Annotated in this window: 92 protein-coding genes, 1 tRNA gene and 1 riboswitch (2 of these 94 cut by a window edge); of the genes, 48 read left to right on the plus strand and 45 right to left on the minus strand. The window is 57.7% G+C overall.

All coding sequences use genetic code 11. The annotated features are described in order from the left end of the window. The 3 genes from NQF86_RS00570 to NQF86_RS00580 form a co-directional block, all read right to left on the minus strand. Positions 1 to 123, minus strand: the 5' portion of a protein-coding gene (locus tag NQF86_RS00570) for a hypothetical protein (RefSeq protein WP_266115684.1). The gene continues 819 nt to the left of window position 1, outside the view; 123 of the gene's 942 nt are visible here — the first part of the coding sequence; the start codon lies at positions 121 to 123; its stop codon lies beyond the left edge, outside the window. Continuing rightward, the gene (locus NQF86_RS00575) at positions 120 to 1403 is read right to left on the minus strand and encodes an AAA family ATPase (protein ID WP_266116408.1); all 1284 of its coding nucleotides are present in this window, start codon (positions 1401 to 1403) and stop codon (positions 120 to 122) included. The genes NQF86_RS00570 and NQF86_RS00575 overlap by 4 nt, the downstream gene beginning before the upstream one ends. A gap of 122 nt (positions 1404 to 1525) precedes the next feature. Further along, positions 1526 to 2101 (minus strand): hypothetical protein, encoded by a 576-nt coding sequence (locus NQF86_RS00580; protein ID WP_266115685.1) that lies wholly within the window; start codon positions 2099 to 2101, stop codon positions 1526 to 1528. A gap of 261 nt (positions 2102 to 2362) precedes the next feature. On the opposite strand from NQF86_RS00580, the gene rimP reads away from it, so the two are divergent. The 9 genes from rimP (at position 2363) to NQF86_RS00625 (ending at position 13461) form a co-directional block, all read left to right on the plus strand. Then, positions 2363 to 2950, plus strand: a complete 588-nt coding sequence (rimP, locus tag NQF86_RS00585; protein ID WP_266116409.1) for a ribosome maturation factor RimP — start codon at positions 2363 to 2365, stop codon at positions 2948 to 2950. Positions 2951 to 2984: 34 nt separating this feature from the next. Next, a complete protein-coding gene (nusA, locus tag NQF86_RS00590) occupies positions 2985 to 4526 on the plus strand; it encodes a transcription termination factor NusA (protein WP_266115686.1) in 1542 nt (513 codons plus the stop codon). Further along, a complete protein-coding gene (locus tag NQF86_RS00595; protein ID WP_266115687.1) occupies positions 4501 to 5166 on the plus strand; it encodes a DUF448 domain-containing protein in 666 nt (221 codons plus the stop codon). The genes nusA and NQF86_RS00595 overlap by 26 nt, the downstream gene beginning before the upstream one ends. Before the next feature lie 16 nt (positions 5167 to 5182). Beyond that, complete coding sequence (gene infB / locus NQF86_RS00600) at positions 5183 to 7921, plus strand: translation initiation factor IF-2 (protein WP_266115688.1); 2739 nt, start codon at positions 5183 to 5185, stop codon at positions 7919 to 7921. Further along, complete coding sequence (rbfA, locus tag NQF86_RS00605) at positions 7891 to 8361, plus strand: 30S ribosome-binding factor RbfA (RefSeq protein ID WP_407652827.1); 471 nt, start codon at positions 7891 to 7893, stop codon at positions 8359 to 8361. The genes infB and rbfA overlap by 31 nt, the downstream gene beginning before the upstream one ends. A 17-nt stretch (positions 8362 to 8378) precedes the next feature. Then, positions 8379 to 9353, plus strand: a complete 975-nt coding sequence (gene truB, locus NQF86_RS00610; protein WP_266115690.1) for a tRNA pseudouridine(55) synthase TruB — start codon at positions 8379 to 8381, stop codon at positions 9351 to 9353. Next, complete coding sequence (gene rpsO / locus NQF86_RS00615) at positions 9337 to 9606, plus strand: 30S ribosomal protein S15 (protein ID WP_266115691.1); 270 nt, start codon at positions 9337 to 9339, stop codon at positions 9604 to 9606. The genes truB and rpsO overlap by 17 nt, the downstream gene beginning before the upstream one ends. 200 nt (positions 9607 to 9806) lie before the next feature. After that, complete coding sequence (gene pnp, locus NQF86_RS00620) at positions 9807 to 11957, plus strand: polyribonucleotide nucleotidyltransferase (protein ID WP_266115692.1); 2151 nt, start codon at positions 9807 to 9809, stop codon at positions 11955 to 11957. A gap of 76 nt (positions 11958 to 12033) precedes the next feature. Further along, positions 12034 to 13461, plus strand: coding sequence for an NAD(P)H-dependent flavin oxidoreductase (locus NQF86_RS00625; protein ID WP_266115693.1), 1428 nt, complete (start codon positions 12034 to 12036; stop codon positions 13459 to 13461). 70 nt (positions 13462 to 13531) lie between these two features. Here the strand turns inward: NQF86_RS00625 and pdxH are convergent, their stop codons facing one another. Then, positions 13532 to 14167: a pyridoxamine 5'-phosphate oxidase gene (pdxH, locus tag NQF86_RS00630; RefSeq protein WP_266115694.1), complete on the minus strand. Its 636-nt coding sequence runs from the start codon at positions 14165 to 14167 to the stop codon at positions 13532 to 13534. 163 nt (positions 14168 to 14330) lie between these two features. Here pdxH and NQF86_RS00635 point away from each other — a divergent pair, with 163 nt between their 5' ends. After that, complete coding sequence (locus tag NQF86_RS00635) at positions 14331 to 15002, plus strand: 4-hydroxythreonine-4-phosphate dehydrogenase (RefSeq protein WP_266115695.1); 672 nt, start codon at positions 14331 to 14333, stop codon at positions 15000 to 15002. On the opposite strand, the gene NQF86_RS00640 is transcribed toward NQF86_RS00635, so the two are convergent. The 4 genes from NQF86_RS00640 to NQF86_RS00655 form a co-directional block, all read right to left on the minus strand. Next, entirely contained in the window at positions 14997 to 15449 is a 453-nt protein-coding gene (locus NQF86_RS00640; RefSeq protein WP_266115696.1) for a DUF1489 family protein, read from the minus strand. The two genes, NQF86_RS00635 and NQF86_RS00640, sit on opposite strands and share 6 nt — an antisense overlap. Positions 15450 to 15506: 57 nt before the next feature. Next, complete coding sequence (gene hemW / locus NQF86_RS00645) at positions 15507 to 16676, minus strand: radical SAM family heme chaperone HemW (RefSeq protein WP_407652858.1); 1170 nt, start codon at positions 16674 to 16676, stop codon at positions 15507 to 15509. After that, positions 16676 to 18625 (minus strand): potassium transporter Kup, encoded by a 1950-nt coding sequence (locus NQF86_RS00650; RefSeq protein WP_407652859.1) that lies wholly within the window; start codon positions 18623 to 18625, stop codon positions 16676 to 16678. Before NQF86_RS00650 ends, hemW begins: the two co-directional genes overlap by 1 nt. A 186-nt stretch (positions 18626 to 18811) precedes the next feature. Next, positions 18812 to 19489 carry a YggS family pyridoxal phosphate-dependent enzyme gene (locus tag NQF86_RS00655; protein ID WP_266115699.1) on the minus strand — a complete coding sequence of 226 codons (678 nt, stop codon included), beginning with the start codon at positions 19487 to 19489 and terminating at the stop codon, positions 18812 to 18814. 94 nt (positions 19490 to 19583) lie between these two features. Here NQF86_RS00655 and NQF86_RS00660 point away from each other — a divergent pair, with 94 nt between their 5' ends. Then, the gene (locus NQF86_RS00660) at positions 19584 to 20912 is read left to right on the plus strand and encodes an RsmB/NOP family class I SAM-dependent RNA methyltransferase (protein ID WP_266115700.1); all 1329 of its coding nucleotides are present in this window, start codon (positions 19584 to 19586) and stop codon (positions 20910 to 20912) included. A gap of 20 nt (positions 20913 to 20932) precedes the next feature. Here NQF86_RS00660 and NQF86_RS00665 read toward each other — a convergent pair whose 3' ends face one another. Beyond that, positions 20933 to 21955, minus strand: a complete 1023-nt coding sequence (locus tag NQF86_RS00665) for a cysteine synthase A (protein WP_266115701.1) — start codon at positions 21953 to 21955, stop codon at positions 20933 to 20935. A 151-nt stretch (positions 21956 to 22106) separates the two neighbouring features. On the opposite strand from NQF86_RS00665, the gene NQF86_RS00670 reads away from it, so the two are divergent. After that, on the plus strand, positions 22107 to 22478 hold the full coding sequence (locus NQF86_RS00670; protein ID WP_266115702.1) for a rhodanese-like domain-containing protein: 372 nt from the start codon (positions 22107 to 22109) through the stop codon (positions 22476 to 22478). Between the two features lie 14 nt (positions 22479 to 22492). Here the strand turns inward: NQF86_RS00670 and NQF86_RS00675 are convergent, their stop codons facing one another. The 4 genes from NQF86_RS00675 to NQF86_RS00690 form a co-directional block, all read right to left on the minus strand. After that, positions 22493 to 23491 (minus strand): DUF2272 domain-containing protein, encoded by a 999-nt coding sequence (locus NQF86_RS00675; RefSeq protein ID WP_266115703.1) that lies wholly within the window; start codon positions 23489 to 23491, stop codon positions 22493 to 22495. 125 nt (positions 23492 to 23616) lie between these two features. Then, entirely contained in the window at positions 23617 to 24936 is a 1320-nt protein-coding gene (locus NQF86_RS00680) for a Hint domain-containing protein (RefSeq protein WP_266115704.1), read from the minus strand. Between the two features lie 726 nt (positions 24937 to 25662). Beyond that, the gene (locus NQF86_RS00685) at positions 25663 to 27366 is read right to left on the minus strand and encodes a Hint domain-containing protein (protein ID WP_266115705.1); all 1704 of its coding nucleotides are present in this window, start codon (positions 27364 to 27366) and stop codon (positions 25663 to 25665) included. Between the two features lie 333 nt (positions 27367 to 27699). Continuing rightward, complete coding sequence (locus NQF86_RS00690) at positions 27700 to 28689, minus strand: aldo/keto reductase (RefSeq protein ID WP_266115706.1); 990 nt, start codon at positions 28687 to 28689, stop codon at positions 27700 to 27702. A gap of 232 nt (positions 28690 to 28921) precedes the next feature. Here NQF86_RS00690 and NQF86_RS00695 point away from each other — a divergent pair, with 232 nt between their 5' ends. Beyond that, positions 28922 to 30013: a CobW family GTP-binding protein gene (locus NQF86_RS00695; RefSeq protein ID WP_266115707.1), complete on the plus strand. Its 1092-nt coding sequence runs from the start codon at positions 28922 to 28924 to the stop codon at positions 30011 to 30013. Continuing rightward, positions 30010 to 31092, plus strand: a complete 1083-nt coding sequence (locus tag NQF86_RS00700) for a WD40 repeat domain-containing protein (RefSeq protein WP_266115708.1) — start codon at positions 30010 to 30012, stop codon at positions 31090 to 31092. Before NQF86_RS00695 ends, NQF86_RS00700 begins: the two co-directional genes overlap by 4 nt. Positions 31093 to 31146: 54 nt before the next feature. On the opposite strand, the gene NQF86_RS00705 is transcribed toward NQF86_RS00700, so the two are convergent. From NQF86_RS00705 to NQF86_RS00715, 3 genes are all read right to left on the minus strand, one after another. Then, entirely contained in the window at positions 31147 to 32502 is a 1356-nt protein-coding gene (locus tag NQF86_RS00705) for a chloride channel protein (protein WP_266116410.1), read from the minus strand. Positions 32503 to 32679: 177 nt separating this feature from the next. Next, positions 32680 to 33630 carry a cation diffusion facilitator family transporter gene (locus tag NQF86_RS00710; protein ID WP_266115709.1) on the minus strand — a complete coding sequence of 317 codons (951 nt, stop codon included), beginning with the start codon at positions 33628 to 33630 and terminating at the stop codon, positions 32680 to 32682. Continuing rightward, positions 33611 to 34765, minus strand: coding sequence for a cation diffusion facilitator family transporter (locus tag NQF86_RS00715; protein WP_266115710.1), 1155 nt, complete (start codon positions 34763 to 34765; stop codon positions 33611 to 33613). The genes NQF86_RS00710 and NQF86_RS00715 overlap by 20 nt, the downstream gene beginning before the upstream one ends. A gap of 36 nt (positions 34766 to 34801) precedes the next feature. Between NQF86_RS00715 and NQF86_RS00720 the strand changes: the two genes are divergently transcribed. The 3 genes from NQF86_RS00720 (at position 34802) to NQF86_RS00730 (ending at position 43920) form a co-directional block, all read left to right on the plus strand. After that, positions 34802 to 34930: a hypothetical protein gene (locus tag NQF86_RS00720; protein WP_266115711.1), complete on the plus strand. Its 129-nt coding sequence runs from the start codon at positions 34802 to 34804 to the stop codon at positions 34928 to 34930. A gap of 14 nt (positions 34931 to 34944) precedes the next feature. Beyond that, complete coding sequence (locus tag NQF86_RS00725) at positions 34945 to 36561, plus strand: NAD(P)/FAD-dependent oxidoreductase (protein ID WP_266116412.1); 1617 nt, start codon at positions 34945 to 34947, stop codon at positions 36559 to 36561. A 228-nt stretch (positions 36562 to 36789) separates the two neighbouring features. Further along, on the plus strand, positions 36790 to 43920 hold the full coding sequence (locus NQF86_RS00730; RefSeq protein ID WP_266115712.1) for an autotransporter domain-containing protein: 7131 nt from the start codon (positions 36790 to 36792) through the stop codon (positions 43918 to 43920). 84 nt (positions 43921 to 44004) lie between these two features. On the opposite strand, the gene NQF86_RS00735 is transcribed toward NQF86_RS00730, so the two are convergent. After that, positions 44005 to 45267: an MFS transporter gene (locus NQF86_RS00735; protein WP_266115713.1), complete on the minus strand. Its 1263-nt coding sequence runs from the start codon at positions 45265 to 45267 to the stop codon at positions 44005 to 44007. Between the two features lie 197 nt (positions 45268 to 45464). On the opposite strand from NQF86_RS00735, the gene hemA reads away from it, so the two are divergent. After that, complete coding sequence (gene hemA / locus NQF86_RS00740) at positions 45465 to 46673, plus strand: 5-aminolevulinate synthase (RefSeq protein WP_266115714.1); 1209 nt, start codon at positions 45465 to 45467, stop codon at positions 46671 to 46673. Here the strand turns inward: hemA and NQF86_RS00745 are convergent. The 3 genes from NQF86_RS00745 to NQF86_RS00755 form a co-directional block, all read right to left on the minus strand. Further along, positions 46670 to 48553: a ShlB/FhaC/HecB family hemolysin secretion/activation protein gene (locus NQF86_RS00745; protein WP_266115715.1), complete on the minus strand. Its 1884-nt coding sequence runs from the start codon at positions 48551 to 48553 to the stop codon at positions 46670 to 46672. The two genes, hemA and NQF86_RS00745, sit on opposite strands and share 4 nt — an antisense overlap. Next, positions 48550 to 49257 (minus strand): hypothetical protein, encoded by a 708-nt coding sequence (locus tag NQF86_RS00750; RefSeq protein WP_266115716.1) that lies wholly within the window; start codon positions 49255 to 49257, stop codon positions 48550 to 48552. Before NQF86_RS00750 ends, NQF86_RS00745 begins: the two co-directional genes overlap by 4 nt. 150 nt (positions 49258 to 49407) lie before the next feature. Then, positions 49408 to 51069: a Hint domain-containing protein gene (locus tag NQF86_RS00755; protein WP_266115717.1), complete on the minus strand. Its 1662-nt coding sequence runs from the start codon at positions 51067 to 51069 to the stop codon at positions 49408 to 49410. 340 nt (positions 51070 to 51409) lie between these two features. Here NQF86_RS00755 and NQF86_RS00760 point away from each other — a divergent pair, with 340 nt between their 5' ends. The 4 genes from NQF86_RS00760 to NQF86_RS00775 all read left to right on the plus strand — a co-directional run bounded on the left by NQF86_RS00760 (position 51410) and on the right by NQF86_RS00775 (position 59482). Next, a complete protein-coding gene (locus tag NQF86_RS00760) occupies positions 51410 to 51685 on the plus strand; it encodes a hypothetical protein (protein ID WP_266115718.1) in 276 nt (91 codons plus the stop codon). Between the two features lie 48 nt (positions 51686 to 51733). After that, a complete protein-coding gene (locus NQF86_RS00765) occupies positions 51734 to 52288 on the plus strand; it encodes a CvpA family protein (protein WP_266115719.1) in 555 nt (184 codons plus the stop codon). Positions 52289 to 52428: 140 nt separating this feature from the next. Beyond that, entirely contained in the window at positions 52429 to 53871 is a 1443-nt protein-coding gene (gene purF / locus NQF86_RS00770) for an amidophosphoribosyltransferase (protein ID WP_266115720.1), read from the plus strand. 1180 nt (positions 53872 to 55051) lie between these two features. Next, positions 55052 to 59482, plus strand: coding sequence for an autotransporter domain-containing protein (locus tag NQF86_RS00775; RefSeq protein ID WP_266115721.1), 4431 nt, complete (start codon positions 55052 to 55054; stop codon positions 59480 to 59482). Between the two features lie 118 nt (positions 59483 to 59600). Here the strand turns inward: NQF86_RS00775 and NQF86_RS00780 are convergent, their stop codons facing one another. From NQF86_RS00780 to ccmC, 10 genes are all read right to left on the minus strand, one after another. Continuing rightward, complete coding sequence (locus NQF86_RS00780) at positions 59601 to 61007, minus strand: class II fumarate hydratase (protein ID WP_266115722.1); 1407 nt, start codon at positions 61005 to 61007, stop codon at positions 59601 to 59603. Between the two features lie 39 nt (positions 61008 to 61046). Then, positions 61047 to 62714: an NAD-dependent malic enzyme gene (locus NQF86_RS00785; protein WP_266115723.1), complete on the minus strand. Its 1668-nt coding sequence runs from the start codon at positions 62712 to 62714 to the stop codon at positions 61047 to 61049. A gap of 80 nt (positions 62715 to 62794) precedes the next feature. Beyond that, complete coding sequence (locus tag NQF86_RS00790) at positions 62795 to 63172, minus strand: hypothetical protein (protein WP_266115724.1); 378 nt, start codon at positions 63170 to 63172, stop codon at positions 62795 to 62797. Continuing rightward, positions 63169 to 63627, minus strand: a complete 459-nt coding sequence (gene ccmI / locus NQF86_RS00795; protein WP_266115725.1) for a c-type cytochrome biogenesis protein CcmI — start codon at positions 63625 to 63627, stop codon at positions 63169 to 63171. The genes NQF86_RS00790 and ccmI overlap by 4 nt, the downstream gene beginning before the upstream one ends. A gap of 4 nt (positions 63628 to 63631) precedes the next feature. Next, a complete protein-coding gene (locus tag NQF86_RS00800) occupies positions 63632 to 64084 on the minus strand; it encodes a cytochrome c-type biogenesis protein (protein ID WP_266115726.1) in 453 nt (150 codons plus the stop codon). Beyond that, positions 64081 to 64680 (minus strand): redoxin domain-containing protein, encoded by a 600-nt coding sequence (locus tag NQF86_RS00805; protein WP_266115727.1) that lies wholly within the window; start codon positions 64678 to 64680, stop codon positions 64081 to 64083. Before NQF86_RS00805 ends, NQF86_RS00800 begins: the two co-directional genes overlap by 4 nt. Further along, the gene (locus NQF86_RS00810; RefSeq protein WP_266115728.1) at positions 64677 to 66695 is read right to left on the minus strand and encodes a heme lyase CcmF/NrfE family subunit; all 2019 of its coding nucleotides are present in this window, start codon (positions 66693 to 66695) and stop codon (positions 64677 to 64679) included. Before NQF86_RS00810 ends, NQF86_RS00805 begins: the two co-directional genes overlap by 4 nt. A gap of 1 nt (position 66696) precedes the next feature. Then, positions 66697 to 67245: a cytochrome c maturation protein CcmE gene (gene ccmE / locus NQF86_RS00815; RefSeq protein ID WP_266115729.1), complete on the minus strand. Its 549-nt coding sequence runs from the start codon at positions 67243 to 67245 to the stop codon at positions 66697 to 66699. A 33-nt stretch (positions 67246 to 67278) separates the two neighbouring features. After that, positions 67279 to 67470, minus strand: a complete 192-nt coding sequence (gene ccmD / locus NQF86_RS00820; protein ID WP_266115730.1) for a heme exporter protein CcmD — start codon at positions 67468 to 67470, stop codon at positions 67279 to 67281. After that, complete coding sequence (ccmC, locus tag NQF86_RS00825) at positions 67467 to 68210, minus strand: heme ABC transporter permease CcmC (RefSeq protein WP_266115731.1); 744 nt, start codon at positions 68208 to 68210, stop codon at positions 67467 to 67469. Before ccmC ends, ccmD begins: the two co-directional genes overlap by 4 nt. Positions 68211 to 68390: 180 nt before the next feature. Between ccmC and NQF86_RS00830 the strand changes: the two genes are divergently transcribed. Together NQF86_RS00830 and NQF86_RS00835 are read left to right on the plus strand one after the other, a co-directional pair. Further along, entirely contained in the window at positions 68391 to 68810 is a 420-nt protein-coding gene (locus tag NQF86_RS00830) for an EVE domain-containing protein (protein ID WP_266115732.1), read from the plus strand. A gap of 53 nt (positions 68811 to 68863) precedes the next feature. Further along, the gene (locus NQF86_RS00835) at positions 68864 to 69682 is read left to right on the plus strand and encodes an EcsC family protein (protein WP_266115733.1); all 819 of its coding nucleotides are present in this window, start codon (positions 68864 to 68866) and stop codon (positions 69680 to 69682) included. A gap of 71 nt (positions 69683 to 69753) precedes the next feature. Here the strand turns inward: NQF86_RS00835 and NQF86_RS00840 are convergent, their stop codons facing one another. Beyond that, complete coding sequence (locus tag NQF86_RS00840; protein ID WP_266115734.1) at positions 69754 to 69951, minus strand: hypothetical protein; 198 nt, start codon at positions 69949 to 69951, stop codon at positions 69754 to 69756. Between the two features lie 32 nt (positions 69952 to 69983). Here NQF86_RS00840 and aat point away from each other — a divergent pair, with 32 nt between their 5' ends. The 8 genes from aat (at position 69984) to NQF86_RS00880 (ending at position 81521) form a co-directional block, all read left to right on the plus strand. Continuing rightward, a complete protein-coding gene (gene aat, locus NQF86_RS00845) occupies positions 69984 to 70658 on the plus strand; it encodes a leucyl/phenylalanyl-tRNA--protein transferase (RefSeq protein ID WP_266115736.1) in 675 nt (224 codons plus the stop codon). 118 nt (positions 70659 to 70776) lie between these two features. Then, complete coding sequence (locus tag NQF86_RS00850; protein WP_266115737.1) at positions 70777 to 71625, plus strand: hypothetical protein; 849 nt, start codon at positions 70777 to 70779, stop codon at positions 71623 to 71625. 19 nt (positions 71626 to 71644) lie between these two features. Continuing rightward, positions 71645 to 72148: a thioredoxin-dependent thiol peroxidase gene (bcp, locus tag NQF86_RS00855; RefSeq protein ID WP_266115738.1), complete on the plus strand. Its 504-nt coding sequence runs from the start codon at positions 71645 to 71647 to the stop codon at positions 72146 to 72148. A 157-nt stretch (positions 72149 to 72305) separates the two neighbouring features. Further along, complete coding sequence (locus tag NQF86_RS00860; RefSeq protein WP_266115739.1) at positions 72306 to 75638, plus strand: AsmA-like C-terminal region-containing protein; 3333 nt, start codon at positions 72306 to 72308, stop codon at positions 75636 to 75638. A gap of 28 nt (positions 75639 to 75666) precedes the next feature. Further along, a complete protein-coding gene (locus NQF86_RS00865; protein ID WP_407652828.1) occupies positions 75667 to 77076 on the plus strand; it encodes a replication-associated recombination protein A in 1410 nt (469 codons plus the stop codon). Next, positions 77073 to 78044 carry an RluA family pseudouridine synthase gene (locus tag NQF86_RS00870; protein WP_266115740.1) on the plus strand — a complete coding sequence of 324 codons (972 nt, stop codon included), beginning with the start codon at positions 77073 to 77075 and terminating at the stop codon, positions 78042 to 78044. The genes NQF86_RS00865 and NQF86_RS00870 overlap by 4 nt, the downstream gene beginning before the upstream one ends. A gap of 70 nt (positions 78045 to 78114) precedes the next feature. Next, complete coding sequence (locus tag NQF86_RS00875; RefSeq protein ID WP_266115741.1) at positions 78115 to 80787, plus strand: AsmA family protein; 2673 nt, start codon at positions 78115 to 78117, stop codon at positions 80785 to 80787. 20 nt (positions 80788 to 80807) lie between these two features. Then, positions 80808 to 81521, plus strand: a complete 714-nt coding sequence (locus tag NQF86_RS00880; RefSeq protein ID WP_266115742.1) for an ATP12 family protein — start codon at positions 80808 to 80810, stop codon at positions 81519 to 81521. A gap of 70 nt (positions 81522 to 81591) precedes the next feature. Here the strand turns inward: NQF86_RS00880 and ispF are convergent, their stop codons facing one another. The 3 genes from ispF to metZ all read right to left on the minus strand — a co-directional run bounded on the left by ispF (position 81592) and on the right by metZ (position 84688). Then, entirely contained in the window at positions 81592 to 82806 is a 1215-nt protein-coding gene (ispF, locus tag NQF86_RS00885) for a 2-C-methyl-D-erythritol 2,4-cyclodiphosphate synthase (RefSeq protein ID WP_266115743.1), read from the minus strand. 26 nt (positions 82807 to 82832) lie between these two features. Then, complete coding sequence (apaG, locus tag NQF86_RS00890) at positions 82833 to 83309, minus strand: Co2+/Mg2+ efflux protein ApaG (RefSeq protein ID WP_407652829.1); 477 nt, start codon at positions 83307 to 83309, stop codon at positions 82833 to 82835. Positions 83310 to 83473: 164 nt separating this feature from the next. After that, complete coding sequence (gene metZ, locus NQF86_RS00895; protein WP_266115744.1) at positions 83474 to 84688, minus strand: O-succinylhomoserine sulfhydrylase; 1215 nt, start codon at positions 84686 to 84688, stop codon at positions 83474 to 83476. Between the two features lie 81 nt (positions 84689 to 84769). Next, positions 84770 to 84850: riboswitch (SAM riboswitch) on the minus strand. 136 nt (positions 84851 to 84986) lie between these two features. On the opposite strand from metZ, the gene NQF86_RS00900 reads away from it, so the two are divergent. Further along, a tRNA-Gly gene (locus NQF86_RS00900) sits at positions 84987 to 85060 on the plus strand. Between the two features lie 39 nt (positions 85061 to 85099). Here NQF86_RS00900 and NQF86_RS00905 read toward each other — a convergent pair. The 8 genes from NQF86_RS00905 to NQF86_RS00940 form a co-directional block, all read right to left on the minus strand. Next, positions 85100 to 86464 carry a purine-cytosine permease family protein gene (locus NQF86_RS00905; protein ID WP_266115745.1) on the minus strand — a complete coding sequence of 455 codons (1365 nt, stop codon included), beginning with the start codon at positions 86462 to 86464 and terminating at the stop codon, positions 85100 to 85102. Between the two features lie 39 nt (positions 86465 to 86503). Further along, on the minus strand, positions 86504 to 89020 hold the full coding sequence (locus tag NQF86_RS00910) for a TonB-dependent receptor plug domain-containing protein (RefSeq protein ID WP_266115746.1): 2517 nt from the start codon (positions 89018 to 89020) through the stop codon (positions 86504 to 86506). A 42-nt stretch (positions 89021 to 89062) separates the two neighbouring features. After that, entirely contained in the window at positions 89063 to 90055 is a 993-nt protein-coding gene (locus tag NQF86_RS00915) for a homocysteine S-methyltransferase family protein (protein ID WP_266115747.1), read from the minus strand. Positions 90056 to 90365: 310 nt separating this feature from the next. Then, entirely contained in the window at positions 90366 to 90899 is a 534-nt protein-coding gene (locus NQF86_RS00920; RefSeq protein ID WP_266115748.1) for a hypothetical protein, read from the minus strand. A gap of 70 nt (positions 90900 to 90969) precedes the next feature. Further along, the gene (locus NQF86_RS00925; protein WP_266115749.1) at positions 90970 to 91719 is read right to left on the minus strand and encodes a 2OG-Fe dioxygenase family protein; all 750 of its coding nucleotides are present in this window, start codon (positions 91717 to 91719) and stop codon (positions 90970 to 90972) included. A gap of 197 nt (positions 91720 to 91916) precedes the next feature. Then, positions 91917 to 93173, minus strand: coding sequence for an NAD(P)/FAD-dependent oxidoreductase (locus NQF86_RS00930; protein ID WP_266115750.1), 1257 nt, complete (start codon positions 93171 to 93173; stop codon positions 91917 to 91919). A 250-nt stretch (positions 93174 to 93423) separates the two neighbouring features. Continuing rightward, positions 93424 to 94659: a bifunctional glutamate N-acetyltransferase/amino-acid acetyltransferase ArgJ gene (argJ, locus tag NQF86_RS00935; RefSeq protein WP_266115751.1), complete on the minus strand. Its 1236-nt coding sequence runs from the start codon at positions 94657 to 94659 to the stop codon at positions 93424 to 93426. Positions 94660 to 94662: 3 nt separating this feature from the next. Next, complete coding sequence (locus NQF86_RS00940; RefSeq protein WP_266115752.1) at positions 94663 to 95616, minus strand: peptidylprolyl isomerase; 954 nt, start codon at positions 95614 to 95616, stop codon at positions 94663 to 94665. A gap of 367 nt (positions 95617 to 95983) precedes the next feature. Between NQF86_RS00940 and secA the strand changes: the two genes are divergently transcribed. From secA to glmM, 15 genes are all read left to right on the plus strand, one after another. Beyond that, positions 95984 to 98638, plus strand: a complete 2655-nt coding sequence (gene secA / locus NQF86_RS00945) for a preprotein translocase subunit SecA (RefSeq protein WP_266115753.1) — start codon at positions 95984 to 95986, stop codon at positions 98636 to 98638. 92 nt (positions 98639 to 98730) lie between these two features. Beyond that, positions 98731 to 99480: a YebC/PmpR family DNA-binding transcriptional regulator gene (locus tag NQF86_RS00950; RefSeq protein ID WP_266115754.1), complete on the plus strand. Its 750-nt coding sequence runs from the start codon at positions 98731 to 98733 to the stop codon at positions 99478 to 99480. Next, positions 99477 to 99983, plus strand: coding sequence for a crossover junction endodeoxyribonuclease RuvC (ruvC, locus tag NQF86_RS00955; protein WP_266115755.1), 507 nt, complete (start codon positions 99477 to 99479; stop codon positions 99981 to 99983). The genes NQF86_RS00950 and ruvC overlap by 4 nt, the downstream gene beginning before the upstream one ends. Next, positions 99980 to 100615 carry a Holliday junction branch migration protein RuvA gene (gene ruvA, locus NQF86_RS00960; RefSeq protein WP_266115756.1) on the plus strand — a complete coding sequence of 212 codons (636 nt, stop codon included), beginning with the start codon at positions 99980 to 99982 and terminating at the stop codon, positions 100613 to 100615. The genes ruvC and ruvA overlap by 4 nt, the downstream gene beginning before the upstream one ends. 29 nt (positions 100616 to 100644) lie before the next feature. Then, positions 100645 to 101694: a Holliday junction branch migration DNA helicase RuvB gene (gene ruvB, locus NQF86_RS00965; protein ID WP_266115757.1), complete on the plus strand. Its 1050-nt coding sequence runs from the start codon at positions 100645 to 100647 to the stop codon at positions 101692 to 101694. A 30-nt stretch (positions 101695 to 101724) separates the two neighbouring features. Beyond that, positions 101725 to 102159 carry a YbgC/FadM family acyl-CoA thioesterase gene (locus NQF86_RS00970; protein ID WP_266115758.1) on the plus strand — a complete coding sequence of 145 codons (435 nt, stop codon included), beginning with the start codon at positions 101725 to 101727 and terminating at the stop codon, positions 102157 to 102159. A 124-nt stretch (positions 102160 to 102283) separates the two neighbouring features. After that, positions 102284 to 103015, plus strand: coding sequence for a protein TolQ (gene tolQ / locus NQF86_RS00975; protein WP_266115759.1), 732 nt, complete (start codon positions 102284 to 102286; stop codon positions 103013 to 103015). A gap of 5 nt (positions 103016 to 103020) precedes the next feature. Next, positions 103021 to 103455 (plus strand): protein TolR, encoded by a 435-nt coding sequence (tolR, locus tag NQF86_RS00980; protein WP_266115760.1) that lies wholly within the window; start codon positions 103021 to 103023, stop codon positions 103453 to 103455. A gap of 10 nt (positions 103456 to 103465) precedes the next feature. After that, positions 103466 to 104488, plus strand: a complete 1023-nt coding sequence (locus NQF86_RS00985) for an energy transducer TonB (protein ID WP_266115761.1) — start codon at positions 103466 to 103468, stop codon at positions 104486 to 104488. 25 nt (positions 104489 to 104513) lie between these two features. Further along, a complete protein-coding gene (gene tolB / locus NQF86_RS00990; protein ID WP_266115762.1) occupies positions 104514 to 105878 on the plus strand; it encodes a Tol-Pal system beta propeller repeat protein TolB in 1365 nt (454 codons plus the stop codon). Between the two features lie 151 nt (positions 105879 to 106029). After that, positions 106030 to 106509 (plus strand): peptidoglycan-associated lipoprotein Pal, encoded by a 480-nt coding sequence (gene pal / locus NQF86_RS00995; protein WP_266115763.1) that lies wholly within the window; start codon positions 106030 to 106032, stop codon positions 106507 to 106509. Between the two features lie 130 nt (positions 106510 to 106639). Beyond that, a complete protein-coding gene (locus NQF86_RS01000) occupies positions 106640 to 107578 on the plus strand; it encodes a tetratricopeptide repeat protein (RefSeq protein ID WP_266115764.1) in 939 nt (312 codons plus the stop codon). After that, positions 107556 to 108833: a tRNA lysidine(34) synthetase TilS gene (gene tilS, locus NQF86_RS01005; RefSeq protein ID WP_266115765.1), complete on the plus strand. Its 1278-nt coding sequence runs from the start codon at positions 107556 to 107558 to the stop codon at positions 108831 to 108833. The genes NQF86_RS01000 and tilS overlap by 23 nt, the downstream gene beginning before the upstream one ends. 146 nt (positions 108834 to 108979) lie before the next feature. Beyond that, positions 108980 to 110869, plus strand: a complete 1890-nt coding sequence (gene ftsH, locus NQF86_RS01010; protein WP_266115766.1) for an ATP-dependent zinc metalloprotease FtsH — start codon at positions 108980 to 108982, stop codon at positions 110867 to 110869. Between the two features lie 189 nt (positions 110870 to 111058). Continuing rightward, complete coding sequence (gene glmM, locus NQF86_RS01015; RefSeq protein WP_266115767.1) at positions 111059 to 112429, plus strand: phosphoglucosamine mutase; 1371 nt, start codon at positions 111059 to 111061, stop codon at positions 112427 to 112429. A gap of 84 nt (positions 112430 to 112513) precedes the next feature. Here glmM and NQF86_RS01020 read toward each other — a convergent pair whose 3' ends face one another. From NQF86_RS01020 to NQF86_RS01030, 3 genes are all read right to left on the minus strand, one after another. Continuing rightward, positions 112514 to 113266: a response regulator transcription factor gene (locus NQF86_RS01020; RefSeq protein ID WP_266115768.1), complete on the minus strand. Its 753-nt coding sequence runs from the start codon at positions 113264 to 113266 to the stop codon at positions 112514 to 112516. Between the two features lie 504 nt (positions 113267 to 113770). Beyond that, a complete protein-coding gene (locus NQF86_RS01025) occupies positions 113771 to 114235 on the minus strand; it encodes a hypothetical protein (RefSeq protein ID WP_266115769.1) in 465 nt (154 codons plus the stop codon). Then, a protein-coding gene (locus NQF86_RS01030) for an aminopeptidase (RefSeq protein ID WP_266115770.1) crosses the window boundary here: on the minus strand, positions 114235 to 115343 show its 3' portion. 130 nt of this gene lie beyond the right edge of the window; the window shows 1109 of its 1239 coding nt (coding positions 131–1239); the start codon falls outside the window, past its right edge — the gene reads right to left on this strand; it ends in the stop codon at positions 114235 to 114237. Before NQF86_RS01030 ends, NQF86_RS01025 begins: the two co-directional genes overlap by 1 nt.

The raw sequence follows: 115343 nt of genomic DNA on the forward strand, positions 1-115343 counted from the left end.
TTTCAGCCCTGTTGTAGGGAAGAACGCTGCCATGGCCACGCCGCCAACGCCCAGAATGAAGCAGAGCCGCCAGAGGGGGGCCTGCTTCCACAAGGCGGCACATGCATTGAAAAGGGTCTTCACAGGCTCGCCTTGTTCATTTTTTCCTGTGGTTCTTCGCTAGTCTCGGCGCGGATATGACCTTCATCGGACATAATGAGGTGGACATGCGTGCGCCCCTGCTGGCGAGCTGTGATGAGGCTGTCGCTGATCATGTCCTCAATGGAGCGGAGAATATCACGGGCACTTGCCATGCTGCCGAGCTTCTGCTGCCGCTGGAGGATCTCAAAAAGCAGGGCCGGGTCGATACCGCCTGCTTCGACATTCAACCCGTAACCCCGGATCATATGTTCGATTTCAAGGGCAGCCACACGGGCAAGGTCCAGTCCACGCAGGGCACGGAAGACGAAGATGCGATCCAGACGGTTCAGGACTTCTGGCGCAAAACCGGCACGGCGCAGAGCTTCGGTCGATTCGGCACGCATTTTTTCAGGTTCGTCAGCAAGGCGTTCTGCGATGGCGTTGAGCTCATCTGTGGCAATGTTGGATGTCAGGACGAAGATAGCTCGTGTGGTGGGAACCAGCTCGTTAGTGGAGGCTTCCGTCACATGACCGTCATTCCATGCGGTGAGGAACTTCTTGAAGACATCAGGATGTGCTTTTTCAATTTCATCCAGCAGAACAACAGCGTCAGGACGTTCTTTGAGGCCGCCTGTCAGCCGCCCGAACGTGTCGGAGCCAACATAGCCTTTAGGAGAACCAAAAAGCTGTGTAGCTGCGTGAGGGCTGGACATCTGCGTCATGTCGAAATGGAGCAGTGGGCGTTCCGTTTGGGTGGAAATCTGCTTGGCCAGATAGGTCTTGCCTGTGCCGGGAGGGCCCGCCAGCAGGAACACGCCGACAGGCCGGTTACGGTTCTGGAGGGCCAGACGGCGGCGCAGCTGCTGGGCAATATCCTCGCAGACCTGATCCTGACCAATGACACGGGCACGCAGGGCAGCGGCCAGTTCCTCGGCGTTGATGGTACTCTCACGCTGCTGGCGGGCCAGCATTTCTTCCAGTGCGGTACGGTTGGTCAGGCGGCTGAGAACATCCATGAGAAGACTCTTTCTATGGCGCAGGCCGTGGCGGGCCAGACGTTCGGAGGAGAGATAATAGAGCATCCCGGCAAGAGAGAGGGCAAGCCCGACAATCCCTACGGGCAGGTAACCGGGGCGGGCCCAGTTTACGGCGACAAGAAAACCGTGAAGTAGAGCAGATGGTGAGATATGGACCATCAGAGCCAGCTGGACAGCCGCAAGAATGAGAAAGGCCGCCATCATCAGCGGCATCATGCGGGAGAGCCAGGGGATCAGAGATTTCATCATGAGGGGCTGCTGCCTTGCCGTGATGGAACAGGAATGGTTGCCGGATAGTAAGGTCTCTGTTTTCACTGGCGGGCCGGGATGGGGTCAAGCCCTTTTCATGGATAGCCGGTCTGCTGTTTCTATTGGACGATGACCGGAACAGAGAGAGCAGGGCTGGCCTGAGTGAGAGGTGGCAGAACCACCACGCTGCGGAACATGTTCAGGGTTGCAACGGAGAGCGGTCCCAGTTTTGCCGGGCTGGTACGGGTCAGGGTGATGATGCCTTCCTGTGCGATGGGGAGGAGCACAGCCTGAGCCTTGGGGCTCAGAATGACCTGCTGACTGAAGCCTGCTCCGCTGACAGTCAGGCTCTGGCCAGTCTGGCCTTCAGCATCTGCCAGAGGGAGGGCTGCAAGGCGGATGCGGTTTTCCTTTAAGGCTGCTAGAAGGGCCGGTTTTTGCTGATCGGGGAATGCGCTACGGGCAATGGCACGGGCGGCTTCATCAGGGGGAAGCATGGAAAGTGTGATAGCCCCTTCCACCATAGGGACAGCCTGCTCGGCATGGTGCGGGCTGGGCTGTGGCGCCGGCCTCTGATCGGGGTGATGGCTGAGGGCCAACATAGCCCCTCCCAGCCCGACAGCCGCCGCCATCATGGCGATGGGGCGCCATGGGGTATGCTTCTGCGGTTCTGGCGTGGGTGATGGCTGTTCCATAAAGGTCATCTCGCATCATTTGTGAGTGGAGAACAAGACCTGAAAAAGAGAGGGCCTGTTTCTCCTTCTATGGAGTAGCGTGTGCGGTGGGAAATGCTTGCATTGAGGGTTGCTCTGTCGTATCAGGAGAGTGATTTCACTTTCCGCTCTTTTGGGGGGTGGCCCTGACGGGCCGCCTTTTTTGTTTTGGATCATTTTTCCACATCGCCGGACCAGTCCGGTCCGTCCGTTTCGCCTCATGATGGGGAAAGCACCCATGGGATTCGCCGTCTGAGCGGGCTTGAGGCACGCATTGCGGACAGGATTGCGCCGACTCTCGCCGATATGGGGTACGAGCTGGTGCGTCTGTCCGTTCTCGGTCATGAGACGCCGACCGTGCAGGTCATGGCAGATCGTGCTGATGGCTCCCTCATCAGTGTTGAGGATTGCGAACAGATCAGCCACGCCGTCGGGGCCGTGCTGGATGTGGATGACCCAATACCGGGCGCATGGATGCTGGAGGTTTCTTCTGCCGGAATCGACCGTCCGTTGACCCGTGCGAAGGATTGGGAGCGTTTTGCAGGGCATCTGGCCAAGGTGGAGCTGGATGTTCCCCTTGACGGGCGTAAGCGTTTTGCCGGGATTGTTCTTGGCGTGCGTGACGGGCACGGCCTGCTCCGTCTGGATGATGGGCAGGAAGTGGCTCTTTCGCTGGATGATATGCGTAAGGCTCGGCTGGTCCTGACAGACGAGCTTATCGAGGCCAGTGCCGCACTGGCTGGTGTGGCGCAGGAAAAAGATGCCGAGGCTGGGGATGCGCCCTGCCGTGCGCCAAAGCTGAAACCCAAAAAGCCGGGGAAAAAGAGCTGATGACCCGTCTTATGCTGGTTGGAGGTCCGATCTGATGGACACATCTGTTACCCGTCCCGAGCTGCTTCTGGTCGCTGATGCGGTCTCAAGGGAAAAGAATATTGATCGTGAGCAGGTGCTCGAAGCTATGGAGCAGGCCATCCAGAAGGCTGGCCGTGCGAAATACGGGCATGAGAAGGACATTCGTGCCACGATCGACCGCAAGACGGGCGAAGTCCGCCTGAGCCGCTGGACCGAAGCCGTTGAGGTTGTGGAGAATGAGGACGCTCAGATTCCTCTGAAAATCGCCCGGAAATTCCGTCCGGAGATTCAGGAAGGGGAGTTCATCGTAGACCCTCTGCCGCCGATTGATTTTGGCCGCATCGCCGCCCAGACAGCCAAGCAGGTGATCGTCCAGCGTGTGCGTGAATATGAGCGCAAGCGCCAGTATGACGAGTTCAAGGACCGTGTGGGCGAGATCATCAACGGGACTGTCAAACAGACGGAATATGGTAACCTCATGGTGGAGCTGGGCGGACACGCCGAGGGGCTCCTGCGCCGTGATGAGCTGATTCCTCGTGAGGCATTCCGCAATTCGGATCGTATCCGTGCGTATATTTATGACGTGCGTGATGAGCCCCGTGGCCCGCAGATTTTCCTCTCTCGTACCCATCCGGGTTTTCTGGCCAAGCTGTTCGCACAGGAAGTGCCGGAAATCTATGATGGCATCATCGAGATCAAGGCCGTGGCCCGTGATCCGGGTTCCCGTGCCAAGATGGCCGTTGAGTCTCGTGATGCATCTATCGACCCGGTTGGTGCCTGTGTCGGTATGCGTGGCTCCCGTGTTCAGGCTGTTGTGGCTGAGCTTCAGGGTGAGAAAATCGACATCATTCCGTGGAGCGCACAGGCTGCTACCTTCGTGGTGAACGCTCTGGCCCCTGCTGAAGTGACCAAGGTCGTGATGGATGAAGATGCCGGTCGTGTCGAAGTGGTCGTGCCGGACGAACAGCTCTCTCTGGCCATTGGTCGCCGTGGGCAGAATGTTCGCCTTGCCAGCCAGCTGACACGCTGGGATATCGACATTCTGACCGAAGCCGAAGAATCCGAGCGCCGTCAGGAGGAATTCCGCAAGCGTACCAGCCAGTTCGTCAATGAGCTGGATGTGGATGATGTGATCGCCGGTCTTCTGGTGACGGAAGGCTATCACACCATCGAGGATCTGGCCTACGCTGATCCAGCCGAGCTGCACGACATTGAAGGCTTTGACGAGACCGTTGCTGAGGAGCTTATGGCTCGTGCGGGCAATTATCTGGCTGGCCGTGAGCAGGCACTGGATGAGCGCCGCCGTGAGCTGGGCGTCAGTGATGATCTGGTCACGCTGGGGGCTTTCTCCCTTCAGGTTCTGGTGGAGCTGGGTGAGAAGGGTATCAAGACCCTTGATGATCTGGCCGATCTCGCTGCGGACGAGCTGATTGAGCTTCTGGGTGGTGATGAGCCGCTTGAGGAAGCTGAAGCTAACGAGATCATCATGGCAGCTCGTGCTCACTGGTTCGATGGTGAGGGAGCTTCTGGTGAGGGAGACTCGAGCCACGACTGAGGATCAGATTCCCGATACTGATGATGGACCGCCGGGGCGGGGCCGCCGTGCTCCGTCTCAGCGGCGTTGCCTCGTCAGCCGGACCCATGGCGAGCCGAAGCATATGCTTCGGTTTGTGGTCGGCCCGGATGGTAGAGTCGTGGCAGACCTTTCTGCCCGCCTGCCGGGAAGGGGTATGTGGCTGCAAGCGGACAGGGCCATTCTGGAAGATGGACAGCTGGCACGGGCTTTCTCCCGTGCTGCCCGCCAAAAGGTGGAGATTCCCGAAGGATTTGCAGAGTCTGTGAGGGATGGTTTGGCAAAGCGCCTTCTGGATGGTATCAGTCTGGGCCGACGCGCTGGAGAAGCGGTTTGTGGGTTTCAGAAGTGCCGGGAACGGATCGTTGCTGGCAGAGTCGGGGCTGTTATTTGTGCGGCAGGTGCGAGCCAGGATGAGGTGGCCCGCCTGCTTTCGGGGCATCGGGACTTACCGATGGTCCGGGTGCCGGGGGACGTACTGGCGGTGTCATTCGGGCGGGAGCGTGCGGTTTATGCCGTGATGGCCCCCGGTGCGCTGGCGGAGCGGCTGAAGGCAGAATATAAGAGATTTGCGGGAGTGACCGAAGGTGTACTCCCGGGCCCTGAGACCATAGGGCAGTAAGGAACAGGCAGAAATTATGAGCGACGGCAACGAGCGCAACCAGAACGGAACTCCAAAGGGGACGACCCCGAAAGAAGGGCAGAGCAAAAGCTCCGGTCGCCTGTCCCTGCGTCCGGCAGGACGCAAGGATGTAGGGCGGACTGTAGAAGCAGGCTCTGTAAGACAGAGCTTTAGCCATGGGCGCTCCAAGGAGGTCCGGGTCGAGGTACGCAAGCCCAAGCGCACCAGTGCAGGCGGTGGTCGTGGTGGCCGTGCCGCAACGGGCGTTCGTGGTCTGACGGCATCCGAGCAGGAAAAGCGTCAGCGGGTTCTGGCCGAGGCCGCTGCCCGCCGCGAGGCTGAGGAAGAAGCCCGCCGCGAAGCCGAAAAGATTCGTATCCGCTCCGCCGCCGAGGAAGAAGCTCGCAAGAAGGCTGAGGAAGAAAGCCGGAAGGCTCAGGAGCAGGAAGAAGCTCAGAGCCGCGCTGCCGAGGAAGAAGCCCGCAAGAAGGCCGAAGCCGCAGCACGTCGTAAGGAAACCGAGAAGCCGGTTCCGCCGCCGCTGACCAGCTCTACGGCTGGTGGTGTTCAGCTGGCTGAGCCGACAAAGCGTCTCCGTCCTCTGGCAGAGCGTGCCATCATGCCGAGCCGCCCATTGAATACGGCTGCGTCTTCTCGTGCATCATCTGCACGTTCCAGCTCTGCCTCTGGTGAGACTCTGCATCTGCGTGGTCGTGCTGGTGCTGTTGTGGCGGCTGGTGATGATGAGGGGACAGCCGCTCCTCGCCGCAGTGGTGGCGGTGGAGGCGGTGGTGCCCGTCGGTCTTCCACGCAGTCCCGCCGTCCGTCTTCCCGCCGTAGTGCCGGTGGGCAGGATCGCCGGTCTGGTCGTATTGACGTCCGTGCAGCTATTGAGGGCGATGATGGCAAGACACGTTCACTTGCCTCTGTTCGCCGTCAGCGTGACCGTGAACGCCGTCAGGCCGAGCTGGAGCGTCTCCGTTCCGATCAGGTCCGTGTCGTGCGTGATGTGACCATTCCGGAAACCATCACGGTCGGCGAGCTGGCCAACCGTATGGCTGCCCGTCAGGGTGAAGTCATCAAGATGCTGATGAAGATGGGCGTCATGGCTACGGCCGCCCAGAGCATTGATGGTGATACGGCTGAGCTGGTTGTGAGCGAGTTCGGTCATCGCATCAAGCGTGTGGCAGACAATGATGTTGAGCTGGGCATTGAGGGTATTGAGGACAAGCCGGAAGACATGAAGCCCCGTCCGCCTGTCGTGACGGTGATGGGTCATGTTGACCATGGTAAGACTTCCCTGCTGGATGCGCTGCGGACGACTGATGTGGCTCATGGTGAGGCCGGTGGCATCACCCAGCATATCGGTGCCTATCAGGTAACGCTGCCTTCCGGTCAGAAGGTGACCTTCATCGACACACCGGGTCATGAGGCTTTTACCTCCATGCGTGCCCGTGGTGCGTCTGTGACGGATATTGTGGTGCTGGTTGTGGCGGCTGATGATGGTGTCATGCCGCAGACAGTTGAGGCCATTAAGCATGCCAAGGCAGCTAATGCGCCGATCATTGTGGCCATCAACAAGATGGACAAGCCGGGCGCCAATCCTGACCGTGTCCGCAACGAGCTGCTGAACCATGAGATCGTGGTGGAAAGCATGGGCGGTGACACGCAGGAGGTGGAAGTTTCCGCCCTCAAGCGTGATGGTCTGGATCGTGTTCTGGAAGCCATCCTACTTCAGGCTGAAATTCTCGACCTGAAAGCCAATCCGAACCGGATTGCCGAAGGTGCCGTCATCGAGAGCCGTCTGGATCGTGGCCGTGGTTCCGTGGCAACGGTTCTGGTCCAGAAGGGGACACTCAACCGGACGGATATCGTCGTGGCCGGTGCCCATTGGGGCCGTGTCCGTGCCCTGCTGGATGATCATGGCAAGCAGATCAAGAAAGCTGGTCCGTCCGTTCCGGTCGAGATTCTGGGTATGAGTGGCGTGCCGGATGCCGGTGCTCCGTTCGTGGTTGTCGATAGTGAGAACCGTGCCCGTGAGATCAGCGAGTTCCGTCAGCGGAAGGCCCATGAGAAGGCTACCGCCATGCAGGTGGCAGCCCGTGGTACTCTGGATCAGATGCTGGCCCGGATTCAGGCTGGTGAACAGAAGGAAGTGGCTCTGATCGTTAAGGCTGACGTGCAGGGCTCTGCCGAGGCCATTCAGGCAACGGTAGAGAAGCTGTCTCATGAAGAAGTGGCTGTCCGTGTCCTGAACGCTAATGTTGGCCAGATCACTGAGAGTGACGTGCAGCTTGCCAAGGCATCCAGCGCTGTCATCATTGCTTTCAATGTGCGTGCCACCGTGCAGGCTCGTGAGCTAGCTCAGCGTGATGGTGTGGATATCCGGTACTATTCCATCATCTATCAGGTCTCTGATGATGTGGAGAAGCTGGTCAAGGGCCGCATTGCGCCGAAGCACCGCGAGAAGTTCCTTGGTTATGCGGAGATCCGTCAGGTCTTCAACATCACCAAGGTGGGCAAGGTCGCTGGTTGTTATGTCACCGAGGGTGTCGTCAAACGTGGCTGTGGCGTGCGTCTGCTGCGTGACAATGTCGTCATTCATGAGGGCGAGCTGAGCCAGCTGAAGCGCTTCAAGGATGATGTCCGTGAAGTGGCCCATAACTATGAGTGTGGTCTTTCCTTCGCCGGTTATAATGACCTGCGGGAAGGCGATGTGGTTGAATGTTTCGAAATGGAAGAGATCCCGGCTTGAAAAAACGGCCTTCCTTTGACCTTCTCGGGCCGGCAGGGGAAAGTCCTGTCGGTCCAAGTACCCGCCAGCTGCGTGTAGCGGAAGAAATCCGCCATGTTCTGGCGGAAGTCTTTGCCAGAACAGAGTTCCGTGATCCGGAGCTGTATGGCGTGACTGTCACGGTAACAGAGGTTCGTGTTTCACCGGACCTGCGTCATGCAACGGTGTTCGTGGCCCGCCTGGGGCGTGATGATATTGAGGCCGTCTTGCCCGCTCTGAAGCGTGTGGCGCCTTTCCTTCGTAAGAAGCTGTCTTCCGCTCTACGTCTCAGAACCGTGCCAGAACTGCACTTTCAGCCTGATACCTCTCTGGAGCATGCGATGGAGGTGGAAAGCATCCTGCGTTCTCCGGAGGTTCAGCGTGATCTATATCGTGCCCCAGACTCAGATGACGTGGACTGAGGCTGGATAGACGGCTGATGGCACGGAAAAGAGGCAGGGACATACATGGCTGGCTGATACTCGATAAGCCGCTTGGACCGAGCTCCACAACAATGGTCAACAGGTTGCTGCGTGCTTTTGATGGCCGCAAGGCCGGACATGGTGGAACTCTGGACCCTCTGGCCTCGGGTGTTCTGCCCATTGCTTTCGGTAAGGCGACAAGCACCATCCCTTACATCATGGATGCGACCAAGCGGTACCGTTTCACTTTGTCCTTTGGTGAGAGCCGGACAACAGATGACCGGGAAGGTGAGGTGCTGGCGACTTCGGATGTGCGTCCTTCTGATGATGAGATCAGAGCTGTACTGCCCGTCCTTACTGGGGATGTGATGCAGGTGCCACCTGTGTTTTCCGCCCTTCGGGTGGGCGGGCAGCGGGCCTATGATCTTGCCCGTGCGGGCCGTCCGCCAGAGCTTCCTCCACGTCCAGCTCGAATCGATTCCATCACGCTAGTGGAACGTCCCGATGCTGATACGGCTGTTTTTGACGTGCAGTCGGGCAAAGGGGTCTATATGCGCTCTCTGGCACGGGATATTGCGCTGGCCTGTGGCACGGTTGGGCATATTTCCGTTCTGCGGCGGACGAAATGTGGCCCTTTTGATCTTTCCCATGCGTATGCGGTGGAACAGTTAAGACTGGACAAACCGGAAGAAACTAGAGACAAGGCGTATGCCCTTCCGGTTCCTCTGCTGGATGCGGCGACTGCGCTGGTCGACATCCCGGCGCTAGCCGTCACACGAGCAGAAGGAAAGTCCCTGATCTGTGGGCAGGCTGTCATGCTGGCTCACCTTGAGGGGAACGTGCCCGATAGGGTGGAAGATGTTCCACTCTGGCGGGTTACAGTTGGGGGGCATGTCATTGGGCTGTGCCGTGCTGTCGAAGGGCGGTTGCGGGCAGTCAGAATGTTGGAAAATCATTTGTTTTTTGGAGAACAGGATGTCGATTACAGCTGAACGTCGCACACAGCTCATCGCTGAATACCGTCGTGCCGAAGATGATACAGGGTCCCCGGAAGTGCAGGTTGCTCTGCTGACCGAGCGGATCGTGAACCTGACCGAGCACATGAAGACCCACAAGAAGGACTTCCACTCCCGTCGTGGTCTGCTGATGCTGGTCGGTCGCCGCCGTGCGCTGCTGGACTATCTGAAGCGCAAGAGCGCAGAGCGTTATCAGACGCTGATCGAACGTCTCGGCCTGCGTCGCTGAGCTTCGACCACTCACCGGGGGAGAATTGTTCTTCCCCGGGTTTGGGCCCGTGCTGAGCTGCCAGCAAACGCTTTTGCCGGCGTTTCAGGCCACATGGTGTCATGACGTGTCTGGTGCGTCATCATCGCCATGCCGTCCGAAACGCTGTTTATAGTCTGGTACTGGCTGGGCCGTGATTATTGCTTCCGGAGGAAGACAGAATGTTTGATAATTATTTCCGTAAAGAAATTGAATGGGCCGGCCGGCCGCTGGTTCTGGAGACGGGCAAGATTGCCCGTCAGGCTGATGGTGCCGTTGTCGTCACCTATGGCGATACGGTTGTGCTCTGCACCGCCGTAGGGGCCAAGACAGTCAAGCCGGGGCAGGATTTCTTCCCTCTGACAGTGAATTATCAGGAAAAGGCCTATGCGGCTGGTAAGATTCCGGGTGGTTTCTTCAAGCGTGAAGGACGTCCGTCCGAGCATGAGGTTCTGTCTTCCCGCCTGATCGACCGCCCGATCCGTCCGCTGTTCCCGGACAACTTCAAGAATGAAGTGCAGGTTGTTGCGACCGTTCTGAGCCATGACATGGAAAATGATCCGGCTCTGGTGGCGCTGATCGGCTGTTCCGCCGCTCTGACACTGTCCGGCATTCCGTTCTTTGGTCCGGTTGGTGCCGCTCGTGTCGGTCGCATTGATGGCAAGTTTGTCGTCAACCCGACACTCAGCGAAGTGAAGGACAGCGCTCTGGACCTCGTGGTGGCTGGTACCGCTGAAGGCGTGCTGATGGTTGAATCCGAGGCACAGGAGCTTTCCGAGGATGAGATGCTTGAGGCTGTCATGCTGGGTCATACGGCCTTCCAGCCGGTGATTGATGCCATCATCGATCTGGCTGAACATGCAGCTCGTGCGCCGTGGGACCTGCCGGAAGTCTCCAAGGAAGAAGTTGCTCTACGCAAGCGTGTGGACAAGGTGGGCAACAAGCTGATCGCTGAAGCCTACAAGGAACGCCGCAAGCAGGCCCGTATGGAGAAGGTGGCCGAGGCTCGCGAGAAGATCGTGGCGACCCTTGAGGAAGAAGGCTTTGACGCCGAGCTGGCTAAGCCGATGATCAAGGACCTTGAAGCACAGGTCGTTCGTGGTGCTATCCTGAAGACTGGCATCCGTATTGATGGACGTGACACGAAGACGGTCCGTCCTATCGTGGCCGAAGTCGGTGTTTTGCCCCGTTCTCATGGCTCTGCCCTGTTCACTCGTGGTGAGACGCAGGCGCTGGTCGTTGCCACGCTGGGAACAGGACAGGATGAGCAGGTGATTGATGCGCTGGAAGGTGAATATCGTTCCCGCTTCATGCTGCACTACAACTTCCCGCCTTTCTCTGTTGGTGAATGTGGCCGTATGGGCTCTCCCGGCCGCCGTGAGATTGGTCATGGTAAGCTGGCATGGCGTGCCATCAATCCGCTTCTGCCGTCCAAGGAGGAGTTCCCCTATACACTCCGTGTTGTTTCCGAGATTACAGAAAGTAACGGGTCTTCCTCCATGGCTACGGTCTGCGGTACGTCCCTGTCCCTGATGGATGCCGGTGTGCCGATGCCGCGCCCTGTGGCTGGTATTGCCATGGGCCTCATCAAGGAAGAACGTGGCCATGCCGTGCTGACGGATATCCTTGGTGATGAAGATCATCTTGGGGACATGGACTTCAAGGTGGCTGGTACATCCGAGGGTGTGACCGCTCTCCAGATGGATATCAAGATTACCTCCATCACACCGGAAATCATGAAGGTGGCGCTGGAGCAGGCCCGTGAAGGCCGTCTGCATATTCTTGGTGAGATGAGCAAGGCCCTTTCTGAAGGCCGTTCTGACGTGGCTGGCAATGCCCCGAAGATCACAACCATGACCATTCCACTGGCCAAGATCCGGGATGTGATCGGTTCTGGTGGTAAGGTTATCCGTGAGATTGTTGAATATTCCGGTGCCAAGGTCGATATTGGTGATGATGGTGTCATCAAGATTGCCGCTGCCAATGACGAACAGGCCCAGAAAGCTATCAGCCGGATTGAAGGTATTGTTGCCGAGCCGGAGTTGGGGCGCATTTATGAAGGCAAAGTCGTCAAAACGGCTGACTTCGGTGCGTTCGTAAACTTCCTTGGTCCCAAGGATGGTCTGGTGCATATCTCCGAGCTGACGGATGGCCGTGTGGCTAAGACGACCGATGTCGTCAAGCAGGGTGATGCCGTCAAGGTCAAGGTTATTGGCTTTGATGACCGAGGTAAGGTAAAACTCTCCATGCGTGTCGTGGATCAGGAGACTGGTGCGGATATTACGGAGAGCGTTGGCGCCAAGCCGGGCCGTCCTCGCCGTGATGCGGAGTAAGTAATGTGTGGGGGGAGCCTATGGCTCCCTTTGCATGAGTTAGTTTGTGATTGAGTAGTGGGGACATCTGGCCTCTATGAAGTCGATCAATGCCGTCCGTTTTGGTGGTCAGGAGGTTCTGCCCCTGGTCGAAGGGGGCAAAGGTGTTTCTGTCTCCAATGGTGTGTCTGCAGGGTACTGGGCTGCGGCAGGCGGGGTCGGAACGATCTCTGCCGTCAATGCAGACAGTTATGATGAGCAGGGAAACCCTGTTCCACAGATATATCATGGCCGTACACGTCGTGAGCGTCAGGCTGAGCTCGTGCGCTATGCCATTGATGGCGGGATTGCACAGGCACGGATAGCGCGGGATATTTCCGGTGGTCGTGGCCGTGTTCATGCCAATTTCATGTGGGAAATGGGTGCCGCCGAGGAGGTCATTACCGGAATTCTGGAAGGGGCTCCGGGCCTCATTCAGGGGCTGACCTGCGGCGCAGGCATGCCTTACAGGCTTGCTGAGATCGCTGCCCAGTTCGGGATACATTATTACCCGATCGTGTCTTCCGGCCGTGCCTTCAGCGCATTGTGGAAACGCTCTTATGTGCGTTTCTCCGAGTTGCTGGGGGGTGTTGTTTATGAAGACCCGTGGCGGGCGGGGGGCCATAATGGCCTTTCCAACACGGAAAATCCCCTGAAGCCTGAAGACCCCTACCATCGCGTGGCCGCACTGCGGAAGGTCATGAATGGTTTTGGCCTTCAGCATGTGCCGATCATCATGGCTGGTGGTGTCTGGCATCTGGAAGAATGGAATGACTGGCTGGATAATCCAGAAATTGGTCTGATCGCCTTTCAGTTCGGGACCCGTCCACTTCTGACCAAGGAAAGCCCCGTTCCTGATGCGTGGAAGCAACTTCTGCTGACGCTGAAGGAAGGCGATGTCTATCTGAACCGTTTTTCTCCGACAGGATTTTATTCTTCAGCGGTGAATAACGGCTTCCTTCAGGGGCTTCGTGCCCGTTCCGAGCGGCAGATTGCCTTCCGTGCGGAAGCTGAAGGTGAGTTCAATACGCCAATTTGTCTTGGTGGTAGAGGCCGTGAGGTTTTTGTCACGTCTGACGATGCCGAGAAGGTGAATCGCTGGAAAGAGGCTGGGTACACTCAGCCTATGCGGACACCAGATGGCACGGTCGTGTTTGAAACACTGGAAACAGCCCGGCAGGTTCTGGCGGATCAGGCGGCTTGCATGGGCTGTCTCTCCCAGTGCCGTTTCTCCAACTGGAGCCAGAAAGGGCCTTCTTTCAGCACGGGCCAGCGGGCTGATCCCCGGTCCTTCTGTATTCAGAAGACCCTACAGACGATCTCTCATCTTCAGGGTGTGTCGCCTGAGGAGCAGAAGCATATTGTGGACCACAATCTGGTCTTTGGTGGAACGAATGCGTGGCGCTTTGCTACGGATCCGTTCTATGCCAACGGTCATATCCCGACTGTCAAGGAGCTGATCGATCGGATCATGACCGGGCGGTGAGACCGTTCAGGTCACTCTGGAAATAGGAAGGTGCGGGTCATTTGGCCCGCACCTTTTTTATGTCTTGCAGTCAGGGGAAAAGATGCTGGGTCGTCCAGCCTGTACCGTCTGTTGTCCGGGTGAACAGGACACGGTCATGCAGGCGGAACGGTTTATCCATCCAGAACTCTATGGAGAGGGGGGTGACCCGGTAGCCATTCCAGTATGGAGGGCGGGGAACGGACCCGATGGCAAAGCGGGCTGTTTCTTTCGTCACGGCCTGCCAGAGTGCTTTACGGCTGGCGATGGGGCGGGATTGCTGGCTGGCCCATGCGCCGATACGGCTCGCACGGGGGCGGGACTGAAAATAGGCATCAGCATCCTCACCCGGCAGGCGTGAAACCGTGCCCCGGATGCGCACCTGCCGCCTCAGGGACTTCCAGTGAAACAGCAGGGCGGCCTTCATGTTCTGTTCCAGTTCCTGCCCCTTGGCAGATTCGCTGTTTGTGTAGAAAACGAAACCGTCACTATCAAAGCCTTTCAGCAGAACCATGCGGACATCGGGGAGGTTCTGGTCATCCACGGTGGCGAGGGCCATGGCGTTGGGGTCGTTCGGTTCTTTCTGTTCTGCCAGAGCCAGCCAGTCCTGAAAGAGCAGGAAGGGATTCTCTCCGGTAATGGTCTGGTCATCGTTCTGGAAGGCCGCTTCGGCTGTGTTGTCTGTCATGCTGATGGTTCCCTGTTGCAGGTTGGTAGAAAGATCATGGAAGCGGCAGGGGCTCGTGTCTATAGGCGATCAGACTGTCTGCTATGCGGTGTTACAAGGCTTGGTGATAAGTGAAAGGCTATCCATATAGGAGGGACGATCAGGACAGTCAGGAAAGAGAGTCATGGAGACGTTCCGGTTCATATTCATGCTGACCCGTGATGACCGCACGGTGGAAACAGCGATGGACGCCGCAGAAACAGCCTTGCGGCTGGGTATCCGGCATATTGGTTTCAAGGATATTGGCCTGCCCGTGGAGCAGTTGCAGGCATTGGCCGATAGGCTCCGCTCTGCCGGTGCGACTTCATATCTGGAGATTGTGTCTCCGGACAGAGAGCGGGAGCTGGAATCTGTAAAGGCTGGGCTTGCCTTAGGGGTGGATTGCCTGATGGGCGGCACGCATGTGCCGGATGTCCTGCCCCTGCTGAAAGGGCATGATGTGGCCTATTATCCTTTTGCGGGGCACGTTGTCGGGCACCCCAGTGTTCTGAAAGGCTCCCCGGAGGAGATTGCCCGCAATGCCGTGGAGTGGGCGGCCCATCCAGCCGTAACGGGGTTGGACCTGCTTGCCTATCGCAATGATGGGGATATTCCGGAAGTGATCCGGGCCAGCTGTGCTGCTGTGGAAAAGCCGGTGATTGTGGCTGGTTCCATCAGCACGCCAGAGCAGATCAATGTCGTCCGGCAGGCGGGAGCAGCAGGCTTTACCGTAGGGACGTCTGTTCTGGAAGGTACGTTCCCGGCTCGTAGCACAGCTTTGGAGGATCAGCTCAGGGCCGTGATGGCATGCTTATAACAGTCCCAGCTCAGACAGCTGATTACGGAGTGATGCTGGAAGTGAACTGATCCCATCATCGGGGACGCCCGCAGTGGACTGGTCGAGGTCAGGCGGGGCGTCTTCCGGCTTGAAATAGCGCCAGCCCTGAAAAGGGCGCATGGGGCGGGGCTGGGTTGGAATGACGTCATCCGACACGAGAATCAGCGTGCCGGGATGTCCGTCTTCCCGTGTGTAGCTGTCAAACCCGATGATGGGCTGGCGGCACATGATGAGACCGTTGATGACCCGATAGATGGACCCGCCACCCTGCACGATTTCATCAGCCCGTTTGGGCATGGTGCGGGTGCGAACATAAGCCACCCCCTTATGGCGTTCCACGGCGACCCAGTCCCTCAGCATCTCGGGTGAGGTGCAGCCTACGATCAGCTTTATCATGTGAAGGGTGGGTGTTTTCTGTGCGGGCATGGCGGCTATCGTGATGCGGATGGTATGGCTCTCTCCCCGTAGATGGGGAGTCTGCCCTTAGAGGACAAGCTGGCCGAGCAGCGCTTCCAGCCGCAGGCGGCCTTCATCTGTGGCACGGAATGTATCGGCATCCTGTTCCAGATAGCCTTCCTCAAGGCAGGCTTCCAGAATGACGGGGGCGAGGCAGTCCTGTAGAAGCAGGCCGGTCCGTCTGGTGAAGTGGGTTTTGTTGATTCCTTCCCGCAGGCGCAGCCCCATGAGCAGGGCTTCATGCGCTTTCATGTCGGGTGAGAGTATTTCATCATCCTTTGTGCCGTGCCCATGCGCTTCGACACGCTCTGCCCATGGTTCCGGGGCACGGTGGCGGCGTGTGGCATGAAGCTGACCATGAAAGGTCAGGCGGCTATGAGCACCGGGGCCAATGCCGAGATAATCATCATAATGCCAGTAGGTAAGGTTATGGCGGCTCTCGGCGCCGGGGATGGCGTAGTTGGAGATTTCATAATCACGCAGGCCAAAACGGGCGGCTTCATCACGGGTCATCGTGTAGAGGGAGGCTGCAAGGTCATCCTCTGGCAGAATGAGAACGCCCCGCCTGTGCTGGGCCTCAAACTTCGTGCCGGGTTCGATGGTCAGCTGATAGAGGGAAAGGTGGTCAGCCGCCAGAGCGAGCGCCTGCCGAAGTTCTGCCTTCCATTTTTCTTCTGTCTGGCCGGGGCGGGCATAGATCAGGTCAAAGGACAGGCGGGGGAAGATGCGGCGCCCCAGCTCCAGCGCTGCAATGGCCTGCCGGGCTGAATGTTGCCGCCCTAGAGCGGCTAGATCGGTCTCATCAAGGCTTTGCACGCCCAGAGAGAGACGGTTGACGCCTGCCTCTGCAAAGGCCCGGAATCTGTCGGCCTCCACGCTGGTAGGGTTGGCTTCCAGTGTGATTTCAAGATCATTCACGCTGGGGAAAAGGCGGCGAGCATCATCAATCAGATGATGGACTGTCTCCGGTGCCATGAGGGATGGCGTCCCCCCGCCAAAGAAGATGGAGACAAGCTGCCGGGGAGCATCCTGCATCAGCCTTGTGGCTTCATGCTTCAGCTCGGCTCTCAGGGCGCTGGCGAAGCGCTCCTGAGGGATGGTCTCCCGCACATGGGAGTTGAAGTCACAATACGGACATTTGGCCAGACAGAATGGCCAGTGAATATAGAGGGAGAGCGGGAGAGGCTGGGTCACGATCAGATCGCGACCCGCACCCCGAACTCCATGACACGCTCCGGCGGAATCCGGAAGAATTCAGAAATCGACGTGGCGTTATTGAGCAGATAGAGGAAGACCCACATCCGCCAGAGTGACATCTTCGGCACCTTGGAGCGGAACACGAGGTCATGGGAGGTGAAGTAGGAGGCCTGAATGGGGTCGAAATCCATCTCTGCCATGCTGGCGAGTGTTAGGGGCAGGTTGGGCATCTCCATGAAGCCATAGCGGATGATGACACGGCGGATGCCCGGTGCCAGCTCCTTGATGGTCATGCGCTCGCTGGCGTCAGCTTCCGGCTGGTCCAGCGTCTGCACCGTGACGAACAGGACCGTCTGATGCAGGACCTTGTTATGCCGCAGGTTATAGAGCAGGGCATCCGGCACCATTTCCGGGTCGGAGGTCAGGAAAACGGCCAGACCGGGTACCCGGATGGTGCGGGACTGGGTGAGCCGGGTGATGAAGGACCCCATCGGCACGGCATCACGTTTCTTCGTGTTGCGGATGAGTTGGCGGCCACGCTGCCATGTGGTCATGATGAGCGTGCTGCCAATGGCAATGCTGAGCGGTACCCAGCCACCATCCGGAATCTTCATGACGTTGGAGGAGAAGAACACGCCATCCATGATGAAGAAGAAGCCGAACACGGCCCCCACGGCATAGCTCTTCCACTGGAAGACACGGCGGAAGACTACCATGGCCAGTACGCAGGTGCAGAGGAACGTCCCTGTCACGGCGATACCATAGGCGGAGGCCAGAGCCGCAGAGGAGCGGAAGGCAATCACCAGCACGACAGAGCCGAAGGCGAACATCCAGTTGAGGGAGGGCAGGTAAATCTGCGCTTCCTCATGGGGATTGGTGTGGATGATGCGGGTACGGGGCAGATAGCCCAGCTGGATGAGCTGGCGGCAGAGGGAGAAGCTGCCCGAAATACCGGCCTGACTGGCAATGATGGTCGCCATTGTGGCCAGCAGCAGCATGGGGATCTGTAACCAGTGCGGTGCCAGATAGAAGAACGGATTGGCCAGCGTGGTCGGGTCGTGAATGATGGAGGCCGCCTGCCCGAAATAGTTCAGGCACAGGGCAGGCAGTACGAGAAAGAGCCATGCAAAGCGGATGGGAGACCGCCCGAAATGCCCCATATCAGCATAGAGGGCCTCTGCCCCGGTGACGGACAGAACGACCGAGCCAAGGGCAATGAAGGACAGCTTGCCATGGGTGACGATGAAGCGGATGGCCTCCAGCGGGGAGAGGGCCAGCAGCACGCCCGGATGCAGCAGGATGGCCTTTGCGCCCAGTATGGCGATGGTGAAGAACCAGACCAGCATGATCGGCCCGAAAGCCCGGCCAATCTTCCCTGTACCAAGGGCCTGCGCGGCGAATAGTCCCAGCAGGATGATGATGGCCGCAGGAATGATAAAGGGCGAGGCATCCGGCACGGATACTTCCACACCTTCCACGGCGGAAAGCACGGAAATGGCAGGGGTGATGATGCCGTCACCAAAGAACAGGCAGGCCCCGGCAATACCGATCAGTCCGAATACCCAGCGGAAATAGGTGGATTTGCAGACACGCTGTGCCAACGCCATTAAGGCGATGATGCCGCCTTCCTTGTTATGGTCGGCCCGCATGATGAGGATGACGTATTTTATGGTCACAACCAGCATGAGGGCCCAGAAGGTCAGGCTGGTCAGTCCGATGACCTCCCACGCATGGGCGGGATGGGTTTCCGACCCCACGTTGCGGATGGAGGATTGCAGGGCGTAGAGCGGGCTTGTCCCGATATCGCCATACACGACACCCAGAGCAGCCAGCATGGCACCCATGCCTTTGGGGCGGCTGTGACCGTCCTGCCCCTGAGGTGGAGCAGACGTTGGTGTCCCTATGGAGTTGGGATACCGGGCATCGGAAGAGGATTCCTTGAGGGACATGCTATCCTGTTCAGACATGGAGCAAACCATCCTGTAAGACTGATAGACACCCATCCCCCGCAGGAAGACAGGCAGACACGCTTCTGTAAAAAGAAGCGCTGGCTATGATGATTCTGGCTTCATGACAGTTTTTTCATGAGAAAAGCAAGTAGAGAGCTCGAAAAAAACTGTCATGACATATGTGCATCAGTGTGCAGGGCGCTCTCCGAATATGGCCGTACCGACACGAACAAGGGTGGCACCCTCCATGATGGCAGTCTCGAAATCGGATGACATGCCCATGGAAAGAGCAGGCAGACCGTGACGGCGATTCATCTCTGCAAGCTTTTGGAAAAAGGGAGCCGGGTCTTCATCGAATGGCGGAATGGCCATCAGCCCTTTCACATGGTCCCCAAAACGCCTAAGGGAATCTTCGATGAAGTGATCGGCCTCCGCCATGCTGATGCCGGACTTCTGAGGTTCGTCACCGATATTCACCTGCACGAATAACTCCGGCAGACGGCCTACCTTTTGGGCGGCCTTTTCCAGCGCCGTGCTGAGAGATGGACGATCAAGACTTTCAATCACATCAGCAAGGGCACAGGCCTCGGTGGCCTTGTTGCTCTGCAATGTCCCGATGAGGTGCAGGCGCAGGTCTGGCCATTCTTCTCGCAGGGCGGGGAATTTGGCAGCAGCCTCCTGCACACGGTTCTCCCCGAAGATGTGCTGCCCGGCCTCAAGGGCCTGCTGTACGGCACTCTGCGGGTGGAATTTGCTGACGGCAACGAGGCTGACGCTCTCTGATGGCCGTCCAGCCTGTTGGCAGGCTGTGCTGATGCGGGTCTGGATGCTTTTCAGGGCATGGGCGATGGTGTGATCTGTCATGATGGCTGGATTGCACCCCCTTTGACGGGAAGGGTCAAGAGGCTGGATAAAAACCATCTTGACTTTCCTGCCACTAACTCCCGACAACGGGCGCATGACAAACGCTTCTTCTTCCCGTCCAGCCCGTTCACGCCCCAAGGGCGGACGGGGCCGGCGGGCCGGTGCACGGCCTGCTTCCATTTCCCGCCATGAAGACCCCGTGAGGGACTTGGCTTTTGATATCGTCTGCGGTGTGGTGGAGCATCGCCGTATGCTGGAGATCACGCTTGAGCGCAGCAGCTGTGAAGGGCGGGACCGTGCAGCGGCTCACCGCCTTGCCGCAGCGACATTGCGGCATCTGGGCAGCATGTCGGAGCTGCTTCAGCCGCTACTGCGCCGTCAGCCGCCAGAACCTGTCCGTTGCGCTCTGCTGCTTGGTGTGGCGCAGCTCATACATCTTGAGACACCGCCCCATGCAGCGGTTGGAACGATTGTGGACCTGCTGCACCGGCGTGGCCTCTCGCCTTTTGCAGGGCTGGCCAATGCGGTGCTGCGCCGTGTGTCACGGGAAGCCGAGACGCTGACTGAAGGGCTGGATGATGCCCGTCTGGATGTGCCTCATTGGCTCTGGAGCGCATGGGGGCGGCGGGCCCGGTCCATCACGCAGGGTTTCTATCAGGAGGCCCCGCTGGACCTGACGGTCAAGCCCGGCTGTGACGCCCCGGAAGGGGGTGAAACCCTCTCAACCGGAACGGTCCGTTACCCGGCAGGGACGAAAATGACTGAGCTGCCCGGCTTTGCGGAAGGGCAGTTCTGGGCGCAGGACATGGCCGCAGCCATGCCGGTCCGTCTGATGGGGGATGTGCGGGGCAAGCGGGTTGCCGATCTGTGTGCCGCTCCGGGCGGTAAGACGGCGCAGCTTCTCTGTGGTGGTGCAGAGGTGGTGGCCGTTGAACGTGAGAAGCCCCGTGCTCAACGGTTGAAAGAGAATTTGGCCCGTCTCCAGCTGAAAGCGGAGATTGTGGTGGGAGATGCTCTGCGTTGGCGTCCGTCCGAGCCACTGGATGCCGTGTTGCTGGATGCGCCCTGTTCAGCCACGGGGACGCTACGGCGCCACCCGGATGTTCTGTGGATCAAGCGGCCCCGTGACATCACCACTCTGGTAGCAGGGCAGGACCGTTTCATTGATGCGGCATATGACATGCTGAAGCCGGGTGGGATGCTGCTTTATGCTGTCTGCTCCCTTCAGGATGAGGAAGGCCCGCAGCGTATTGCTCATGCTCTGGAAGATGGGCGGTGGGAACTCTCTCCCTTTACGGAGGAGGAGCTGGCCGCTCTGCCCCGTGCCCGCACGGAGGAAGGGTATTTCCGTACTCATCCGGGCATGAATGTTGCACAGGGCGGCATGGATGGCTTCTTCGCTGCCCGGCTGATCCGCCTTTAACGGCGGATCAGTATCAGCTCTTACATCCAGGGCGGTGTGGGCAGGTTTTTGCTACGCAGGAAGTCAGGATTGAATATCTTGGACTGATAGCGTGCGCCACCATCGCTGAGGATGGTGACAATGTTATGCCCCGGTCCCAGACGGCGGGCCGTGCGGATGGCAGCGGCAATATTGATGCCGGATGACCCGCCAACAGAGAGACCTTCTTTCATGGTGAGCTGGTAAATCTGTTCCAGTGCCTCGGCATCGGGAATGCGCTCAGCATGGTCTGGGGCGGAGCCTTCCAGATTGGCCGTGACACGGGACTGGCCGATGCCTTCGGTGATGGAGCTGCCACTCACGCTGAGATCGTTGGAGGTAACCCAGCCATAGAGGCCGGAGCCCTCCGGGTCAGCAAGGACGATTTCGGGCGTTTTCTGGCTGTCCCGCTGGGCCAGTTCCCGCAGGCCAAGGGCCATGCCTGCCAGCGTTCCCCCGGACCCGCAGGAGCAGGTGAAGGCATCTACTTTTCCTTCAAGCTGGGCCCAGATTTCCGGGGCTGTGGTTGTGCGGTGGGCCTCACGGTTGGCTGTGTTGTCGAACTGGTTGGCCCAGAAGGCGCCGGTTTCTTCGGCCAGACGGCGGGAGACATGCACATAATTGCCGGGGTCCCGGTACGGCTTTGCCGGGACGAGGCGGAGGTCAGCCCCAATCATGCGGAGGAAGTCCAGCTTCTCCTTGCTCTGTGTTTCCGGCACGACAATGACAGCCTTGCAGCCAAGGGCATGGGCCACGAGTGTGATACCGATGCCGGTATTCCCGGCTGTACCTTCCACAATGGTGCCGCCTTTTTTCAGTACACCACGAGCAAAGCCATCCTGAATGATGGAGAGTGCTGCCCTGTCCTTAACGGACCCGCCGGGATTCATGAACTCCGCCTTGCCATAGATGTTGCAGCCTGTGATTTCGGACGCATGGCGCAGGCGGATGAGCGGCGTGTTGCCGATAGCCTCTATCAGAGACGGGCAGGGGGCGGCGTGACTGGAAGGTGGTGTGTGCGTCATGAAAGAATCCGGCTGTTGCTGGTCGGCAGAATGAATCGTGTTTAACGTGACAGGGAAGGCATCATCGTCAAGATGGTCCCTGTAACATCGTGAAAAGGGTGTTACACCCTATATATGATCGTTGATTGCGAGTTCAACAGGAGAGGATGTTATGAAACACAGTACTGCGAAAGATGCATGGGGGGCTCTGCGGGCTGATAGTCAGTCCGTTCTTGTGGATGTCCGCACGCCAGAGGAATGGGCACAGGTGGGCATGCCAGAGCTGAGTTCAATCGGCAAAAAGGTCGTTGCGCTGACATGGGGTGCCGATAGCGAAGCCGAGTTTATTCATGCTCTGGAACAGGCCGTACCGGATAAGGCGACACCGCTTTTCTTCATTTGTCGCTCGGGGATGCGCTCACAGAAAGCCGCTGAGTTGGCCGCTCAGGCCGGGTATGAGACGCTCACGAATGTCATTGATGGCTTTGAAGACAAGCACGGCCCCGGCACAGGCTGGAAAGCCTGCGGCCTGCCCGTGAAATAAGGTGTAATGCTGCCTTACTGCCCGCTATTGGGGTCTGTATCGGCATCATAGCGGGGGGTAAGGATGGCACACCATGGGTAGCGGCTGTCATAGCTCTGCCCGTCCGAGCTGCTGACATGGCCGGTACTGTCTGTTGGCACGTGGGTCAGGGAGACGGCATCATCCACGTTCCCCCCCACGATGCTGATTTCCCGCCCGAAAGGTGGTGCATTCTGCCGTGTGGCCACTACAATGCCACAATGGGCAGGGAAGCCGTAGGATGTTGGCAGCATGGAATAGGTGATGCTGCGGCTGCGCCCACGGCCAACGCAGAGTATGTCCCCCAGCCGTGGTGCATAATTGGCAGGGTTCTGGGCCGAAATGCCCGGATTGTTGCCGGATGCCGCTGCATTGATGTAGGTGGCGTGGTTCGGAGAATAGGGGAAGCGGATATTAGCCCCGCCAATGCGCATGACGTAGGAAATAAACGCAGCCGACCATGCATAGTTACCATCGCGAGCGGCAGAGAACAGGGTACCGTTGCCATCGGTACGGCCTGTCCAGCGGGCCTCATTTTCTTCAGGGGCCTGACCGATCCACCAATATTCACCAATACGCTGCCAGAGGCCGGGCAGGCGCTCCGGCTTGAGAGCCGGGCTGGAAGGTTCTGGCCGGTCGTGCGGGTCAGCATCGGCAATAGGGCTGCCGAACATCCGCCATTCACGCAGGGCTATGGCGGCTACGTCCTGGCGGTTGAAGGGCGCAAAGTTTTCGCTGGCAAAGGCAGGTACATGGGTGTCGTATCCCAGCGGTCCCGTTTGCCCATTGGCATACTGGCTCATGGGAGTAAGGGCTGGGCTATGCTGCCCGCTGCTTGAACATGCTGCCAGAAAGATCAGTCCACACAGGGCAGCCCAGCCTGAAGGATGCCCGGGAGCAGCCCGCTCTGGTACTGTCTGTTTTGCCTGACCGTTTCCCAAATGACGAACTGCCTTCATGATGACCCTGCGCTTGCCTGCTGCGTCTGTGAGCATGTTTCATGCCTGTTGATGGAGGGGCAGACTAGAATGTTTTTTCAGTATTGGGAACGTCTTTTCCGAGCCACCTGCCATCCTTCTGGATGACAGGCAGCTGATGATTTTTGTGCAATGTGAGGGGGTTATCCAACATTATTGAACATGAACTGCCGTGCAGTTTCATGCCCTGATGTCGGGAAGGACGTGGTTTCGATAGGGTAAGGCCCTCCTGCCATGATTTTGATGGCCAATAGCCCATCATCCAGCCCGTCTTCATCGGGTTGTCTGCTGGGGAGAGGCAGCATGGCAGTGCCCTGAGTCCAGCGCATGGGGATTGGCTCCAGATCAAACCATCCATCAAGCTGCGGTGCTGTCAGGTGAGTGTCGATGGTGACAGAACGACCATTCCGGAAAAAGACGATCTCGCCAATGAGGACGCCAAGCAGGCGTCGGTCATCCATGAAAGGCCCATGCACGTCATAAGGGCGGCCTGTCCTGGAGGTCAGGACGACATGGTGTGCATCAGCCGGAATAGCGAAAAGCCTGTAACCATCCGAGGATCGCTTTTCATGCAGAATCTGCCCTTTATCCGTGATGAGATGAAACTCTGGATCATCAGAAAAGGCTTCAGTTTTATAAGGATGCTGGACAGGGAATAGCAGGTCTTCTGCCCGTTTGAGCAGGTCATGGAACAGGGGAGCTGTAAAGGTCTGATCCGTGCAGAGAGGGGCAGCGGCATTAGTCTGCCATGATAGATTTTTTGAAGAAAAATCATGTTTCATGACGTTGCCATCCTCCTCAGAAGTGGCTTGCATGAACTGGCGGCGGTTGCCGGTATCAAGATAGCTTTCCGTCAGGACATCATGGGCGATGATGATGCTGTGTTTTTCCGTTTCTACGTGGAAGATATCATAGGCTGTCTGATAGCGTGCGTCTGATGTTTCAAAATGGATTGACCGCCCGTTGACCATCATGCGGGCAGGAACGAAGCGACCATCGAAAAACAGGCAGTGTTCCGCCGTGACCAGCAGGTCTCTGGAGGGAACATCATTGGCCAGAGCATTCCTTCTGATGCGAACAGGATAGCCTGCCATATCCATGGGGAGGGCTGGATTGACGTTTATTCTGCTACGTCCGGCCCATGTAACGACCTGCGGTACGGTCTGGTCTTTTACGGGGTCATAGGTGAGGATTTCATCGCCGGATTTCAGTTCCTCTATGGTCCGGTAGCCTGTGGGGGTTTTGATGAAACTGCCTGCCAAGAAGCAGGTATCGAAGGTGAATTGCTCCCCGCCAAAAGCAGAAGACCCATCTGTGGCTGTACCGTTATTGTCCTGACGGAAGCGGTAGCCCTTGCCACTGAGCATGAGGGTGAAATAGTTGCCAGATGACCATGGCTGTCGGCTGTCGTAAAAATAGTAATATTGCGCCTTGGAGGGATCAAGGAGCGCCCGACCATCCACTGTTGATGAAGAACTGCCGGGTGTGTCGGAGGTTATGATGTAATATCCTCCGGAACCATCACCAATGATGAAACCATTTACGTCCTTATTCCCCCAGGAAAAGTCATAGCTCCCTGTAACAGTCCTACCTGTTGAGGGGTCTTTGAATGTGAAGTCCTGGACCTTTTGATCCGAGGGGCGGGTCGGGGTGTGATTTGTGAATGTCGCTTCTACGCCATATTTCTGATTGCTTATAATACCTTTATTACTTGAATCGACTCTCAGAGATGCAACATTTATTTTATATGATCCCGGTGCAACAACGGGTTTAGGATTTCCTGGCATAATGTCTCTCTCCAGAGATGCTAATTTTTATTTTTGGATAAGACAGTTTATTATATTAATCAACTTTCTATTTCTTTAACACAAAGTTAATTATTTTATATTTTCTTAAATATAAGTGTGTATATCAAATAAATTATTAATAATTAAATAGTGCGTGACCTACATAAAAGAGGAATGGCATAGAAATCATCTATACCACTCCCTTCCAGCTTGTCATCGCAATGATGTGGGTAGTTATATCATGCCTTATGGGCAGGCGGAGCCATCAGGGACTTGCCATAATGGTCCGCAATAGCAGCGATATAGTCCCTGAAGCGCTCTTTCTGGGAAGGCCCTTCCCCGAGCTACCTGCCATTCTTCCGAATGACAGGCATATGATGATTTTTGTGCAGTATGAGGGGGTTATCCAGCACTATTAAACATGAACTGCTGTGCCGTTTCATGCCGTGATGTTGGGAAGGGTGTGGTTTCGATGGGATAAGGACCTCCTGCCATGATTTTGATGGCCAGTAGGCCATTCTCCAGCCTGTCCGTCTCATATTGCTTGCTGGGAAGGGGCAGCATGGCAGCACCTTGAGTCCAACGCATAGGGACCGTTTCCAGATCAGACCATCCATCAAGCTGTGGTGCTGTCAGGTGGGTGTCAATGGTGATGGAACGGCCATTTTGGAAAAGAATAATCTCGCCAATGAGGACGCCAAGCAGGCGCCTGTCATCCATGAAAGGCCCGTGCACGTCATAAGGGCGGCCTGTTCTGGAGGTCAGAACAAGATGTTCTGTTCCAGCAGGAATTGAGAAGATTTTATAGCCGTTGGTCACGCGCTGCTCATGCAGAACAGTCCCTGTATCCGTAATCAGCTGAAAAGCGGCATCATCGGACAGGGCTTCGGCTTTGTAGGGATGTTGGACAGGGAATTGAAGGGTCTCTGCCCGCTCGAGGAGGTGATGAAACAGAGGAGCTACAAAATCCTGAGTTGTGTCCAGCGGTGCCGCTGCATCAGTCTGCCAAGATAGAGGTTTGGCGGAGACGTCATGTTCTATGACATTTTCATCAGGACGCTGACTATTCTGCCGGAAGCCATGCCGGTTTCCTGTATCGAGGTAGCTTTCTGTCAGGGCACCGTTTGAGATGATGATGCTGTGTTTCTCAGTTTCTATGTGGAAGATGTCGTAGCGGCTACCATGTGCTCTTTTCGTACCAGAAGGAGCATTGTCGGCGGTATCGAAATAGATTGAACGTCCGTTTACCATCATGCGGGCTGGTACGAAACGTCCTTCAAGAAAAAGGCAATGTTCCGCTGTAATCAGCAGGTCTGCAGAAGGGACACCGTCTGCCAGTGCATCTTTTTTGATGCATACTGGATAGCCTGCCATGTCCATCGGCAGAGAGGTATTGACCTGCACATGGTCCTTTCCAGTCCATGTAATGGCCTGTGGTAGTCTCTGGCCTGTTGCGGAATCATAGGTGAGGATCATGTCGCCACATTTTAGATCTTCAACCTTTCTGGGGCCTTCGGGTGTATCAATCAGGCTTCCTGCCAGAAAGCAGGTATCGAAGGTAAATTGTTCTATACGATTTGTATTAGGATTAATGGTGTAGGCGGTACCATCATCATTTTGGAGGAAGAAATAGGGATAAGGGTTGCCCCCTGAGAAGCCGCTACTTGGCCGCAAAATAAATACTTCGTTTTTTATGCCAGTTTTTAAATGTATATTGCTGTAATTATATGCTGATTTTTGGGGGTCGAGCAGCTCTGCGCCATCAATCTTAGACGAGGAGCTTCCTGCTACGGCAGATGTAATGATGTAATATCCGCCTTCCCCATTATTGATGATAAAGCTATTAGTTAATTTATTCCCCCATGAAACATTATAGCTTCCTGTAATAGTCTCGCCTGTTTTTGGGTCTGTTAAGGTGAAGTCCTGTACTGCTGTATCAGAAGAATTGGTTGGCGTATGAGTCGAAAAGGTTGCCTCTACATTATATCTCTGGTCGCTAAGGACAGCCGTTTCCCCTAAGCCGATGGATGAAGATGTTAAGGTCAGGGAGGCGATGTTGATCTGGTATGTTCCAGGGGTAACAATCGGTTGGGGATTGCCAGACATCCTGTAGCTCCGGGAAAAGAATAGGGGGATTGTGAAGTTTTATTTAATGGTAATGAAAATATTTATTAAAGCAATATATATTTTCTCTACAAATGAGAATGTTAAGAATAGTATTTCTGATATCTGTGATTTTCGTGCTCTGAAAGCTATATTTATATATAATTCATTAATAAATGTAATAGGTAGCAGTAATGAAAAATTGCTTCGTGTATGTCTCTAATCTGTCAATCAGGTGGTAGGGAATGTAGTGTTTTAAACGGGAGCGATAAACGAACAGGGTGGCAGAGAGAAGCCTGCCACCCTGTTCGTTCAGGTTCCAGCTTATTTCTGGTTTTATGCCTTACGGGCAGGCGGAGCCATGAAGGCAGGTGAAATAGGCGTTGGAACATGACGCTGGAGAATGGCGTCAATGTCCTTTTTGTCCTGTTCTGTCAGCTGCCAGCCGAAGACATCAGCCACACCGTCAATCTGTTCCGGCTTGCGGGCACCCCAGAGGGCAATGGTCGGTCCCTGATCCAGCACCCAGCGGATGGCCAGAACCATCAGGGATTTACCGTGGCGGTCTGCAATTTTTTTCAGGTCCGCAACAGCAGCGATATAGTCCTTGAAGTGCTCTTTCTGGAACTTCGGATCGCTGGAACGCAGGTCACTCTCCGGGAAGGTCTTGTCTGCCGTCATCTTGCCTGTCAGCAGGCCACGGCAGAGCGGGCCATAGGCCAGCGTGACGAGCTTGTGCTTCTTGGCGTAAGGCAGCACGTCCTTTTCAATCTCCCGCTCAAAGAGGTTGTAAGGGGACTGGACACTGGCCAGCGGGGCGACCTCACGGAAGATATCCATTTGTTCCGGGGAGTAGTTGCTCACGCCGAGGGCACGAATCTTGCCTTCCTTGTGCAGCTTCTGGAGCTCACGGGCTGTTTCATCAATCGGCGTGTTGGGGTCCGGCCAGTGGACCTGCTCCAGATCGATGGTCTCGACCCGCAGGCGGCGCAGGGAGTCTTCCACTTCCTTGCGGATGCGGGCCGGGCTGGAGTTGCGGAAAGGCTTGTGATCGTCATTCCAGTCCAGCGCCAGCTTGGTGGCGACACGGGCCTTATGGGGCTTCTCTGCCAGAGCACGGCCCACGACTTCTTCAGAATGACCAAAACCATAGACCGGGGCGGTGTCGATCAGGTCCACGCCTTCATCAAGGGCCCGGTGAATGGTGCGGACGGCATTGTCGTCATCTGGTCCGCCCCACATCCAGCCGCCAATGGCCCATGTGCCAAGCGCAACACGTGATACGGGTTTGTCAAAACCGGGAATGAGAATGGTGTTTTCATTCATGGGTTTGTCTCCATCAGATAATGAGGGCGGAGCTCATGGAATGAATCATGTCTTCGCCCGGACCCGGAGGGCGGCCCCTCGATCCTGCGGGGGCGGGCAAGGCCCTTCTGGCCTCTCTCTCCATATTGGGGTACGGGCGGATGGTTATGCAACCATCTGTTCTTCTTTTTGGTTTTGAGGAGGGAGAGGAGTATGCTCATCTCAGCTCTCAAGGAGACAAGGACAAGACATCATGGTTGAATCACAGACCAAAAAAATTCCCGTCACCGTTCTCACCGGCTTTCTGGGGGCCGGGAAGACCACATTGCTCAACCACATCCTGACCGCCGACCATGGGCGGAATTACGCCGTTGTCGTCAATGAGTTCGGCGAGCTGGGCATTGATAATGATCTGGTGGTCGATGCCGATGAAGAAATCTTCGAGATGAACAATGGCTGCATCTGCTGCACGGTGCGGGGCGATCTCATCCGGATTCTCAGCCGCCTGCTGCGCCGCCGTGGCAAGTTCGATGGAATCATCGTGGAAACCACAGGTCTGGCTGATCCGGCCCCCGTGGCGCAGACCTTCTTCGTGGATGAAGGCATCCGTGAAAAGGCCGAGCTGGATGCTGTGGTGACGGTCGTGGATGCCTACAACGTGTTACAGACTCTCAAGGAGAGCCCGGAAGCCGTCAATCAGGTGGCTTTTGCCGATGTCATCATCCTGAACAAATGTGACCTTCTGGATAAAGCCGCACTGGCCGAGGTGGAGCAGAAACTTCGGGCCATCAATTCTGTTGTGCGCATCCATCGCGCCGAGCGTGGCAAGGTGGCTCTGGATGACATCCTGAACCGTGGCGGCTTTGACCTCAAGCGTGCCCTGTCCACCATGCCGGACTTCCTTGAGGAAGACGAGCATGAGCATGACCACCACCATCATCACGATCATGATCACTGCGACTGTCACGATCATGGCCACCATCACGACCATGACCATCATCATGAGGCGGCTCATGGGCCGGGTGGGCATCACCATGCCCATAGCGAGGATGTGACGAGCCACTCTTTCACCGTGACGGAGCCGCTGGATGAAGAACGCTTCCACGCATGGATCGGTCTTGTCCTTCAGGAGCAGGGGCCTGACATTCTGCGGGCGAAGGGGATTCTGCACTTCAAGGGAAAAGATGAGCGTTTCGCTTTTCAGGCCGTGCATATGATGGCTGATGGCGATTACATCGGGCCGTTTAAAGCGGGAGAGGCGAAGCTGTCCCGCATTGTCTTCATTGGTCGCAAGCTGGACCGTGACCAGCTTCAGCGTGGTTTTGAAGGCTGCGTAGCCGTATGAGCGCCCCGCAGAGCAAGACCCTGTTGCAGACCCGTGGAGCTGAACGTCAGTTTGAGGCCCCGATAACGGGCGTTCAGGCCAGCCGGGACGGCGGTACATTCGCCGCCCTGACGATGGATGGTGAGATCATCCTCATCCCCCGTGATGGTTTGCGGGCACCCGAAGACTGGCGGGTGCTGCCTGTGCACGATGGTGCTGTGTCCTTCGCTCAGGGCTGCGGGAAGGACAGCTTCCTCAGCGGTGGAGAAGATGGCCGTGTCGTGGAGACACGGGCTGATGGCACCATGACGGAACGCTATGCGGGCCGTGGCTGGGTGGACTGTCTGGCAAGCACGCCCACGCATTGGGCATGTGCCAGCAAGAAAGACGTTCATCTCTACGCTCATGGTACGGATGAAGCTCTGAAGGTGCTGGAGCATCCTTCATCCTTGAGTGGCCTTGCCTTTGATGCCAAGGGCAAGAAGCTGGCTGCCTCGCACTATAATGGCGTGTCCATGTGGTTTGTGCAGGCGAAGGACTCCACTGTCCGCTCTCTGGAATGGAAGGGCAGCCATACCGGGCTGTGCATCCATCCGGGCAGCGAGGCTCTGGTGACAAGCATGCAGGAGAATGAACTGCATGGCTGGCGTCTGTCAGATGGCCACAACATGCGCATGAGCGGCTATCCCCGCAAGATTGCTTCCATGAGCTTCACCCGCAAGGGGCGCTGGCTGGCGACATCCGGGGCGGATGCGGCCGTGCTGTGGCCGTTCTTCGGTGGTGGCCCGATGGGTAAGCCGCCTATGGAGCTGGCCCGCCTGCCGGGGCTGTTCGTGACCTGCGTCTGTGCTCATCCCACGGATGACATTCTGGCCATCGGGTTTGAGGATGGCACGGTTCTATTGGCGGAAGTGCCCAAAACTGCCGATGAGGCAGCCGCTGGAGCAGATCGTATCCTGCCACTCTGTAATGGCCAGCGTAGTGGCGGCGCAGCCCGTGGTGCCGTGAATGCCATCGCCTTTACCCCGCAGGGCGGAGCCGTCATCTTCGGGACGGAAGAAGGCTATGTCGGGGTTGTGGACCTGTCTGCTCAGGGTTGATCCACCTTCAAGAGGGCCTGCCCGTTGGTACAGGCACTGGCAGGCCCTTTGTTATCAGTCTTTGGACTGTTTATTTTCTTCGTGCTTCTTCTGGAGATATCCTTCCTGCCGGGCCATGAACTGGTCAGCCAGCCGGCCATAGAGGGAGTGGGAGCAGACCATACGGGAGACACCGAAGGCCAGAAAGGCTGTGGCCAGCAGGGCGAGGGTGATCTGTTGGTTGTCGCACATTTCCATCACGATGACGGTGGCTGTCAGCGGGGACTGTACCACACCAGAGAAATAGCCAACCATGCCCAGCAGTACGACAGCGCCGGGCGCCGTAAGGGGCAGAAACTGGGCCACCCATCCCCCAACGGAAGCCCCGATGGAAAGGGACGGTGCAAACAGCCCGCCCGGAATGCCGGAACAGTAAGAGATAATGGTGGCGGCATATTTCATCAGGAAATAGGACATGTGCGGGTGGCGTGACCCATCAATCAGATGATGCGCCTGTGTATAACCTGTACCGAACGTGTCGCCGTGGCTGGCAAAGCCCAGTATGGCGAGGACGACCCCGCAGAGAGCCGTAAACAGGATGGGACGGTTCTTCTGAATATTCCCGATGAATCCCGGCAGCCCTTTGCCAACCCGTATGAGAATGGTGGAGAAAATACCACCACCGAGCCCGCCCAGAATGCCGCAGGCCAGCACGGCAATCCATGCCGTGCCGACAGGCACATCCACAGAGGCATGGCCGAAATAGGTATAGTTCCCGCCCGTCAGCACAATGGCCGTCACACCGGCGAGGACAACGCCTGTCAGCATCACGCCAGAAGTTCGTTGCTGGAAGGAGCTGGCCAGTTCTTCAATGGCGAAGACGATACCGGCCAGCGGCGTGTTGAAGGCTGCGGCGACACCGGCAGCGCCACCAGCTAGAATGATGCCCCGGCGGGTTGAGACATTGGCATGGCCCAGAAAACGGGCATAGGCGTTCATGATGGCCGCCCCCACCTGCACGGTCGGGCCCTCTCTCCCGATGGAAGCACCGCAGAGCAGGCCAAGGGTCGTCATGCAGATTTTGCCGATGGCAATGCGCAGGCCAAGGATGCGGTTGACGAGGGTAAAGTCTTCAATATGCAGCGTGGCGATGGTCTGCGGGATACCGGATCCCTGCGCTCCGGGGAAGAAGCGCTTCGTCAGCCACATGGAGAGAGCCAGACCGCTGGGAATGACAGCGAACATGACATAGGGATTCCAGTTATGGAGGCCCATGCAGAGGGAGCTGGCATAGTCCGCCGCCCGAGCGAACAGCCATGCTGCAATACCGACCGTGATGGCTCCGGCCCAGAAAATGAGCGTCCGCCGCCACTGTGAGGTACGCATTCGGGCCGAGCGGCGGAGATGCGTGATGCGGTTACGCCGCCTCATGGCATGAGGCGAGCCGGGGGCGGGCGCTGGAGCTGGGGCGCTTGGGGAAGAATCGGACACGTCTGGGATGGATCCGTCACGGGGCTGGAGTGAATAGGTTTCAGACCCTGTTTCGGACGGAGCCTTCCCTGCGGTCAAGGGGGCAGACGGTTTTGCAGACCAGCTGTGACATGCAGGCTACATGACAAGCACGCCACTGGCTCCCGGTTTGTGGCGTTTAGCGAGGTCTTCCGGCTCGACATGAATATGGATAGAGGACCGGCCCAGCACGGCTCGTATGGCATTCTCTATCCGGTCGCAGATGTCGTGGGCATCGGTAATGCGCATTTCATCAGGAACGATAAGGTGGAATTCCACGAAATAAAGGGCACCGACCCGCCTCATGCGCAGGTCGTGGGCTTCCAGTGCGCCCTGACCGGCCTGTGTGATGGTCTGGCCGACTTCATGAACCAGCTCTGGCGGTGGGGCTTCATCCAGCAGGCCGGTCATGGAGTGACGCATCATGCCAAAGCCTGTCCAAAGGACATTCAGGGCCACGAGCGTGGAGAGCAGCGGGTCCAGCCAGAGCCAATGGAGGATAGGGATGAGACAGACGCCAATCAGCAGCGCCAGACTGGCCCAGACATCGGACAGGACATGATCCCCGGCGGAACTCAGGGCTTGAGAGTGATGCTTTTTCCCCATCCGCCGCAGGACGAGCGCCCAGATGAGGTTGATGACCCCGGCAGAGGCGTTGAGCAGCGCACCGGGCAGGGGAGCTTCCGGTGCCTGAAGATGCAGCGCATCGTGACCGGCAATGGCCAGAATGACCAGAGCCGTGAGAACCACCAGCACCCCCTCGATGACAGCCCAGACATATTCCGCCTTGCCGTGCCCGTAAGGGTGGTTGTCATCCGCCGGGCGGGCAGCAAAAGCCACGGCCCAGAGTGTGCCGACAGAGGCCAATACGTTGAGGATGGTTTCTATGGCATCGGAGAGCAGAGCCCCGGAGCCGGACACGGCCCATGCCGCATATTTGATGCCCAGAACCACGATGCTGACGAGAATGGACAGGCGGGCCACACGCAGGCGCAGCGGTGTGGCACTGTCATCCTTGGGTAATATGGCTTCAGGCGTGGTGGTGGTCATGGTCGCAGTCCGTCTCTTTCGGGGCGGTGTGGGATGTCGTGCAGTCTGGCGTAGTACAGCCGATGCCTTCAGGCGGTTCTACCTGAAAAGTCGGGTGGCCAATGGAAAATTCTTCACGCAGCAGGGTGGTGGCCTGAGCTAAAAGATCAGCCGTTTTTGTTTGTGCTTCCAGTGCTGAATGGCCCTCTGGAGTGGGGTGAAGCACTAGATGAACCGTCAGGGCTGTTTCAGTTGTGCTGATAGGCCAGATATGGAGGTGGTGCAGATCGGCAATGCCGGGCAGGTTCCGCAGGGCGTCTTCCACGGCACGGGGAGCGATGGCCTGCGGGACACCATCCAGCGCCAGACCGAGCGCATGGGTCAGCAGGGACCATGTCCCCCAGATGATGAGCCCCGACACGATGAGGCTGGCGAGAGGGTCGATATAGGAGAGGCCCGTCAGTGTGATGAGCACACCGGCAATGACCACACCCAGCGCCATGAGCGCATCGGAGGCCATATGAAGGAAGGCCCCCCGCATGTTCAGGTCATGATGTGACCCTTTCATGAGCAGCAGGGCTGTGCCGCCATTGATGAGGATGCCGATGCCCGCCACGATGCTGATAGTCTGCCCCTGCACAGTTTCGGGATGAATGAGGTGCCAGATGGCCTGCCAGATGATTCCACCTGTGACGAGCAGAAGGATGGTGGCATTCAGCAGGGCTGTCAGGATGGTGGCCCGTTTCAGCCCGTAGGTGAAGCGTTCGCTGGGCGTGCGGCGGGCGAGTATCTGCGCCCCCCATGCGGCCAGCAGGCTCAGCACGTCCGAGAGATTATGGCCTGCATCCGCCAGCAGGGACAGGGAGTGCGCTGCCAGTCCCCATCCGGCTTCTCCAGCAAGGTAGAGCGTGTTGAGGATGATGGCGATGAGGAAGGTTCCACCAAAGGAGGCCGGTGCATGGACATGACCGTGCCCGCCATGATGGTGGTGCCCATGCCCATGCCCATGCCCATGCCCATGCCCATGCCCATGCCCATGCCCATGCCCATGCCCATGCCCATGCCCATGCCCATGCCCATGCGGTTCATGGTCGTGGTGGTGGGAGCAGGCTGTGCCCTCGGCCGGCTCGTGTGAATGGTGGGGCATGGATGTCATGGCGGACCCTGATAGGCACGAAAAGATATGAGAGGCGTGAGTATAAGCGAAACCTATCCAGCTTTCACCACTTTTCTGGTCCTGTTTCATGGTGTGGGGTATCCGGGTCACGCTGTATCCCCGCTTGCCAGTGCCCCGCTGCTGGCTCTAAAGGAACGGGCATGACAGCCTTTTCTCCCATGCTCCGCCTCAGCAATCTTGCCCTGCCTCTTGACCATACGCCGGATGAGCTCCATGCGGCCATTCTGGCCCGTCTGGACATAAAGGCGGAGGAGCTGCTGGCCTACCATATTTTTCGCCGGGGGCATGATGCCCGCAGGCGGGGGAATATCCAGCTTGTCTACACGCTGGATTGTGAGTTGCGTGATCTGGGGACGGTGCTGGAGCGTTTCAGCAAGGACCAGCATGTCCGCCAGACGCCAGATATGCGCTGGATTCCGCCGGTTCTTCCCCCTCATGCGGCAGATCATGCGCTGCGCCCTGTGGTGATCGGGGCTGGCCCCTGTGGCCTCATGGCGGCGCTCGTGCTGGCGCAGGCGGGGCTGAAGCCGATTGTCATAGAGCGGGGCCGTGCCGTGCGGGACCGCACGGTCGATACGTTTGCCCTCTGGCGGAAATCCCGTTTTACGGCAGAAAGCAACGTGCAGTTTGGTGAAGGTGGGGCGGGGACGTTCTCCGATGGCAAGCTCTATTCCGGCGTGTCGGACCCCCGTCATCTGGGGCGCAAGGTGCTGGAAGAATTCGTGAAGGCCGGTGCGCCGGAAGAAATCCTGACACTTTCCAAACCGCATATCGGGACGTTCCGGCTGGTAACAGTCGTGCAGTCCCTGCGGGCACAGATTGAGGCTCTGGGTGGGGAATATCGTTTTGAGACCCGGCTGGAAGGGCTGGAAACGGTGCCCTGTGACGGCGGTAAACGGCAGGTGACGGGGCTGCGCCTTTCCACGGGTGAGGTGCTGAAGGCAGACCGGGTCATTCTGGCGGTCGGTCATTCGGCACGGGATACGTTTGCCATGCTGCATGAGAGCGGCGTGCCGATGCAGGCCAAGCCCTTTTCCATCGGGGTACGGATTGAGCATCCGCAGGCCGTGATTGACGTGGCCCGTTTTGGACCGCAGGCGGGGCATCCGCTGCTTGGTGCGGCAGATTATAAGCTGGTGCATCATGCCAGTACGGGGCGGGGCGTTTATTCCTTCTGCATGTGTCCCGGCGGGCAGGTTGTGGCAGCGACATCGGAGAAGGGTCAGGTCGTTACGAACGGCATGAGCCAGTATTCCCGTGCGGAGCGGAATGCCAATAGTGGCATCGTGGTGGAAGTCCGCCCCGGTGTGGACTTCCCGGATGAGCCGCTGGCAGGCATTGCGTTTCAACGTCAGTGGGAGAAAGCTGCTTTTGTTGCTGGGGGCGGCGATTATCGTGCTCCAGCGCAGCGTGTGGGGGACTTCCTTGCAGGGCGGGCTTCCACCTCTCTGGGGGAGGTCGTGCCGTCCTATCAGCCGGGTGTGACACCGACTGATCTGTCTCTCTGCCTGCCGGACTTCGTGGTGGCCTCCATCCGTGAGGCCCTGCCCCGGTTCGAGCGGAAGATCAAAGGCTACAGCATGGATGATGCCGTGATGACGGGTGTGGAAACCCGAACATCGTCTCCCTTGCGGATTGACCGGGATGTGACAGGCCAGAGCCCTGCTTTGAGAGGTTTGTTCCCGGCAGGTGAGGGAGCTGGTTATGCTGGAGGAATCCTCTCAGCGGGGATTGACGGCATCCGTGTTGCGGAATGGCTGGTGGCCTCTCTGTAAGCAGGGATGGTCGCCTGTCTTCAGGTAAAAATAAAATATAACTTAATGAAAAAGGGAGATATTATGTCATTCGTGACATAATATCTCCTAATTACTTGCAGGGACTATCTCTGTTACAAATTTTTACCCAATTTATGCGCTAATTTTACCCTAATCCAGACCTATCCGTCCTCACAATGGACGGGAGGTGGGTCATCCCGTCCACAACCGTGGAAAAGGGATAGGCCGTTGTTTATTACTGAGCAGGGCGGGCGTACCCCGCCGCAGTGTCTGGCGAGCCATAGGGCCGGTTATCGTCGTGTTGGTTACATGTTGGCTCTGCTCAGCGGAGTGTCATGTTTCTCTGGAATGGGTAATGCCGCCCGGGCCGATGATAGCGCCCCGGTTTCTGGGGACATGACGAACACGACAACACGTAATCTTCCTCAGAATACAGAGATCAAGGGCGACCTGTATCAGCAGGGCGGAGATCTCGGTCTGGATGGCGTGAAGGTGGACGGCACCCTGCATCTGGATGGCGGGCAGGCCCTTTTCGGTAAAAGCGGTAATGGTTATGGCGGGACATCTGTCCAGTCTCTGGCCGGTAGCGCCAATGGTGTGCTGGATAAGCCGCCGACTGATACCAGCCCGGTCATGACACCTTCTACCAATCCTCAGGCTCCCTATCAGGGCGAATTGTCGATCACACAGGGGAAGGGTGAGACATTCAGTGGTTCCCTGAATGGGTCGGGTGTTCTGAGCCTGCTTTCAGGTGAGCAGATTCTTACTGGCAAGAACCAGCTTACAGGCACCGTTGCCATCCAGAATGGGACGCTGGTCCTGAAGGATAATGGGGCGATCGTCTCCCCGGCAGGCAGCAACCCGGGTACCATTTCCGTTGGGCTGGCCCACGGTAATGAAGCGCACATGGTGATGGACGGTCCCAATGCCCAGATTCAGCGGGAATGGGTTACTGTCGGCAATGGCGATCCTACCTATGGTCAGTCCAGCACGGCAGGCAAAAGCGATCTGACTCTCCAGAATGGCGCTCATATCAATGATCGCACTGGTGAGAATATGATGGTCATTGTAGGGAACCAGCAGGATGGGACCCTCAATGTAAAGGAAGGGTCCCATGTTGATACGGACTACTTCTATGCTGGTGGTGAGGCTCCAGCGACCGGAACACTGAATGTTTCCGGCAAGGGTGCGTCTTTTGAGGCGACCGATGCCGTTATCGGTACAGGCGGCAAGGGTGTCGTGACTGTCAACGAGGATGGCAGCTTCCGGGGAGATAATGTTTCTATCGGGGATGGTGGTGAGGCGGTTGTCACGGTGACATCCGGCGGCAGCATCAAGGACGGAATGACCCTCGTTGGTACAGGCAGCCATGGCGAAGTGATGGTCACGGATGGCGGCGTGTTCCAGAATGACAATCTCGGAGTCGGCGGTGTCGGTGGTGACGGGACTGTTGAGGTCGGCGCTGGCGGGACCATGGATAATGGCGCAACCCGCATCGGCAATGGCGGCAAGGGTGTCGTGACCGTTGTCGATGGTGGGGAGTTCCAGAGCCGTCAGGGAATCCGCTTCGGGGCTTCCGGTGGCGATACAACATCTGATGGCACTCTGAATATTCGCAACCATGGTGTTCTGGAAGCAGGCGATAATGCTGGTGCTCCTGCCATCGATGTGGAGAAAGGCGCCCATGGCACCATCAATCTGGATGACGCCATCGTCCGCAATCTGAAGGGTGAGGACCTTACCAGCAAGGTCGCCACGACCCTGGCCGGAACCAACGAGTTCAACGTGCAGGATGGCAGCCGCATGACATGGACAGGCGGTCTCTCCGGTTCTGGTGGGATCGTCAAGACAGGTACGGGCCAGCTGGCTCTGTCCGATGCGTTGGATTACACGGGCCAGACAGACCTCAAGGCTGGCCGCCTGAGCCTGACACAGGCAAAGATGGCCGGTGACCTGCTCAATGAGGGTGGGCAGCTGGATGTTCAGGGGTCTCATCTCCAGTCCGTGACGCAGGCAGCGTCTGACGGAACAGTGACCTCAACCATTGATAACAGCCAGATGAAGGCTCTGACCCTTAATGGTGGTAAAGCCGCCCTTCAGGGCAGCACGGTTGACGGTGATGCAGCTCTGAAGGCTGGTGATCTGACGGTTGATGGCAGCCAGATTGGGGGGAGACTCGCTGCGGATGGCGGTAGCTTCACCATTGGCGGCAAGGGTGTCGATGCAGGCTCTCTCTCCGGGACAGCTGACGGTACGCTGGACGGTACTCTGAACCTGACCAATGCGTCTGATACTTATGCCGGTGTTCTTTCCGGTAATGGCGGCCTGAAGGTTTCCGGTGGTACCGAGACCCTGTCTGGCAATAACAGCTACACAGGGGATACCACTGTTTCCGAGAAGGGTGGCCTCGTTCTGGATGGCTCCCTTGCAGGTACTCTGACCAACGCCGGGAAGACCGATATTGAAGGTGGCCACGTTGCTGGCACCACCACCAACAGCGGTACTCTGACGGCAACAGGGGGTACGCTGGCTTCTGCCGTCAACAGTGGCACGATGACGCTGGGGAAAGACAACACCGTTACGGGTGACGTGACCCAGAATGATGGCCAGCTGAATCTTGATGGCAACCAGATCAAGGGAACATTGGCAGCTAATGGCGGCAACTTTGCGGTTGCGAGTGCGGGCTCTACGGCTGGCTCCCTCTCCGGTGCTGGTAATGGCTCCTTGGATGGCACTCTGAATCTGACCAGCGCCAAGGACAGTTATGCCGGGGCACTCTCTGGTAATGGCGGCCTGACTGTCTCTGGTGGCAGCGAAACCCTGACAGGGAACAGCAGCTACAAGGGTCAGACTCTTGTCCAGAACGGTGCGCAGCTGGAAGTTGATGGCGATAACAGCGAGGCAACGGGTCAGACCTCTGTTACGGATGGGTCAACCCTTCGTGGTAAGGGGACCATTGGTGGCGATGTGGCCATCGGGTCTGGTGCAACACTCGCTCCCGGTACGGCTGATGCGCCGTCCCGTCTGAACATCAATGGCAACCTGACGCTGGATGACCATTCCAATCAGGTCTTCCGTCTGGGGCAGGCCGGGACAGAAGGTGGTGCCTATAATGACTTCGTCAACGTCAAGGGTAATCTGGCACTTGGCGGTACGCTGTTCATCCTGCCTACGGAAAATGGTCCAGATGTCCAGAATGCCGGTCTGATGCCCGGCCTGTATCGCCTGTACAGCTATGGCGGTACCCTCTCCGGGATGCAGCAGCAGCTCAATCTGCCGCAGGGGCCGGGGAGCAATCTGGCGCTTCAAACGGCGGTGGACCATCAGGTCAACCTGATTACCGATGCTAACGAGTTCAATTTCTGGGATGGTGACGCAGCAGCTCACCGTGCTGAAAATGGCGTTGGAAACAATAAGGTTGATGGTGGTGATGGTGTCTGGAGTGCGCCCAGCAGCCATGGTCTGACGAACTGGACCAAGGGTGACGGTTCTTCCAACGCTCAGTGGAAGAATGGGAACATGGCCATCTTCACTGGCTCTGCCGGTGTGGTGCATGTCGAGGACAAGACGCCTGACAATAACCATGCGCCTGTTTCCTTCTCCGGGATGCAGTTCGCCAATACGGATGACAGACGTTACCTGATAACGGGTGCTAACCTGTATGCCACGAAGGCCGATACGGTCATTCGTGTGGGTGACGGGACTTCGGACGGGAAGAACATCACGGCTGAGATCGCTTCTGCCATTGATGGCAGCAATGTTAATGGCGGCACAAGCCTGCATAAGACCGATCTCGGCACGCTGATCCTGAGCGGTGACAGCGGCTTTGCCAGACCGACACAGATTGATGCTGGTACGTTGCAGCTCGGTAATGGTGGCACGACAGGTTCCATTGGGACGCAGGCTATCGTCAATAACGGGACGCTGGCGATCGACCATAGCAATGACTTCACTCTGACGCAGGCTATCTCTGGTAAGGGTGACTTCGTGCAGAAGGGGACAGGCACGACCACACTGAGCGGGGCGAACACCTATACGGGTGATACGGATGTTCAGAATGGTCGTCTCAATCTGCCGGGCTCCATCGAAGGAAACCTGAATAACGCAGCGACAACGGATATCAGCGGCGGTAAAGTTGCTGGTAAGACCACGAACAGCGGTAGGCTGACAGGCCATCAGGCTACACTGGCCGATCTGGCGAACCAGAACGGTACGGCTATTCTGACAGACAGCACGGCAGCCAATGTCACCAACGCTGCAGGTGGCAACCTGAAGGCTCAGGACAGCACGCTTTCCGGTACGCTGGATAATGCGGGCAGTGCTGATCTTGAGAACAGCAAGGTTGCCGGTACGACCACGAATAGCGGCACGCTGACGGGGCAGAAGGCGCTGCTGGCTGATCTGGCCAATCATGGCGGCACAGCCACCCTGACAGACAGCACGGTTTCCGGGACGCTGGACAATACGGGCAATGCCAGCCTTGAGAACAGTCAGGTTGCTGGTACGACCACAAATAGCGGCACGCTGACGGGTCAGAAGGCTCTGCTGGCTGACCTGGCCAATCATGGCGGCACAGCCACTCTGACAGACAGCACGGCAGCCAATGTTACCAACGCTGCGGGCGCGCGCCTGAAGGTTCAGGACAGCACGTTCTCCGGTACGCTGGATAATGCGGGCAAAGCTGATCTTGAGAACAGTCAGGTTGCTGGTGTGACCACGAATAGCGGCACAATGACGGGTCAGAAGGCTCTGCTGGCTGATCTGGTTAACCATGGCGGTACAGCCACTCTGACGGATAGCACGGCAGCCAATGTCACCAATGCTGAGGGGGCTACCTTCAGTGCCACAGGGGGCAAGCTGGCATCTGCGGCTAATAGCGGCACGATGACACTGGGGACCGGCAATACTGTCTCTGGCGATGTCACTCAGGATAAGGGCAGCCTGACGCTTGATGGTAATCAGGTGAATGGGACGCTCGCTGCTAATGGCGGCACGTTCACGGTGGCGGATGCAGGGTCTAAGGTCGGTTCACTTTCCGGTGCGGCAAATGGGCAGCTTGATGGAACGCTCGACCTGACCAATGCTCACGATCGTTATGATGGGTCTCTGTCTGGTAAGGGTGGGCTGACGCTTACCAGCGGCCATGAAACCCTGACGAACCAGTCTCATATCGGTGGGACAGTTGCGGTAGATGACGGCACGCTGGAGCTCTCCGGGCAGAAGGCGCAGGTGAATACTGGTGGCGTGAAGATTGGTGCTACAGGCGAGGGTGTTGTGACACTCGCTGATGGTTCACATCTCCAGAGCACCGGGCCGGTCATTTTTGCCAAGGCATCTTCTGCGGCTCCGGCTGATAAGCCGAATGCGACTCTGAATGTCCTCAATGGCAGCACGCTGACGGCGGGTGACACGGATGGCAAAGATGGTATCCGGGCAGAAGAAGGCTCCAGAGCTCAGCTTACCCTGAATGGCGGTACACTTCAGAACCTCCAGGGTTCTGATCTGACCAGCAACCTGAAAACAGCTATCGGGCCGCAGGGTGCGGTGTTCGATGTTCAGGATCAGAACAAGATGACGCTGGGCAGTGGCTCTACCCTGACGGATGAAGGGTCGTCTGATGGTCAGAACACCCTGACGAAAACCGGCACGGGTACCCTGTTTGTGGAGGGTGATGGGTCTGGCTTCACGGGTCCGACTGAGATTCAGTCTGGTACCATGGTTGTCGATGGTGACCTGTCTTACTCTGCTGTGGGTGTGCATCAGAATGCCCTTCTGGCAGGTACTGGGACGGTGGGCAGCACAACGGTATCCAGCGGTGGTACGCTGGGCGCTGGTGATGCTGACCATATGGGTGAGCTGCATGTCACGGGTGATCTCAGCATGGCCAAGGGGTCCGTATTGCGGGTTCGTGGCAGCAGTGAGGGGACGGGTCAGAACCTGTCCGAGGCTGATGGCTTCTCCTATGCAGCCCTGAAGTCCGATCGTATCCTTGTTTCCGGCAAGGCCACCTTGCAGGGCGGAACGCTTGATCTACAGGTCAAAGACCCGATGGGTCTGCATTATGGGCAGGCTTATCGTGTGCTGAGTGCCGGCGGTGGGGTGACGGGTCATTATGATGACCTCCAGACCAACCTTGGTCAGGACTATGCTTATCTTGACCCGCATCTGGTCTATCAGGCTGATGACGTGGATGTCGTTCTGCGGCGTTCCATCAAAGGCTTTGGCTCTGTAGGGCAGACGCGCAATGAGATTGCAACAGGGAACGGGCTGGATCACATTCCGGAAACCAGCGATCTTGCTGTGGCCATGACGAGCCTGACACGGCATGACGCCCGTAAGGCACTGAATAACCTTTCTGGTGAGGTCCATGCGTCTGTTCGCACGGGGCTGATTCAGGATAGCTTCTACATCCGCAATGCAGTCCTGAACCGTCTGGCCAATGTGTATTGTGACTATGGCCGCAACGGGCAGAGCACCTACGACATGGAGACCCGTAGAAGGGATCATGCCTGTGAATCTCGGCATACGGTCATCTGGGGTCAGGCCTTTGGTGGGCTTGGTCATAACAGCGGTAACGGCAATGCTGCTCCGCTGCACCATAATACGGCCGGGTTTGTCATGGGTGTGGACACGCCGATTAGTGAAAGTAACTGGCGTGTTGGTGGGCTGCTTTCTTACGGTCACTCACAGTTCAATGTGCATCGTGGGCGTTCGTCCTCTGCCAATAGCAACAATGTCAGTATTGGTGCTTATGCCGGAACACATTGGGGGCGTCTGAACCTGCGTCTTGGTGCAGCCTATAGCTGGAACGTCATCAATACGCATCGCCGTATTACGGTTGGTGATTATGGTGGGCGTGTCCGCAGCGGTTATCTGGGCGGAACGGCTCAGGCATTTGCCGAGCTGGGCTATAAGATACGTGGCGAGAATGGGGTGTTCGAGCCCTTCATGAACGCCACCTATGTGAACCTGAATACGGACAAGTATCGGGAGCACGGCAACGAGGCGGCGCTGCGTGGGCATAGCCGGGATAATGGCGTGACATTCGCCAATTTCGGTTTCCGTTCGGCAACACGTGTGAGCATTGGTCGGGCTGTCTTCATGCCACACCTGATGGCGGCTTACCGCCATGGCTTTGGCCGGATGGGCTCCCGTCAGCGTGAATCCTTCGTCATCGCTGGTGGGTCTGAGGATATGAGCGTTGCCGGTGTGCTGCTTTCCAGCAATGCGGCAGTTGTGGATGCCGGTGTGACGGCCCGCCTGAGCAAGCGGGTTGATCTGGACCTGTCCTATATCGGGCAGTACGGCAACCATTCTACCGAGAGTGGGGCTACCGGGTCCATCAAGGTCCGCTTCTGACAGTAGCGAGCAGGCCGTTACCTGCATAAGGAAACGGGGTGGGGCGCAGGCTCCACCCCGTTTTTCATGGGCTGACGGTCTGTGTCAGAAGTTCTGCACGTCTTTCGGGCGGAACAGCGTGATGCCGATACTGACCAGCGTGCCAGACAGAACGCAGAGGATGGCCGCAATGGGCAGGCCAGAGACCAGCGGCGCAAGAGAAGGGACGAGCCGCCCGGCCACACCTTGCCCCAGAGACCCGACAGCATAGCTTGTGCCCATGCCTGCACTACGGTTCGCATCGGGAAAACGCTGGGAGAGGTAATGGGGTACCAGCGCATAGACACCGGATGCCGCCGCCCCGATGAAGAAGGCAGACGCCAGCAGAATGATCCACGGCCCAGCACTGAGGAACGGGACGATCAGCAGCATGACGCCAATCAGCGCTACCCGCATGACGAGCCCTTCCCCGAAGCGGGTTGCCAGCGCACCACAGAGGATTTTCCCGGTCAGGGAGCCAAGGCAGTAGAGGGATACCGGCCAGAAGATGAGCTGGGGGCTGAGATGGTGGCTATCCCGCAAAATGGTGGGATAGAAAGTGTAAAGGGCGGCCTTCTGGAACTCCAGAAAACACATGAAGGCCACCGCCTGAAAAGCAGCACCATTCCAGAACTGTCGCACCGTGGCCCAGAAGGGGGTGGAGGCCTGTTTCGTACCTTCAGCACGTTTGTTCTTTTTTTCTTCCTGTGCGGCAAGCCAGAGGGGGCTTTCCTTCACGTTGAAGCGGATGAAGATGATGAGCAGGGCAGGCAGCAGCCCGATGAAGAACATGATCCGCCAGCCATAATGGGGCAGGATGAGTGCCTGCGCCCCTGCCGCCGCCATATAGCCGACCTCATAACCCGACATCATGGTTGCCGAGGCCAGAGGGCGTAGGGGGGGCGGGACGCTTTCCATCAGCAGGGTGGCGGAGGCTGTCCATTCCCCACCAAAGCCGATCCCGAACAGGAACTGAATGATGACCAGCATGGTGATGCTGTGGGTTGTGCCCGTCAGGGCAGCGAACAGGGCGAAAAAGAGGATGCCGAGCGTAAAGGCAGGTTTGCGGCCAAAGCGGTCGGACAGCCAGCCCCAGCCTGTATTACCTACGGCACGCCCCAGAGCCTGTGCCAGAAAGACGCTGCCAAGAGCGGCCAAAGTGCAGCCGAAATCTTTCGCAATATCGGGAAGCGTGAACATCAGGGCTGTCTGGTCGAAGGCATCCAGAAACCAGCCGCTGAAGGCAGCAAGCGTGATCTGCCAGTAGGGCAGAAGGGCGCTGAATCCCGGCCGGTCATCCGGAGAGGGAGAAGAAGCGGAAACAGGCAAGACAGGCCTCCGGCAAGAAAAGGTTCCCATATGAGGGAACAGTGAGGCCATAAGCTATAAAGGAGTGGTTCAGAAAACTGTAGCCAGATAGTCCTGTTTGAAACAGTCTGTAATCATGTTTTCGTTTATAACAGTGTTTAAGCCTTGCTTTCTGGGGGGCGGGCCATAAATTGAGGACCCTGAGGAGAGCAATGTCTATGAATTATGATACCCTGTTCCAGAATGCGCTGGACGGCCTCCATGCTGATGGCAGCTACCGTTATTTTGCGGAGCTGGAGCGTCACGCTGGCAAGTTCCCTAAAGCCTTTCATCATGGTGTCGGGCGGGATGTGACCGTCTGGTGCTCCAATGACTATCTGGGCATGGGGCAGCATCCTGACGTGCTGGCCGCCATTCATAAATCTCTGGATGAAAGCGGCGCTGGTGCAGGGGGGACACGCAACATCTCCGGCACGAACCATTATCATGTGGCGCTGGAGAAAGAGCTTGCTTCCTTGCATGGCAAGGAGAGTGCTCTGCTCTTTAATTCCGGCTATCTCTCCAACTGGGTTACGCTGGGGACACTGGCTGCACGGCTGAAAGGCTGTGTCGTGCTGTCCGATGAGCTGAATCATGCCTCCATGATTGAGGGTATCCGTCATTCCCGTGCGGAGAAGCGGATCTTCAAGCATAATGATCTTGAAGACCTTGAGGCCAAGCTGAAAGAGCTGCCGCTGGATACACCGAAGATCGTGGCGTTTGAGTCCGTCTATTCCATGAATGGCGATATTGCCCCGATTGAGGAAATCTGTGATCTGGCAGACCGCTATAACGCCATGACCTATCTGGATGAGGTTCATGCCGTGGGCATGTATGGCCCACAGGGTGGCGGTGTGGCGCAGGAGCGTGGTCTGGAACATCGCCTGACGGTCATTGAGGGGACTCTGGGCAAGGCTTACGGCGTGGTGGGTGGCTATATTGCCGCTTCTGCGGCGCTGTGCGACTTCGTGCGGTCTTTTGGCTCAGGCTTCATTTTTTCCACATCCCTGCCGCCGATGATTGCAGCCGGTGTTCTGGCCAGTGTCCGTCATCTGCGTAACAGCGATGCCGAGCGTAAAGGCCAGCGGGAAGCCGTAGCCCTGCTGCGGAAGAAGCTGGAAGCGGTGAAGATTCCCTACATGCCCGGTCAGTCCCACATCACGCCGGTCATGGTGGGTGATGCGACCCTCTGCCGTGAGCTGACGGACAGTCTGCTGAAGCGGTTTGGTCATTACCTCCAGCCGATCAACTACCCGACCGTGCCTCGTGGCACGGAGCGTCTGCGCCTGACACCCGGTCCCCTCCATACGGAGGAAGATCTGGATTCTCTGATCAGTGCGCTGGATACGCTCTGGACGGAGCTGAATCTGCCCCGTTCGGTGGCCTAAAACCCGCCAACAATCTGGAAGTCGCAGAATGTCCCACGGCGGTTCGCTAGTTCCGTTGTGTGGATGCGGCGGAGGCGGATACCGGCATCAAAAGTGATGTTGATATGCCGGTTCACGCTGCCGGTGAGGTCTGCACCCACGCTGGCAAGCGTGGCGGCTCGTGCCCCTGTGCCGACATGGCGGACCTGCCGGTTATCGGCCCAGTCCCAGAAGATGCCAAGCTTGTTGCTGTCCGGCTGCCCGGATGTGGGCAGATGGGCCAGTTTGAGCAGGGAGAGGGCAGGAGTGAAGATTTCCTCACTGACGGCATTACCATTACTGCCGAATGACGTGTTGGCAAAATAGCCACGGGCATTGCCCATGCCGCCGATCATGAGCTGTTCACTATAGAGCAGATTCTTGCTGGCCCGCTGGAAGGTCACCTTCGTGGTGGAGGAGAAGCCGTAGGGCAGGTCCTGCGTCCGGGTGAGCATTAGCCGGTCATAGACGTAATTGGGGCTTGAGAGGGGGAAGATGCTCTCATAGGCCCGCCGTGAATCATTCTTCATCAGCCCGCCGGGACCGTAGAAGAACTGGTTATTGATCTGCGTCTGCCCCCACGGGTCCTGAATGGAGCCTGTATAGCCCACGACAAACTGGGCCGTGTCCGCCTTGGAGAGCGTGATGGTGCGGGCATGATAGAACTGGTCGGAGTGGGTGCTTTTCCAGTCGAAACCAAGCTGGATCATGCCATCCAGCCCGACATCACGGCCAAGGGCGATATGGTCGAACATATGCAGCCAGCGTATGGAAGCCTGCCCGCTGAGACCACGGTTTATGAGGTCTGGCGTGTTGCTGGTCGGGTGGGAGAGAGCATAATTGCCGAAAATCTGTAACGCATTATGTCCAAAGAGCGGAATGGTCCAGCTCCCCGTATGGTTGTCGAACCGGTTCATGAAGGTACGGTTGAACTGGTAGGTCAGTATCTGGCCCAGCCCGAAGGCATTGCCCCATGAGGCTCCCGTGTACCAGTTGAGACGCCCCAGTGAGCGGTCCGCCTGATTGTTCATGGCGGCATAGGCATAGACAGGGAAGCGGTCCGTTATGTTGATGTCCACATCCGTGCTGCCGGGGTGGCTGCCGGGGCGGTAGATGAGGTCTGCCGTGCGGAACGGATTGAGGTTCAGCCAGTCCAGATCAGTCTGAAGGGCGGTCATGGCCATGGTCTGGTTGGGGGTGAGGTTGCTGGCCTGACGGACCTGCCATGCCGGTGTCCAGCGGTTGCCATGCACCGTTATGCGTTCCAGACGGTATTCCGAGACATCAATATGTAGCACGCCCTCATGCACACGCTGGGGGGGAACGGTGATGCTGATAAAAGCCCGGTCATGCTGACGGAAGAAAATGGCGATGGCTCCCGTCAGTTCATGCATTTTCTGGAAGGTCAGCGGGTGGCCGATATAAGGCAGGATGACTTTATAGAGGGCTGGCGAATGGCTCAGCCGCAGCCCTTCAGACGAGATGGGCTGCTGGGCTGTCCGGCTGCCCGTGTGTCCAGCCGGTTGCAGCACGACGGCTTCCAGCTTTGGCAGGGCGACCGTGTTTTCCAGATGAGGGGTAGGATTAGGACCGGCCGGCCCCTGAGGAATGTGGTCTTCCTCTGGTAGGGGGGTATGCTGCACGTCATCATCTGGTTCTGTGCCCATGGTGTTGGCTGTCGGGCCGCCAATCGCATGGGGATTGAAGATGCCTATGGGAGCTGGCAGCGATGTGATCGGCACGCCCGCAGGTGTAGAGGCTGCTGGTACGCCCTGTGCCAGAGCCTTGCCCGGCAATAGCAGGGCAGCCAGTAGAACAGGGCGCGGCAGGCGGGGTATGAAACGGGAAATATCGATGCTCACGGGGAAGCGGGACCAGGCAGGGCGCTGTTACGCAGTTCTATGTCCCCATTGGGCAGAGGCTGGGCGACATTGACAGGAATCTCATGAGAGCGGTTCCCGGCGAGGGTGAAGGCATTGCCATCGGCACTCGCCAGACTGGCGGCGGCGTCCAGCGTCAAGGCCCGGTCGCTTGGATGATTGCGAGAGCAAGGTTCAGGCAGGATATATAACCCAGTCGGGCCAAAAGAGGCATTCAGGGTCGCCCGTCTCGTTTTGGGGGCTTTGGGGTTTGTGGTCGTGATGCTGGGCTGTTCACTGACCCCGATGGAGACGGTCTCAAACCCTTTCCCATGCCTGAGAGACGTGCCGAAGCGGTAATGGGCGTGCGGGCTGCGCTCTTTCAGCGTGACGGGAAGGCGGGGTGCACCGGGTGTTTGGCAGCCCCCGGGGGAGACGAGCAGCCCGTTGGGGGCTGTGACGGTTCCGTCAGCAGCAATATGGTAGAGCTCCCCGGTGATGCTGGTCTGTTTCTTTATAGGCGAATGGGAATTGCCGACCACGCTGTCGAGCATCGTGTTGGCTGTTGTGGCACTTCGGGCGCCGGGGGAGTATCCCGCAACGGGAACGGCCTGCCCAAGAGCAGGCTGTATGACAGAAAGACACAGCAGGCAGGAAAAGGCAGGCAGCAGAAAACCAGCCGGAAAAGCTGTGGATGACGGACCCATGATACATGATCCCCTGTTGTGGAAGACGCTGGTAGCCGTTCACAGAGGGGGGATATGTAAAGTATTTTTTAATGAGGGGAAACCCTTCAGGGTTTCCCGTTGAATATCGGCCCTTCTGGATGGATGTACCAGAAAGGCCGGGCGTCCATCTTAGTGCGTTGCGGCCATGCTGGGCAGGGCAACGGTGGATGTGGCCGCCTGAGTTTCATCCAGATACGGACCTTCCGCAATAATCTGGATAGCCAGCATGTCCCGTTCATGGATGGGGCCGATCCCTTCAAGGGACAGAATGGCTTCACCATTGGTCCAGCGGCAGGGGCTGTTCTCCACGACATCCCAGCCGGATGCCTGCTGGTCTGTCAGGTGATGGGTCAGGCAGTGTGTCTGCCCATCCTGATATAGCTCCATGGTCCCGACAAGAACCCCAAGGGTGCGGCGGTCATCCACATAGGCCCCAATCGTGTCACAGGGGCGGCTGGCACGGGAGCAGAGGCGGAGGAATGTCACGTTCTCCGGTAAGAGGAAGATGGCACGGTCCCGCACCCGCCGTATGGCATAGAGAAGCTCGCCCGTGTTGGTGACCAGATGGAAGTCTGAATCATCCGTCAGGCCGACAGGGGGCTTCTGGCGGGGCAGGCCAAGGGCCCGGGCCCGGTTCTCCAGTGTTTCATAGAGCGGCATGACGAAGGCCATATCCACAGCGAGGGGAGCGCAGGCATCCTTCTCCCAGCTCTTGAGAGGCGGGAAAGACACGATATTGCCCTGCTGGAGAAACTGCATCTCCCGGAAATGACGCCGACTGCTGGCATTAAGATAGCTTTCCGTTGCCACATTGTTGGCATGGATGATGCTGTGTTCCGCCGTCTCAAAGTGATAGTAATCGAAGGAGGTACGGCTATGGTCGTAGAAAATAGACCGATGATTGACCAGCATCCGAACCGGAACAAACCGCCCCTGAAAGTAAAGGGTGTGCTCCGGTGTCAGGTACAGGTCTGCATTGGGGCAGTCTTGCCCCAGTGCCCCCTTGAGGATGCAGACAGCATACCCGGCCCGGTCATCCGGGAGGTCAGGCTGAACGTCCACATGGCCACGGCCAACCCATGTTATGGGTTCTATTTTCTGGGCACCGGCAGGACCTGTAATGACAAGATCCCCTGCTACCAGGTCTTCTACAGCTTTGGGGCCAGCGTTGGTCGCAATCATGGAGCCAGCGAGGAAGCAGGCAATCTCGACAGGCGGGACCGCTGTGTCATAGTCCCACGTCACGTTGCTGAGCGTAAGCGGTGAACCCGGTGCGGCTGGGTTGTCTGTCTTCAGGGATTCATCGCCAGTGCTGGGGACGAGCTGAAGATAAAGATATTCCTGCCCGCCTGATGCCGCTTTGGCGAGGGCTTGGGTTCCTGTTGTGGTTGATGGATCAACAGGCTCCCCTTTGTCATTAGTGAACTTGATGTTCGTGATCTGGAACTCTGCAACGGTGGCCGGTGTGGGACGGGTCAGACGCTTGTAGGAGAATTCTCCAACATAGGAGACGGTCAGCAGGGCTTTCAGGTTCGAGTCGGGGATCGGCACAGTGACCGTGAATGTATCTCCCGGCTTTGTGACAGTTGCCCCGGCAGGCACGGAAAGGTTGTACACTGGCTGCGCTTTGCTGAGCTGGCTGTTCGCGCTGAGTGTCGTATCAAAGCGACCGACCCAGTCAGGAGCAGTGCGTGGGCCAAACCAAAAGCCGGGTGAACCTGCGGCGTTCCGTCCATCCCTGCCAGGGCTCTGGTTGGAGTAATTCTGCGCGTTGTCCCAAATGAGAGTCATGATCTTCCTCTGCTCCGCAGGATATGTACCTTCCTGACCGATGATTGATGTGGACCAGAAGGAGAGGGTAGCGGGACGCCTGTGGTATTTTTGTGGTGTCTTTCTGGAAGATTTATGGATACCTTGTAATATTATAAATAATAATTTTCTTTTACTTTTCGTAAAGAATTATATTCTTCATAAGCAGAGGTCACTATCATCCGATTGGGGTAATTGTTTTCCTTATTATGCCTTTTGTGCTAAGTTAGCGGCATTATGTGCTCGCTGCGCCTTCGGGGAAAGGAGCAGAACGGATATGATTAGGGCCAATGTGACACAATCTGCAAGATATAGGCCTGCTATGGAAAAGATTAAGGCTAAAGAAGGGCAGGAATGCAAAGTACTGGCGGAACAGGCTACAGACTGTCTTTTGGACTATCTGTATGGGGAGCCTATGGCCCTTGTGGAGGACAGTGCTCTTTTTCTGATGGAAATACGGAAGATATGGCGGCAGCATGGTGTGGATGAACGGGCTGTCTGGCGTGAGCTGAGTGAACGGGTTGATCTCTCGGCAGATCTGCTGAAACGTGGCATACGGGCTCGCAAGGGGCGCTATCGCTCCACCAAGCTGCCCTGAAGACCGGGGTGGTAGGCTGGCAGGGCTAAGGGGAGAGGTGTGGCCATAATGACAGACCTGCATGGGACATTTCTGGAACATCTCGGTGTGATGGACTGGGGAATACTTGCCCTTGTGGGGCTGTCGACACTCTGGGGGCTGATGCGGGGTATTTCACAAGAGAGTGGAGCGCTGCTGGTCTGGGTTGGCAGTGTCTGGGTGGTGGCTCGTGCTGGTGGTCTGGTTCTGGGGCATGTGTCACCCCTCATGCCGCCCTCTTTACAGGGAACCCAGCTTTTCTTCTGGGGGGGGCGGCTGGTCCTGTTTGTTGTGGTCATGATCGTACTGAATATGGTCACCACACAGTTGGCCCGTGGGGTCAGGCAGGTACTTTCCGGGCCGCTGGATGCTCTGCTGGGGGCTGGGTTTGGTGCAGTACGAGGGTATGTCGTGCTGGTTCTGCTCTTTTGTGCAGGCAGCTATCTGGCACAGGACTGGTTGGAAACCGCCATGCAGGGGAGCAGTTTTGCTCCTTTCATTGTGCGTGGTGTGGCGTTTTTGCAGGGTTATATCCCTCTTTCATGGTCGGAACATCTTGCCTTTCTGCCATCGAATAGCCATTGAAGGGGGGACGCAGGCCTCCCATGATGGATGAGTTTCTTCACTACGGGGTGGAAAGCTGGTTTTTTCAGGGAGTTGACGGCCTGCGCCGCTGTGCCACTTAGATATGAGCGGGATTCTCCCGTCAGGTTTGCTCCATCGTTATGTCTTTTCCTGAATCGTCCAGTCGTCCCTATGAGGAATGTGGTGTTTTTGGTGTCTGGGGTGTGCCGAATGCGGCAGCGCTGACAGCCCTTGGCCTGCATGCCCTTCAGCATCGTGGTCAGGAGGCGGCCGGTATCGTCAGTTTTGATGGTGAAGTCTTTCATCAGCATAAGGCGCTTGGCCTGGTTGGAGACGTGTTTGGCAATCAGGATGTCATAGCGGGTCTGCCGGGGGAGGCCGCCATTGGTCATAACCGTTACGGTACGACAGGCGGCACGCATGTTCGTAATGTCCAGCCTATCTATGCTGACTATGCTTTTGGCGGGCTGGCCGTTGCCCATAATGGTAACCTGACGAACGCTGCTACGCTCCGCAAGGCGCTGGTGAAGCGTGGCTGTATTTTCCATTCCACGATGGATACGGAAGTCATCGTCCACCTGATTGCCATCTCGCTGTATGACACGGTGATTGAGCGGCTGATGGATGCAGCGAAGAAGATTAAGGGTGCTTATTCACTCATCACCCTGACACCGGATAATGGAATGTTGGGGATGCGGGACCCGCTGGGCGTTCGTCCGCTGGTTCTGGGGCGTATGCCGGGCCATGAGGAGAAGAAGGGTGGCTGGGTGCTGGCCAGCGAAACCTGTGCTTTGGACATCATTGGCGCTGATTATGTGCGTGATATTGAGCCGGGCGAGATTGTTGTCATCAATGCAGAGGGTGTGAAGTCCCTCTGGCCCTTCGGTGATGTCGGGCGGCGTTTCTGCATTTTTGAATATATCTATTTCGCCCGTCCTGATTCCGTTCTGGAGGGGCGGTCTGTCTACGAAGTGCGGACCCGTATCGGTGGTGAGTTGGCTCGGGAAAGCGGCGTGGAGGCCGATGTGGTTGTTCCTGTGCCGGACTCTGGCGTGCCGTCTGCGATTGGATATGCACATGAGAGTGGCCTGCCCTACGAGATGGGCATCGTGCGGAATCATTATGTGGGCCGGACCTTCATCCAGCCGACTGATCAGGTCCGTAATCTGGGCGTGAAAATGAAGCATTCCGCCAATAAGGCCGTGCTGGAAGGACGCCGGGTTATTCTGGTGGATGATTCAATCGTGCGTGGCACGACATCCCGCAAGATCGTGGATATGGTTCGTGCCGCCGGGGCGAAAGAAGTGCATATGCGCATCACCTCTCCGCCGACCAAGCATCCCTGTTTCTATGGTATTGATACGCCCTCCGAGAAGCATCTTCTGGCAGCCCGTCATTCGCTGGAAGAAATGTGTAAGGCGATTAATGCGGATAGTCTTGCCTTCATCAGTTTTGATGGTCTCTACCGTGCGCTTGGCCATCAGGGCCGTCCGGTGGATAATCACACAAACTGTGATGCCTGTTTCTCCGGTGATTATCCCATCACGCTGGTGGATAAGGATGGCAAGCTGATTCAGCAATAATAGAAGCTGATTGGTTCACTGTGAGGCCCGCATGGTCAGCTGCCATGCGGGCTTTTCTATATGTGCTGAAAAAGTCACAGTTCGGAATTAAGTTAACAATATGTAAGGAATTGGTTGTTCTGAAATAGAAGGGATAATCGAATCTGCTTATACGTAGAAAAGGTTTTTCTGATTCTGTGGAGCGTGAGCAGTGCCGAGACATGACGTATTTCCTTCCAAAGGGCTGGGCTATTCATCTGGACTGTCTTCATCTTGTGCGGGACAGAGGAACAGAAAAAGCCGCCTGAAATATATTGGCATGTCTGTCAGTGTTCTTGCTCTGATGATTGGCTCAGCAGGAGCATCTCGGGCTGATGATGCGCAGCCGATGGATGTCATCACGCAGGCCGATGGCCAGACCGGTACCGTGACGATTTCAGTCCCCACGGGACAGACCAATGTATTTGGATCAGCCAATAATGCTTACGCTGGCCTTTCTAAGAATGATTACGACAAGTTATCTAATGCTGGTTTGTTGAGTAAGGGGAAGGGTGATTATTATGGAGATTATACAGTCATAAATGCAAAATCTCTGAATATAACAGGAGGAGGGACGGTAGAAACCGGAAATACCAGCACTGATTTCTCAAAAAATACTCTGAATCAGATTAATATTGTTAATGGAACATTACATTATTCTAATGATAAACCTACACCTGCTGTCACTTACTGGGATGGAATAGACATTTCAAAAAAAATATATGGTCCTGATTCGCGTAACACAGATATGAATATATCAGGGGACGGAACCCTTCTTATAGATCATTGGGATACATCAATATACAATAACGTCAGGCAGCTGAACGGTTCTGGCCGTGTAGAAGTGTTTAATTCCGCCAAAGGCGATCCGGATGAAGGTGCCGGTTTTAGTATATATGGTTCAGGAAGCCATTTTTCTGGTACAATAGAGGGGCAAGGAAAGTTCGATATCTCTCGGGAGTTCCCTGTCAATACGGAATATAATGACGATGCGGAAGAGTTGCCGACATGGAGTGAGGTGCACATCAATACGGCATTTTCTGATTTTGACCATGCTACGATAAAGAATATTGGACTGCTGGAGATTTCTGCTGCAGGTCTGGAAAGATACGTTGCAGTAGATCCGACCACGGGGCAGAGCCTAGTGCCTCCTCCGAGAGAAATGGGGAATGTTTTCTTTCACAATGGTGCCAGAGTAGACGTTGGTGAACTTCTGATTGCTGCGGGTACAGATGGTACGTCTGATCTTAGTGATCATAGTCCGGAAGAATTTCCTACTGCTAGTGATGCTACTGTTGTCGTACGGGATAGTGGAAGCATATTAAATGCAGCTCAGCTCGTGATAGGGCAGCAGACATCGATTGTTCAGGAGGGAGGTCATTATGGTACCCTGCCTGCGGCTTCACACGGAACTTTGTGGATTTCTGATGGAGCCTCGGCCACTATTTCAGGCGGTGGCATAAATGGCGGTATCTATCTGGGAAATATTGCAGGGAACGGCCCTGACGAGCGGACCAATGACTCGAATACCAATCCGTATTCTCCCGAAGGTGAGGGGCACGGTGTCATTCATGTCACCGGGGATCAGGTTGGCTATGATGCGTCCGGTAATTTCGTCAATTCAGGCACGGCGGGGCAGTCAGCGCAGCTGAATGTCCAGAATGGTGGCCTCTGGATTGGTCCGGTTGATGGCGGGAAAGGTTCTGGCGACATCATTGTCGATCATGGTGGCCAGCTGAATCTGGATAATTCCTTTGCTGTGCTGGGTGGCCAGAATGGTGCGGGGAACATTGCCATCAATCAGGGCGGTACGGCTACAATCACAGGCATGCAGCCGCTTGGCCTTGTAGCTGAAAATCAGGGGCCAACGTTTAATACGCAGCGTCAGGGCGCTCTGACCGTCTCTGATGGCGGTACCCTGAATATCGGTACGTCCACGAATGCGGGTCTCCTGAAGCTTTATGGTGATCTGAACCTTGCTCAGGGCAGCACGACCACCTTCTACGAAGGGACGACTTCCGAGAAGGGGAACAAAGGCGATGCCTATAACTCCCATGCTGAAGTCAATGGTAATGTAACATTGGGTGGTAACATCCAGATTGCCGGTATCACCGGGCAGAATAAGGGTCAGAATGGCGCTATTGATGCCGGTATCTATCATCTGATCGACTATACGGGCACGCTTTCCGGGCAGCAGCAGGCTACGCTTGTGGCGACCAAGGCCGGACAGGCACTCAGCTATGTTCATGATGATGCGACCAAAAGTATTGATGTGCTGGTGGCACAGGCCACCACTAATGGGACAGGTACGACCACTTCGACTGGCAGCACGACAGGCACGGCCCCTTCGGCTGGCAACACCAGCACCACAACGGGTCATGAGACAACGGCCAGCACGACAGGTACGGCTCCTTCGGCTGGCAACACCAGCAGCACCACAACGGGTCATGACACAACGGCGAGCACGGCAGGCACGGCCCCTTCGGCTGGCACCACCAGCACCACAACGGGTCACGATACAACGGCGAGCACGACAGGCACGGCCCCTTCGACTGGCAACACCAGTACCACAACGGGTCATGACACAACGGCCAGCACGACAGGTACGACTGGCAGTAACACAGGTACCAATAGCGGGGTGACTGAAGCACAGCAGTCTGCGCCGAAAGCATGGTCTGGTGAAAATGCCGTTCTGACATCACAGGGTGTTTCTGACGGTAAAGCCGGGTCCCCTGTAGCGCCGGCCAGTTTTATTGGCTGGGGTGGCACGGTAGCGGTTGAGGGCAGCAAGGCTCAGCCGGTTCAGACGTCTTCCGTCAATTTCGGGTTTGGTGAGTATACGCTGGCGGGTGGTGCTCTTGCCGCAGCCCCGACCAGTAATGGCCAGAACATGCTGAATGTTAATGCCACGGCGGGAAGCAGAGGCACGATCGCAACGCCGATTGTGGATGATGGTGCTGCCAAAACAGGCTTGATGAAAACAGGCGCTGGGACTGTCACGCTGTCCGGTCAGAATGACTATAGCGGTGCTACGGGCGTGCTGGCGGGTACGCTGAATGTGGCCCGTGATGGTGTGATCTCTGATAAGAGTCAGGTCTCTGTTGTTCAGGGAGCGGCGCTGAATGTGGCGGGGCAGGTTGGCCGTGTCGTGAATAATGGGACGCTCTCTGTGACAGGTCAGACGGGTGATGTCTCCAATAGTGGCGGCCAGACTGGCATTTACGGCACGGGGCAGGTTGCTTCCATGACCAATACCGGCACGGTAGTTTTGCGCGATCAGGCTAAAGTGACGGGTACATTGGATCAGCGGTCTGGCGTGGTCATAATGGCTGATAGTGCTAGCATTGGCACGCTGAACAGTAATGGTTCGCAGGCTCTTGATCATGTGGCTGGGCTGGACCGGACAGATGGCAGGATGAGTGCTGATCGTCAGGCCTATATTGCAGAACAACTCAAGACAGTTACCGATCCACAGGCCAAGGCGCTGCTGTCGGCTGTGCACGACAGTATGACGGGCAATTCTGGCGCTGTGCTGAATGATCTGAAAGGTACAGGTAATCTTCTTGTTGTTGCCGATAACGCCAAGGCCGGTATTGGTACTCTGACAGGTTACGGGACCGGCTATCTTGGCAAGGGTTCAACACTGACACTGACGGGTAATAACACCTCTTACGGTGATGCTCTGTTTGGTCAGGGTGGACTGATCGTTCAGGGGCAGAATGTCGTCTTTAAGGGAACGAACTATTATTCTGGTGGAACGGAGATTGCCAAAGGGGCGGATGTGACCGCCGGGACGCAGTCTCTGGGTACGAATGGCATTAACATTGCAGGCTCTCTGACGATTGAAGAAAATGGCACGGAAAGCCTCGATAATCCCCTGAGCGGTTCCGGCGTCTTCAACAAGACAGGAACGGGCACTCTGACACTGGCCCAGTCTGTTGATGACAGTCATTTTGAGGGCACGACCAATGTGCGTCAGGGTGATCTGGCCGTGAACACGACTCTTAACGGGTCTACGAATGTAGCGGCTGGGGCCACGATCTCCGGTAGCGGGACCGTCAATAACCTCAATCTGGACTCGAAGGCATCTCTTGGTGTGACGCTGGATGGCAGCAAGGGTGTGGCCACAGCGTTGACGCTGACAGGCAGCCAGAACCATCTGAATGGGGCGCAGGTGGCCGCTACGGTCAATGACCTGTCCAGCATGGTTCTGCAACAGCATTATAAGACCACGGTCCTGAAGCTTGCTGATACAGCAGAGGCCTCCGGCACACTGGCTGAAAAGGCCCAGATGTCCAATGGTACGGATGCTCAGGCTTCCCCTCTGCATACGGCTTTCTTGAGCGGTACGGTGTCCGAGGCGCAGGATGGGCGTAGCTGGGTCATGGATTATGTGCGTGAGGCTAATTTCAGGAGTTATGCTCAGTCTCGCAACGAGACGCAGGTGGCTTCCAGACTGGACCGTGCTACGGCATCAACAGGCTTCATGAATGCACTGGTAGGGTCTGCCATCCAGACGGGTGAGCAGGTTCGTGGGGCCTATAATGCCCTCTCTGGTGAGATCAATGCCAGTGCCAAGACGGCCATGGTCAATGACAGCTTCTATGTTCAGGAGATTGTCGTGGATCGTCTGGACTGTGCCGGGGATGCGATGCGGGCTCGTGCTCATGATGGCAAGCAGCAGACAAGCGGCTATTGCGATGTGGACCCAACCCGTCATGTGTCTGTCTGGGGAACGGTCTATGGGCAGAAAGGTGGCCAGTCTGGCGGCAGTGCCGGGGCGGCTCATATGGGTCAGTCCACTGTAGGCTGGGTCATGGGGGCGGATACGGGTCTGGCAGGCGGCTGGCGCCTTGGTGGGCTTCTGGCCTATGGGCGTGACTGGTTCAGTGTGCAGTCTGGCCGTGGTTCCTCGGCTCATTCCAACTCGGCAACCCTTGGGGCCTATGTGGGCAATGCGTGGCGTGTTGGTGGGCTGACGGAGAATGCAGCCATCACCTTTAAGGGTGGGCTGAGCTATTCATGGAACATGCTGCATACGAACCGCCGCATCACCTACGGGGATTATGCGGGGCGGATGTCGTCCAACAACCGGACGGGGACGGGGCAGGCCTTTGCTGAGACGGGGTATCGCATGGTCTTTGCCAGCGAGAGCCGTCTGCCGCTTGAGGTCGAGCCTTTTGCCCGGATGACCTATCTGAATTATGATCAGACCAATTACCACGAGCATGGCGCTGATGCGGCTCTTGCGGTGAAGGGGCGGAACAGCTCCATCGGTTTCTCCACGGTAGGGGTGAAGCTGGCTACGAGCGTGAATATCGGCAAGGTGATCTTCTCGCCGCATCTGGAGGCCGGGTATCGCCGTGCCTTTGGGCGGACGAATGCGTCCGTGCGGGAAGGGTTTACGTCTCTGGCGGGTGGATATGGCATGAGCGTGCAGGGCACGCCGCTTTCCATCAATACGGCGCAGATCAACACGGGCTTTTCGGCCCATCTGACGGATCGTATCGATGTGAATGTCGATTATATCGGCCAGTATGGTGGGCATCAGACCAGCTCTGGCGGGTCTGGGAGCTTCCGTTACAAGTTCTGATAAAGTGGGAGGGTCGTCCGTATGGGCGGCCCCGCTTTCTATGAGACAGGGATAGGAAAAAGGGCCTGACGGTATATTCCGTCAGGCCCTTCCCATATGTGTCGCATGAGGCGTGTGATTACGCCTTGGGTGGTGTGATGTTCGGCTGGAGCATCAGTTTCGGGTCAGCGACACGGTCATATTCCTCACCTGTCATGAAGCCGAGGGCGAGGGCACTCTGGCGGGGGCTGAGGCCATGTTCCACGGCATGATGTGCGACCTGAGAGGCCTTGTCATACCCAATGCTGGGGGAAAGAGCCGTGACCAGTACGAGGGAGTGGTCAAGTTGTTTGCGGATATGTTCCTCATTGGCTGTTGTGCCTTCAATGAGGAAGCGGCGGAAGTTCTCCATACCATCATGAAGCAGGGTGAGGCTCTGCATGATGTTCTGAATCATGAGAGGCTTATAGGCGTTCATGTCCAGCATTCCGCCAGCACCGCCCATGCCTACAACGACATCATTTCCCATAACCTGAAGGCAGAGCATCGTCAGGGCCTCGGCCTGTGTGGGGTTGATCTTGCCGGGCATGATGGAGGAGCCGGGTTCATTCACGGGCAGGTTCAGTTCACCCAGCCCGGCACGGGGGCCGCAGGCAAGCAGGCGGATGTCATTGGCAATTTTGAACAGACTGCCCGCTAGCGTCCGCAGGGTGGAGGAGAGATGCACCAGCGCATCATGAGCCCCTTGAAGGGCGAATTTGTTAGTGCCGCTGGTGAAATCAAGCTGGGTGAGACGGGCAATTTCCTTGCAGGCCCGTGCAGCGAATTTTGGGTCGGTATTCACGCCGGTGCCGAGGGCTGTCCCTCCCAGAGCGAGGGGAAGCAATCCGTCACGGGCCTGTTCCAGACGCTGGATGTTGTCTTCCAGCATTCCGGCATAGCCTTCCCATTCCTGCCCCAACGTGATGGGTACGGCATCCTGAAGATGGGTCCGGCCTACTTTCACGATGTGCTTCCACTGCGCTGCCTTGTGGGCAATAGCTCCGTGCAGCCGTTCCAGAGCTGGAATCAGGCGGCGATGAGTGGTCAGTGCACTGGCGATATACATGGCACTGGGAAAGGTATCGTTGGTGGACTGCGCCATGTTCACATGGTCATTGGGGTGCAGTGGCTTTTTGCTGCCCAGCTTCTGCCCGGTGATCTGGCTGGCCCGGTTGGCGATGACCTCATTGACGTTCATGTTGAACTGTGTGCCAGAGCCCGTCATCCAGACATGAAGCGGGAAGTGGCGGTCATGCATCCCGCTCATGATTTCATCACAGATGCGGATGATGAGATCAGCTTTGTCATTTTCCAGCCGCCCGCTGGCGGCATTGGCGACAGCACAGGCCCGCTTGAGGATCGCATAAGCCTCAATCATCTCACGGGGGATGAGCTCCTGCCCGATGCTGAAATAGCGGAGCGACCGCTGGGTCTGCGCTCCCCAGAGAGCCGTCTGGGGAACATCAATCGGGCCGAGGCCATCAGTTTCTGTACGGTTTGCCATGTACGGGGGTCCTGCCAGAGGAAGATGAAGAAAAGAGGATCAGACGGCCTGATAGGGCTGATAGCGGGGCCGCCAGCTCAGGGCAGATAGAGCCTCCTGCAAGGCGACATCATTAAAGGCGGGGCAGAGCTGTTCCTTCTGGGCCTGTTGGGCTACGGCATAGGCCACTCGTAGGGCCACGTTCTGGATGTTTTCAAGTGGGGGAAGGAGGCTGGTCCCGCCTGTTTTCAGGGGGGAGAGAGCGGCTACAGCCTGAGCGGCAGCCATAATCATGCCTTCACTGATGCTTTTTGCCTTGCAGGCCAGCGCCCCGAGCCCAAGACCGGGGAAGATGTAGGAATTATTGGTCTGGTCGATGGTGATGCTGCGGTCGTCAATCTCCACGGGTGTGAAGGGGCTGCCCGTGCTGACAATGGCCCGCCCGGCTGTCCATGTCAGAATGTCCATCGGTGTGGCTTCAACATGGCTGGTTGGATTGGAGAGAGGGAAGATGATTGGGCGGGTGCAGTATGATGCCATCTCCCGGATCATTCCTTCCTTGAACAGTCCTGCCTGACCGGAAACACCAATGAGAATGGTGGGATGTGTCTGGCTGATGACATCGGCCAATGTGCGCCCCTGTCCGTTCTGAGCTGTTTCGTCCTGACGGGCAAACAGGGCCTGCCCTTCGCTCAGCCCTTCCATGTCGTGCGTCAGCAGGCCGTTGCGGTCCACGATGTAGAAGCGCTTGAGGGCATCTTCCTGCGATAGACCTTCGGTCTTCATGGTGGCAAGGAGCAGCTCGGCAATACCGATCCCGGCCGCACCGCCGCCTGCAAAGGCGATGCACTGTTGTTCCAGTGTTTCTCCCTTGGCTTTCAGGGCGCTGAGGATGGCGGCTGTGGCAATGCCTGCTGTTCCCTGAATATCGTCATTGAAGCTGGGCAGACGCTCCCGATAGCGTTGAAGCAGCGGGGCAGCATTGCGGCCAGCAAAGTCCTCCCAGTGCAGCAGGCAGTCCGGCCAGCGGCCAAGCAGTGCCGTTACGAATTCCTCAATGAAATCCGCATAATCCTGCCCCTTCAGGCGGGGGCTGCGGCTGCCGATATAGGTAGGGTCGTTGCGGAGCGTGGCGTTATCCGTGCCGACATCCAGCGTTACGGGCAGCATCAGGGCCGGGTTGACGCCAGCGCAGGCCGTGTAAAGGGAAATCTTGCCGATGGGGATGCCCATGCCATTGGCACCGAGATCACCGAGACCAAGGATGCGCTCGCCATCCGTGACGATGACGAGGCGAATGTCATCATTGGGGATGGCGGCCAGACGCTCGGCCATGTGGCCCCGGTCCGCCCCGGAAAGGAAGATGCCCCGTGGCTTCTGCCAGATTTTGGAGAATTCCTGACAGGCCTGCCCAACGCCCGGCGTGTACACAACCGGCATAAGCTCTGCGAGATGCTTCTGCATCAGGGCGTAAAAGAGTGTCTCGTTATTGTCCTGAATGGAACGGAGGCGGACATGGCGGTCCAGAATGTCCGTTTCACTCATGATGTTTGCATAGGCCTGATCGACCTGTTCTTCCAGTGTATGGATGCCAGGGGGAAGCAGCCCATGCAGCCCCAGAGCCGTGCGTTCTTCCCACGGGAAGGCGGTGCCCTTGTTCAGGAGCGGGTCATTCAGCACAGCCATGCCACGCTGGGCAACGGGGCGGGAAGAAGGCGTAGCGGGCATGGGTATGATCCTCCGGAATCAGGGCAGGCTGGAAAATGGTGCCGATGATAGGCTCATGGAGGGTGAAAAGGAACCCGCCTTCAACCTTTGTTAAGGTGTAGCCATCGATCCCCCGCAAAGCGGAATTGGGCAAAGATGAATCCTGCAGCCAGCCCTGCCAGCATGAGCGGGATCACCCAGAGGGAGAAAGGAGCAAAAAGCTGGGGAAAGAGTAACCGGGTAAGGCTCAGAACGAGCGCCAGACCACAGAGAGAGCAGATCAAACTTTCCCGCCGGACAGGGCCATAATGTTTTTCTGCATGGCAGTGGGCGCACTGGCTGGCAGTTGTCTGGATGGGCTGATGACAGCAGGGGCAGGCACTCAGGCTGCGAGCGGGCAGGGGCTGGGTGGTATTGCCCAGGCGTGTGGCTGCACTGCGGGTGAGACGGGCGAAATATGATGACGGACCAGACTTCATGGTTTTGCGCCCTGTGTGCTGGGGGAAGGTGTCATGGTACTGGCAGGCGGCATGATGGGCGATGTCTTGAAAGCAGACGCCTGAACCTGACTGGCAGGCTGCGGCCCAAAGAAAGGCTGCCCGTTGATGGCATAGAGGAGCAGCGCCAGTATCGGCACAAGCACCAGAGTGGCAATGCCTATAATCTTATGCGCATTGCCAGAGCCGGAGAGGCTTTGGGGTGGGTTCGAGACATGATTGATGATGTTCCGTTCCGTCTCGATGCGGGCAGCATCATAGGGCTGTTTTTCCAGCAGACCTGCCTGCCTGTCCCGGTCCAGAGAGTCCAGCCGCCGCTGGTAGAGGGAGAGGGTTGGGTCTTCCGTCTGGCTGGAGACCCGTGTCCGCATGATGAGACTAAGCCCGACAGGCAGCCCCACGAACAGGCAGATGAGGGCAACGATCAGAAGCGACATGGGGTCAGTCCTTTTTCAACATGCTGTTCAGGGTACGGCGTTCTTCTTGTGTGAGAGGAGTCGGCGGCGGAGCGGAACGCTGCCAGAGGCGCCGTACCAGCAGCAGCGCTACCATAAGGCTGAGCAGGGGCATAAGCCAGAGCAGGGCCGTGGCAGGCGAGAAACCGGGGCGCAGCCGGATGAACTCGCCATAGCGCTGGGTCATCCATGTCTCGATTTCCGTGGCGGAGCGCCCCTGCTGGAGCTGCTGGCGGACAATATGGCGCAGGTCTCTGGCTAGCGGGGCAGAACTCTCCTCAATGCTCTCATTCTGGCAGACGAGGCAGCGGAGCTGCTGGCCGATCTGCTGGGCTTTCTGTTCAAGGGCAGGGTCAGGCAGCATTTCATCCGGCGTATCCACGGCCAGACAGGGCGTGATGGTGAGGAGCAGCAGGCAGAGGGCAAGGAGCAGCCTCACGGTTTTGCCTCCAGATGCGGGATGATTTGCGTTTGATAGATGGTCTCTGTCAGTGCCCCTGTACCATGCCAGACAATGCGCCCTCCTGCCTGAGGATCGGGCATGATGAGGAAGGCTTCCGGTACGCCTGTCACGCCCCAGTCTATGGCGCCTTGCCCATCCTGATCCATGCCCAGCCGGGTGAAAGGGTGGCCTGCCTGTTCCAGCCAGTGGGCAGCACGGGCGGGCTGGTCTTTGTAGCAGAGGCCCCAGAGTTCCAGCGGGGTAGCATCGCTGGCCAGAGAGGCGGCAAGCTGCCGAAGGAAAGGGATTTCTTCCACGCAGGGCAGGCACCATGAGGCCCATACGGAGAGCAGAACAGGCTTCTTTATGTTCTGGAAGTTCTCACGGGTCAGACCGGGCAGACCGGGAGCGTCAGGCAGGGGCGGTAGTGCAGGGAAGCCGGGGACGGGCTGGCCTGTCAGAGGGGTATTGATGGCTCTGGGGTCAAAATGCCCCTGATTCAGACCATGCAGCATACGGACAAACCCGATCCCCAGCCCGGCAGCCCCCAGCGCAGGCAGAGCGGCCAGAAGATGGCGGCGTGTCAGTCTCATGACCGGGCCTTTCGTGCTGAGTGCATCAGACGCCGCCGTGAAGGCAGAAGATGCAGCCCGCCCCCCAGAGCCATGATGATGCCGCCCAGCCATATCCATGAGGCAAGGGGATTTTCATGCAGGCGCAGAATGGCACTGTAATGGCTCTGACCCTGCGGATCATGTTCTTCCTTCACACTGCCGAGGGCAGCGTAGAGGTCTTCCAGAGGCCGGTGAAGAATGGCGACATGAAGCGTTTTCTGGCCTTGTTGGGGGAATAGGCGGATTTGCGGTTCCAGTTCGGCAAGGAGGGGCCCGTGAGCATCATGCTGGCGGATGGTCAGATGTGCTTCCACCGCCTCATAATTGGGACCGTGATGAGGCGTCAGGGCCGTGAGTTCCCAGTCACGTCCGGCCAGTGTGGTATGGGTGCCGGGTTTGGCTTCTATGAGGCGTTCCTGACTGCCTGCCATGCCGCAGAGGCCAAGAATGGTTACGCCTACGCCAATATGGGCGAGGCTGGCTGCCCAGAGGCTGCGGGGTAGCCGGTGAAGCTGGCGGTTTCCTTCTGGTAAGGCGTAGAGGCGGAAAATCAGGTCCAGCAGCGCAGAGCTGATGACCCAGAGCGCAAGCAGGGCGGCAAACGCTGCCAGCGGTGTGGAGAACAGCCAGAAGGCGGGCAGGATGTTCCCGGCAGTGACGAGCAGGGCAGGAGCCAGACGGGGTATCAGCCGGTCCGTCCGGGCCTGCCGCCATGGCAGGGCCATGCTGGCCCCCATGACGGCCAGAAGCGGCAGGGTCAGCGGAATGGTCGTGGCATCAAAGAACGGTTTGCCAACGGAGAGGGTGCGCCCAAGAAGAAGCTGCATGAAGGGCGGGTAGAGCGTCCCCGTCAGCACAACAGCGCAGAGCGTGCAGAGCAGAATGTTGTTGAGCAGCAGGGCTCCTTCACGGGAGAGCGGGGCAAAGCCTGATTGTGAGGATGCCAGAGAGGGGGCACGGATGGCAAAGAGCAGCAGGCTCCCTCCACCATAAAGGCCCAGCAAGCCCAGAATGAACAGTCCACGAGCCGGGTCATTGGCAAAGGCGTGAACGGAATTGAGAATGCCCGACCGCACCAGAAAGGTTCCCGAAAGGGAAAAGGCAAAGGTGGCAAGAGCCAGCAGCAGACACCAGCCCTGCAGAAGGTTTCGTTTCTCCACGACCAGAACGCTATGGAGCAGGGCCGTACCCGTCAGCCATGGAATGAGGGCGGCATTTTCCACCGGGTCCCAGAACCAGTAGCCACCCCAGCCCAGCACGGAATAGGACCACCATGACCCAAGCGTGATGCCCAATGTCAGCAGCGCCCACGCGCTGATGACCCACGGGCGCATGTATCGTGCCCAGAGCGTATCAGCCTTGCCTTCCAGAAGGGCGCTGATGGCGAAGGCGAAAGGCACGGCAAAGCCGACATAGCCACTATAGAGCAGCGGCGGATGCACGGCGAGGCCGGGGTCCTGAAGGAGTGGATTCATGCCCATCCCGTCAGCCGGAACAGGCCAGAGCCGCAGGAACGGGTTGGAGGTTGTCAGGCAGAAAAGCTGAAAGCCTGCCCCTACCAGTCCCAGAAGGGCCAGAATCCGGGCCCGTAGGCGGTCGGGCAGTTTTTCCGGTCGGGTGGTACTCTGGCCGGGGAGCAGGGCCAGCCCCGCACACCAGAGGCTTAACAGCGTCACCCAGAGCAGCAGCGAGCCTTCATGATTGCCCCAGAGGCCGGCAATCTTATAGGCCCATGGCTTGTTGATGGCCGAGGTCTCGGCAATGAGCTTCAGGGAGAAATCATCTCCCAGAGACGCCATGATGAGACAGACCCATGCAAAAAGCAGGGCAAGACACTGGCTGAGCGCCAGAGGGCGGGCCAGAGCTGTCAGGGGACTGTCTGCACGGCGGAGGCCGATGAGCGGCAGGACACCCTGCATGAAGGCCAGCGCGCAGGCCAGAGCCAGAGCAAAATGTCCGCCTTCAGGGCAGAAGAATGTTGTCAGAAAGGCCATGCTACTCCGCAGCTCCCGGCCTGTTCGGTGGCGTAGGCTGAGGGGCGGTCATGCTGTTCCAGCTCGCAGCATCCGGGGGCGGGCCGAAGCGTGGGTCCCATTTGCCGGTTTTCTGGAGGGCATCGGCGACTTCCTTGGGCATGTAGGTCTCGTCATGCTTGGCGAGAACCTCGCTGGCTGTGAAACCGTTTCCGTCATAATGGCCCAGGGCCACCACGCTCTGTCCCTCCCGGAACAAGTCCGGCAGGATGCCCCGATACTGCACGGTGATGGCCGCCTGACCGTCTGTCACGTCAAAGCGGGCTTCTGGCGTGTTGTCTGTGGCGTGGCTGGTATGGAGGGAGCCTGCCACGACCATTCCCCCCAGCCTGATGGTCTGGTTTGATGAGGGTGGATGAGCCAGCATCTGCGAAGGCGCCATGAAAAAGACGATGGTGCTGGAAAGCGCATTGAGCACCAGTCCCACCGCACTGCCAAGGCAGAGAAGACAGGCCAGAATGATCCAGAAACGTCCCGCCTTGCGGCGGGTGAAGGGACGTGAGGCAGACATACCGTTCCCGTTTAAAGACACACGGGCAGGCTGTTAATCCTTTTCCTGCCTGTCGGGCTGATTTGCCGTCTTCGCCTGAAGGCGCTGCATGAGGGCAAGCCTCCGTCCTGCCCGGCGCAGGCGGAGCAGACTGCTGCCGGTCGTGATGATGAGGGCCATGACGACCAGCCCGTAGCTGGCCAGCACGAAGCCCCAATGTGGCGGCCAGTGAGCGGGGTTCATCATGGCAGGGGCTCCCGCAGGGCAAGGGATTGGGCACGGCGTTCCAGCAGGGCCGCACGGGTGCGGATCAGCAGCAGGGCAAGGCCCGTCAGGGTGAAGCCGACCGTGCAGACAAGCAGGGGATGGAACATGCTCATCGCCATGGCGGGGGCCCCGGTCAGGGTAATGCTGTCAGGCTGATGCAGGGTGTTCCACCACTGCACGCTGAACTTGATGATGGGCAGGTCCACCACACCCGCCAGAGCCAGCAGGGCCGCCGCACGCTGCCCCCTCATAGGGTCGTCAAAGGCCCGGATGGTCAGGACATGCCCGACATAGAGAAAGAACAGAACGAGCATGGAAGTTAGCCGGGCATCCCAGACCCACCATGTGCCCCAGCCCGGCTTGCCCCAGAGGGAGCCGGTCATCAGGCACAAAGCGGCGGCGGTGGCACCTAGCGGTCCGGCCTCAAGGGCCACGACACTGGCCAGCGGATGCCGCCAGACGAGGGAGAGCATTCCGCAGAGAGCTAGCAGCACATAGTCTGCAGAGGCCAGCCACGCCATGGGGACATGTAGATACATGATGCGTACCGTCTCACCCTGTTGCCAGTCTGCCGGGGCAAAGCACAACCCCCAGATCAGCCCTGCGGTTAGTATGGTCAGACCAGCTATCAGGCAGGGCAAGGTGAGGGGACGGGTAACGTGCAGGAACCGGGCCGGGCTGTTTGCCCATCGGCCGGAAGGGGGAGTGGAAGGAAACATGCGGGGAGTATGGCGGCTTACCGGAAAGAAGAAAAATGAAAAAAGGCAGGGCCGTCCATTTTGAAAAAGCCCTGAAGTCAGGCATTGTAAAGCAGAGTGCCATACACGATATGGCTGCAGATAGTCAGTCCGCCGGATGGAGGAATGCTCCCGGCGGGAAAAATGGGGAGACAGTGACGTATGGCCTTCTGGCTTATCAAATCAGAACCGGCCTCCTTTTCGTGGGATGAGCAGGTGAAGAATGATGTCGAACCATGGACAGGCGTGCGGAACTATCAGGCCCGCAATAATCTGAGCGCCATGAAATGCGGGGATAAGGCCCTGTTCTATCATTCCGTGACGGAGAAACGCATCGTAGGTGTGGTCGAGGTCGTGCGGGAAGCTTTCCCCGATCCGACAGCGGATAACCCCCGTTGGGTCTGTGTGGATGTGAAGGCCGATGGTGCCTTTAAGGCGCCTGTCACTCTGGCGGAGATCAAGGCGGACCCGGCTCTGGAAAACATGGCACTGCTCAGGCAGTCCCGCCTTTCTGTTGCCCCGGTCACCGAGGCAGAGTTCGCCTATCTGACCCGTAAGGGCCAGTGGGAAAAAGCGCAGTAACAGGGAGCAGTCCTTTCGGGCGGCCCGCTCTGGGAAATGAGGAGATTCAGACCATGACGGAACAGCGTAAGGAGCATGTGCCCAGTGCAAGTTTCCTGTCTCAGGACCTTGATACGGAGGCTCTGGCCCAGCTTCATGCCGTGCTGGATGGCGTGGAGAAAGGCCGGGGTACGCTGGCCCGTCTGGGGGATTTGATGGGTGGTGCCGTTGGCCGGGCCACGCATCTGGGGTTGCAGGGCCTGTCCCTTGCGCCGGGCCTTCAGGAGAAGCTCCAGAAGCTGGCCAGCTCAGCTCTGGATCAGGCCTATCGTCTGGCTATTCTGGGGTTGGAGCGTAAGGGCAGTGCAGGTGCCAGCACACGGCGTGAGAATCTGATTCAGGCGGCTGTGGCCGTGTCTGGTGCAGCGGGTGGTTTTGGTGGCTTTGCCAGCATGGCACCGGATGTAGGCTTCACTACGCTGGCCATCATGCGGGAAATCGCTGCGATAGCGCAGGAAAATGGTGAAGACCTGCGCAGTGAAGAAACACGCCGGGCCTGTTTGGAAGTCTTTGCCCTGCGGAGCATGGGCGAGCAGAAAGGCGAGGGTGAGCTGGGCTTCTTTGCGGCCCGTGGGCTCATGCGGGGCCAGCCCCTTGTGATGCTGATGGCAGAGGTTGCCGGTCATTACGGCATGGCCCTGTCCCGCAAACTGGCGGCTCAGATGGTGCCGGTGGCAGGGGCTCTTTGCGGTGCCGCCATCAACTCGGCGTTTCTTGCCCATTACCGGGCGCTGGCCAAGGCGCATTTCACTATTCGCAGGCTGGAGCGCACGCACGGTTCTGCCGTGAAGGAAGCGGCCGATGCCTATCGGGGCAGCCGTTCAGAAGACTGAATATCCAGTCGGGCGTGACAGACATAAGGGCGGGCTCCCATCAGGGGCCCGCTTTTTTCATGTGGGGGCGTTCAGTGCTGTTCTGTGCGGCAGAGCTGGTACAGCTCCAGCGGGCCGAAGATGACAATGCCGATAATGGTGAAAACACGCATGATACCCATGAGTGGGCTTATTGCAGGCCAGATAAGCTGTAGGAGAAAGGACAGAGCCAGAGCGATCGTATAGACGTAGGTCTGAGATGAAGGACGTGACGGGGAGGAGCTGGACATGATTCGGCGTCTCTGCATGAAAGGGCTGATTCATGGAGCTTATCACATCTGAGCTGCTTCTGCGTGCCTATGGGGAAGGACTGTTCCCTATGGCCCCTGATGAGCATAGTGATGAACTGGAATGGTTCTGCCCGCAGGAGCGCGGCATCATCCCGCTGGAAAGGCCCGCCCTGCCCAGACGGCTCATGCGTACCGTCATGGCAGGGCAGTACCGCCTATGCAGTGATGAAGACTTTGATGGCATGATGCAGGCCTGTGCTCAGATGACACCATCCCGTACGGAGACATGGATCAGCGGGCGCATCCGACAGCTTTATGGGGAATTGCACCGGCAGGGTCATGCTCATTCTGTGGAGGTGAGAGATAGGGAAAGCGGCGCCCTTGTTGGGGGGCTGTATGGCGTTTCCCTCCGGGGAGCCTTCTTTGGGGAAAGTATGGTGTCCCGTGTGCGGGATGCGTCCAAGATTGCGTTGGTGCATCTGATGGCAGCTTTGCGGCAGGGCGGGTACAGCCTGTTGGATACACAGTATGTGACACCTCATCTTGCCAGTTTGGGCGGGATAGGTGTGCCCTTTGCTGCGTATAAGGGGATGCTGGATGCTGCCATGCAGGGGGATGCCCGCTGGCCGGGAGATGTGAGTCTTGAGGCCCTGCGGCCGGAGCTGGAAAAGCTGGCAGAGCGTCCGGCCACGCAGCAGAAACCATGACGTAATATTTTCTCTCTGGCCCTGCCATCATGGTCTGATATGCTCAGACCTACTTTCAGGCTGGCGCTGTCGGGTGCTGGCAGATGAATCCGGGTTCTGACACAGGGGGAGAGCATTCATGCAGTGGCGTATCAGGAGAGTTTCGCAACGGCAGGATGATGCAGGCCGGGGGATGGGGTCCTCCGTGGTGGCTGCATGTGGGGCCGCTGTGATGCTGGCCTGTGGTGTTGCCAGTGCTGCCCCGGTGGGAGAACATCCTCCACTCTCGCCGACACGGGATGCCGTGGTGACGTACCGTTTTCAGACGGAAGTTCTGCCGGGTAAGGGGAATGAGGCTGGGCCGGAACATCAGGTGACGGTGTCTTTTGCTGCATCGGGTGATCGTCTGCGGATTGACCCTGATGATGGGCAGAGTGCCACTATTCTGGATCGTCCTGATCAGATCATGACGCTCATCAGCATGAAGGAGCGGCGTTATGTACAGCTTCGCCCCATGCATGGGCTGCATAACCCTTTCTTCCTCGGTTTGGGGATGGTCTATCACGCTGGCGATATGAAGCAGATTGCCAATGTGCCCTGTCGTGAATGGGCTATTGAAAGCCCCCGTGGCAAGGCAACGGCCTGCGTAACGGATGATGGTGTGATTCTGGCGGAAGATGGGGTCGATGCGGATGGCCTTGTCGGGCATCTCCGGGCTGTTTCCGTAACATATGAGGACATACCGGCAGACCGTTTTCAGCCACCGGCAGGATTTCAGAAGTTCAATCCTCTTGCCAAGGTGAAACTGCCAACTCAGCCACCGCAGGCCCAGCCTGTTCCGGGTGCGGCACTGGATGGGAGCGGCCGTGGTCTCAGCCGCCCCAATGGGGCCGATGCCGCCACGCCAGATCAGCCTCATAGCCCGGATGATTCCGTGGGGGATGGTAGCGTGACCCACAGCGATCAGCCAGACGGTGCAGGGCAGTAAGAACATGACGGAGAAGGTTATGTCTGTAAAAAAAGATGATACGGCTCTGGCTGTTGGCCTGCCAGCCCCGGTCTTCACGCTGGAAGGTGTCGGGCCGCAGGGCGAGGAGACTGTGAGCAGCGAGGCGCTGAAAGGGGCTCCTTATCTGCTTTATTTCTACCCACGGGCTTCCACACCGGGTTGTACAACGCAGGCCTGTGATCTGCGGGATCATCTCTCTGAACTGAATGTCCCCGGTGGCAAGGGGCTGCGGGTGCTGGGTGTCAGCCCGGATGGTGTGACGGCACTGGAAAAGTTCATCACGAAACAGTCCCTGAACTTCACCCTGCTGTCAGACAAAGAGCACAGCCTTGCGGAAGCCTACGGTGTGTGGGTGAAGAAGAAGCTGTATGGGAAGGAGTTTATGGGCATTGAGCGCAGCTCTTTCCTGATTGATGCGGAAGGACGCATCGCCGCCTGTAAGCGTAAAGTTCGCCCCGCCCAGCATGTGGCGTGGGTTCAGGAGGTTCTGGCGCAGCTCTGACGTCAGGTTTGACTCGCTGTTTTGGTATCGGTCCGGTAATCTGGTGAGGGTTGCCGGGCTTTTCATGTTTACCGGCCTGTCGCTGTCATGTGTCTGGTGCCCGGTATCCTTTTACGAAGGCATTCTTTGACATGTCTCTTTTCCGGGTTGCCCTCTCATGACATGGCAGACAATTCTGCGCCGCGTGGCTTTTGGTCTTCTCGTGCCGCTGGTCGGGCTTCTTCTGGCCGTGACGCTTCTTCTGGGCCGTCTGGCACAGGGGCCGCTGGATGTGACGGGGTTGTCCCACCGTTGGGGTGGAGCCTTGACTCATCTGGGAGGTGGTACGCTGAGCTGGGAGCGTATGGCGCTCTCATGGCAGCCTAGACAGCAGGGACATTCCTCAAAGCTTCTGTTGAGTCTGGATAAGGTCCGCTACAGGGCTGGGGCAACGGGGGAAGAAGACGGGCTGGTCGAAGCCGACTTGCCGATACAGACGCTGGATCATGTCGGTGTTGTCTTCAAGCTGGCGAGTTTGTTTCATGGTCAGGTAGGCATCAGGTCTCTGGATGTGCAGGGGCTGAATCTGACGGCGTTCCGGGGTGCTGAGGGGAATTTCCAGCTGGGGAATACGCATCACAGAAAGAGGCATCACGGCTCGGCTGGTGCGCCACCTCTGGCTTCTGTCATGCCCTATCATCTTGATCTGCATGACATAACATTGACGGTCCGGGATGAGGTCCAGCCTGATTCTATGATGGTCGTGTCTCTTTCGGAGCTGAAAGCGGATTATTCTCGGCTGTCTGGCTGGCAGGGTCATATGACGGCGTCCATTCAGGCGCCGGGGTTGGGGAGTGGGCCGGATGTATCCACTGTCAGCCTGACAGGTAACATTGCCCCTGATGGGCAGGACACAACACATTGGCAGTTAAATCTTTCATCAATGCGCCTGCCTGTTCTCGCTTCATGGCTGCCTTTGTCTCCAGCGCAGCGGAAGGGGTTTGATGTACCCAACCTGCCGCTGGCGCTGCATGTTGAGGGACAGTTGAATGGGCGTGATGTGCTGGGGCAGTTCGATCATCTGGAAGGTGTGCTGGAAGCCGGGGAAGGTGAAATCGACCGGCCCGGTAAGATACCGTTCCGTCTGACAACAGCCCGTTCGTCCTTCCGGCTGGGGCCTGCACAGGCTGGTCAGGCTGAACCGCTGGCCATGACCTTGCATTCAGATATCAGTGCGCTGGATTCCCTCAATAATACAGTGCCGTTCATCATTGATGCTCATGGTCGGATGGATCATCTGAGCAGCCCCAAAGATATTGACCTGACCATTGATGGTAATGTGGCAGCGTTTGATTTCGCCACGCTGGCCAGTGTCTGGCCGGATGGGACAGCCCGTGGTGCCCGCCGCTGGATGACGACCAATATGACGGCGGGTCGGGGTGAGAATCTGAATCTTCAGCTTTATTTTGCCAGCCATACCGGATGGGGCGGGCTGGACGTAAAGAAGCTGGGTGGCGACCTGATCGGCCATGGCCTGAATGTAACATGGATGGAAGGGCTTCCGCAGGTTACGGGCGAGTATGCCCATGCCCATTTCATGGATGATGGCCGCCTTCTGATCGAACTTCAGCATGGGCATCTTGATGATGGGCGAGGGGATAAGGTTCTTATCCCGACAGGGCGTATCATTCTGAGTGGCCTTCTCGAGCGGGAACAGATGGGGGATTTCTCGCTGAATATGGAAGGTCCGCTCCCTGCATTCGTAACGGTCCTTTCCAGCCCGAGGCTCAATCTTCTGTCCCGCCATCCCGTCAATCCTTCCGAAACCGGTGGTGATATGAAAGGGCTGTTGACCCTGAAGCTGCCGCTCAGAAGTCATATCCGTATGGATGAAATGTCATTCGGGGCGGAGTTCGACTTTCGCAATGTATGGATGACCATGCCGTCATTAGGGCGCATTCAGGAGGGTTCAGGGCACCTTTCCGTGACGGATACAGGTCTGACGGTGAAGGGTGGTGCATCATTCCGCGGTGTTGCGGTGAAGGGCAGCCTGTTTGACAGTTTTCAGACCAACATGCCGGGGCGCCTTTTGCTGAAGGCTGATCTGACAGCTCCGCTGGGGGCTTCAGAACTGCGTAGCCTCGGTGTCCCTTCTATGCTGGCGCAGGACTCTGTCTTGCAGGGCAAAGGGCAGGGGCACATTGTTTACAGCCAGTACGGCGAGGGCTCTGGCCACAGGAATGGCAAGGCGGAAGTGGAAGCCAATCTCGAAGGGTTAGGGGTTCGGGCACGTTTCTGGCAGAAGCCTGTCGGGGTTCCGGCGGGGCTCCGTGGTAGTGTCATGTGGCAGGATGGACGGCTGAACCGTCTGGAAGATGTGCGTGCCTATGGGCCGCAGCTGTCTCTTGAGGCTTCTGGGCGTATGCGGCATGACCAGCTCGGTGGGATCAGTCTGACCCATTTTCAGGTGGGGCGCACGACAGGTAGCGCCATACTGGACTGGCCCGTGAAGGGTACCAGTGTTGACGGGCGCTATCAGATTGATGTTCAGGCCCGTACATTGGACATCACGCCATGGCTTGGCGGGAAGAAAGCAGCCCCAGCATCACCCCCCACGGCTGATGAAGTTGCTGCCGCTAAAAGTAAGACGAGCTCGAAGAAAAAGGGTAAAGAGTCGCATTCTGCGGAAGACATTCACATCGCTACGCATATGGAGAAGCTCTTTCTGCCAGAAGGTATCTGGAGCATCGGCGTTCGTGCGGACAGGGTGATCTATGGAAATGAGCAGAATGCCAGTCATATGAAGATCGGGCTGCGCTGGGCGGCGCAGCGCCTTCAGGAAGCCTCTTTGCATGTGGCGCAGCCTTCCATCAGTTTTGATATCCTGCCCGCTGCCGGTCAGATAGGAACGCTGGATGTGAAGCTGGCCATTGCCGATTTCGGTGGGCTTCTGGCGTCAACCGGGGTGTATGACCAGCTTTCTGGTGGTGCGTTCGACCTTCAGGGACAGTGCAAGCCGGTAGGGGCTGCTGTGTCCGATGCTGAGCACAGCATGGGGTTGGGTCTTGGTGTGCCGCCTTTTGTCGGGACGCTGCGGGTGGACCATATGACGTTGGAAAATCCACCGGCGCCTCTTGTTATTGCTACTCTGGCGGCACCGATGCATTGGGGGCAGATATCCCGCAAACGCTTTGAGGATGTGCGGCTTAGAGCCTCATTCGGTGTGGCGGGAGCACGGCTGAATCTGGATGATGCCAGAGCGAGCAATGCCATTTTCGGTGGGACGATGACGGGGCAAATAGACCTCGATCAGTCCATGATGCAGATGAAAGGGACGCTCTCGCCATTCTTTGGGGTGAATCAGGCGGCGGGCAGCTTCTTCGGCGCTAAAAAGGGGCGGGGCATTATGGCGATGACCTATACGCTGGAAGGCCCTTTGGCCAAACCGGAGATGCATGTTAACCCCTTCTCGGCCTTTGTGCCCAGTGTGCTGCGGCGCCTGTTTGAGTGAGAGGCCATAAGAGGGGGAGGCAGGAGAGATGATGATGTCGGATATGGTGCCAGACCTCTTTGGTAGCCCTGCGCCTGACAGACCTTCCCGGCAGGACGAAAGGGGAGCATCAGAGCGTTTTCCGGCAGCGTCATCAGCGCATTCAGCATCCCGTCACCGGGCCGGGACCCAGCCACTGGCGGACCGGCTACGCCCGCAGTCATTGGATGATGTGCAGGGGCAGGCTCATCTACTGGGGTCAGAAGGGACGCTGACCCGTATGCTGGAGAGCGGTCATCTTTCAAGCCTGATTCTCTGGGGCGGGCCGGGTTGTGGCAAGACGACTATTGCTCAGCTTCTCGCTGCCCGGGCGGGATTGTTCTATGCTAAAATTTCCGCTGTGTTCTCTGGTGTGGCGGATCTGAAAAAGGCGTTTGAGGAAGCGCGCCGCAAGGCTGAAGCAACAGGCAAGGGCACGCTCCTGTTTGTTGATGAGATTCACCGTTTCAACCGGGCCCAGCAGGATGGGTTCCTTCCCTATGTGGAACGGGGAACGGTCGTGCTGGTTGGCGCCACAACTGAAAATCCGTCTTTTGCTCTGAACTCCGCTCTGTTGTCCCGCTGTCAGGTGCTGGTCCTGCACCGGCTGGATGATGAGGCTCTGGAGAAGCTGCTTCTCCGTGCTGAAGGTGAGACGGGCCGTACACTGCCCCTGACCCCTGAGGGGCGTGCCTCCCTGCGGGCTATGGCGGACGGGGATGGGCGGTATCTTCTGAACATGGTCGAGCAGCTCCTGTCCCTGACAAAGGCGGATACCCGCCCGTTGGGACCGGCAGAGCTGGCTCGTTCCCTGTCCCGGCGGCCTGTCCTGTACGATAGGGATCGGGACGAGCATTACAACCTGATTTCCGCCCTGCATAAATCCCTGCGGGGGAGTGACCCGGATGCGGGGCTCTACTGGTTTGCCCGGATGCTGGAAGGGGGAGAAGACCCCCGCTATATCGCCCGCCGTCTCGTCCGGTTTGCTAGTGAGGATATTGGTGAGGCTGACCCGACCTCCCTGCCTCTGGCACAGGCCGGGGCGGCCGCTTATGAACGGCTTGGCTCACCGGAAGGAGAGGTGGCACTGGCGCAGGTTGTGGTCCATCTGGCGGTCGCCTCCAAGTCCAACGCCGTTTACAAGGCGTATAATGAGGCTAGAGCCTTGGCGAAGCAGACAGGCAGCCTCATGCCTCCTGCCCATATCCGCAATGCACCGACAGCCCTGATGAAAGAGCTGGGTTACAAGAAGGGTTATGAATATGACCATGATTGTGAAGATGGTGTTTCCGGCCAGAATTACTTCCCGGATGGTATGAAAAGAGTGACGCTTTACAGGCCAGTCGATCGTGGTTTTGAAGAAAGAATCAGGAAACGTCTGGACATGTTGGCGCAGAAACGGGCATCTCGCCAGTCATGAGTGTTGAGAATCGTATCGTCAGCGAGGATGAGGCCGATCTGCGCCTTGATCGCTGGTTTCGCCGTCATTACCCCAACCTGACACAGGGGGGACTTCAGAAGCTGTGCCGCAAGGGGCAGGTGCGGGTTGATGGGAGCCGTGTGCAGCCTAACAAGCGGCTCTGTCCCGGCCAGAGCATCCGTATCCCGCCTTTGCCGGACCAGAGCCGCCCCGCCCCGCCACCTCCGCCTAATCCGGAGCTGGTCCAGCAGTTGCGGGACATGATTATCTATGAAGACGATCATCTCATCGTGCTGAACAAGCCGTCCGGGCTGGCAACGCAGGGCGGCCCCGGTATTACCGTGCATGTGGATATGATGCTGGAAGGTCTGCGGCCAGAAGGGGGCGACAAGCCCCGTCTCGTGCATCGTATCGATCGTGATACATCCGGAATTCTGCTTCTGGCCCGTACACCCGGCGTAGCCGCCAAGCTGGCGGCGGCTTTCCGGGGGCGTGATGTTGGTAAAACCTACTGGGCCGTGGTTGTCGGGCGTCCCAACCCGGCTGAAGGGGTGATTGACCAGCCTTTGGCCAAGGTGGGGGCTGGTGGTGCCTCACTCATCGTGCCGGTCTCCCGTGGGGAGGAGGATGCAATGAGCGCCAAGAGCTCCTATGAGACGTTGGATGCCACGGGCAAGCGTTTCAGCTGGCTGGCCTTGTCACCATGGACAGGACGAACCCATCAGCTGCGTGTTCATACGGAAAGTCTGGGGACGCCTATTCTGGGTGATCCCCGTTATGGGGGGGAAACGGCCCATGTGGAGGGCTTCCCGGACAGGCTGCATCTTCATGCCCGGATGTTGGACTTCCCACATCCCGCAGGGGGACGGTTGCAGGTAGCAGCCCCTTTGCCGCCCCATATGCGTGAGACCTTTCAGATGTTGGGTTTCATCGCAGGTGACACGCCGGCACCACGCCGGACACGATAACAGACTGACCGTGAATGGCTGGCCTTGCAGAGAGGCCAGCCGCTGACGAGAGAACAAGGACAACAGGCAGATGAAAAAGCTGGCAGTAATCCTGATCGGACTGGTGGTGGTGCTGACAGGCATCAGCCTTGCTCCACAATTCCTGATAGATCAGGACCATCTGCGGCAGCGTATCATGGTGGCCTTCCAGCGTCAGACAGGGCTGGAGCTGAAGATGGGGGAGACCTCTTTCCAGCTTCTGCCATGGCCGTCCTTTCAGGCTACCAATGTTGTGTTGACCCGTCCGGGCTGCACGCCTTTCGTGGCGGCACGGTCTGTTCATGCTGATATGTCCCTTCTGGCTGTCCTGAACCGGGAAATTTCTTTTCAGGAGTTCACGGTGAAGGGGGCAGGCATCATGCTGCATCGGGCCAGCGAGAAACAATGCTCCACATGGCTGCCCGTGTTCTCGCAGGAGGACACAGCAACGTCTCCCGCTGCGGATGGAACAGTCAGCCCTCGCTGGAAGGTCAGCTTCGGCGGGTTGCATCTGACAGATGCAGAACTTTCATGGCAGGATGATCTGTCAGATGGTCACGTTCCGGCTGGTGGACATCTTCATATCAAGAGTCTGGAACTGGCAGGGATGCGGAGCGCCAGCCCGTGGGTTGATCTACAGGGCACTCATGAGCATACACCATTCACCTTGCGGGGGCGGGTTGGACCGCTCAGTCAGCTCTTTTCTGCCAGAGCAGAACAGAAGGACCCGTGGGCCTTCAGTCTGGGCATGACGCTGGGAGCGGGCGATCATCAGGATCGTGTAACGCTGGACGGCCTCATGCGGGACGCACATCGTCTGAAGGGCGTGAATTTTACCCTCTCCGGGCGCTGGGCCTCCCTGAGGGGGATGAGGCATCTTTTCCCGCACGCTGTTCCGGCTGATCTGGGGCAGATTGAAGGAACGGTCCGTTTCCATAGTGATGATGCCACGCTTCCGGCAGCATCCAGCAACGGAGCGGATATGGCTCTGACGGATTCTCTGCTGCATCTTCCGGGACGGCTGGTGCCGGATCAGATTCATGCTCATCTGGGGAGTGTGGACCTGCCAGCAGGTGCATGGCATGTAGCAGCTCCCCTTCAGCTGAGTGATATTCAGATTGATGCTGACAGCGCACAGGCGCCGCTTGTTCTTCAGGGGCAGGCCGCATGGGGGCGTTATGCGTGGCTCTTTCATGGTGAGCTGGCAAGCCTCCAGCAGGCCAGAATGGCGGCCTTTGGTCGGGACCCTTCATCTGTCGGTCTGAATCTGGACGTGCAGGGGCAGGACCGGACATTGAACAGCCTGTTCAATCGTAATGATGCAGGCAAGAATGACGTGGCACAGGAGCATGTGTCTTTTGCTCTACAAGGCAATGTAGGGCGGCAGAGCAGCACCCTTACGTTCTCCGGTCAGGCCAGCCTGTTGCAGTTGCCGGACATGAAAGGCATCTCTGGTCTTCTGGTGCATGATGGCCATGTGAAGGGCCAGCTCGTCATGAACGCACCGGGAACGGACGGGCCTGTGTCCGTTACGGTGCAGGATATGGCGTTCGATAGCCGGGAGTTTGGGGGCACATTGACGGCTGATTTCCCCGCTCCGTTGGGTTCTGGCATGAGCGGCAAACTGCATCTGACTCATATGGATGGGGACCATTTCACTTATGCGCCGGTCATGGAGCTGGCGGCTGAAGGAGCGCATCCGGAGGAAAAACAGGCCTCTCCTGCCAGTAATGGGCAGAAAGAGGATCGTTCAGCGACAGATCGTTATATGGGCAGCCAGTATGCGGGGGCTCATGGGGCTGCAACGGATGAGCATATGGCACCGTCTGTGCCTGATGCGTCTGTTCAGAAATCCCTGCCTGTGCAGTGGTTCGGCGCTGTGGCCACCAGTGCATTTGACGTGGATGTGACGGCAGATCAGCTCCATGTGGCAGGCGTTGCTTATCAGGGGCTGCATCTTCATCTTCTGGGGCTGGAGGGGCGGCTGAGCCTGTCCGTTCTGGGGGGAAATGTGCAGGATGTGCCTCTGTCTGGCGAGGTCGTGCTGGATGGTTCAAGTGATCCAGTCCGTATGGGGATGAAGGCCAGTCCGCTCATTCTGCCTGCAGGCTGGGTGCAGATGGCTCTGAACCAGCCTGTGACATTTGAAGGCCCTGTGCAGCTCAATGGCGCTCTCGGTACAGAAGGGGCTCAGCAGGATGCTCTGTGGCAGGCGCTGGATGGCCAGATGGGTCTCTCCCTTGTGGATGGGCGTGTGCATAGGGAGGTTCTGGCGCCGCTGGCAGGGCCTGCGGCCAGCCTGCTCAAGATGGGGTCTGGCACGATGGGGCTGCGCTGCTTTGCGGGCACGGTGAAGTTCGATCACGGTCAGGCGCATTTCAATGATATGGCGCTGGAGGTGAAGCATTTCTCTGTTATCGGTCAGGGTACGATGAAGCTGGATGATATGAGCTACACGCTTCAGCTCATGCCGCATGTCTCCCTTGTGGGGGCCGATTTTTCCACGCCGCTGGTGCTCTCCGGGCAGAATGGAGCTTTCCATGTCGGTACGCAGGACAAGGACCAGCCTGCTCTTGATACAGCCAGTTTTGGCAGTGATGCCTGTGCCTACGCTGTCCAGCAGGCCCGTGGTGGCCAGAAGGGATTGGCTCTGCCTGCACGGGATGAAGGTCATTCTGGTGGGGCAGGCGGAATCCTTCGTGCCCTTGGCCTTGGTGGAAACTGATAGAGGGGAAGAACAGCGTCATGGCACAGTTCCGTAAGCGTTTCTGGAAGCAGGTAACAGTTGGGCCGGTAGGGGAAAGCGGGCAGCAGGGACCTCTGCTGGATGGCCGCCCTGTGAAGCTCCCTGCCGGGGGGCTTTTGGCTGTGTCATCGCCTGTTCTGGCGCAGGCCCTTGCGGATGAGTGGCAGCAGATTGCCGAAGGCGCCCAGTTCACTCCGGATGATCTGGTCCTGACCCGCATTACGGGGAGTTATATCGAACGCATCCTGCCAGACCGTGCCGCCATGGAAGACGTTCTTCATGCTTACGGCATTGATGATAATCTCTGTTATCAGAGTGACGCACAGGATGAAGATGTGGTCTCCCGTATCCGGGCATGGGCCGCAGAACAGGGGCTGCATCCTGTCGTGACGGATGGCCTCATGCCTCTGGAGCAGCCAGCAGCCTACAGTGAGGCCCTGAAGCAGTATCTTTCAGGGCTGGAGCCGGTCATTCTGGGGGCATTGGGTGTCATGGTGCCGATTACGGGGAGCCTGCTTCTGCCGCTGGCTCTGGTGCATGCTGTCATCAGTTTTGATGAGGCCGTGCATCTGGCCCATGCGGATGAATACCGCCAGCTTGAAAAATGGGGCCATGACAAGGAACTGGCCACGCTGCTTGAGAAACGGAACACGGATATTGCCGATGCACTCCGTTTTCTCCATCTGGCGCAGGGCAGGACGCTGAATAGCTGATACAAAAAAGCCCCTCTGGTTGAAGACACCGGAGGGGCTTTTTTATGAGGGTCTGTCGGGAGAGAGTGTTTTACTCTCCGTTATCAGGCACCATGATGCTGACGGCAGCAGTAGCAGCGATGCCTTCTTCCCGGCCTGTGAAACCCAGACGCTCGGAGGTCGTGGCCTTGACGGAAATGCGGCTGGGGTTGACCTTCAGCAGTTCGGCAAGGCGGGCACACATGGCCTTGGCATGAGGGCCGATCTTCGGGCGTTCGCAGATGATGGTCAGGTCGGCATTGACCAGCATCCCGCCCTTGGAGCGAATAAGCTCCCCGGCATGGATGAGGAAGCGGGCGGAATCCATGTCACGCCATTTCTCATCAGTGGGGGGGAAGTGGCGGCCAATATCACCCTCATTCAGGGCGCCATAAATGGCATCGCAGAGCGTGTGAATGCCTACATCTGCATCGGAATGACCGGCCAGACCCTTTTCATGCGGGATTTCGATGCCGCAGAGGATGAGCTTGCGCCCTTCTGCAAAGGCGTGAACATCATAGCCCAGACCGACACGGGGCAGAAGGACAGGGGCCTGTTTCTGCTGGTCCTCAATTACACGTTCAAGCCGCATCATATCCTCCGTAACGGTCAGTTTGATATTGTCTTCCGAACCCATGACGATAGCCACTTTGTGGCCTTCTGCCTCCAGCAGGCCTGCATCATCAGTCAGGGCGGTGCGGTGGCGATCATGCAGGTCCCGCAGCAGGGGGAAGGAGAAGCCTTGCGGTGTCTGGGCACGCCAGAGGCCTTCCCGTGAGACGGTCCCGGTGATGACACCATCTTCCACTTTTTTCAGCGTATCGCTGACAGGCAGGGCCGGGATGACGCCTTCAAAATTCTCCAGAGCCTCCAGGGTACGGGTGATGACGGCAGCAGGCACGCAGGGGCGGGCACCATCATGCACAAGGACGACATCTGGCGGTTCAGGCAGTTTCGCCAGTGCTTCCAGACCAGCCCGCACGCTGTCATGCCGCTCGGCCCCACCTTCTACGGGGGGGAGGACATCCAGCCCTGCCAGAGCTTCGGGCAGGAGCGGGTCGCTTCCGACAGGCTGGAGAACATCCACATGCGGCAGCAGGGCCATGGCAGCGTGCCGGATAACGGGCTGCCCCGCCAGAAGATGGAACTGCTTGCTTATGCTGGCCTGCTCCTGCGTGGCACCGGCAGAGAAACGCCGCCCACGCCCTGCCGCCAGAAGAAGGGCGGCAATGCGTCTGCGTTTCGGATGGGCGTGAGGGGCGTTCAAAATAGTGGGTCCTTCTTCAGAGGGTGTCAGTGGGTCATGCCCATATGGTGGGGGCTGTCCAGACTGAAAACGGGCACGGTGACATCAAAACGGTAGCCGCTGGCAGGGGCGATCATGTGATAGATGCCCTCCATGAAGCCGCTGGGGGTCGTAAGTTCGGCACCGGATGTATATTGGTAGCTGCTTTCTGGCGCAATGACGGGCTGTTCACCCACCACGCCTTCACCATGAACCTTTTCCTGCCCGCCACGTTCATCCGTGATGGTCCAGCTGCGGGACAGAAGCTGGATGCTTTCCTGGCCCTTATTCTCGATCAGTACATGATAGAGCCAGACATAGCGATGTTCTTCGGGGTCAGAATGCTCATCCACCCAGAAAGGACGGACATTGACGGTCACCTGACCAGTATGGGCCGTGAAAGCGGGCAGGGCCGTGATGGGCTCCATCTCCAGCGTTGCCGTCTCGGCCATCGGGTCTTCTGAAGGGGGGGAATTATCAGACATGGGCTCTTACTAGAATCATTATGGAGATTTGTCAGGTCATTCCGTCAGAGCCGGGGGATTTTTCTCTTACTGGTATTCAGGAAATCTGTGATCTGTCCGGCCTGTCGTGGCGCAGCCCGTCACGTCCCGCTGGGGGAGGCGTGAGGGCTGCATGGCCACGGAGATTATTGACCGGCCTTCAGGGCTGCCTCGGCACCACGGCGGAGGTCTTCAATCAGGTCGTCCGCATCTTCCAGCCCGACTGAGAACCGGATGGATCCATCCGTAATCCCCAGAGCATCACGCTGTTCCTGCGTCAGTTTGCGGTGGGTGGTGGTAGCGGGGTGAGTGGCGAGGCTGCGGGCATCTCCCAGATTGTTGGAAATGGCAATGAGTCGGAGGGCATTGAGGCAGGCAAAGGCCCCCTTCTTGCCATTGGCCACACTGAAGGCCACCAGCGTGCCGCCATTGCTCATCTGTTTCCGGGCGAGCTCAGCATGGGGATGATCCTTGCGCCCCGGATAGCGGACGGCTGTAACACCGGGGAGTTCGCTTAGCACATCAGCGACACGGGCAGCGTTGCGGGCCATAGCGTCTACACGCAGGCGCAGCGTCTCCAGTCCCTTGGAGAGCACCCATGCATTGAAGGGGGAGAGCGTGTTGCCTGTATTGCGGACGAAGGGTTGGAGTGTTTCGGTAATCCACTGCTTGCTGCCCAGAATGGCCCCGCCCATCACACGGCCCTGACCATCAATATGCTTGGTACAGGAGTAGATGACGACATCCGCCCCAAGTTCCAGCGGCTTCTGGCCGACAGGCGTGGCGAAGACATTATCCACCATGAAGACAGCCCCTGCCTTATGGGCGAGATCGGCAATATGGCGGATATCCAGAACGTCCAGCATCGGGTTGGAGGGCGTTTCAATCAGCACGGCCTGCGTGGGCTTGGAGAGGGCATCTTCCCATGCCTTGAGGTCCGTACCATCCAGCATGACGGTCTCGATCCCGTAGCTGGGCAGCAGCGAGTCCAGCAGCCAGTGTGTGGAGCCGAACAGGGCACTGGAAGCGACAATGCGGTCACCAGCCTTCAGTTGGGCCAGCAGGGCGCAGGAGACAGCCCCCATGCCGGTGGATGTCGTCTGGCAGGCTTCAGCGCCTTCCAGCAGGGCAAGACGGTCCTGAAGGGAATCAACCGTCGGGTTGCCATAGCGGGAATACTGAAGATGCTGGACTGTTCCTTCAAACGTGGCTTCTGCCTGTTCCGCACTGTCATAGACAAAGCCGGATGTCGGGAAGATGGCGTCCGATGTTTCGCCATGTTCGGTACGGTTGCGGGCATCATGCAGCAGACGCGTGTCGGTGCGGCAGGAAGCGAGGAAGGACGGATCGGTAGAGGGCATGGGTTCCTCCAGCTGAAAGAGGCAGGATTGTTCGGCAAGCCTGCCCGATTAGGATGGAGGCCGTATGAAGTCCTGATTCTGCGGGGGAGAAACAGGGCCTCTTTAGCGCTTGTTCTTTTACCTCGCCGCAAGCCGGCCTATCAAATCACGAGGGCGGGCCACCCCTCGGCAGCACCACGGCCCTGACTATGCGCCCCGTGAAAGGGAGCGTCAAGGAGAACCGGCGGCATCGTTCTCAAAATATGATGAAAAGGGGATTGCACGGCTTTCGGCCTGCCAGTATAAGGACCCCCACAAAGCGGATGTAGTTCAATGGTAGAACGGCAGCTTCCCAAGCTGCATACGGGGGTTCGATTCCCCTCATCCGCTCCAGAAACTTCCCAAAAATCGAGATGCTTCTGTCCCCAGCCCCTAAAGGGCCGGAGATGTGCTTTTGCGCCGTGCCAGCAGCAGATAGCTGAGCGTGGAGACGAGCAGGGCCGTGAGCCATGAGATGTCCACGCCATGTAGCCGCTCCAGCAGCGGGCCGTGATAGAAGGACAGGTTGAGGAAGGGAAACTCGGCTAGAATCCCCAGCCCGTAGCTGAACAGGGCCGGGCCGTTCACAAGCCCATAAATGCCGCCATCCCGCTCGAAGAAGGACGACACATGATAGTCTCCCTTACGGATGAGATAGAAGTCCGCAAGGTTGATGGCTGTCCATGGGATCATGACGGCCATGAGCAGGTCCAGCAGGGCGCTATAGGCGGCATTGAAGGACTTGGCCATGAAAAGCGCCATCGCCGTGGCCGTCAGGATGATGAGCAGGGTGATGACCAGCCGACTGATGCCCCGTGGCTGCCAGCTTGTGCGGCAGCTATGCAGCAGCGTGATGAGGGACAGCGTGCAGCAATAGAGGTCCATGGCATTGGCAAAGGCGATGGAGAGCCCCAGAACAAGAATGATGAGGCCAGCCCACGGCCCTGTCATATGCGTGATAGCCACGGCAGGGGATAATCCCGTGGCAGCACTGAGGAATGCCCCAGCCGTCATGGCCAGAAAGGTGCCGCCAACCGTGCCGCCATAGCAGGCAAGGAAAATGCGGGGATAGCTGGCCTTCTCATCCGGTAGGTAGCGTGAGGAATCCGAGACGTAAGGGGCCGTGGCGATCTGCCAGAGAACGGCGATGGAGAAAGCCTGTAGAAATCCGGCAAAAGAGCCGTGCATATCCGCCAGAAAGGCCTGCCCATGTGGCAGGCTTGCCAGCCCGACAAAGAAGCAGAGCAGGATGACGGCAGTCGTGATGAAGGATACGGCTGAGGAAAAGAGTTCAATCGTTCTGTAGCCAATGATGCAGGGCAACAGGCTGAGAACGGCCATGATGAGAATGGCCGGATGTGCCCCCAGTGCAGGCACGACACTCCGCAGCGCATCGCCGCCCACCACGCAGTTGGAGGCGACAAAGCTGACATACATGATAACGACCATCAGGATGACTGGTATGGCCCCCCAGGCCCCGAACTGCCCCCGGCTCTGGATCATCTGCGGGACACCCAGCCGTGGCCCCTGCACGGCATGGAGAGCCATGAAGACGGCTCCGATCAGGCTACCCAGCAGGAAGGCAAGGGCTGTCATGGTGAAGGAGATATGGCATTGCAACGGTCCCAGCGCCCCCGTCACGACTGTCAGCAGTGTCATGTTGGTGCTGAACCAGATGGTGAACTGGTCCCGTGGGCGGCCCCGCCTGTCCGAGGCGGGGATGGGGTGGATGGTGTGCTGTTCAATCGCTGAGAACATTGGTCGTCTGCCTTGCCGTGATCCGTGCCAGAAATGCCGTTACAGGCTGATATTGATGCGCCCATAATAATACCCGCCCGTCATAGGGATACCGGCGGAGTTGTTGTCATAGAACAGTGTGCCGAGATAGGAGTTGGCGGCAGGCATCCGGCGGGGACGGACATTGAAAAGATTATTCCCGCCAACAGCCAGATGAATGCGCTTCGTTGCCTGAAAACCGACCTCAAGGTCCGTCAGCCATGCGGGCGTGTTCACGAAGCGGTGGAACTGGCTCTGTGAATATTGCAGTGCAGCAGGTGCCTGATCCTGATAGGTCACATTATTGACTGTCTCGCCATAGCGGGTCTGGCGCAGGTTCACGTTCCAGCGGTTCAGCTTCCAGTAGGCGTTGAGGACGATCTTGCTGCGGGGTGATGCGGTGGTGAGATAACCGATCTGCTGGGTATTGAGGATAGGCGACCCATCCGCATAAGTGTTGAGATGGTGAATGCGGGTGCGGTTCAGATTGAGGGCCATGCTGAGATTCAGCGAGCCATAGCGATGCAGTTTCAGGTCATAATCAGCCATGATGTCCAGACCCTGCGTGCGGGTGCTGGCCCCGTTGGTGAAGTAGGTGGCCGTCACGTTGTCCGGGTCCAGCCCGGTGGGAGGCAGGGTTGCCCCCATGAGGGCAATGGCGTTTTCTGCCGCACTGCCCTGAAAGCTGCCCCCCGGAGCAATACGGTTACGGATGTTGATCTGATACACATCCACGGAGACATGGAGGTTCGTGACCGGCTCCATCACGATGCCGCCAGTGGCATTGGTGGAGCGTTCCGCTTTCAGTCGCTGGGCACCGAGGGAGCTGGCGGCCACAGAGCTGACGGGCAGGCTGGCCGAGGCCCCGTTGGGCAGAACGCTCAGCGCACTGTAATGTTGCTCCAGCAGGGTAGGGGCACGGTAGCCATTGCTGATGGTAGCCCGCACGGCAAAGCGTTTTGTGAAGTCATAGCGGGCGGCAATCTTGCCTGTCTGGGCATTGCCGGAATCGGTATAATGCTCATACCGCCCGCCGAAATCGACATCAAGATGACGGAGTGGGTGGAAATCGGCATCTATATAGCCTGCCCAGACATTACGGGTCCATGAACCGGCATTTTCTGGCATAAGGCCAGAGAAGCCCTGAAGGCCACCCTTATAGTAGGAAACAGGTTCACCGGCCCCGATAGTGTATTTTTCCAGACGGTGCTGTGCCCCGAAGGAGAGGTCCAGAGAGCGACCCTGTGCAAAGGCGAATTTGCGGCTGATATTCAGTGTGTTGTTCCACTGTTCGTTTTTGAAGCGTTCTGTCCGGGCTTTGGTGGGGGATGTGCCGTAATCGGCATAATAGGCCGGGTTGCCGCTGTTCTTCAGCGTCATATGGTCATCATCGGCACCATAGGTCGTATTGGCATCCCAATGAAATCCAGCAGGCAGGCGGCCTTTCAGCCCCAGAGTGACGGCATAATCCTGTTCCTCCATGGCTTCGATGGGGGCAAAGCCGTTGGGGTAATATTGCGGGAAGACATCGGGCGTCCGGTAATCCTGAAAGCCCTCACCATGACGATGGGCGTAAGTGACAAAGCCATAGCCTTCCAGTGACTGGGTGAAATGCTTGCCGAAATTGAGGCTGAGGGTTTGACGTGTCTGTTCAGCAAGGCTGAGGGCCGGGTCGTCATAACGGCCCGTGCGGTCATCTATGCCTTTCTGGATGAAATGATCCGTATGGAACATCTGCCCGGCCAGATTGACATAGCCATCTTCCCCAAGGGCAGCCCCCTTATCGAAGCCGAACTGATATTGCCAGCCATCGCCATTATAGGCGTTTGCGCCTGTCTGTCCGTCAATGTCAGAACTTTTGACATCCTTCTTCAGCACGATGTTGATGACACCGGCCAGCCCGTCCGCCCCGTAGCGGGAGGCGGCCCCATCCCGCAGGATTTCGATATGATCGATGGCTTCCGGGGGAATCATGTTCAGATCGACCGGGCTGGAGCCTTCTTCTGGCCCGCTATCGGCGCTGATATTCGCTGTGGTGTGGCGGCGGATGCCGTTGACGAGCACCAGAGTATGATTGGGATTCAGCCCTCGCAGGCGGATGGAGGAGGTGAGGGCGGCTGTATCATAGCCTGCCGTGCTGATCGTAACGGACGGATTGATGCGGGCCAGAGCATCCGCCACATTGATCTGTCCCGTACGCTGGAGCTGCTGGGCCGTGACGATATCAACCGGCGACGTGCTGGCACGGGCCCGTTTCAGCGGCGTGTTGGTCCGCTTGACGGTCAGATGCTCGATGGATTTGGCACTGATGTCATGAGGCTTGTGCCGAATTGTAGAGGTTGTTTTGCGAAGCTGTGTCTTTTTGACAGTAGAAGCGGGAGAAACGGCTTTTTTGTCCGTTACGGTAGCGGCACGGGCGGAGGACATAGAGCCTGACAGGGCGGTGGCAATACCGAGCCCAACGCTGCATGAGCCTATCAGACAGGACAGGGAAAGCAGGGAGGCAGGCAGACGATAGGGGCCATGCAGGCGGGGCATGTGGTTTCTCCGGGGGTTCAGCAAGAAGACGGCAGGATATGTTTAGTGGTGGGACGGGAAGCGGGCGGCGAGGGCAGCAATATGTTCCGGCCCGATGCCGCAGCACCCGCCGATGATGTCTGCGCCTTCTTCATGCCAGTGTTGGGCGAAGTCGCTGTAGCGGTCTGGGGTCAGTGTGCCATCCAGCGGGGTGATGCTCTCATTGGCACCATCGCCTTCGCCATCATGGTGATTATGGGCAAAGCCATTGGCGTAGATACCAAGTCGCAGGGGCGTATTTCCCTCGTGTGTTGTGATGGTCTGCCGGGCTGTATGAAGGGCCGCTGCCATGATGCGGGGGTCGCTACAGTTGAACAGCAGAGCATCCAGTTTCAGCTCCAGAGCGGCTTTTACGGCATCTTCCAGCAGATCGCCTGAACGCAGGCGGACCGGGGATTTTTGATGGACGAGCGCAACAGGGTCGGCATCATCCAGCGTGAAGGCGCCCCAGAAAGGTCGTGTATCACTCGTATGCTGGCGGACGAGCCTGTGGGCTGTCTGAAGTTCGGCAATGCTACTCTGCGTTTCGGCCAGCCAGAGATCAACGGATGGGGCGAGACCACGAATAAGTGGGGTCAGAATGGCTTCTGCCTTCTCTGATGTGAACAAGTCGGGCCGGTAGGAGCCGCAGCTTGGTGGCAGTGAACCTGCCAGAAGGGGTTCTGTCTGCCCCGGCCGTGCGTGGGCTGCAATGGCCTGCCGCCCCAGAACACCGGAGAGGCGAGCGAGGTCTTCGCCTTTTTTTGCAAAACGCTCATCACCAATATGGAAAGGCACCACGGCGTAGCTGTTGGTCGTGATGATTTGCGCCCCGGTTTTGAGGAAGTTCTCATGGGCTTGCTGGACCAGATCAGGCCGTTCCATCAGGCTGAGGGCGGACCATTCCGGCTGGCGGAAGGGTGCCCCCATACGATGAAGCTCACGCCCCATGCCACCATCAAGGATGAGGGGACGGCGATCCGTAGCGGTAGAGGGGAGAGCAGGAGAAGAAGTCATGGCGTCTGGTTCGTGGGGGGTGGCGTCTGTCCCCGGTCTTTCTCTGTTTCAGTTGAAGGTTCGCCATGGGTATAAGGAGTTTATAGAAATATCAATCCCATGCACATATAAGCATAATGTTATATGATAAGTATGAGGTAGGAGAAGATCGTATGATTATTGAGGGCACTAAATGAACATCTGTTAATAGAACGTATCTGTCAGATCAGGATAGGGCCATTCCTATATAAAAAACTGTAAAAAATATTTTTCGTTTTATGACATATGAGTGTTCCACCGCCCGATAGGCAGGCGGTGGAAGGGGAAAGGCTTACGGGCTGTTGAGCGTGTCCTGATATTTCTGGCCATCGAAGACCCAGCGATCATTTCCATCAACAACGATGTCAGCCATGCCATTACGGCGCTGACGGGCGATGCGGATGGTGCCGTTCACGCTATCCAGCAGTGTGTCCCATTTATCGCCATTCTTGCGATAAATGGAGGTCGTGCAGCCAGCTGATCCGCACAGACGGTAGGACTGAAGCTGGACGAACAGGATCATGTCCTTTTGTTTGGGGGCAAGCTGGGCTGTGCCTGTCAGCACGATGGGCTGTTCATGATGACGTGTTGCATCTTCCAGCAGGTCGGCATTCAGTTTGCGGGCCTGTTTGTCCAGCTCCGTACCGGGTTGGGACTTCAGCTCTACAGGAATCGTACCGGCTTGCTGGCCACCACGGTGGTGATGGGCAGCATGTCTCTGGGAGGCCGCCCCAGCGGGGGCGATGGTCAGGGCCATGCCAGACATGGTCATGATGATGGCGGAACGGAGCAGATGTCTGGTGAAGCGATGATGTGACAGAATCATGGCGTATCCTCTATCAAGAGCTGGAAGAAGATGTGAAAAGCCCGCCATGCTGGCAGGGGGGTACGGGTCATCATTCATAGCGCAACGTGACGACAAGAACGTCTCGATAAGCTGGAAGGGTAGGGTCTTCCGGCTCCACGGCAGTTACACCATGATAGACACGGTGATCGTCCACGATGGCCGTATCCAGCGGGTCCGTCAGGGTGAAGGAGCCTAACACGGTCTGCTGGTCCAGCGCATGGATGCTGGTGACACCCTCGCGTATGTTGGAGCGGTTGACCATGAAGACGAACACCCAGTCCACGCCATCACGATGCATGCCTTCCGGTGTGGGGAGGGCATCTGCATCGGTTGCGGCCTCAATGCGGAACTGGTGCACTTCCACATGCCACGGGGCAGGCTGGGGGCGTTCCGGTGAGAGGTGATCTGCCATGGTGGAGGCGGCCTGCAGAATGGCCGTAAGGGCAGGGTGTTGCCCCATCTCATCGGTAATGGGGCTGAACCAGCGTTCCACACCTCCATTGAGCAGATTGTAATCCCGGCTCTGATAATGGGGCTGGTGCTCTTTACGAATCAGGCTGTCGCCGGTGATGGAGAAGGTCCCGTAGCGGCGGCGGCGGTAGCGCCCTCCATCTGCCATATAGAGGTCCATGCCCAGATCATTCCAGCTATCGGCGAATGTCTGCCAGTCTTTCAGGCCATAGGGCTCCAGCCATGTTCTGGCGTCTCGTGCTGGGAGAAAGGCAAAACCGTTTTCCCAGATCTGTTCTTCTGTCGTGATGGACGCCGCAGCGGTGGAGTCTGTGCAGGATGATGTCATGGCGGGAAACTCCCAGTGGCCGTAATGCAGGTGGAACGGCTGTCATGCTGCCCAACCATACGGATCATGATGGCATTTCTGCACAGTATAGGGGGTCTGCTGGTTTCTGTCTTGCGATCCATGCAGCCTCCATGAAAAAGCCCCCTTTTACCAGTGGGTATAAGGGGGCTTTTTCGTAAGAATGACGGGAAAACGTCTTATTTCTTTTCGTTCTGTTCCTGTTTGCCGTTCAGGTCCGGGTTATTGGGGCGGAACCGTGCGGCAAGGGCGGCGCAGACTGTGCGGAAGATACCGCTCAGGCCCATCTGATGCTGGCGGAAAAGCCCTTCATGAATGAAGCGGGCCAGCTGAGCACTCAGCCCATGGCCACCAAAGCCTTTTTTGGAAGGCCACATGCCCCATGCATTATAGTCACCCAGAGCCACGACAGAGCCACGGTCGGTATAGACGAATGGCACGGGAGACTTGCCTGAGAGCTGGCGGGGAATGGCAACACGGCCCACATAGCGGCCTTCCTGCCGGGCAGCCTGTGCTGTGGGGGCTGTTGGGTTAACTTCCATACGGGCACAGTCACCGATGGCGTAGATGGAGGGGTCTTTGGTAGTCTGGAGCGTTTCATTAACCATGATCTGCCCGCTGCGGCTCAACTCAAGGTCCTTGAGGAGAGATGTTGCAGCGCAGGCCTTCACACCGGCAGCCCAGATGGGGAAGTCGGAATCAATGCGGCGGCCGTCCTTGAGGGCAATATAGCCGCAACCAACTTCGCTAACCATGCCATTTGTGATGACATCGAAACCAAGTTTCTCCAGCTCGGCTTTGGCTTCTGCAGAAACCTGTTCCGGGAAAGGCGGCAGGAGGCGGTCCTGCGCTTCGATCAATGTCGGTTTCAGCAGCTTGCTGCGGGCGCTCGGGCCAAGGCCGGGCGTATTGTCGATGGCCTGACAGAGCTCAGCGGCCAGCTGCACACCCGTTGCACCACCGCCCACGATGCTCATATTGACGGGCTTGTTGGTCAGCTGTGCCCGCTCGATGAGAGAGCGGAAGCGGCTGTGAATGGTGTTGGCATCGGCCAGAGTATTGAGGAAAAGGCAGTTTTCCTTTGCCCCCGGCGTACCGAAATCGTTAGCGCAGGCACCCAGCGCCACAATAAGCAGATCGTAATTCAGGACCTGCCCATTTTCCAGATTTAGGGTCTTGGTGACCGTGTCGATGGTGTCCATCGTGCTCTGGATGAAGGAGAAACCGAAGCGTTTGGCGAGTTCATTGAACGCAAACAGGTTGCCCTTCTGGCCGATCGTGCCGGATGCCAGCTCATGCAGCACCGGCTTCCAGATATGAACGGCGTTCTGGTCGATCAGAGTGATCTTGACGTGCGGGTTGTGGCTCAGTTGGGTTGCGGCTTCCAGTCCGCCAACACCACCTCCCAGAATGACGACATGTTTTTTTGCGGACATGAACCGTTCCTCGTTTTTCTGACATGACAGGCGCAAGCAGGACGCGCAGCAGAGTCGTGCTGTAGCTGCCCATATCGGTATATACAAGCCCCGTCATGGTAATCGGTATGGTTTTCTGCTGTATGGCGGGGCGCTGTCGGTAAAGTGAAGGTTGGTTTTTGGATAACCATATGAAAACAGGCCCTTCCAGCTCCCTTTCAGGGCAGGAAGGGCCTGTACCCGGTGTGGCAGGAAAACGCCTTATCCGGGGTTAGCTCCGATAAGAGCCGTTTATGTCGATGTAACCATGGGTCAGGTCGCAGGTCCAAACACTGGCACAACCATGGTTGAGACCAAGATCAGCCGTGATCGTGATTTCCTGCTGGCGCATGTAGGCATCCAGAGCTTCGACATCATGCTCCTTCACACCGCCCTTGCTGGCAACCCAATGGTCCCCAATGGCGATGGAAAGGCGGTCTCTATCGGCAGGTTCACCACTTTTGCCAACAGCCATGACGATGCGTCCCCAGTTGGCGTCTTCCCCAGCGATGGCGGTTTTCACCAGCGGGGAGTTGGCGATGGCCATGGCGATCCGGCGGGCCGATTCATCGCTCTGGGCACCCTGCACATCCACGCGGATCAGCTTGGTAGCACCTTCGCCATCACGCACGACCAGCAGGGCCAGCTCATGGAGCAGGTCCTTCAGCGCTGCCCGGAACTCTGCCAGAGCAGAATCCTCGTGGCTGCTGATTTCATCATGCTTGGCCTGCCCTGTTGCAAAGAGCATCAGCATGTCAGACGTGGATGTGTCAGAATCAACCGTGATGGAGTTGAAGCTCGGTCCGACACCTTCTTCCAGCAGGGCCTGAAGCACAGGCTGGGGCAGGGTGGCATCGGTGGCGACATAGGCCAGCATCGTGGCCATGTCCGGCGCAACCATGCCTGACCCTTTGGCGATACCCTGAATGCAGACGGTTGTATTGCCAATCGTCACTTCACGGCGGGCGGCCTTGGGGAAGGTATCCGTGGTCATGATGGCACGAGCGGCATCTTCCCACTTGTCGTCATGTAGCCCCTCAATGGCGGCTGGCAGAGCGGCAAGAATCTTCTTGTAGGGAAGTGTCTCGCCAATCACACCTGTGGAGGCAAGGAAGACATCCTCAACCGGGCAGCCGAGCTGATGGGCGACTTCACCGGCGCAGGCCACTACGGCTTCTTCCCCGGCACGACCCGTGAAGACATTCGCATTGCCTGAATTGACCAGCAGCGCCCGTGCATTGGGTGTGCTGGCAAGCGCACGGCGACACCAGGGGATAGGAGCGCCGGGGCAGAGATTGCGGGTGAACACACCCGCAGCTGTCGTACCGGGAGCGAACTCGACCAGCATGAGGTCGGTCCGTCCCTGATAGCGGATGTTGGCTTCCACACCACTGAGCCGCACCCCGGCAATCGAGGTCAGCTTAGGCAGAGAGAGTGCCAGCGGGGAGCGGGGATATGGCTTGGCCATGGCTCAGTGTGCTGCCTCTGCTGGTGCGGCGGCAGGAGCCGGAGCGCTGGTGATGGGCTGACCCTTGGCATCGTAATGAACGATGTGAGCCTGCTTCTCGGCAGCTTCCACAACCTTGCGGACTTCCTGACGGATCAGATCACGGCGGATCTGGTCACGCACCTGCTCAAAGCTCGGCACCGGAGCTGTGCGGGTGCCCAGAACCTGAATCACATGCCAGCCATACTGGGTATGGACGGGCTTCTGGGTGATGCTACCGGACTTCATGGCGAAAGCAGCATTGGAGAAGTCGGGGATCATGTCACCACGCTTGAACCAGCCCAGATCACCGCCGTTTGTTCCACCAGAAGCCTTATCTGTGGAGAGACGGCTGGCCAGCTTGGCGAAGTCTGCACCCTTGTTCAGCTGGCGGATGATGCTCTGTGCCTTGGCTTCGCTGTCCACGAGGATGTGGCGGGCGTGCACTTCTTCCTCAGGTTTCTTGGACGCATAATGCTCCTGATAATAGGCCTTCAGGGCATCATCCGTCAGCTTCGGAGCAACCTGTTCCTCCAGATAGGCGTTCTGGAGCACATTGTTGGCAGCGGCTTCCATGGCGGCCTTGACGGCAGGCTTGTTGGCAAGACCTTCCTTGTCGGCCTGAATCTGGATGGCCTTCTGGTCAATGAGCTGATTGATCAGCAGCGGAATGATGACGGAAGGCTGAAGCTGGCGGGCTTCTGGCGGCAGAGTGGCAGCAGCATGCTGTACATCGCCCAGAGTGATCTTCTGGTCATTCACGGTGGCCAGCAGCATGTTCGGGTCTGCGGCGGGTTTTGCCTGCGGCTGCGCTGCGGGCTGTGCAGAAGCTGGAGCATCGGCAGCCACGGCCTTTGCGGTCAGCGAGGAGGAGAAACCCCCGATAAGGGCTGTGCACAGTAGAAGGGAGCGGGAGAGCCGCATGAAAGACCTCGTCATTGTTGCGATCTGTTAAAACTCAGCCCATTTACCATGACAAAGCCTGCTTTTTACCGCAAGGGTATTACTGTAGGAAAGGCGAAGTATTTCCTATCTTTTATGTCATTTTCCCTGTGGGAGTAGCGCTGTGTGCTTCCATTACAGTTTCAGGGATGGTCCCGGCGAGGCTGGCGGGGTGTAAAAAAGCGGAGAATGGCGCTGCATGAGGGAGGTGAAAGGGGCTTTTTCATTGACCATGATGGCGCAGCCCCTTATGTCGTGCATATATGAAAAGCGTTGTGACCATCCGTAGCAGGTGTCTTCTGGCCTTTCCTGAGGAGAGAAGAAGGCATGTTGGCCGCTGATGGCAAAATTTTCAGGGTAACCCATGCTTTCACGCCTTGCTCGCGCCCTTTTTGGCCACTCTAACGACCGCTCACTCAAGAAGTATCAGCGGCGTGTGCCGGAGATCAATGCTCTGGAGCCGCAGGTGCAGGCTCTCACGGATGATGAACTGAAAGGCAAGACGGCAGAGTTTCGGCAGCGTCTGGCTGACGGGGCTTCTCTGGATGACCTGCTGAATGAGGCTTTTGCCGTCTGTCGTGAGGCGTCACGCCGTGTGCTGGGTATGCGTCACTTTGACGTGCAGCTCATCGGCGGCATGGTGCTGCATGATGGTCGCATCGCCGAGATGCGGACGGGTGAAGGGAAAACCCTTGTCGGTACGCTGGCTGTCTACCTGAATGCGTTGACAGGCAAGGGCGTGCATGTTGTTACCGTCAACGATTATCTGGCCAAGCGTGACGCTGAGGAGATGTCACGCCTCTATGGCTTTCTTGGTCTGACCACGGGTGTCATCATTCCGAACCTGACAGATGACCAGCGCCGTGCTGCCTATGGTGCGGATATCACCTACGGAACCAACAATGAGTTCGGTTTCGATTATCTGCGGGACAACATGAAATATTCGCTGGAGGAAATGGTCCAGCGTGCTTTCAGCTTTGCCATCGTGGATGAGGTGGACAGCATCCTGATTGATGAGGCCCGCACACCGCTCATCATTTCCGGTCCTGCGGATGACAGTTCTGACCTTTACCGTCATGTGGATGCCGTCATCCTTGATCTCATCAAGGAGCCGGATGTCTTCGAGAAGGACGAGAAGCTGCGCACCGTCACGCTGACGGAAAAGGGATCAGACCGTGTCGAGGAGCTCCTCCAGCAGGCTGGTTTGCTGCATGAGGGGGGGCTGTACGACCTGCATAATGTGTCTGTTGTTCATCATGTTCAGCAGTCTCTGCGGGCGCAGGTCCTGTTCACGAAGGACGTGGACTATATCGTCCGTGACGGCAAGGTCATGCTGATTGACGAGTTCACGGGGCGTATGATGGACGGCCGCCGTTATTCGGACGGTCTTCATCAGGCGCTGGAAGCCAAGGAAGGCGTGGAAATCCAGCAGGAAAACCAGACGCTGGCTTCCATTACCTTCCAGAATTATTTCCGTCTTTACCCCAAGCTGGCTGGTATGACCGGCACAGCCATGACTGAAGCGGATGAGTTCGCCGAGATTTACAATCTTCAGGTCGTGGAGATTCCGACAAATCTGCCCGTGCGCCGTAAGGATGCGGATGATGAGGTCTATCTCACGGCGGAAGAAAAATATGAGGCCGTGGCAGAGCTTGTCCGCAAGGTACATGAGACGGGTCAGCCCATCCTTGTCGGTACGGCCTCCATTGAGCAGAGTGAAGTGCTGTCTCATCTGCTGCGGCAGAAGCGCATTCCGCATAATGTGCTGAATGCCCGTCATCACGAGCGTGAGGCGAGCATCATTGCACAGGCTGGTGCACCGGGGGCTATCACCATCGCCACGAACATGGCGGGCCGTGGAACGGACATCAAGCTCGGTGGTAATGTCGAGATGCTTGTGGCCGAGAAGACTGCCGGTATCGTTGATGAAGCCGAACGGGCCGCTGTTGAGGAAAAAGTCCGTGCACAGGTGGCCGCTGATCACAAGAAGGTGCATGAGCTTGGCGGGCTGTATGTTATCGGGACCGAGCGGCATGAGAGCCGCCGGGTGGATAACCAGCTTCGTGGCCGTTCTGGCCGTCAGGGTGACCCGGGTAATTCCCGTTTCTTCCTCTCCCTTCAGGATGATCTGATTCGCATCTTCGGGTCGGACCGTATGGGGGCGATGATGCAGAAGATGGGCCTGAAGCGTGGCGAGGCTATCGTGCATCCGTGGCTGAACCGGGCGCTGGAAAAGGCTCAGAAGAAGGTCGAAGCCCGTAACTTCGACATGCGCAAGAATACGCTGAAATATGACGATGTCATGAATGCTCAGCGTAAGGAAGTTTATGCGCAGCGCCGTGAGTATATGGCTTCTACCGATCTTTCAGGCGTCATCGCTGAGATGCGGGGGAAGGTGATCGAGGAGCTGGTTCACGCCCATATTCCTGAGAATTCCTTTGTTGAGGCATGGGATGTGGATGGTCTGGCCAAGGAGCTGTACCGTGTTCTGAATCTGGACATGCCGATCTCTGACTGGGCGCAGGAAGACGGTATGGATGAGGAACATCTGATCGACCGTATTGAGGACACAGCTACGAAGGCCCATGCGGCCCGCTCTGCTGGTGTTGGCCCGGACATGATGCGGCTGATCGAAAAGCACATCCTGCTGACATCGTTTGATGCTGCTTGGAAAGAGCATCTGCATGGGCTGGACCAGATGCGTCAGGGGATCGGCCTGCGGGCTTATGCTCAGCGTGACCCGCTGAATGAGTACAAGCAGGAAGCCTTCCAGATGTTCACCTATATGCTGGAAGACCTGCGGATGCGTGTCGTGCAGTCCATTGCTCACGTTCAGCCTGTCAGCGAGGCCCCTACTATGCCGCAGACCCCTACGGGCCTGATGGAGGAGGGGCCATCTGACGAGGAGGCTCTGGATACTGCCACGCTGGCCCGCTGGCTGAATGAGGTGCCTCGTAACGCACCGTGCCCTTGCGGGTCCGGGCAGAAGTTCAAGCACTGTCACGGCAGGATGATTTAAGAAGGAGGCCGCCTTTTCCGGGCGGCTTTCTGGCGCACGCTGCTGGTGCATGGGATATAGACGTTCAACGTTTTGTAGGAGAAGTAAGGTCCATGGCAGGACATTCACAATTTAAGAACATCATGCACCGCAAAGGGGCGCAGGATGCCAAGCGTGCCAAGCAGTTTGCCAAGGTCATCCGTGAGATCACGGTGGCAACACGGTCCGGTATGCCAGACCCGGCCATGAACCCCCGCCTGCGTGCCGCTATCACGGCAGCCCGTGAAGTCAACATGCCTAAGGATACGGTCGAGCGTGCCATCAAGAAGGCCAGCGGCGCCGGTGGTGGTGAAGATTATGTGGCCGTCCGTTATGAGGGCTACGGCCCGGCTGGCGTGGCCATCATCATCGAAGGTCTGACGGATAATCGTAACCGTACGGCTTCCGAAGTCCGGGCGGCATTCTCCAAGCATGGCGGGTCCATGGGGGAAACCAATTCCGTGTCTTTCGGCTTCGACCATATCGGTGTCATCACCTATCCGCTGGATGCGGCATCCGAGGATGACATGCTGGAAGCTGCCATCGAGGCCGGTGCCGACAATGTGGAAACCACAGAAGACGGTCATGAGATCACCACGGCCATGGAAGCTCTGATGAGCGTGCGTGATGCGCTTGAAGGCCGCTTCGGTGAGCCCCGTTCTGCCAAGCTGGACTGGCGTCCGCAGACGACCGTAACACTGGATGAAGATCAGGCCCGTTCTGTCCTCAAGCTGATTGATGTGTTTGAGGAAAATGATGACGTGCAGTCTGTCTACGCCAATTTCGACATCCCTGACGATGTGGCCGAGGCGCTGGCAGCTTGATCCGTCTTATGGGGATCGACCCCGGCCTGCGTTTCATGGGCTGGGGTATCGTGGATGTGGAGGGGAACCGCCTGCGCCATGTTGCTGATGGCGTTCTGGCGACCCAGAGCGGTGATGATGTTCCCCGCCGCCTCTGCGATCTTCATGAAGGGCTGATGAAGCTCATTCGTCAGTATGGTCCCACAGAGGCCGCCGTTGAGGAAACTTATGTGAACCGCAACGGCTCCTCCACGCTCAAGCTGGGTTATGCCCGTGGTGTGGCCCTTCTTGTGCCGGCCCTCGCTGGGCTGAGCGTGCATGAATATGGAGCCATGGCGGTGAAACGCTCGGTGGTGGGCACGGGTGCAGCCACCAAGGAGCAGGTCACGATGATGGTTCGCCGTCTTTTGCCGGGGGCGGAAGTCAAAAGGGCGGATGCGTCCGATGCGCTGGCGATTGCCATCTGCCATGCCCATCATCGGGCAAGTGCGCAGCATGTGGCGACAGGAGTACGCATGGCATGATTGGACAGCTGACCGGCCTTGTCTCCCATATTGAAGGGGATCACTGCCTCATTGATGTGAATGGGGTAGGGTATGTCGTGTCAGCCTCCAGCCATACGCTGGGGCTTCTGCCACGCCCGCCAGAACTAGCCCGTGTGCTGGTGGAAACCATCGTGCGGGAAGATGCCATCCAGCTCTTTGGCTTTGCCGAGGCCGATGAACAGGCATGGTTTCGCCTTCTCACAACTGTTCAGGGTGTTGGTAACCGTGTGGCTCTGGCCATTCTTTCTGCCAGCCGTCCCAGCCTGCTCTGGCAGGCCGTGCATGCCGAGGATAAGACGGCCTTCACGCAGGCTGCCGGGGTTGGTCCCAAGCTGGCGACCCGCCTTCTGACAGAACTGAAGGGCAAGGTCGCTAAAATGCCTGCCCCAGCCAGTATGAGCGGGCAGAATCTCACTGCTGTGAGTGGTGCTGCCAGCAAAGGCAGCACCCACAGCACGGAAGGGTTGGAGCAGGATGCGCTCATGGCGCTGGAAGGGTTGGGCTTCCGCCGTGCTGAAAGCTGGCCCATTGTTAACCGGATCATCGGAGAAAATGCAGGTGAGGGGCTGGATGTCATCATCCGGCTTGCCCTGAAGGAACTGGCCCGGTAGGCAAAGGGTAGAGGGAAAGAGCAGGGCCGATGAACCAGTTTGTACCAGAGACACCTCTTGGCCGTGCGCCGGAGACGGACGCTACACGTCAGCCTGAGGATGTGGCGGATGTCAGCCTGCGCCCGCAGACACTGGCCGATTTTACGGGTCAGAAAGCCAGCCGTGAAAATCTGTCCATCTTCATCGAGGCAGCCCGTAAGCGGGGTGATGCTCTTGATCATGTCCTGCTGCACGGCCCGCCGGGGCTGGGCAAGACGACTCTCGCTCAGATTGTCGCCCGTGAGCTTGGTGTGGGTTTTCGGGCTACATCAGGGCCGGTGATTCAGAGAGCGGGCGATTTGGCCGCTATTCTGACGAATCTTCAGCCTCGTGACGTGCTGTTCATTGATGAAATTCATCGTCTCCAGCCAGCGATTGAAGAAATTCTTTATCCGGCTATGGAAGATTTCCAGCTCGATCTCGTTATTGGTGAAGGACCGGCGGCTCGCTCGGTGCGGATCGATCTGGCTCCCTTCACGCTTGTGGCGGCAACGACACGCTCCGGCCTGCTGGCAACACCGTTGCGGGACAGGTTTGGTATTCCGTTGCGTCTGGTATTTTACACACCGGAAGAATTGCGCCGGATCGTCAGCCGTGGGGCGGAGAAGCTTGGCATGGCTCTGACGGATGAAGGTGCCGAGGAGATCGCCCGCCGCTCCCGTGGGACACCCCGTATTGCGGGACGTCTGCTGCGCCGTGTGCGGGATTTTGCTCTCGTGGCAAAGAAGCATGTGGTGGATCGGACGCTGGCCGATGCCGCCCTTTCCCGACTGGAGGTGGATAGTCACGGCCTTGATGCGATGGACAGGCGCTATCTGCGCCGCATTGCCGAACATCACCGTGGTGGCCCCGTAGGGGTGGAGACTCTGGCGGCAGCTCTGGCAGAGGCCCGTGATACATTGGAAGATGTCGTGGAGCCGTATCTGATTCAGGAAGGGCTGATTCTGAGGACATCACGGGGGCGGATGCTGGGCGAACCGGGCTGGCGTTACCTCGGCCTCACGCCACCCTCGGACGATCTGGCGCCGCGATTTCTGTAAGGCCAGCCCCGGTAAGCGAAGGAGAGCGACATGGCGGCACATCATTGCCAGTTTCGTATCTATTATGAGGATACGGATGCTGGAGGCATTGTCTATCATGCCCGCTATCTGGGATTTGCCGAACGGGCAAGGGCTGAGGCTCTGCGCTCTCAGGGGCTTAATGTCGGGGAGTTGTCTGAGCGGGACGGGATCGTTTTTGTCGTCCGTCAGTTGGGCATCCGCTATCATGCGCCCCTGCGGCTGGATGAGATGATGGATGTGGAGACGGTGCTTCTTCAGGCGGCTGGAGCCCGGCTGAAGCTGCGACAGGTCATCACCAATATCTCCCGTGGCGGGCAGAAAGCCGTAGTGATAGAGGTGGAACTGGCCTGCCTGAAACTGGAAGGCATGGTTCCGATGCGTTTGCCATCTTTCTGTCAGGAAAGGCTGGCAGGACTGGCGATTGAGGACCCTTCGCCCGTCTGACAGAAGATTAAACATTAAGATGTTTGCTGTTTCTGCTTCCTGTGCCATTGAAAAAGAAGCATCCTGCTGCAACATGGGCAGTAGTCCTTTAGTGAACCGACTATAGAAAACAGGAGAAAGCGGAGTGGATCAGGCTGTGAATTCGAGTGCCCTGGGTGCTGCTGGGGCGGCGGGGCTGTCGCCTCTCCATCTGTTCCTGAACGCTTCGCTTGTCGTGCAGCTGGTCATGATCGGGCTGGTGCTGTGCAGTATTTTCGTCTGGGCCATCATTCTGGAGAAAGTGCTCCTCCTGCGCCGTGTGAACAGGGAAGCTACCGCTTTTGAGGATCGTTTCTGGTCCGGTGGTTCTCTTGATGATCTTTACGATAGTGAGGGCGCCCGTCCTGTTCATCCTATGGCGGCCGTTTTTGGTGCGGCAATGGGGGAATGGCGGCGTTCATCCCGTATTGCGGGAATCGATGTGATCCATGGCGGGACATCCGCCCGCATCGACCGTGCCATTGGTATTACGGTGGCCCGTGAGACGGATCGGCTGAGCCGTTACATCGTTCTGCTGGCGACTATCGGGCCTGTGGCTCCGTTTGTCGGGCTGTTCGGTACGGTCTGGGGGATCATGCATGCCTTCAGCTCTATTGCCTCCATGCATAATACGAATCTTTCTGTTGTGGCTCCCGGTATTTCTGAGGCCCTTTTTGCAACGGCTATCGGTCTGATTACAGCTATCCCTGCCTATGTGGCCTATAACCTCATCAGCCGCAGTGTGGATCATTTCGCCGAGCGGATGGAAGGTTTTGGTACCGAGTTCGCTGCCATTCTGTCCCGTCAGTCTGAAGAACGTGGCAGCGGGAGAGGCTGAGCATCATGGAGGTTTCATCACGCAGAGGGCGGGGCAGAGGCAGACGCACCAGCCCGGAAGCGAACATCAACGTGACCCCGCTGGTGGATGTGATGCTGGTGCTGCTCATCATCTTCATGGTGACAGCCCCCATGCTGACCAGCGGCGTGAATGTTGACCTGCCACAGACAAGCGCCAAGCCGGTCAATTCAGATGACAAGCCCATCACGGTCTCCATCAAGAGCGATGGCAGCCTGTATCTGGGGGATGATCCTGTCAGTGCGGATGAACTCGTGACGCATCTGCGGCAGCTGGCAAGTGATGATTCCGGTCGCCGTATTTTCGTGCGGGCGGATGCCCATATTGATTATGGCAAGGTGATGAGCACGATGGGGCAGATCACGGCTGGCGGCTTTACGCATGTTGCCCTGCTGGCGCAGCAGCCACAGGGCGGTCAGTAAGGAGACCTGTGTGAGTTTCTCCGCATCATCGCCTTTTGATGAGATTCCGCCGCCTTACCGGCGGCGGGAGCAGAGCCAGTCCGGGCTGGTTACGGGGGGTATTGCACTCTCCCTGCTGCTGCATGGCGGTGTGCTGGGATTTCTTCTCTGGCACCCGCAGCCCCCTTTGCCAGAACCAAAACCGGAGGAAACGGTTGCCGTGGTGTATGAAGCCACAGGTGGGGCGCATCCAGCGGCAAAGTCGGCTCATAAGGCAGATGTTCCTGCGCCCCATGCTCCGGTAGAGGCCAAAGCACCACCTGCTCCCAAACCACCAAAGCCTCAGCCCGTTGAGCCGCCTCCACCGGCTCCGCCGCCGCCTCGCCCTGTGCAGGCTGCTCCGCAGCCTTCGCATGTCGCTGTGAAGACGCCTGTGCAGCAGCGTGCTCCTGTGCAGGAAAAGGGTGAGGTGAGTGAGCAGGCCAAGCCGAAACCGGAGCCTGTGCATAAACAGGCGCAGGTGAAAGCGCCAGATCGCAAGGTGGAGAAGCCGCCCGTCAAGCCGCAGGTTTCTCACACCGAGCAGCAGCATGATGCTAAGAAGACTCAGGAAGACAGTCACTCCCTTCTGGCGACATTGGATGAATATCGCAGTCAGGAGAAACAGGAGCATCCACCCAAGGCCACGCCTAATCAGGCGCAGGGTGGGGCCCCTCGTGGTGGTGGTCGCCCGGACGGTGATACGGGGGCCCTGACAAGTGGCGAGCAGAACGCCATCGGGTCTTCCGTTCAGCGTTGTTATCAGGAAGATACTCTGGCACGAAATTATCAGAGTTTCTCCGCCCGCATGATGGTGACGGTGGATGCGTCCGGTGAGGCTCGTATGGTCACATTTTTGCCTGAAACTCGTGCCCGTATGGCGGCGGACCCGGCTTATCGGGTACAGGCCGAGCGGGCGAGGGATGCCGTGTTGAGTCCGACCTGTTCCCGTTTGCCTGTGCCGAAGCGCATGTTGGGGCAGGTGCGGCAGTTCCGTTTTCTGTTCAAGCCCTGAGGCTGGATTTATCTGAGGTTATTGCATGTCGTTTTTTTCTGATACCGAAGCCGGGTTCCTCCAGAAGCATCTGTCACGCCGTTCCCTGCTTGGTGGGGCTGCGGCGGGTGGCGTGCTTGTCACGCCATTGGGTCTTCTTGGGAGCAGCAGGGCGTGGGCGGAGAGTGCTCCAGCGGAGATTACAGTGGCTGGTGCCCATCAGGCCCCGATTCCTATCGTGATTCCAGATTTCGGGCCGGGTCTGGGGAATCAGATTTCTGGTGTGATTTCTGCCGACCTTTCCAGTACAGGGCTGTTTCAGGTAATGAGCGGGACGGTTCCAGCCTCCGCTCAACCGGATTTCTCAGCTCTGAAAAGCCGTGGGGCTCGTGTGGCCGTGGCAGGCAGTGCAGCCGGTTCCGACAAGGTGCGGGTGGAAATGCGCCTGTGGGATGTCGTGGCTGGCCAGCAGATGGAAGGTCGGGCTTATACGGCCTCTCAGAGCAACTGGCGCCGTATTGCTCATATTATTGCCGATTCCATCTATAAGCGCCTGCTGGGTGAAGAAGGGTATTTTGATACCCGTATTGCCTATATTTCCCGGACAGGCCCACGGCGGCATCAGTCCACCCGTTTGGCCATCATGGATCAGGATGGGGCGAATGCGCACATGCTGACCAATGGCAACTGGCTGACGCTGGAGCCCCGCTTCAGCCCGATCAGTGAGAAGCTGGCTTTCCTGTCCTACGCCAACAACCGCCCCCGTGTGTATGTGTATGATCTCAATTCGGGGCAGCAGACTATTCTGGGGACGTTCGAGGGTATTTCTTTTGCGCCTCGTTTCTCTCCGGATGGGCGGAGCATTATTCTCTCTGCCACAACCAAGGATGGCGGGGCAGACCTGTATCTGATTGATCTGGCAACACAGCAGCGCCGCCGTCTGACATCAGCTCCGGGCGTGATTGATACCAGCCCGTGCTTCAGCCCGGATGGCCAGAGCATTGTTTTCAACTCCGATCGTGGCGGTTCTCCGCAGCTTTATGTGATGAGCGCCAATGGCGGTAATGCGCACCGTATTTCTTACGGCAGCGGTCATTATGGTTCGCCAGTATGGTCACCACGGGGCGATCAGATTGCCTTCGTCCGCATTGGTTCTGGTGGGTTCACTCTTGGCGTGATGGGGCCGGATGGTGTTGGTGAGCGTTCTCTGACACAGGGCTTCACGGTGGAGAGCCCAAGCTTTGCACCGAATGGTCGTGCTCTGGCCTTCTGCCGTCAGAACGCTGCCGGAGCTGGTGGGGCTGGTTTCTCCTCCAATGTGGCTGTGATTGATGTGGCGGGCTTTAATGAGCACATCATCCCGACTTCGACCGGAGCCTCTGACCCTGCATGGTCGCCACTGCGGCGCTAAGCACAGGAAACCATTTTGAAACCATGGAAGTGTATGTGCTTCCATGGTTTTAGTGGTCTGTATGGCCACTATCTGTCTTTCCTCGTCTGCGTCTTGCAGGTGGGTGAAAATATCCCCATTTATGGGGTGCATCTTTTTGCAGGAGATTGTCATGAAGTTGAAGATGTTCGCTGTGCTGGGCATGTGCGCCCTGGCCGCCTGTAGTGGTAACCACAAGAACCACGATAATAATGGCGATGGCCAGAACATGCAGCAGGTCAATCAGGGCCCTGTTCCGGGGAGTGAGGCTGACCTGGTCGCTACAGCCGGGGACCGTGTTTACTTTGAGCTGAACAAGAACCAGCTCAACAGTGAAGGCCGTGCTACGCTGGACAAGCAGGCCGAGTGGCTGGCTCGTTACCCGCAGGTCAATATTCTCGTGGCTGGTAACTGTGACGACCGTGGCACGGAAGAATACAACATTGCTCTGGGCCAGCGCCGCGCCAACGCTGCCCGTGAATATCTGGAAGCTAAAGGCGTTGCTCCGTCCCGTATCATGACGATCTCCTACGGTAAGGACCGGCCGACAGCTGATGGTGACACACCGGAGGCATGGGCACAGAACCGTAACGCTATTACGTCTGTCCGCTGAGGCAGACCCGGTTCCGGGAAGCCTGTAGAAGGGGTGGATGAGCCCCTTCGGGAGAAGTCGGGCCGGTTGATAAAACCGGCCTGATTTTTTTTATGTGCGAGTATAGCCTGTCCATTGGGAGATGAAGATCATGCGTCATTATGCTTGGCCTGTTCCGGGGCCTGTTTCAGCGATTCTGAAAGGGGCTCTGGGGGTTGTCCTGCTTTCCTGCACGGCCATCGTGGCTTCAGGCCCCGCATGGGCGGATGATGGCCTGTCCCGTGAAGCCATTATGAAGCAGCATCAGGCACTGGCCCGGCAGCATGATGGCGGTGACGAGGTGTTCAGTGATTCTGATGGGCAGGGCGATAGCGTATCCAGCTCCTCATCATTGGCACCGCCTGTTGCTTCATCTTCATCAGATGGAAGCCGGTCCGTGTCTTCTTCTGGCCGGAGTGGGGGCGATCTGGTGGCCAATCTTCTGGAGCGTGTTAATGCTCTGGAAGGGCAGGTGCGGGAAATGCACGGCCAGATGGAGCAGATGAGCAATCAGCTACGTCAGGATGAGGCCAATACCAGCAAGCAGCTCGGAGACATGCAGTTTGCCCTTGAGAATGGCCATCATACGGCAGCTCGTGCCGTCGAGGCAGCGCCAGCACCAGCTGCTGCGGCAACATCTTCTGCCGAACCAGCAGCGGCACCCCATACGGCCGCCGATGCTTTGCAGGCTGGTCGTGCTGCGTTGAAGTCTCATCAGTATGAAACGGCGGAGTCAGAAGCCCGTCAGGCTCTGAAACAGAGTAAGACAGGCTGGAGCCGGACAGAAGCCCAGTATCTTTTGGCGCAGTCTCTGGCGGGCCAGAAAGCCTATAAGAATGCGGCTCTGGCCTATTATGATGTGTATAGCCATTCTCCGGATTCCCCCCGTGCGCCAGAGGCTCTGGTCGGCGTGTCGGCATCCATGCTGGCACTGGGCAACAAGACGGCGGCCTGTGAGGCTTTGCAGCGGCTGCATAAGGAGTTCCCCAATGCATCTGCACGTGTGAAATCGTCTGAGCAGATTTTCCGTGAGCGAGCCAGCTGTCATTAAGGAGCAGAGTTTAGAAGCCGCACCCGTCACGGATGGCGAGTTTGCGGCCTTCATGGCACGGCTGGAGCCTGTGGGGCCAGATGATGCGACTCATCCGGTCTGCGTGGCGGTATCGGGTGGTGGTGATTCCATGGCGCTGGCCGTGCTGGCGAGGCGCTGGCGGCGGAACATTCTGGCGCTTGTGGTGGATCACGCACTGCGCTCTGAATCAGCCGAAGAAGCAGCACTGACCTGTCGCCGACTGGCCGCTCTGGATATTCCAGCCCGTCAGTTGACGTTGGGTACGATGAAGCCCGGTGGCCTTCAGGAACGGGCACGGGATGCACGGTTTGAGGCACTGGAGGCGGCCTGTGTAGCGGCGGGATCATCCAGTCTTCTGGTAGCCCATCATGAGGCTGATCAGGAAGAAACGCTCTGGATGCGGCAGGAGCGGGGCAGTGGGCCTCGTGGGTTATGTGGCATGGCAGGGCGGGCCATAAGAGGGCGTATTGTGCTCCTGCGTCCCTTGTTGACTGTGCGCCCGGAGCGTCTGCGGGCCACGCTGCGTCAGGCCGGTGTGGCGTGGTGTGAGGATCCTTCCAACCAGAATCGCCGTTTTCGCCGTGTCGCTGTTCGGCAGGACCTGACGGCTGATGAGCGGCAGCAGATGCATGTTCTCAGAAAGGCTGCCTGTACGGCCCAACAGTCTGATGAGCAGCATTTGGCGGCCCTGCTGGCACGCTGGAGTGAATGGCAACCGGAAGGCTGGGTGAAGCTGTCTTCCGGAATCAGGCAGGAAGCCTTGCGAGATGAGTTACTGGGGCGTCTGATTCGTCTTGTAGGGGGGCAGGATTATATGCCGAACCGGCAGGCCGTTGCGGCCTTGTGGCAGGCTGAGCATGGTGCTCTTGGGCGGGCCTGTCTGGCGCCGCTGCGGGGGCGGGAAACAGGCTGGATGCTCTATCGTGAGGCCCGGAATCTGGATGACAGAGCACCGGCGCAGAAAGGGCAGCGCTGGGATGGTCGCTGGCGGTATCTGGGGCCTGAGCGTCCCGAATGTGTGATTGCGGCTCTGGGGCAGAAGAAGGCCCGTCTTTTACGGGCGGGGCGTGATGTGTCTGCGTGTGTTCTGCCTGCTCTGCCTGCCCTTTGGAGAGGGGATGATGTCGTGGCCGTGCCAGAGGATAGCCGGGGGCTTTGTGATGATCTCCCCCGTGTGCCGTTTGTCTGGGATAGCGGCGCGCCCTTGACAGGCGAACGGAGCTGGAAAGGATGAAATCGGCTTAATAAATGGGACAAAATGAGGGTTTTTCTCTCATTCCCGCCTGCCGGGGGTAGGAACGCCGCCAGAAATACTTATCTTGAAGATACGATATGGCACAGGCTGTGCTTGTGCGCTCCGTTTTGTGAGGTTTTTTTGAGATGAACAACATTGGCCGTAATGTTGCGATCTGGGTGATTATCGTCCTGGCGGCCATTGGGGTGCTGGCAGCATTCCAGCCGGGGGGCAGCCATCAGGCTGTTCAAAAGATCGCCTATTCCGACTTTGTGCATGATGTCGAACGCCATGAGGTCCGTTCTGTTGCCATTCGGGAACAGAATATCTCTGGTGTGTTGACCAATGGCACATCGTTCGAGACTTATGCCCCGTCTGATCCGACAATGGTGTCCCGTCTGACAGAGGCTGGCGTGGAGGTCACAGCCCATCCGCCGCAGAATGATGACAACCCCATTCTTCGTTACATCGCTGCTTACCTGCCGATCATTTTGATGGTCGGTCTGGGCTTCATGCTGTTCCGTCAGATGCAGAATGGCGGTGCGGGTCGAGGTGCCATGAGCTTCGGCAAGTCCCGTGCCAAGATGATGGTGGAGAAGAAAGGCCGTGTCACTTTTGCGGACGTGGCCGGTGTGGAGGAATCCAAGGAAGAACTCGTGGAGATTGTGGACTTCCTCAAGGACCCGCAGAAATATACCCGCTTGGGCGGTAAGATTCCCAAGGGTGTGCTGCTGGTCGGCCCTCCCGGTACAGGTAAGACCCTGCTGGCCCGTGCTGTAGCGGGTGAAGCTAATGTGCCGTTCTTCAGCGTGTCCGGTTCCGACTTCGTGGAAATGTTCGTGGGTGTCGGTGCATCCCGTGTCCGTGACATGTTTGAGCAGGGCAAGAAGAATGCCCCCTGCATCATCTTCATTGATGAGATTGACGCCGTAGGCCGTCAGCGTGGCGCTGGCATGGGCGGCGGCAATGATGAGCGCGAGCAGACACTGAACCAGATGCTCGTGGAGATGGATGGTTTTGACAGTAATGAGGGTGTCATCCTCATTGCCGCAACCAACCGTCCTGATGTGTTGGACCGTGCTTTGCTGCGTCCCGGCCGTTTTGACCGTCAGGTTGTCGTGCCCAATCCTGACGTGAAGGGGCGGGAGAAGATTCTTCAGGTTCACATGAAGAAGCTGCCCCTGTCTTCTGACGTCAATCCGAAGGTGATCGCTCGTGGAACGGTCGGTTTCTCCGGGGCGGAGCTGGCCAATCTGGTTAATGAGGCTGCCCTGTTTGCTGCCCGTCTGGGCCTGAAGACGGTCAGCATGGCGCAGTTTGATGAGGCTCGTGACAAGGTGATGATGGGGGCAGAACGCCGGTCGGCCGTCATTGATGATGCCGAGAAGAAGATGACGGCCTATCACGAGGCCGCTCACGCTCTGGCGACCTATTTCAGCCCTAGTTCCGATCCTATCCATAAGGCAACGATTGTTCCACGTGGTCAGGCTCTGGGGATGGTGCAGCCTTTGCCAGAGAAGGATAATCTTGCTTACAGGCGTCAGTGGTGCTTCTCCAAGATCGTGACCTATATGGGCGGTCGCATTGGGGAAGAAGTCATCTTCGGTCATGATGAGGTCAGTGCCGGGGCATCTGGCGACATTCAGGGGGCAACCAGCATTGCCCGCCATATGGTCACGAAATGGGGCATGAGCGACAAGCTCGGCATGATGGATTATGCGGATGCGGAGAACATCTCTGGCATGACGGCCCGTGAGGTCGATCAGGAAGTCCGCAAGATTCTGGATGAGGCTTACGCCACCTGCCGTCACATCATCCTGACCCATATGGATGCCCTGCATCGTGTGGCTCAGGCCCTGCTGGAATATGAGACGCTGACGGGCGAGGAAATCGGACGTCTCATCCGTGACGAGCCTCTTGGCCGGACGGATGATGACGATCAGTCCTTCAGTGGCCGCAGGCCGTCCGTGCCATCTTCTGGTGGGGCTGTGGCTCCTGCGGGAAGTGGCATGACACCAACAGCTGGAACAGTCTGAAGTTACAGATTGATGGTCTTGTGAGAGAACGGGCGCATGGTAACAGGCCATGCGCCCGTTCTTGTTATGAACTGCTTGCGTATCCGGGGGATGGCTGGCATTTCAGGGAGCATCCATAGTGTAACGGACAGGGCTGTTCTGTCGGATATTAATAAAACAGACAGATTTAAGGTAAGATGGAGGGACTATATGGCACATAAACGGATGTTTTTCGGAACTGATGGAATCCGTGGCACGGCCAATACAGTTCCCATGACCGTTGAAATTGCTCAGAAGCTGGGGCAGGCAGCGGGGCTTTATTTCTGTCGGCAGGATGAGGCCGGGCGTAAGCACCGGCACACAGTCGTGCTTGGCAAGGACACACGTTTGTCTGGTTACATGATTGAGTGTGCCTTGGTATCCGGCTTTCTCTCTGCTGGGGTGGATGTTGTCCTGCTGGGGCCGCTACCGACCCCTGCCGTAGCGTTTCTGACACGGTCCCTTCGGGCTGATCTGGGTGTCATGATTTCTGCTTCCCACAATCCCTTTACGGATAACGGGATCAAGCTGTTCGGTCCTGATGGCTTTAAGCTGTCCGATGCTGTGGAAGAAGAAATTGAGGCCCTCATGGCGGAAGACCTCAGCGGGCAGTTGGCCCCGCCTGCCGCTATAGGGCGGGCCTCCCGCCTGAATGATGCGGCAGGCCGGTATATCGAGAGTGTCAAATCGTCTTTCCCTCGTGGGTTGCGGCTGGATGGGCTGAAGATCGTTCTCGACTGTGCTCATGGCTCTGCCTACCGTGTGGCACCGGCGGCCTTGTGGGAGCTGGGGGCAGAGGTCATTACCATAGGAGCCTCGCCGGATGGGCTGAATATCAATGATGGTGTTGGTTCCACTCACCCGCAGGCTCTGTGTGAGGCTGTGCGCACTCATGGGGCAGATTGTGGCATTGCTCTTGATGGGGATGCAGACCGTGTTCTGATTGCCAATGAGCGGGGCGAACTGGTTGATGGAGACCAGATATTGGCCCTTATTGCCACGCTGTGGAAACGGATGGACTGGCTGAACGGTACGGAAGTTGTCGCCACGGTCATGTCCAATATCGGGTTGGAGAAATATCTGGAGACACAGGGGCTGAGCCTGTATCGTACGGCGGTGGGTGACCGCTATGTGGTGGAGCGTATGCGTCAAACGGGCGGTAATCTGGGTGGGGAGCAGTCGGGCCATATGGTGCTGTCCGACTACGCCACGACCGGGGACGGTCTTCTGGCTGCTCTGCAGGTTCTGGCCGTCATGGTGGAAACGAGGAAACCGGCCAGCGAGTTGTGTCATCTTTTCGATCCCTACCCGCAGACACTGAAGAATGTCCCCTATAAAGGGGCAAACCCTATGAAGCACCCGGCCCTTGCAGAGATTGTGCAGTGGGCAGAGGAACGGCTGGCCGGGCGGGGGCGTCTTGTACTGCGTGCCAGCGGCACGGAACCGCTGATTCGTGTGATGGTGGAAGCACAGGATGACGCTCTGGTGGTGGAAGTTGTGGACCGGGTGAGCGCCCATATTCAGACGCTGGCTGCGGAATAAGAGCGTTTTACGGTTATGAAAGTAGAAAGACCGGACAGCATCTGCTGCCCGGTCTTTTTTCTGTGCCTTGGGGAAGGCGGTGTTTCAGCCAGCCTGACGCATGGGGACGGATGCGCCTTCAGGGAAGGGCTGTGCCACGGAGTGGCTGTTGGGAATGGACGCCGCTGCCGGGTCCTGAAGGATATAGCCACGACCCCAGACGGTTGTGATCATATGTTCAGCCCCGAAGCGCTGTAGCTTGCGGCGCAGCTTGCAGATGAACACATCAATGATCTTCATCTCCGGCTCATCAATGCCACCATAGAGGTGGTTCAGGAACATGTCCTTGGTCAGCACGGCACCCTTGCGGAGCAGCAGGAGCTCCAGAATGGAGTATTCTTTGCTGGTCAGGTGCAGGAAGTGACCATTAACGCTGACCATCCGGCTTTCAAGGTCCAGCTCTAGTGGGCCAACCCGCAGGCGTGGCTCGGAGATGCCATAGGCACGGCGGGTCAGGGCCTGGATGCGGGCCTGTGCTTCGCTCATGTCGAACGGCTTGGTGACATAGTCATCGGCACCGGCGGAGAAGGCAGCAACTTTCACCTGAGACTCTGTCCGGGCAGAAAGCACCATGACGGGGGTGGAAATCCGGGACCGCCGCAGCTGACGGATGAGCTCCTCACCGGGCAGGTCAGACAGGTTCAGCTCGGTGATAAAGAGATCATAGTCGTAATGCTTGAACATGTTGAGGGCTTCATCAGCTGTCTTCACATGGTCGACCGCATAAGAGGACTTCCCCAGTACTTTTACCAGGTGGCCTACAGTGACACTATCGCTGTCAGCGATGAGGATGCGCATAATTCCAACTCCCTTGAACTGGTTGTATTATGGGATGCTATTTCAAGAAAATGCAACCATTGATTGTTGTCTGATTGTTTTCACAACTAAAGCCTTGGTTATTCCTGCGGTTCGTCTGAGGCATTTTTATGGTGAGCGGGTGATTTTTTGGTGTCAGACTTTGATTTATATAGAGTTGATAGTGAGATATATTCGTGAATTATCTGGATATTAATCTTCTACTTTTAAGAAATAATTTTGTATTTAAAGTTATTAAGATAATTAAAATTGATTTCTGTAATCAATTTTAAGAATAATGCTAAATTAAAGGGTGATCGCTACAGAATTAACCTATCCTGTTTCTGGGATATTTCATTTCACTATTGGAAATCTATATAACGATTATTGCTTGGAAAAATTTCCCATATATTAATGGGAGCGTTTTTATCCTGTTTTCAGGAAAAAGAAGGCCACGATTCAGTATTTCGAATCGTGGCCTGTCTGATTTTGTCTATGCGGGTAGGGTCAGGCCAGCCCGCTCTCGGTTCCGCTGGAGGCCAGAAGCTGCGTGATCTGCTCTGGCGTGCCGATCAGGGCGCAGGCGACAGGATGAGTCTTATCTGCCACAAGAACGATGTGTGTTTCCGGTGAGCTGGGGAACAGATCCGTCTCGACCGTGAAAACAGAAGCATCCTGCTTCTTCTGTGTCTCTGCCTCACGGGCGGCTTCGCTGAGAAGGCGGGTGCTGATGCGCTCCAATGCGGGGAGCAGGCGGCTGGCGGTCTGTTCCTCCGTCTCGGCCGGACCGCCCTCGCTACCATCGGCAGGGCGGCGGTGATAGGTGATCAGCTCATTCCAGCCCGCACGGGTCAGAAAGCTGGGAATGCCCGTTTCCGGCGTGTCTCTCTCGGCCCGCAGGATGAGGCCATTCTGGGCCAGAGAGAGAATATCCAGCTTCGGCAGGCGGGTTGGATCAAGCGTGATGGCCATCAGACCCATTCACCAGAACGCATGAGCGGCGTGCGCTGGCCATCTTTCAGCCCGTCAATATCGATTTTATCGGAGCCGATCATCCAGTCGATATGAATGATGGAATGGTTAGCGCCACGGGCGATCAGTTCGTCTTCACTCAGCCCGTCAGGGTCGGCCATGCATTTCGTATAGGCCTGACCCAGAGCGATGTGGCAGGCGGCGTTCTCATCAAACAGGGTGTTCTGATATAGGATGCCACTCTGGGAGATGGGGGAGGAATGCGGCACGAGGGCAACCTCACCAATGCGGCGGGCACCTTCGTCACTGTCCAGAATCCGGTTCAGTACATCTTCGCTCTTGCTGGCATGGGCTTCCACAATGCGGCCCTTCTCAAAGCGGACCTGAATCCCGTCAATGAGTGAGCCCTGATGGAAAAGGGGCTTTGTGCTGGAGACGGTCCCTTCCACACGGGCACAGTGCGGTGTGGTGAAGACTTCTTCCGTTGGAATGTTCGGGTTGCAGACCACGCCATTTCTGGCTTCCTCAGAGCCACCGGCCCAGAGATGTCCGTCAGCCAGCCCGACCGTTAGGTCTGTTCCCGGCCCGGTGAAGTGCAGGGCATCAAAGCGGCGGTCATTCAGCATGGCGGCACGGGCATGGAGGGTCTTGTTATGCTCAGCCCATGCAGCAACCGGATCAGCCGTAGTGACACGGGAGGCATGGAAGATGCCGTTCCACAGAGCCTTCAGGGCTTCATCTTCTGGCAGGTCAGGGAAAACCTGCTGCGCCCATGCCGGAGTGGCGCAGGCGATGATGTTCCAGTTGATGTCAAAATTGGTGATGCGCTCCATGGCGGGGCGATAGGCCGCAGAATTGGCCCGGCTGACACGGGAGATATGATCCGGATTCTGATCTTTCAGCAGGGTCGGGTTGCCGCCTGTGATGGCCATGCGGGCAGCACCTTTACCGAAGGCCTCGGCCATGCCTCTGGCCATCCAGTCCGCCGCCGTGTCGAAACCGTCTTCATGACCATGAATGAATCGGGCCAGCGTGGTTTCATCATCCTGATACAGGGTCGTGACCAGAGAGGCTCCAGCCCTGTAGGCATGGGCCGTGATGTGCCGGA

The organism is Bombella pluederhausensis (assembly GCF_026385525.1).
In the GTDB taxonomy this organism is placed as follows: Bacteria; Pseudomonadota; Alphaproteobacteria; order Acetobacterales; family Acetobacteraceae; genus Bombella; species Bombella pluederhausensis.

Excerpts from the sequence above, each read along its gene's own strand:
- NQF86_RS00700 (WP_266115708.1), top strand. The coding sequence starts at position 30,010 with ATGAGCGCCCCGCAGAGCAAGACCCTGTTGCAGACCCGTGGAGCTGAA.
- ccmE (WP_266115729.1), bottom strand. The coding sequence starts at position 67,245 with ATGTCTGCCTCACGTCCCTTCACCCGCCGCAAGGCGGGACGTTTCTGG.
- apaG (WP_407652829.1), bottom strand. The coding sequence starts at position 83,309 with ATGTCTGATAATTCCCCCCCTTCAGAAGACCCGATGGCCGAGACGGCA.
- NQF86_RS00725 (WP_266116412.1), top strand. The coding sequence starts at position 34,945 with ATGCTCCGCCTCAGCAATCTTGCCCTGCCTCTTGACCATACGCCGGAT.
- NQF86_RS00665 (WP_266115701.1), bottom strand. The coding sequence starts at position 21,955 with ATGACGCACACACCACCTTCCAGTCACGCCGCCCCCTGCCCGTCTCTG.
- truB (WP_266115690.1), top strand. The coding sequence starts at position 8,379 with ATGGCACGGAAAAGAGGCAGGGACATACATGGCTGGCTGATACTCGAT.
- NQF86_RS00670 (WP_266115702.1), top strand. The coding sequence starts at position 22,107 with ATGAAACACAGTACTGCGAAAGATGCATGGGGGGCTCTGCGGGCTGAT.
- NQF86_RS00575 (WP_266116408.1), bottom strand. The coding sequence starts at position 1,403 with ATGAAATCTCTGATCCCCTGGCTCTCCCGCATGATGCCGCTGATGATG.
- NQF86_RS00710 (WP_266115709.1), bottom strand. The coding sequence starts at position 33,630 with ATGACCACCACCACGCCTGAAGCCATATTACCCAAGGATGACAGTGCC.
- NQF86_RS00870 (WP_266115740.1), top strand. The coding sequence starts at position 77,073 with ATGAGTGTTGAGAATCGTATCGTCAGCGAGGATGAGGCCGATCTGCGC.
- NQF86_RS00905 (WP_266115745.1), bottom strand. The coding sequence starts at position 86,464 with ATGTTCTCAGCGATTGAACAGCACACCATCCACCCCATCCCCGCCTCG.
- NQF86_RS00840 (WP_266115734.1), bottom strand. The coding sequence starts at position 69,951 with ATGTCCAGCTCCTCCCCGTCACGTCCTTCATCTCAGACCTACGTCTAT.
- aat (WP_266115736.1), top strand. The coding sequence starts at position 69,984 with ATGGAGCTTATCACATCTGAGCTGCTTCTGCGTGCCTATGGGGAAGGA.
- NQF86_RS00850 (WP_266115737.1), top strand. The coding sequence starts at position 70,777 with ATGCAGTGGCGTATCAGGAGAGTTTCGCAACGGCAGGATGATGCAGGC.
- ccmI (WP_266115725.1), bottom strand. The coding sequence starts at position 63,627 with ATGTCGCTTCTGATCGTTGCCCTCATCTGCCTGTTCGTGGGGCTGCCT.
- NQF86_RS01020 (WP_266115768.1), bottom strand. The coding sequence starts at position 113,266 with ATGCGCATCCTCATCGCTGACAGCGATAGTGTCACTGTAGGCCACCTG.
- NQF86_RS00860 (WP_266115739.1), top strand. The coding sequence starts at position 72,306 with ATGACATGGCAGACAATTCTGCGCCGCGTGGCTTTTGGTCTTCTCGTG.
- NQF86_RS00675 (WP_266115703.1), bottom strand. The coding sequence starts at position 23,491 with ATGCTCACAGACGCAGCAGGCAAGCGCAGGGTCATCATGAAGGCAGTT.
- NQF86_RS00765 (WP_266115719.1), top strand. The coding sequence starts at position 51,734 with ATGACAGACCTGCATGGGACATTTCTGGAACATCTCGGTGTGATGGAC.
- metZ (WP_266115744.1), bottom strand. The coding sequence starts at position 84,688 with ATGCCCTCTACCGATCCGTCCTTCCTCGCTTCCTGCCGCACCGACACG.
- ruvB (WP_266115757.1), top strand. The coding sequence starts at position 100,645 with ATGAACCAGTTTGTACCAGAGACACCTCTTGGCCGTGCGCCGGAGACG.
- NQF86_RS00875 (WP_266115741.1), top strand. The coding sequence starts at position 78,115 with ATGAAAAAGCTGGCAGTAATCCTGATCGGACTGGTGGTGGTGCTGACA.
- NQF86_RS00775 (WP_266115721.1), top strand. The coding sequence starts at position 55,052 with ATGGGGAATGTTTTCTTTCACAATGGTGCCAGAGTAGACGTTGGTGAA.
- NQF86_RS00755 (WP_266115717.1), bottom strand. The coding sequence starts at position 51,069 with ATGACTCTCATTTGGGACAACGCGCAGAATTACTCCAACCAGAGCCCT.
- infB (WP_266115688.1), top strand. The coding sequence starts at position 5,183 with ATGAGCGACGGCAACGAGCGCAACCAGAACGGAACTCCAAAGGGGACG.
- NQF86_RS00940 (WP_266115752.1), bottom strand. The coding sequence starts at position 95,616 with ATGACGAGGTCTTTCATGCGGCTCTCCCGCTCCCTTCTACTGTGCACA.
- NQF86_RS00830 (WP_266115732.1), top strand. The coding sequence starts at position 68,391 with ATGGCCTTCTGGCTTATCAAATCAGAACCGGCCTCCTTTTCGTGGGAT.
- NQF86_RS01000 (WP_266115764.1), top strand. The coding sequence starts at position 106,640 with ATGCGTCATTATGCTTGGCCTGTTCCGGGGCCTGTTTCAGCGATTCTG.
- ruvA (WP_266115756.1), top strand. The coding sequence starts at position 99,980 with ATGATTGGACAGCTGACCGGCCTTGTCTCCCATATTGAAGGGGATCAC.
- NQF86_RS00780 (WP_266115722.1), bottom strand. The coding sequence starts at position 61,007 with ATGGCAAACCGTACAGAAACTGATGGCCTCGGCCCGATTGATGTTCCC.
- ccmD (WP_266115730.1), bottom strand. The coding sequence starts at position 67,470 with ATGATGAACCCCGCTCACTGGCCGCCACATTGGGGCTTCGTGCTGGCC.
- NQF86_RS00950 (WP_266115754.1), top strand. The coding sequence starts at position 98,731 with ATGGCAGGACATTCACAATTTAAGAACATCATGCACCGCAAAGGGGCG.
- NQF86_RS00635 (WP_266115695.1), top strand. The coding sequence starts at position 14,331 with ATGGAGACGTTCCGGTTCATATTCATGCTGACCCGTGATGACCGCACG.
- NQF86_RS00930 (WP_266115750.1), bottom strand. The coding sequence starts at position 93,173 with ATGTCCGCAAAAAAACATGTCGTCATTCTGGGAGGTGGTGTTGGCGGA.
- NQF86_RS00970 (WP_266115758.1), top strand. The coding sequence starts at position 101,725 with ATGGCGGCACATCATTGCCAGTTTCGTATCTATTATGAGGATACGGAT.
- NQF86_RS00785 (WP_266115723.1), bottom strand. The coding sequence starts at position 62,714 with ATGCCCGCTACGCCTTCTTCCCGCCCCGTTGCCCAGCGTGGCATGGCT.
- ccmC (WP_266115731.1), bottom strand. The coding sequence starts at position 68,210 with ATGTTTCCTTCCACTCCCCCTTCCGGCCGATGGGCAAACAGCCCGGCC.
- ftsH (WP_266115766.1), top strand. The coding sequence starts at position 108,980 with ATGAACAACATTGGCCGTAATGTTGCGATCTGGGTGATTATCGTCCTG.
- NQF86_RS00880 (WP_266115742.1), top strand. The coding sequence starts at position 80,808 with ATGGCACAGTTCCGTAAGCGTTTCTGGAAGCAGGTAACAGTTGGGCCG.
- NQF86_RS00865 (WP_407652828.1), top strand. The coding sequence starts at position 75,667 with ATGATGATGTCGGATATGGTGCCAGACCTCTTTGGTAGCCCTGCGCCT.
- NQF86_RS00760 (WP_266115718.1), top strand. The coding sequence starts at position 51,410 with ATGGAAAAGATTAAGGCTAAAGAAGGGCAGGAATGCAAAGTACTGGCG.
- pal (WP_266115763.1), top strand. The coding sequence starts at position 106,030 with ATGAAGTTGAAGATGTTCGCTGTGCTGGGCATGTGCGCCCTGGCCGCC.
- NQF86_RS00810 (WP_266115728.1), bottom strand. The coding sequence starts at position 66,695 with ATGGCCTTTCTGACAACATTCTTCTGCCCTGAAGGCGGACATTTTGCT.
- NQF86_RS00790 (WP_266115724.1), bottom strand. The coding sequence starts at position 63,172 with ATGAAGTCTGGTCCGTCATCATATTTCGCCCGTCTCACCCGCAGTGCA.
- NQF86_RS00925 (WP_266115749.1), bottom strand. The coding sequence starts at position 91,719 with ATGACATCATCCTGCACAGACTCCACCGCTGCGGCGTCCATCACGACA.
- tolR (WP_266115760.1), top strand. The coding sequence starts at position 103,021 with ATGGAGGTTTCATCACGCAGAGGGCGGGGCAGAGGCAGACGCACCAGC.
- NQF86_RS00705 (WP_266116410.1), bottom strand. The coding sequence starts at position 32,502 with ATGAGGCGGCGTAACCGCATCACGCATCTCCGCCGCTCGGCCCGAATG.
- NQF86_RS00910 (WP_266115746.1), bottom strand. The coding sequence starts at position 89,020 with ATGCCCCGCCTGCATGGCCCCTATCGTCTGCCTGCCTCCCTGCTTTCC.
- pdxH (WP_266115694.1), bottom strand. The coding sequence starts at position 14,167 with ATGACAGACAACACAGCCGAAGCGGCCTTCCAGAACGATGACCAGACC.
- rpsO (WP_266115691.1), top strand. The coding sequence starts at position 9,337 with ATGTCGATTACAGCTGAACGTCGCACACAGCTCATCGCTGAATACCGT.
- bcp (WP_266115738.1), top strand. The coding sequence starts at position 71,645 with ATGTCTGTAAAAAAAGATGATACGGCTCTGGCTGTTGGCCTGCCAGCC.
- NQF86_RS00835 (WP_266115733.1), top strand. The coding sequence starts at position 68,864 with ATGACGGAACAGCGTAAGGAGCATGTGCCCAGTGCAAGTTTCCTGTCT.
- argJ (WP_266115751.1), bottom strand. The coding sequence starts at position 94,659 with ATGGCCAAGCCATATCCCCGCTCCCCGCTGGCACTCTCTCTGCCTAAG.
- nusA (WP_266115686.1), top strand. The coding sequence starts at position 2,985 with ATGGACACATCTGTTACCCGTCCCGAGCTGCTTCTGGTCGCTGATGCG.
- purF (WP_266115720.1), top strand. The coding sequence starts at position 52,429 with ATGTCTTTTCCTGAATCGTCCAGTCGTCCCTATGAGGAATGTGGTGTT.
- NQF86_RS00625 (WP_266115693.1), top strand. The coding sequence starts at position 12,034 with ATGAAGTCGATCAATGCCGTCCGTTTTGGTGGTCAGGAGGTTCTGCCC.
- NQF86_RS00805 (WP_266115727.1), bottom strand. The coding sequence starts at position 64,680 with ATGAGACTGACACGCCGCCATCTTCTGGCCGCTCTGCCTGCGCTGGGG.
- secA (WP_266115753.1), top strand. The coding sequence starts at position 95,984 with ATGCTTTCACGCCTTGCTCGCGCCCTTTTTGGCCACTCTAACGACCGC.
- hemA (WP_266115714.1), top strand. The coding sequence starts at position 45,465 with ATGAATTATGATACCCTGTTCCAGAATGCGCTGGACGGCCTCCATGCT.
- NQF86_RS00640 (WP_266115696.1), bottom strand. The coding sequence starts at position 15,449 with ATGCCCGCACAGAAAACACCCACCCTTCACATGATAAAGCTGATCGTA.
- NQF86_RS00690 (WP_266115706.1), bottom strand. The coding sequence starts at position 28,689 with ATGAATGAAAACACCATTCTCATTCCCGGTTTTGACAAACCCGTATCA.
- NQF86_RS00655 (WP_266115699.1), bottom strand. The coding sequence starts at position 19,489 with ATGACAGATCACACCATCGCCCATGCCCTGAAAAGCATCCAGACCCGC.
- NQF86_RS00750 (WP_266115716.1), bottom strand. The coding sequence starts at position 49,257 with ATGGGTCCGTCATCCACAGCTTTTCCGGCTGGTTTTCTGCTGCCTGCC.
- NQF86_RS00685 (WP_266115705.1), bottom strand. The coding sequence starts at position 27,366 with ATGTCTGGCAATCCCCAACCGATTGTTACCCCTGGAACATACCAGATC.
- tolB (WP_266115762.1), top strand. The coding sequence starts at position 104,514 with ATGTCGTTTTTTTCTGATACCGAAGCCGGGTTCCTCCAGAAGCATCTG.
- NQF86_RS00650 (WP_407652859.1), bottom strand. The coding sequence starts at position 18,625 with ATGTCCCTCAAGGAATCCTCTTCCGATGCCCGGTATCCCAACTCCATA.
- NQF86_RS00920 (WP_266115748.1), bottom strand. The coding sequence starts at position 90,899 with ATGATTCTGTCACATCATCGCTTCACCAGACATCTGCTCCGTTCCGCC.
- NQF86_RS00580 (WP_266115685.1), bottom strand. The coding sequence starts at position 2,101 with ATGGAACAGCCATCACCCACGCCAGAACCGCAGAAGCATACCCCATGG.
- pnp (WP_266115692.1), top strand. The coding sequence starts at position 9,807 with ATGTTTGATAATTATTTCCGTAAAGAAATTGAATGGGCCGGCCGGCCG.
- NQF86_RS00715 (WP_266115710.1), bottom strand. The coding sequence starts at position 34,765 with ATGACATCCATGCCCCACCATTCACACGAGCCGGCCGAGGGCACAGCC.
- NQF86_RS00660 (WP_266115700.1), top strand. The coding sequence starts at position 19,584 with ATGACAAACGCTTCTTCTTCCCGTCCAGCCCGTTCACGCCCCAAGGGC.
- NQF86_RS00695 (WP_266115707.1), top strand. The coding sequence starts at position 28,922 with ATGGTTGAATCACAGACCAAAAAAATTCCCGTCACCGTTCTCACCGGC.
- NQF86_RS00915 (WP_266115747.1), bottom strand. The coding sequence starts at position 90,055 with ATGACTTCTTCTCCTGCTCTCCCCTCTACCGCTACGGATCGCCGTCCC.
- NQF86_RS01025 (WP_266115769.1), bottom strand. The coding sequence starts at position 114,235 with ATGGCCATCACGCTTGATCCAACCCGCCTGCCGAAGCTGGATATTCTC.
- glmM (WP_266115767.1), top strand. The coding sequence starts at position 111,059 with ATGGCACATAAACGGATGTTTTTCGGAACTGATGGAATCCGTGGCACG.
- rbfA (WP_407652827.1), top strand. The coding sequence starts at position 7,891 with ATGTTTCGAAATGGAAGAGATCCCGGCTTGAAAAAACGGCCTTCCTTT.